This window comes from Microcoleus sp. N9_A1 (assembly GCF_036701795.1).
Lineage (GTDB): Bacteria > Cyanobacteriota > Cyanobacteriia > Cyanobacteriales > Microcoleaceae > Microcoleus.
Map to the genome: position 1 here is coordinate 1 of NZ_JAUBRI010000023.1, position 91,100 is coordinate 91,100.

Annotated in this window: 48 protein-coding genes and 2 pseudogenes; 26 read left to right on the top strand and 24 right to left on the bottom strand. The window is 46.5% G+C overall.

Annotated elements, in window-relative coordinates; genetic code table 11:
- The 3 genes from QUA58_RS13060 to QUA58_RS13070 all read left to right on the top strand — a co-directional run.
- A partial coding sequence (locus tag QUA58_RS13060) for a hypothetical protein (protein ID WP_333394394.1) occupies positions 1 to 297 on the top strand: 297 nt, incomplete at its 5' end.
- Between the two features lie 475 nt (positions 298 to 772).
- Positions 773 to 3,202 carry a bifunctional serine/threonine-protein kinase/ABC transporter substrate-binding protein gene (locus QUA58_RS13065; RefSeq protein WP_333252732.1) on the top strand — a complete coding sequence of 810 codons (2,430 nt, stop codon included), beginning with the start codon at positions 773 to 775 and terminating at the stop codon, positions 3,200 to 3,202.
- Positions 3,203 to 3,705: 503 nt separating this feature from the next.
- Positions 3,706 to 4,425 carry a PHP domain-containing protein gene (locus tag QUA58_RS13070; RefSeq protein WP_333394395.1) on the top strand — a complete coding sequence of 240 codons (720 nt, stop codon included), beginning with the start codon at positions 3,706 to 3,708 and terminating at the stop codon, positions 4,423 to 4,425.
- Positions 4,426 to 4,696: 271 nt separating this feature from the next.
- Here the strand turns inward: QUA58_RS13070 and QUA58_RS13075 are convergent, their stop codons facing one another.
- Together QUA58_RS13075 and QUA58_RS13080 are read right to left on the bottom strand one after the other, a co-directional pair.
- Positions 4,697 to 5,863, bottom strand: a complete 1,167-nt coding sequence (locus QUA58_RS13075; protein WP_333394396.1) for a CO2 hydration protein — start codon at positions 5,861 to 5,863, stop codon at positions 4,697 to 4,699.
- Between the two features lie 177 nt (positions 5,864 to 6,040).
- The gene (locus QUA58_RS13080; protein ID WP_333394397.1) at positions 6,041 to 7,555 is read right to left on the bottom strand and encodes an NADH-quinone oxidoreductase subunit M; all 1,515 of its coding nucleotides are present in this window, start codon (positions 7,553 to 7,555) and stop codon (positions 6,041 to 6,043) included.
- Positions 7,556 to 7,683: 128 nt separating this feature from the next.
- On the opposite strand from QUA58_RS13080, the pseudogene QUA58_RS13085 reads away from it, so the two are divergent.
- Positions 7,684 to 8,291, top strand: a pseudogene (locus tag QUA58_RS13085) (Uma2 family endonuclease).
- Positions 8,292 to 8,457: 166 nt separating this feature from the next.
- Here QUA58_RS13085 and QUA58_RS13090 read toward each other — a convergent pair.
- Together QUA58_RS13090 and QUA58_RS13095 are read right to left on the bottom strand one after the other, a co-directional pair.
- Positions 8,458 to 10,332: an NAD(P)H-quinone oxidoreductase subunit F gene (locus tag QUA58_RS13090; protein ID WP_333394398.1), complete on the bottom strand. Its 1,875-nt coding sequence runs from the start codon at positions 10,330 to 10,332 to the stop codon at positions 8,458 to 8,460.
- Positions 10,333 to 10,473: 141 nt separating this feature from the next.
- On the bottom strand, positions 10,474 to 10,707 hold the full coding sequence (locus QUA58_RS13095; RefSeq protein WP_333252721.1) for a hypothetical protein: 234 nt from the start codon (positions 10,705 to 10,707) through the stop codon (positions 10,474 to 10,476).
- 384 nt (positions 10,708 to 11,091) lie between these two features.
- Between QUA58_RS13095 and QUA58_RS13100 the strand changes: the two genes are divergently transcribed.
- The 7 genes from QUA58_RS13100 to QUA58_RS13130 all read left to right on the top strand — a co-directional run bounded on the left by QUA58_RS13100 (position 11,092) and on the right by QUA58_RS13130 (position 17,647).
- A complete protein-coding gene (locus tag QUA58_RS13100; RefSeq protein ID WP_006635059.1) occupies positions 11,092 to 11,403 on the top strand; it encodes a carbon dioxide-concentrating mechanism protein CcmK in 312 nt (103 codons plus the stop codon).
- 96 nt (positions 11,404 to 11,499) lie between these two features.
- Entirely contained in the window at positions 11,500 to 11,841 is a 342-nt protein-coding gene (locus tag QUA58_RS13105; RefSeq protein WP_006635058.1) for a carbon dioxide-concentrating mechanism protein CcmK, read from the top strand.
- Between the two features lie 271 nt (positions 11,842 to 12,112).
- Entirely contained in the window at positions 12,113 to 12,418 is a 306-nt protein-coding gene (locus QUA58_RS13110) for a EutN/CcmL family microcompartment protein (protein ID WP_172186882.1), read from the top strand.
- Between the two features lie 157 nt (positions 12,419 to 12,575).
- The gene (locus QUA58_RS13115; protein WP_333252719.1) at positions 12,576 to 14,213 is read left to right on the top strand and encodes a ribulose bisphosphate carboxylase small subunit; all 1,638 of its coding nucleotides are present in this window, start codon (positions 12,576 to 12,578) and stop codon (positions 14,211 to 14,213) included.
- A gap of 286 nt (positions 14,214 to 14,499) precedes the next feature.
- The gene (locus tag QUA58_RS13120; RefSeq protein WP_333252717.1) at positions 14,500 to 15,177 is read left to right on the top strand and encodes a carbon dioxide concentrating mechanism protein; all 678 of its coding nucleotides are present in this window, start codon (positions 14,500 to 14,502) and stop codon (positions 15,175 to 15,177) included.
- A 205-nt stretch (positions 15,178 to 15,382) separates the two neighbouring features.
- Positions 15,383 to 16,156: a BMC domain-containing protein gene (locus QUA58_RS13125; protein WP_333394399.1), complete on the top strand. Its 774-nt coding sequence runs from the start codon at positions 15,383 to 15,385 to the stop codon at positions 16,154 to 16,156.
- A gap of 450 nt (positions 16,157 to 16,606) precedes the next feature.
- Complete coding sequence (locus QUA58_RS13130) at positions 16,607 to 17,647, top strand: tetratricopeptide repeat protein (protein ID WP_333252705.1); 1,041 nt, start codon at positions 16,607 to 16,609, stop codon at positions 17,645 to 17,647.
- Positions 17,648 to 18,094: 447 nt separating this feature from the next.
- Here QUA58_RS13130 and QUA58_RS13135 read toward each other — a convergent pair whose 3' ends face one another.
- From QUA58_RS13135 to QUA58_RS13180, 10 genes are all read right to left on the bottom strand, one after another.
- Entirely contained in the window at positions 18,095 to 19,447 is a 1,353-nt protein-coding gene (locus QUA58_RS13135) for an aminotransferase class III-fold pyridoxal phosphate-dependent enzyme (protein ID WP_333394400.1), read from the bottom strand.
- A 59-nt stretch (positions 19,448 to 19,506) separates the two neighbouring features.
- On the bottom strand, positions 19,507 to 23,868 hold the full coding sequence (locus QUA58_RS13140) for an amino acid adenylation domain-containing protein (protein ID WP_333394401.1): 4,362 nt from the start codon (positions 23,866 to 23,868) through the stop codon (positions 19,507 to 19,509).
- 248 nt (positions 23,869 to 24,116) lie between these two features.
- Complete coding sequence (locus QUA58_RS13145; RefSeq protein ID WP_333394402.1) at positions 24,117 to 29,852, bottom strand: amino acid adenylation domain-containing protein; 5,736 nt, start codon at positions 29,850 to 29,852, stop codon at positions 24,117 to 24,119.
- Positions 29,849 to 33,088 carry an amino acid adenylation domain-containing protein gene (locus tag QUA58_RS13150; RefSeq protein ID WP_333394403.1) on the bottom strand — a complete coding sequence of 1,080 codons (3,240 nt, stop codon included), beginning with the start codon at positions 33,086 to 33,088 and terminating at the stop codon, positions 29,849 to 29,851. Before QUA58_RS13150 ends, QUA58_RS13145 begins: the two co-directional genes overlap by 4 nt.
- Positions 33,089 to 33,110: 22 nt before the next feature.
- Entirely contained in the window at positions 33,111 to 34,160 is a 1,050-nt protein-coding gene (locus QUA58_RS13155; RefSeq protein WP_333394404.1) for a TauD/TfdA family dioxygenase, read from the bottom strand.
- Positions 34,161 to 34,224: 64 nt separating this feature from the next.
- Positions 34,225 to 35,775 (bottom strand): condensation domain-containing protein, encoded by a 1,551-nt coding sequence (locus QUA58_RS13160; RefSeq protein ID WP_333394405.1) that lies wholly within the window; start codon positions 35,773 to 35,775, stop codon positions 34,225 to 34,227.
- Positions 35,762 to 37,450, bottom strand: coding sequence for a pyridoxal-dependent aspartate 1-decarboxylase PanP (gene panP, locus QUA58_RS13165; RefSeq protein ID WP_333394406.1), 1,689 nt, complete (start codon positions 37,448 to 37,450; stop codon positions 35,762 to 35,764). The genes QUA58_RS13160 and panP overlap by 14 nt, the downstream gene beginning before the upstream one ends.
- Positions 37,451 to 37,650: 200 nt before the next feature.
- Positions 37,651 to 40,968 (bottom strand): amino acid adenylation domain-containing protein, encoded by a 3,318-nt coding sequence (locus QUA58_RS13170; protein WP_333394407.1) that lies wholly within the window; start codon positions 40,966 to 40,968, stop codon positions 37,651 to 37,653.
- A gap of 1 nt (position 40,969) precedes the next feature.
- Positions 40,970 to 45,682: an amino acid adenylation domain-containing protein gene (locus tag QUA58_RS13175; protein WP_333394408.1), complete on the bottom strand. Its 4,713-nt coding sequence runs from the start codon at positions 45,680 to 45,682 to the stop codon at positions 40,970 to 40,972.
- Between the two features lie 221 nt (positions 45,683 to 45,903).
- Positions 45,904 to 54,645 carry an amino acid adenylation domain-containing protein gene (locus tag QUA58_RS13180; protein ID WP_333394409.1) on the bottom strand — a complete coding sequence of 2,914 codons (8,742 nt, stop codon included), beginning with the start codon at positions 54,643 to 54,645 and terminating at the stop codon, positions 45,904 to 45,906.
- Between the two features lie 794 nt (positions 54,646 to 55,439).
- On the opposite strand from QUA58_RS13180, the gene QUA58_RS13185 reads away from it, so the two are divergent.
- The 3 genes from QUA58_RS13185 to QUA58_RS13195 all read left to right on the top strand — a co-directional run bounded on the left by QUA58_RS13185 (position 55,440) and on the right by QUA58_RS13195 (position 61,157).
- Positions 55,440 to 58,232 (top strand): TonB-dependent receptor domain-containing protein, encoded by a 2,793-nt coding sequence (locus QUA58_RS13185; RefSeq protein ID WP_333394410.1) that lies wholly within the window; start codon positions 55,440 to 55,442, stop codon positions 58,230 to 58,232.
- 260 nt (positions 58,233 to 58,492) lie between these two features.
- Positions 58,493 to 59,674 (top strand): PepSY-associated TM helix domain-containing protein, encoded by a 1,182-nt coding sequence (locus QUA58_RS13190; protein ID WP_333394411.1) that lies wholly within the window; start codon positions 58,493 to 58,495, stop codon positions 59,672 to 59,674.
- 196 nt (positions 59,675 to 59,870) lie between these two features.
- Entirely contained in the window at positions 59,871 to 61,157 is a 1,287-nt protein-coding gene (locus tag QUA58_RS13195; RefSeq protein WP_333394412.1) for an MFS transporter, read from the top strand.
- A 234-nt stretch (positions 61,158 to 61,391) separates the two neighbouring features.
- On the opposite strand, the gene QUA58_RS13200 is transcribed toward QUA58_RS13195, so the two are convergent.
- From QUA58_RS13200 to QUA58_RS13215, 4 genes are all read right to left on the bottom strand, one after another.
- On the bottom strand, positions 61,392 to 63,479 hold the full coding sequence (locus QUA58_RS13200; RefSeq protein ID WP_333394413.1) for an acylase: 2,088 nt from the start codon (positions 63,477 to 63,479) through the stop codon (positions 61,392 to 61,394).
- Positions 63,480 to 63,621: 142 nt separating this feature from the next.
- Complete coding sequence (locus QUA58_RS13205) at positions 63,622 to 64,092, bottom strand: hypothetical protein (protein ID WP_333394415.1); 471 nt, start codon at positions 64,090 to 64,092, stop codon at positions 63,622 to 63,624.
- A gap of 64 nt (positions 64,093 to 64,156) precedes the next feature.
- Positions 64,157 to 65,230 carry a hypothetical protein gene (locus QUA58_RS13210; protein ID WP_333394416.1) on the bottom strand — a complete coding sequence of 358 codons (1,074 nt, stop codon included), beginning with the start codon at positions 65,228 to 65,230 and terminating at the stop codon, positions 64,157 to 64,159.
- Positions 65,231 to 65,331: 101 nt separating this feature from the next.
- On the bottom strand, positions 65,332 to 66,825 hold the full coding sequence (locus tag QUA58_RS13215; protein WP_333394417.1) for a TonB family protein: 1,494 nt from the start codon (positions 66,823 to 66,825) through the stop codon (positions 65,332 to 65,334).
- Between the two features lie 687 nt (positions 66,826 to 67,512).
- Between QUA58_RS13215 and iscB the strand changes: the two genes are divergently transcribed.
- The 7 genes from iscB (at position 67,513) to QUA58_RS13250 (ending at position 76,402) form a co-directional block, all read left to right on the top strand.
- Positions 67,513 to 68,817 (top strand): RNA-guided endonuclease IscB, encoded by a 1,305-nt coding sequence (iscB, locus tag QUA58_RS13220; protein WP_333394428.1) that lies wholly within the window; start codon positions 67,513 to 67,515, stop codon positions 68,815 to 68,817.
- Between the two features lie 260 nt (positions 68,818 to 69,077).
- The gene (locus QUA58_RS13225; RefSeq protein ID WP_333394418.1) at positions 69,078 to 69,737 is read left to right on the top strand and encodes a MotA/TolQ/ExbB proton channel family protein; all 660 of its coding nucleotides are present in this window, start codon (positions 69,078 to 69,080) and stop codon (positions 69,735 to 69,737) included.
- Positions 69,721 to 70,122, top strand: a complete 402-nt coding sequence (locus tag QUA58_RS13230) for a biopolymer transporter ExbD (protein ID WP_333256478.1) — start codon at positions 69,721 to 69,723, stop codon at positions 70,120 to 70,122. Before QUA58_RS13225 ends, QUA58_RS13230 begins: the two co-directional genes overlap by 17 nt.
- 932 nt (positions 70,123 to 71,054) lie before the next feature.
- Positions 71,055 to 73,907: a TonB-dependent receptor gene (locus tag QUA58_RS13235; RefSeq protein WP_333394419.1), complete on the top strand. Its 2,853-nt coding sequence runs from the start codon at positions 71,055 to 71,057 to the stop codon at positions 73,905 to 73,907.
- Positions 73,908 to 73,969: 62 nt separating this feature from the next.
- A complete protein-coding gene (locus QUA58_RS13240) occupies positions 73,970 to 74,662 on the top strand; it encodes a hypothetical protein (RefSeq protein WP_333394420.1) in 693 nt (230 codons plus the stop codon).
- Between the two features lie 89 nt (positions 74,663 to 74,751).
- Positions 74,752 to 75,867, top strand: a complete 1,116-nt coding sequence (locus QUA58_RS13245) for a PepSY-associated TM helix domain-containing protein (RefSeq protein WP_333256470.1) — start codon at positions 74,752 to 74,754, stop codon at positions 75,865 to 75,867.
- Positions 75,868 to 76,096: 229 nt separating this feature from the next.
- Positions 76,097 to 76,402, top strand: coding sequence for a hypothetical protein (locus QUA58_RS13250; RefSeq protein WP_333394421.1), 306 nt, complete (start codon positions 76,097 to 76,099; stop codon positions 76,400 to 76,402).
- 79 nt (positions 76,403 to 76,481) lie between these two features.
- On the opposite strand, the gene hemL is transcribed toward QUA58_RS13250, so the two are convergent.
- A complete protein-coding gene (hemL, locus tag QUA58_RS13255) occupies positions 76,482 to 77,780 on the bottom strand; it encodes a glutamate-1-semialdehyde 2,1-aminomutase (RefSeq protein ID WP_333256465.1) in 1,299 nt (432 codons plus the stop codon).
- Between the two features lie 351 nt (positions 77,781 to 78,131).
- Here hemL and hisIE point away from each other — a divergent pair, with 351 nt between their 5' ends.
- Positions 78,132 to 78,782 carry a bifunctional phosphoribosyl-AMP cyclohydrolase/phosphoribosyl-ATP diphosphatase HisIE gene (gene hisIE, locus QUA58_RS13260; RefSeq protein WP_333394422.1) on the top strand — a complete coding sequence of 217 codons (651 nt, stop codon included), beginning with the start codon at positions 78,132 to 78,134 and terminating at the stop codon, positions 78,780 to 78,782.
- Between the two features lie 140 nt (positions 78,783 to 78,922).
- Here the strand turns inward: hisIE and QUA58_RS13265 are convergent, their stop codons facing one another.
- Positions 78,923 to 80,188, bottom strand: a complete 1,266-nt coding sequence (locus QUA58_RS13265; RefSeq protein WP_333256459.1) for an MFS transporter — start codon at positions 80,186 to 80,188, stop codon at positions 78,923 to 78,925.
- 232 nt (positions 80,189 to 80,420) lie between these two features.
- Here QUA58_RS13265 and QUA58_RS13270 point away from each other — a divergent pair.
- Both QUA58_RS13270 and QUA58_RS13275 read left to right on the top strand, forming a co-directional pair.
- A pseudogene (locus QUA58_RS13270) lies at positions 80,421 to 81,558 on the top strand (RNA-guided endonuclease InsQ/TnpB family protein).
- Positions 81,559 to 81,901: 343 nt separating this feature from the next.
- A complete protein-coding gene (locus tag QUA58_RS13275) occupies positions 81,902 to 82,408 on the top strand; it encodes a hypothetical protein (protein ID WP_333394424.1) in 507 nt (168 codons plus the stop codon).
- Between the two features lie 118 nt (positions 82,409 to 82,526).
- Here the strand turns inward: QUA58_RS13275 and QUA58_RS13280 are convergent, their stop codons facing one another.
- The 3 genes from QUA58_RS13280 to upp form a co-directional block, all read right to left on the bottom strand.
- Positions 82,527 to 82,820 (bottom strand): TMEM165/GDT1 family protein, encoded by a 294-nt coding sequence (locus QUA58_RS13280; RefSeq protein WP_333394425.1) that lies wholly within the window; start codon positions 82,818 to 82,820, stop codon positions 82,527 to 82,529.
- A gap of 60 nt (positions 82,821 to 82,880) precedes the next feature.
- Complete coding sequence (locus QUA58_RS13285) at positions 82,881 to 83,348, bottom strand: TMEM165/GDT1 family protein (protein WP_333256449.1); 468 nt, start codon at positions 83,346 to 83,348, stop codon at positions 82,881 to 82,883.
- Between the two features lie 244 nt (positions 83,349 to 83,592).
- Positions 83,593 to 84,243 (bottom strand): uracil phosphoribosyltransferase, encoded by a 651-nt coding sequence (gene upp / locus QUA58_RS13290; RefSeq protein ID WP_333256485.1) that lies wholly within the window; start codon positions 84,241 to 84,243, stop codon positions 83,593 to 83,595.
- Between the two features lie 652 nt (positions 84,244 to 84,895).
- Here upp and crtH point away from each other — a divergent pair.
- Positions 84,896 to 86,440 (top strand): carotenoid isomerase, encoded by a 1,545-nt coding sequence (gene crtH, locus QUA58_RS13295; RefSeq protein WP_333256446.1) that lies wholly within the window; start codon positions 84,896 to 84,898, stop codon positions 86,438 to 86,440.
- A 146-nt stretch (positions 86,441 to 86,586) separates the two neighbouring features.
- Here the strand turns inward: crtH and QUA58_RS13300 are convergent, their stop codons facing one another.
- The gene (locus tag QUA58_RS13300; RefSeq protein ID WP_333256443.1) at positions 86,587 to 87,027 is read right to left on the bottom strand and encodes a pentapeptide repeat-containing protein; all 441 of its coding nucleotides are present in this window, start codon (positions 87,025 to 87,027) and stop codon (positions 86,587 to 86,589) included.
- A 530-nt stretch (positions 87,028 to 87,557) separates the two neighbouring features.
- Here QUA58_RS13300 and QUA58_RS13305 point away from each other — a divergent pair.
- Positions 87,558 to 90,923 (top strand): EAL domain-containing protein, encoded by a 3,366-nt coding sequence (locus QUA58_RS13305; RefSeq protein ID WP_333394427.1) that lies wholly within the window; start codon positions 87,558 to 87,560, stop codon positions 90,921 to 90,923.
- Positions 90,924 to 91,100 lie beyond the last annotated feature (177 nt).

Consider the following 91,100-nt stretch of genomic DNA (forward strand, 5'->3'; position numbering starts at 1 on the left):
ATCCAAAGAATGAAGCCCATGTCAAATGGTCAGCCATTTCCACCCTTATGGTTGGCTTGGGTGGGAGAACGAACTCTCCCTCTAGAAACAGTCTGGTTCAAATATTTACGACGTTTTGGAGTGGATCATTGGTATAGGTTTGCCAAGCAAAGATTGCACTGGACATTGCCTAACCTGAGAACTCCCGAACAATCCGAGCGTTGGAGTGATTTAATGCCGTTGATGAGTTGGCAACTCTGGCTAGCTAGGGATTTAGTGGTTGAGAATGTATTACTGCAGGCAATCTGCTACGATTAATTTAACCCCTGGACGTGTTGCTCAATCAATGTTGTCGCTTTTAGTTGACATTGGTACTCCCGCAAAAATGCCTAAACAGAGGGGAAAATCCCCCGGCTGGGAAAAAGGAAGGGTACGGACGGTAGCACCGCGATATCCCACTGTGAAAAAACGGGTTTCTCGACGTAAAAAGTCTTCAAGATTAGTTATTTAATCTTCTCCCTCTTGAGTTTTTGAGTAACAGCTTGCCGGATATTCTAAGGCGGCTACTTTTGGCTGCAATCATTTTTTAGTCTAAACTACAGTTAATTAGTCATTAGTCATCAGTCACCAGTCATCAGTAATGGAGAATAGGGAATGAGGAATTGCTGACATTTATAGTGTTTTTGAGATCGACCCAGACGAATTTGACATATTGCCAAGCTGTATCTGGCAACGAAAAAGCTTATAATCAACATTAAAGACCGCAGCCTGTCAAGAGGTTTTGGAAAAATATATGTGTCTCAAATTAGGGCATATCCTCCACAAAAGCTACAAAATTATCGCTGAGTTGGGACAGGGAGGGTGTGCGATCACCTACACGGCTAACGATCTAAGTAGACCCGGAAATCCCCTGTGCGTTGTTAAGGAAATTCCTTTTCCCTCATCGAACGATCCGCGCGTTTTGGAGATGGCAAGGAGGCGATTTGAAAGGGAAGCTAGCGCTTTGTACCGTCTCGGCAATCACTCGTGCATTCCCGAATTATTCGCTTGCTTTGAAGAAAATAGCAATTTTTACTTAGTTCAAGAATACATTCAAGGACATCCGCTCAAGAAGGAAGAACTCACTCCCGGTAAACAGTGGACGGAGAGACAAACTGTTGCTTTTTTGCGGGAAGTTCTGGAAATATTAAAATCAGTCCATCAAGAAAATATTATTCACCGCGACATTACACCTGCTAACTTAATTCGGCGTGAAACAGATAAAAAGATTGTTTTAATTGATTTTGGGGCTGTCAAAGAAATCAGCACTTTTACCTCTAACTCTACAGGTGAAATATTAACATCGCAGGTGATCGGCACTAGCGGTTATATGCCGGCCGAACAATACAACCCGCGGTCTCTCCCGCAACCCTACAACGACATTTACGCCCTCGGAATCATCGCCATCCAAGCTCTCACTGGCCAACGTCCCACCAATCTGCCGCAAGACCCCGAAACTGGGGAAATTGTCTGGGATTACTCGACGCCCGATCGCCCTGCGGTACAAGTTAGCGACAAGCTCAAAAATATTGTAACCAAGATGGTGCGTTTCCACTTTCAAGACCGCTACCAATCTGTGGATGAAGTTTTGCAAGACTTGGATTTGTCGATCGTTAAAGGGCCCGAGTTACCCAAAACTTCGCGGAAGTTGCGATCGCACTTTCGCTGGCTGCTGTTCGGCGTTGCGGGAATTGCGGCTTTTGGGGCGATCGTATTTCTAATCCCCAGAATTTCCCCGCTAATCCCCAGAATTTCCCCGCAACCAACGCTGCCTACACCCTCCGGCGATGGTGTAAGTTCCGGCAGAAAACTCCTAGTGCAAACCTCTGCCCTGTGGTCAAAACAAAGGGGAATCAATGAGTTTGCCGACTCAAATTATCCCGAAGCTTTAAAATTGCTCAAACAGTCCTGGCGGGAAGACCGCAGAGATCCAGAAACTTTAATTTACATCAACAATGCTCTGCTGAAGGCAATAAATGCAGAATATTACACGATCGCAATTGTTGTTCCCATTCGCAGAAATCAGGACGGCAGCATCCTCAACGCAAATTTAGCAGAAGAACTGCTTCGTGGCATTGCTCAAGCTCAAACCGAAGTTAATTTAGGTCTTCTGGCTGCAAATGAGAACAATAAAAATTTTCCCGGTCAAGGCTTTCTCCAACCAAAAGCTATTAAAGGAAAAGGTCTCAAAGTCATCATTGCTGATGATGGCAATATCAAATCCTACGCGATTCAAAGGGCTAATTATCTGGTCGCTCAGCCCGATATTCTAGCAGTTATCGGCCACTACACCAGCGACATGACTGTAGAAACCGTAGATATTTACAATCGAAATCAACTAATCGCCATTTCTCCAGGAAGCACAACAGAAGAACTGACGAGAAAACCTCGAAAATTTTTCTTTCGGACGGCTCCGACAACTAGAATAGAAGCTGAAGCTTTAGTAAATCAACTGCTCTTGGTCGGTGAGAAAAAAGCCGCAGTATTTTACAATCCCAACAGTCCGTTTAGCGCTTCTTTGTGGGAAGAATTCAAAGAGCAATTTGAAGCCAAAGGAGGCTCGACTTTTAGAATTAGGAATTATTACGATTTATCTAAAAATAATTTAGACGCCGAAGCAGCAATCAAAGAAGTTGAGAAAGCCGGAAAAACAGCCTTACTTGTCATTCCCGACGGTCAAGTCACTAATTCCCTGGAAAATGCGATCGCAATGATTAAAGCTAATGGCGATCGCAATTGGATTGTCGGGCCCTGGACTCTGTACGAACCGAGAACGTTAGAAGTAGCAAAAGAGCTAAAGTCTGTTGAAAAACTGGGCATATCTGTGTTTTGGCATCCATTAATAAGTTTTGACAAAAAATTTCCGCAAAACGCTGAAAAATTGTGGGGAGGCCCGGTCAATACTCGATCGGCTTTAACCTACGATGCCGCCCGGACGCTGATTAAAGCCCTCGAAATGCAGCCAGAACCTAGCCGCCAAGGAATGCAAAAAACCTTAGCCGATCCAAACTTTAAAGCCGAAGGAGCCTCGGGTATAATTGAGTTTGACTCGAAGACTGGAAATCGGAAAAACCCTCCTAAACGAGTGGCGCATATTGTACCGTGTTCTAGAGAACAGTTTGGAGTTACATTTGTGCCGATCGAATTTTCCACAGCCGCAGCCGCAGGTTTAAAGTGCGATTGAATTGATATAGCAATCCTTGCAGGAGTCGTAAACTTTTTACCCCACCCCAACCCTCCCCTTACCAAGGGGAGGGAGTAAGAAATTCACAAATGATGCGAGGATTGCTATCTCTTGTGGCATTTTCCACAAACCTTTTAAGCGTGGGCAGGGTGCCCACTCCACAATAAAATTTACTCTTTGTGGAACAGGCCGGAAAGCCTGTTGCTGAGAATGATGCAATAGGTGCGAGTAAATTGATATCTTGCGGCATTCTCCCCAAACCTGTAGAGGCGAGTTTTACCAACTATAAATTGCCTAAAATCAATAATCTCATAAACCCGCCCCCACCCGACAATAAAATTCTGGATAAAGAATTGTGCAAGATGTGCGAGTGAATTGATATTTTGTGCCGAACGCAACAATCCGCCAGATGTTTCAATCCTACAGCCGACTCTTGCCACAGGTGCAACATATCAATTTATTAGATATATTAAACAAGGTTAGTTTTTTTTATAATAACGCTTATGGCTGTCAATCTCGCTTCCCCAACAAGTTCTAGTCTCAAACCAGAAGCCCAGAATATCTCAGCACTCAAACAAGTCTTTCAGACAATTGATGCCGATAGCTGTCCGGGTTCCTATAATTTTCATATGCACACAGTCTACTCCGACGGGCGATTGCAGCCAGAGAAATTGATGGAACAAGCCATAGCCGGAGGTCTCAAAGGCTTCGCTATCACCGACCACCACAGCACCCAAGGCTACCTTAAAGCTCAAATTTGGCTGGATAATTGGAAATTAAACCATCCCGACAAAAATAGCGAAGCACCTAGTCTCTGGACAGGCGCTGAAATTAATGCCGAATTGCTCAACAACGATGTACACATTCTCGGTTACGCCTTTGATCCGCAACATCCCAGTCTCCAACCTTACTTGCGAGGTAAAAGTACAGAAGGCGCTTATTGTTATTCAGCAGCCAGAGTAATTGAAGCTATTCATGAAGCAGGAGGTTTAGCAGTTCTAGCACATCCTTGCCGGTATCGATCGACCGCAGATAAACTAATCCCAGAAGCAGTCCGTTTCGGCATTGACGGTGTAGAGATTTACTATGCTTACGGTAATCCCAATCCTTGGAAACCGAGTCCCAAACAAACTGCTTTAGTCAAAGAATTAGCAGAAACTTATGGTTTGCTGGGAACTTGTGGCACGGACTCTCACGGCCTGAGTCTTCTAGTCCGAATCTAGTAGTTGGGGAATTGGGAATTGGGAATTGGGAATTGGGAATTGGAAGTTGAAAAAAAGGTGCGTGACAGTCCAAAGTCACAAACTACAAGTCAAAGCTTTCTCGCTGTCACACACCCTACAACTAATGACTAATGACTAATGACTAATGACTAATGACTGAGGGCGGGTTTTGCCCTTTTTTTAGTCATTTGTATCATATATCCTTAGCTAAATCCGCCCCTACAAAATGCTGATGACTAATGACTGATGACTAATGACTGATGACTAATGACTACCGTTCTGGGAACAACTGACAGGCCCGGTTAGTTGGCTGATTTGCCCAATCCAAGCGAGAATTCCCAAATCGATCCATCCAAGCTTCCAAATAAGCCCGATTAGCCTTTTTTTCCTCTGGGTCTGAGGTATTCATCGGATGAGGTGCTAGACCCAAAATAGTCGCCGTCGTCACGCAAAACATTGACTTCTGAAAACTTTGGCAAATTTGCACGCGCACATCGTCTTCGCCGCGACAGCTAGTGCGATAAACTTCGTGCAAATACTCCGGCAAATAATGACGCATATCTTGCATCAATTGAGTTGGCGGAATCCCTGCACCTCCAATAGGTAAAGGGTCAGCAAACAAAGCCCCGTAGGCAAAATCTTTTTGTTTTTCCGGGATTTGATGAGCTTGAGCGTTGTAGGAAACTGTGCCAAAAAAAGCTGTACCCCGAAAGAAAACAGCCTCTACATAAGGCACGGCTACATCTGGTAAAAATGTCAAGTTAGCCGATGCCGGAATGATATCGTAGACTTGACCGTGAATCTTGACGCTGTAGGTAATCGGTAGGCTGGCCCCGGCGACTAAACCGGCTTTGACAAAATCAACTACATCAGAAATAGACTTAGTTTCCCCTCGATCGTAGGAATCAGATAAGTCCATAAACAAATCGCTCATTACCCGCCAAAACTGACCGAGACCGGTGTAGTAAGCCAGCATCCGCACTTGTTCCGGCAAAAAATCAGGAAATGCTTTGTTGAGTCCCTGCATGAAAAAATTGCCTTTCAGTTTAGCAGCGATCGCCTTTTCGGCCAAACTGCTAAATTCCGGGGAATCCAAATAACTGTCCAAACCCCCGCCGCCGTGCCAAAGCATTGTTTTCATGCAATACTCAGCATACTCAAAATTTATGCGATCGTGCCACAAATAGCGCCTTAATTTGGGCAGCGTCACCTCTCCGTTAAAATATTTAAAAAACGGAAAAAGCACTAAAAACTGTTCTTCGGCAATATAATTGAGATTGCGAGAATAGGCATCTAAAACAATAGCATAACTTTTCAGAACGCCGACAACTTCAACCACATTTTCCGTAGATTCAGGCAGTAAAGCTTTGCCTGATTCCAAGATATCAATGTATGCGGAGAGGGGATGGGAAGATGGTTTTAATACGGTACTTGTCATTTTAATTAAGCCTGAATAGAAGGAAGAACGAAGAAATAGGTTTGTAGTAAGGACTTTAGTCCTTTAATGATGGGCTAAAAGCTGTTAACAGAGGACTTGCACTCCTCACTACGAACCTATGGACTAAAAGCTGTTAACAGAGGACTTGCATTCCTCACTACGAACCTAGGTCATATTTTATTTCAAGTTTTGAGCAATCACTTTAACTTGCGGTGGCACATTAGCTACCATTCCGATCGCAGTTTTCTCGCTCAAAGCAACTAAAACACCAGGTTGCACTCCCATGATGGCGATAATTACTGCTAAAACCAGCGAAGGAATGCGATCGCGCCAGCGGACTTGCGGCAAATTTACCACCACATCCGAAAGGCGGCCGAAAAAGGCGCGGTTGACCATAATTAAAAAGTAAACTGAAGTTAAACCAGTGCCGATCATGCAGAGCAAAGTTTGCACGGGAAACACTGGCAAACTGCCCCGAAAAATCAAAAATTCAGCAATAAATCCCGACAACCCCGGAATGCCGGCACTTCCCATCACCCCGAGGATCATTAAACTGCCAATCATCGGCAAACCGCGATCGGGATTGAATAAACCTTTGAGCACATCGATGTTGCGGGTGCCGGATTTTTTGTAAACAATACCGACACTCAAAAATAGGAGCCCCGAAATTAAACCGTGGCTAACCATTTGCAAAACAGTTCCCAACATACTAATCGGAGTAGCTGCGGCGCTAGCTAACAAAATGTAGCCCATGTGAGCGATCGAACTGTAAGCTACAATTTTTTTCATATCTTTTTGGGCGATCGCGCAACTCGCCCCGTAAAGCACACTCACCACAGCCCAACTCGCCAACCAAGGTGCCGCCACCGCCCACGCCTCGGGAAACAAACCCAAACCAAAGCGTAGCATCCCATAAGTCCCCAGCTTCAAAAGCACCCCCGCCAGCAGCACCGAAACCGGCGTCGAAGCTTCTACGTGAGCATCCGGCAGCCAAGTATGAAAAGGCACCAAAGGCATCTTAATACCAAAAGCCAGCAACACCCCTGCCAGCAAAACAATTTGCCTTACCAAAGGCAATGGCAATCCTCCTTGCAAATGCGATGCGCCCGCTGCACCAACCATATCGAAACTAGAAGCACCGCTAAGCCAAGCAGTGCCCAAGAAAGCAGCCAGCAGCACAATTCCGGAAAATGCAGTATAGATTAAAAACTTAGTAGCAGCATAACCCCGGCGCTCGCCTCCCCAAATCGCAATTAACAGGTAAAGCGGAATCAATTCTACCTCAAAAAACAGGAAAAACAGCAGCAAATTTTGAGATAAAAAAGCCCCTGTTACGCCGCCGGTAATTAACAGAATCAAAGAATAATAAAGTCGAGGTCTGCGGATCGACTCATCCGTAGCATAAATAGCTATTCCTGTCAGCAGAGTATTTAAAATTACCAAAGGCAGAGACAAACCATCAACGCCGAGATTATAATTCAATCCCAAAACATCTATCCAAGGAATAAATTCCGCAAACTGCAACTGACTGGTACTGGCATCAAACTGAACTGCCAAAATCACCGAGAGAATAAAAGTTATACCCGCAATGGCGATCGCTACATTCCGAACTATTTTAGGACTCACTGAACCGGGCCAGAGCCCAATCAGGGCAGCAGCCAACATTGGTATCCAGATTAAAGCACTGAGCATCAATTAAAACTTTCCTTTGTTACACAGTATTTAGAGTTATATTTAACATTAACGCAAAGCAACTACATATAAAAGCGATCGGCTGATTTTCTTGTTAACATAGATTCAAATGTCTCTGGAATCCTCCTATGACCTCAAGTCTTACAGATCGAGAAGATTTGCAAATTAAATCCGGTTCTCGTTCCACCCGCCTCACCGTTGCCGACTTGGAACAACTGCAAGGTATACTCTCGGAAGCACATCTAGACTACCAATTAGAACTCGTAGACGGGAAGATTATCCTTATGGGCCCATCAGACATTGTATCGAGCGAAATTGGGGCAGAGTTTGGCAGACTTTTGGGCAACTGGGTTAAACCTCGCAAACTCGGACGAGTATTTGAATCTAGCGGCGGGTTTATCCTCCCCAATTCCGATCTGAGATTTCCCGATGTTTCTTTTGTGCCGATCGCCTCAAACAACGTAAAAGGTATTTTGCCGAACTTGTTCCCGACTTAGTTGTAGAAATCAACTCTCAGTCCGATCGCCTCAAACCCCTCCGAGAAAAAATTCTATCATTTATCGAAAGCGGAGCCAAAGTAGGAATATTAATCGACCCGGACAAGCGCACAGTAACAATTTACACTTCGACAGCCGAGCCAGTTGTATTGAGAGACGGCGACATGATTTCAATTCCCGAACTGTTACCCGGTTGGGAAGTTCCGGTTGCCGAATTGTGGCCGATCGAGTTTGAATAAAATTAGATAAAAAAGCAGACAAACCCAGAATAAAATCATCTGCGTACCCTTCGGGAAGGCTTCGCCTACATCCCCGTTCATCCGCCCTCATCTGCGGTTAAAAATTAAATAACATCAGACAAAAAGCAGACAAACCCCGAAAAATTTATCTGCCAACCTCTGCGGTTCAAAACTGCCAAATAGTCAACGCCAGCAACACAGCAACCCCCCCCGCAATAGTCAACACATAAAACTGCGATTGACCGGTGCCGGTGTACTTCAACCCTTCACCGCTGAAAATTGTGGCAAAACCGAACAAATTCACTGCCCCATCCACCACATACTTATCAGTCCAAGCGCTGATTTTAGAAATCGAAGCCACAGCCCAAACCACAGTCAAGCGGTAAACTCGATCGATATAAAAGTCGTAAGCAAACAAATCCTGCACCGCTGGAATCGGCAGCCGTACCGGTCGAGGTAAAACGTCGTACCAATAAATCGCCACGCCAACCGCCACGCCAATCAAGCCAGATAACATTAACAGCGGAGTATCCAGAGTCTTCAACAGCAAATTTAAAGTATCAAAATCCCCAGTTGTCGCCCAAGGCCCAGTCCAACTAATTAACAGTTGCCACTTCTGCAATATCCAAGGCACCAACAGCCCAATCACCGTCAAAATTACCATCGGCAAAGCCATCGGCCAACCAACTTCTGGAGCTCTGCGAGTTTTTGGCTGCGGTTTTCCCACAAACACTAAACCGAATATGCGAGTTAAATTTAGCGCTGTCAAACAGTTAACCAAAAGCAATACAACTACTAACCACAAGGGCACTGTCCAAAAACCGTTGAGCCAGCGTCGCATCGCCCAAAAGTTGCCCAGAGGTAACAGCGCTACCATCCCTGCAGCGCCTACTAAATAAGCCATAGTCGTGGCAGGCATCTTCGACCACAACCCACCCATTTCTGTTAAATTTTGAGTGTTAGTTGTGGTAATAATTGACCCTACGCTCATGAATAATAGTGCTTTGGCGATCGAGTGCGCGAACAGCAACAGCAAAGCAATGTCAACTTGATTGAGTCCCACCGCGATAAACACTAAACCCAAGGAAGCGCTGGTAGAATGCGATAGTGCTCTTTTGATGTCGATTTGGGCGATCGCTACCAAGGAAGCGCCAACCGCCGTCACCGCACCCAAAACCACCAACACCACACCAGTCACCGGCGACAGCGCTAAAACAGGCTGAAGTTTAATCAAAATATAAGCGCCAGCACCTACAACAACCGTATTCCGCATAATCGAAGCCGGGTTGGGCCCTTCCATCGCCTCGTCAAGCCACAAATGGAAGGGAAATTGAGCGCACTTGGCTGTAGGTGCAGCGATTAAAGCCAAACCTAAAAGAGTCGCTACCAAAGGAGACAAAGTTGCAGTTGCAGCCCATATTTCTAAATCGGAAAAATTCAAACTTCCCGCTAAAGTAGAAAGCGTCACTACTCCCATCAGCAGCGGTACGTCTCCTACACGCTTTGTTAAAAACGCATCTCTAGCCGCCGTTACTACCAGCGGTTGAGCGTACCAAAACCCGACTAGCAAATAAGTTGAAAGCGTCAGCAATTCCAACAAAGCGTAAGTTAGCAGCAGCGAGTCGCTAATGGCAATGCCACTAATTGCTCCTTCAAAAAAACCGAGCAGCCCAAAAAATCGAGCTAGCGCCCAGTCTTTTTCCATGTAGCCAAGAGCGTAAATTTGTGCTAGCAGACTCAGAACTGTAACTAACTCCATTGCTCCGACGCTGATGGTGGAGATTTCTATGGCAAAAGACAAATTTAAATCTGCTGCTTGCACCCAGTGTACGAGCAACTGTTGGGGGGGTCGATCCCACGTTGCTCTAAAAATCACCGTTCCGTGGATGAAAGCCAATACAGTCATCAACAAATTGAAGTAAGCTGCAGGCCTCGGCCCTGTGGTGCGAACGGTTCCTGTAGACCACGGCAAAGTTAAAATTGCGCCAATTAAGCCATATAAAGGAACCCACCAACAGGCTTGGAGGAGAAATTCAGTCATTTAATTTATCCCTTAAACTTGAAATTACTGGCTGCCTTTATACAAAAACAGTCGCGGGCGATCGCCCGACACCCTAAAACTTTGACTAAACCCGATCGTATAGTTGTGGCAAAATAATTTGCACTCCAGATTAACTATACATTAAAGCATCAAAACTGATAATTCTCTCAACACAAATTTACTGGCTGAGCAGAAGAGGCACTCAAACAAAAAAATGCCTGCCGATGGGCCAAGACTGCCTTTTTCACCAATTTCCCCGCGATCCCCCTTTTGGAATCCCCAAGTTTCCAGGCAGTGATCAGCTCCGCCTTTACCAGAAAGAATTGGTTTAAAGCCCCAAGCCTTGTAGGGAGAAATTAAAAGAAGACTATTCATTACTCCAATCCTCGGACTTCCAGGTAGAGGTCGCACTCAACTGTCAACTGTCAACTGTCAACTGTCAACTGAAATACCGAACTCTACTTTGTATGAGTATTATTACTTACTTTGATACCCCTCGCCGTCGGCATCTACCCCTCTTTAATATTAAGATTATTAAATAAATATTAAATTATTTTAAGTAACATAAAAAATTTTAATTTTTGTTATTAAACATTATGATGTTAGTTTATATTGTCAAGGTGGACAGCTTCCCCTATTCTTATAGGATAGGAAGCTTTACACTGCATTACTAAATAATGTGGGCCTCCCCGTCCAAATTTTTAGATTTCTCAAAGATTTGTAACGGTAATTTCGCTCATCCTCAAAGGAGATTCAAAAATGTCAATTGCCGTGGGAATGATTGAGACAAAAGGTTTTCCCGCTGTTGTGGAAGCTGCCGACGCTATGGTCAAAGCTGCTCGCGTTACCCTTGTGGGCTATGAAAAAATCGGCAGCGCCCGCGTCACCGTAATTGTGCGCGGCAACGTGTCGGAAGTTCAAGCCTCAGTGGCTGCCGGAGTGGAATCCGTCAAGCGGGTGAACGGCGGAGAAGTCGTATCTACCCACATCATCGCTCGCCCCCACGAAAACCTAGAATACGTTCTGCCGATTCGATATACAGAAGCAGTAGAACAGTTCCGAGGCTACTAAGTTCTTAGCGCACAAAAATTTCCTTAAAAGAAAATTTGTGCGATCGTCAAAAATTAACAGTTTAGTTCCCCAAATATTCAATCAGGAGTAAAACCAATGGCAATTGCAGTTGGCATGATCGAAACATTAGGCTTCCCCGCAGTGGTAGAAGCCGCTGACGCGATGGTCAAAGCAGCCCGCGTCACCTTGGTAGGCTACGAAAAAATCGGTAGCGCTCGCGTTACGGTCATTGTAAGAGGAGATGTCTCGGAAGTGCAAGCTTCTGTCGCAGCCGGAGTAGAGTCAGTGAAGCGCGTTAACGGCGGACAAGTGATGTCCACCCACATTATCGCCCGCCCTCACGAAAACTTGGAGTACGTGTTGCCCATTCGCTACACCGAAGCTGTAGAACAGTTCCGTGAAGGCGTGAGCGGCATTCGCCCCCTCAACAGATCATAAGATAGGCGATTCCCTACGGGATAGCTTCGCTTTACGGCTGTTAGGGGCGTTTGGTAATTAAAAATTAAAAATCGCGATGTTTTTGATTTAGCATTTTTAATTTTTAATTGAGGTGGGCATGGGATATTGGTTATTAGTCATGAGTCATGAGTCATTAGTTACTAGACGAAGCTTTAAAAGGCGGACAACGGAAATCGGACAGAGCTAATAAAAAAAACAAGTGACCCTGTAAAAATGACAATTACCAATTACCTATTACCTATTACCTAAAATGCAAATGGCCAAAGTTCTCGGCACAGTTGTCAGTACCCAAAAAGAGCCGACGCTGAGAGGATCGAAATTTCTCCTGCTGCAATTCATCGATGAGGAAGGTTCACCAGTTCCCGGCTATGAGGTAGCCGCTGACTGCGTGGGCGCTGGTATAGATGAATGGGTTTTAGTAACCCGAGGCAGCGCAGCCCGGATCGCCCCCGGCAGCGAAAACCGTCCGATCGATGCTCTAGTAGTAGGCATTATAGATACTGTCAATGTAGAAAACCGCCTCATTTACAGTAAAAAAGACGACCCGTACCGCTAGTTGACAGTTGACAGTTGACAGTTGACAGTTGACAGTTGGCAGTGAACAGTGAACAGCTAACAGTTGACAGTGAACAGTGAACAGTTGACAGTGAACAACTAACAACTAACAACTAACAACTAACAAAAAGATTTTTCAGTTTAGGAGAACTTAATTTATGGCAGTCCGCAACGTTGCGGCTCCCCCGACGCCTTGGTCGAAAAACTTGGCTGAGCCCAAAATTCACGACACCGCCTTCGTACATTCCTTTTCTAACATTATTGGGGATGTGCAGATCGGTTCTAATGTGATGATTGCCCCCGGGACATCTATCCGCGCCGATGAAGGCACTCCTTTTTATATCGGACAAAGCAGTAACATTCAAGACGGAGTAGTGATTCACGGCCTAGAACAAGGCCGAGTCACAGGAGACGACGGCAAGTCCTATTCTGTGTGGGTGGGGAAAAATACTTCCCTCACCCACATGAGTTTAATTCACGGCCCTGCCTACGTGGGTGACGAGTGCTTTATCGGCTTTCGCTCTACGGTGTTCAATGCCAGAGTGGGCAACGGCTGCATTGTGATGATGCACGTACTAATTAAAGATGTGGAGATTCCCCCCGGTAAGTACGTACCTTCGGGAGCCATCATCACTAATCAGAAGCAAGCCGATCGCTTGCCTGACGTTCAAGATTCTGACGTTCAATTTGCTACCCATGTCATCGGCATCAATGACGCTCTGAGAACGGGTTATCGCTGCGCTGAGAACATCGCCTGTCTAGCACCAATTCGCAACGAGCAAACTAAAAACCCCAATATGACTCAAACCAAATATTCTACCCATGCCGGCACCCAATTGAGTTCTTCTCTAGCCGATAGCATCCGCAATTTACTAGCCCAAGGATACAGCGTGGGAGCCGAACACGCCGACGCGCGCCGCTTCCGTACCGGTTCTTGGCGCACTTGTGGCCCGATTTCCTCAACCCGCGACTCTGAAGTAATCGCGGCTTTGTCAGCTTGCATGGCTGATCACCAAGGAGAATACGTCCGCTTGATCGGGATTGACACCAAAGCCAAGCGCCGCGTACTAGAAGAAATCGTCCAAAGACCGGGAGACAATGGCTCTAACGGTTCTAACGGTGCGAAAACTCACCAATCTAACGGTAAAGTTGCACAACAAGCTTCATACCACAATAGCGGTTCCGTGTCAAGCGGAAAATTGAGTGCCGAAACAGTGGCTCAGGTTCGTGGCTTGCTAGCTCAAGGCTACAAGGTGGGGACGGAACACGCCGATGCGCGCCGCTTCCGCACTGGTTCTTGGCAAAGCGGGGCTTCGCTGCAAGTCAGAAACGAATCTGAGGCGATCGCCGCTTTGGAAGCTGTGATGAACGAATATACGGGCGAGTATGTGCGTTTGATCGGGATTGATCCGAAAGCTAAGCGCCGCATAGTTGAAGAAATTATTCAGCGTCCCGATGGCCCGGTTGCTCAATCGGCTAAGCCGGCTGGAACATCGGGATTCAAAGCAGCTTCGACTGGTGCGGCTGGTAGTGGAAAGTTGACTGGTAAGACGATCGACCAAATCCGCAATTTGCTTTCCCAAGGCTACAAAATTGGCACAGAACACGCCGACGCGCGTCGTTTCCGTACTGGTTCCTGGAGTAGTTGCGCGCCGATATCATCTAACCGCGAATCGGAAGTGATTTCCGCTCTCGAAGGCTGTATGACAGAACACAGTGGCGATTACGTCCGCTTGCTTGGTATCGACTCCAAGGCCAAGCGCCGGGTTCTCGAAGAAATTATCCAACGCCCTTAATTGGTCAGGTAATTAGCTGGTTTCTCCCGTTAAGTTCTCTGTTGGGCTGGCGGGAGAAATGCAATCGCATTGAAGTTAGATTTTAGATATTTAGAGAACTCGATTGAGAAGTATTGGTCAAAATCTAGAATCTTCTGAAACTTTCTAGAAAACGTTAAAGCCTCAAGCTTCTTAGTATACTAAATCCTAGTTTCTTAGCTTGAAAGGATTAATTGTATCAGTCGAGAAAACCGATAATTTAAAGTCCTTATATCTAAAATTATAGCTCCTTTCATGGTGAAGTTGAATGTATTTATCGCCACTGCAATTAAGTAGCAACTCTCAGATTTTGATGAGTGGCGATGTAGTTGTGAATGAGGGTGCGGCGATCGCCCCTGGAGTCATCCTGCAAGCAGATCCGGGTAGCCGGATCTTGATCGCCGCCAGTGCCTGTATCGGTATGGGAGTTATCCTTCACGCCCGTGAAGGTACTCTGGAAATCGCGGCGGGCGTTATTCTGGGTGCAGGGGTGCTGGTGGTAGGTGCGGGGACGATCGGGGAAAATGCCTGTATTGGCGCCGGGACGACCATAATCAATCCTTGTATAGACAAAATGCAAATTATGCCAGCAGGTTCTCTAATCGGAGATACCAGCCGCCAAGCCGCCGCAGAAGAAGCAACCGCAGCGCCAACAGCAGCGCCAACATCACCAGAAACCCCCGAAGCCACTACGCCACCAGTCGATCGACCGATCGAGCCGATCGAGCCGCCACAACCCACCCAAACACCGCCTCAAACAGCGCCAGAGACTGCCCCAGACCCGCCGGAATCCACCGCTGCAGAGCCTCCCCAACCAGGGGAAACGCCAACTATTCTGTACGGTCAAGCTCACATCAATCGGCTGTTGGGGACGCTGTTTCCGCACCGGCAAGCTTTTAATCGATCGGAGGAAAACGGCCAAACTCTATCGGGCGGTTCCGGGTAGCCGTCATTTCGCCAAAAGGCAGCTATGCTGAAGGCAGAAAGATCAAATATAAATAGGTAATCTCATATTATTGGTAGCTCAGCAATTTGTAAGGCCTTGCAGCAGCAATCTGTGTCTTGTAGCTCGTGCAGTCTGTCTTCTCATCTGAGAAACTATAAACTATCAACAAATTTTTATTTTGGGAAGTTTCTAAGGGTAATAGAAGATGGACGGACAAACAGATCGTAACAGTCACGAAGAGCGATCGCAGCGCCAGGAATACTTCAAAGACACTGCTTTGGGTTTGGTATCCACCAAGAGTTTTCCGGCAATTGTGGGGACTGCTGACATGATGCTGAAGTCGGCAGGGGTGATTTTAGTAGGATACGAAAAAATTGGTTCCGGTCACTGTACTGCGATCGTCCGGGGCAGAATTTCCGACGTGCGTTTGGCGGTGGAAGCTGGAGCTCAAACTGCCGAACAGTTCGGGCAGTTTGTTTCTAAGTTGGTGATTGCTAGACCTTTGGCTAATTTGGAAGTGGTTTTGCCGATCGGCTTTCGCCTGACTCAACTGTCGGAAAGTGGCAGTTATTCTCGGTTGAGCAATCAGGCGATCGGTTTGCTCGAAACCCGGGGATTTCCGGCAATGGTCGGCGCTTGCGATGCTATGCTCAAATCCGCAGACGTACACTTGGCCGCCTACGAGAAAATTGGCGCCGGTTTGTGCACGGCAATTATTCGCGGTGCAGTCGCAGATGTAGCAGTAGCCGTAGAAGCGGGGATGTACGAAGCTGAGCGAATTGGCGAGTTGAACGCGGTGATGGTAATTCCCAGGCCTTTGGAAGATTTGGAACAAACTTTGCCGCTGGCTAGTTGCTGGATAGAGCACCGTCAACCTGTGATGATGCCCGTGTCCGTTAAGGAAAAGGAACAAGAATTGGTCGAACTTCCAGATTTGGAGAAATTGAGAGTTTATGTGGAAGAGGAAATCAATCGGTAAGGGGTAATTAGGCAACAAAAGTTTGTAGAGACGTACTGCCGCAAATACGGAGACGAAGTTTGTCAAAAAAATATAGAGTTTACTCAGTATAACTGCTGGCCATAATTTATACTAAGTAGCTGTCTCAAACTTAATTTGCCGATCGCGCCGATCGCCGCCACATCAAGAGACACAGAGCACCAAGTAAAACTAGACTTTTGAGCTCAAGTCGATCGTCGGGTAAACAATCGAACTGACTAAGTAAATCCAGCCCAGGTGCAGATCCTTTCAACAGGATTTAACTACTGTTAAAATAAACCAAAAAGCCTGTTTACGGTAGATTGCCGGGAATCATTTAAGAGTTACTCTGATCGCAGGTGGATGCTCTTCCAACAGATTAACGGCTGTCGAACTCAAAACTGACTGCACAGGAATCAACCCCCAGCATCAAGCAATCCTGAAAGTTGACCTATGAACCTCAAACAATTTTACAAGCGCGGTTTGCACAGCGCCAAGAAAGGAAACTATGAAGCGGCACTTGAGGACTTCGATCAGATATTGCAAGTCAATCCCGCCGATGCCAAAGCCTATAACAATCGCGGCTTGGTTTACTATTACATGAAAGACTACCAAAAGGCGATCGCAGACCTCACCCAAGCACTAGATATCAATCCTAGCTTGTTCGAGGCCTATCTGAATCGAGGCAATGCTTGGCGCCATCTCGGAGAACACGAAAAAGCCATTGACGATCTCAACTGCGCTTTAGCCAGTAAGCCTAATAACCACGCTATCTACAACAACCGAGGACTCGTACTTGCTAATTTAGGGCATTACGAAGAAGCAATAGAAGACTACAATCAAGCTCTCTCTATCAATTCCCACAATTATAAAACCTATTACAACCGGGGGCGCGCTTACTACCTTTTGGGAGAAAAAGAAGCAGCAACGGAGAACTTTAACGAAACGCTGCGATTGAATCCTAGATATATCAAAGCTTACATAAATCGCGGTCTCTGTTACCACCAATTAGGAGACAATACGCAGGCGATCGCCGACTATAACACTGCACTCGGCATCGATCCAAATAATGTTTATGCGTATTATAACAGAGGTTGCGTTCGCTATAAATTAAAACAAATGCAGCTTGCAATTGAAGACTTTAACAAAGCAGTGGAACTCGATCCCAACTATGTTAAAGCTTACCTCAACCGGGGTTTAGCGCTGTATAAACTTGGAGATATTGCGACAGCAAATAAGGATTTTTACCACGTAATGTGCATTAATGCTGAATCTTATTTATACTACCAGGCCCAGCGGTGCACGCCTGATATTAATTCGTACTTTAAGGAAGCGCCGCAGGTGGAACTTAATAATGCTGTCGAATACTACAACACAACATTAAATACGATGTCAACTTCCTTAAGTTCCGCAGCATTAAACGCCGTCTGGAATCAAGAAGATTTGGAGAACCGAGACTCGATTATCTGTGAAGGTGAATTTATTAATGATTGATTTAGTCAGTAGTCAGTGTAGTCAGTAGCCATTAGTCATTAGACTTATTGCCTAAATCTTTGAGCGAGGAAACCGCAGATGCAACGCACAGACATTTAAACCCACATTCCGCAACCCCCAACGGGCAGCGTACATGGATTGAGTAGATCAAAGTGAATCATCCGAGACAATGGTAAGTAGAAATATTCAATAATTTCTGTCCCTAATGATCACCCCGTTCTCCATTCCTGAAAATTGAGGTTCGGAGGTGAGTTAAATCTGAGTCCGTTAAAAATGCGATCGGGAGCATCTCATATTTGTAAAAACACTTTTTCTGGCTCCTTCCTTCTTCCTCCTTCTTTCTGACTCTTTCCTCCTGGCTCCTGGCTCCTGGCTCCTAACTCCAATTTCTAGCTTGGCTGCATGCAGAAGTGAGATGCTCCCAATGCGATCGGTCAAAAACCAAGTTTATTGCTGAATCGGGAAAAAGCCTCCTTCGCGCATTTCTTGAATACTCCCTTTAACTGCCTGAATGATGCGCTCTGTGTCTTCATTAGTGTGAGCGGTGGAGAGAAAGCAGCTACGACCTTCGGATATGAAAATACACTTTTCGAGTAAGTGAAAAAGTAGCGGATCTATCTCAACCGAGGCAGCAGCGCGAAATTGCGAGCCGAAATTTACAAGCCAGACAGAGACTTCATTTTCTTTGAAATAAGCATTCAGGGTTTCAACTAGCTGCGAAGTTCGCTGATTCAACTGCTGCTGAAGGGTTGGGCCTTGACTTTTAAGATAGCGCAGCACGGAACGCGCAGCAGCCAGAGCAAGTGGGTGCTTGCAAAAAGTGCCGGCAAAAATTGTTGTTTTTACCTGGGGGGAGGAATCATCGCCGTAGTTCCACAAACCGCCGTCAATTTTATCCATATAAGCAGCTTTTCCAGCGATAATTCCAATCGGCATACCACCCCCGACAATTTTACCGTAAGTTGCAATATCTGCCTCAATGCCAAACCACCCCTGCGCCCCGCCTTGATGAATTCGGAAACCAGTAACCATTTCATCAAAAATCAGCGCAATTTCTGATTCTTTTGTTAATTGTCTGAGTTGGTGGAGAAATTCTTTGGGTTGTAAATCGAGACGGCGGCTTTGCACCGGCTCCACGAGAACCGCCGCTAATTCATGCTGGTGAGCTTTGATCATTTCCAGGGCGTGAGGGCTTCCGTAATCCAAAACTAAAACATCTTGAATAAAATTAGCGAGAATTCCTGGCGCTTTTGGAATGGTGCATAAATCGCCATTGATCTTTTTTAGAACTGCGAGAGTTCCGTCAAAATGACCGTGATAAGAACCAGAAAACAAAGCAATTTTATTGCGTTTAGTTGCAGCTCTAGCTAATCGTAAAGCTGCCATCACCGCTTCTGTGCCGGTATTAGAAAAAGCGACGCGCTCCATTCCCGTTAATTCGCAGATTAATTCCGCAACTTCTCCGGCAAGGTCTGCTTGTGGGCCAATTTGTACGCCGCGATCGAGTTGCTCTAATAGGGCTTCTTTAATAAAGGGCGGATTATGGCCGAAAAGATTGATGCCAAATCCCATTGTGATATCGATGTATTCGTTGCCATCAACATCCCACATTTTAGAGCCAAGCGAGCGATCGGCGACAATGGGATAAAACATCTCCTTGACGGGAAGGCGAAACCCATCAGAAGCCCGATTGTCAGCGAGAACCGGACGGTATTTTTGCGCGAAATTCTTAGATGTCTTTGTGCGATCGGTGTAGCGCTCTATGAGCGCTTTCATGTGTCTTTGCTGCAATTCGTTCATTTTGAAGTCTCCAGAGATTGAGCTAGGTAGGGACGCAATGCTTTGCGCCCTTATAGGTTTTAATTGTGGCTACCTATCAAGCCACAATCGGCGAGATAGGAAAAGTAAGTGCGAAACAGATTCGCATCCGCTTGCGGACAGGTGATGTCAGTGGTAGCAAGTCCATCTAGCGTATTTTGGCAATCGAAATGTAGGGTTCCTGATTGTGGCATTTCCGCTTCAGAAACTTTTTCGGAAAAAAGACCGACAAGCGGATACAACGCATTTTCTGGAGAATATCCAGCGCGATTGATTATTTCTGCTTGCCAAGCCTCAGACGAAACTCGTTTGATTGGATAACCCATTGAGCAAATCCAGCCCAGCAATTCGCTCATTTGAAAGGACTGAGTGTTGACTAAATGAAAAGTCTTTCCGAGCAATTCTTTTTGCCTCGAAAGATGAACTATCGCTCGGCTCACATAGTCAACAGGCGCTACATTGATCAGCTTATCGCCATCGGGCGCACATCCAAGTTGCACGCAACCAGCGATTAACCTGTACAGTAAGTCACTGGGATTGCAGGCCCCTGTTTTGCTGTCCCCAGAAATGCGACCTGGCCTGTAAATGGTAACAGGAATCCCGCGAGCGCGCGCGACCTCTACTAACTTTTCTGCCACCCACTTAGTCTGAGTGTAAGCGCCTTTTAGACCCTCTCCCGGAGTGAGTTCATCCTCCTCTCGCACCACCTTAATCCCAGATTCTCCCCTGGCCGAGAAAACGGAAATAGTAGAAATTAAATGGACTGGTTTTAGCTTACTTTGACTCGCCAATCTCAGAACTTCCTGCGTCCCCAAAACGTTAGCGGGTTTGAGAACCGAGTAGGGATAAGTAAACTTGACAAACGCGCCATTGTGGTAAATGACATCAATTTTACTGGCTAAAACTCCGAACTGCTCCTCGGAAAGCCCCAAAAGTGGTTGAGACAAATCTCCAGCAATTGGGATAATGCGATCGCTGCTGCTTTCATCCCAAATTAAATAGGATTCGAGGCTGCTTTGAATCCGCTTTTTGCCTGATTCTGCATCGGCAGAACGAACTAGGCAATAAATTTCTGCTTGAGTTTGTTGCAAGAGGTCGCGGAGTAAAAAGGCTCCCAAAAAGCCCGTCGCCCCTGTTAAGAGAATGCAAGCTGGTTCAGTTTTTGGCTCCCTCCATGGAGTTGCAGGGCGAATTGCCGGGTCTAAAACAACTTCAGCGTTAATATCGAAACTTGCAGTGCGATCGCCCGCTGTGTTGCCCCCTTGTTGCATTTCGATTTTTTCAGCTAAACCAGCTACAGTAGGAGCTTCAAACAAAACGCGCAAAGGCAATTCCACCTGAAAAGATTCTCGCACTTTGGCTAACAACTGAGTAATCAGTAATGAGTGTCCCCCCAAGTCAAAGAAATTATCGTGAATTCCTACCTTTTGAAGGTTGAGAAGCTGGCTCCAAATTTCGGCAAGAATCTTCTCACCGGGAGTGCGAGGGCCTACAAACGTATCTGTAAAATTGGCTGCTATTGACGGTGCAGGAAGCGCTTGACGGTCTATTTTGCCATTGGGAGTCAGTGGCAGCGCTTTCAGAACCACAAAAGCAGAAGGTATCATGTATTCGGGCAGCTTTTCTTTGAGGAATGAACGCAGGCTTTCAATCAGTTGTGAGTCCTGAACGCTGAGTTTTGAGTGAGCAACGATATAGGCGACTAAACGCTGATTTCCCGGTTCATTTTCCTGAAGTACAACGACTGCCTCACGTACAGAGGGATGATGAGACAGCCCCGCCTCAATTTCCCCCAATTCAATGCGGAAACCTCGCAGCTTTACTTGGCGATCGACGCGATCGATAAATTCTATATTTCCGTCTGGCAAATAGCGAGCTAAGTCGCCAGTTTTGTAAAGTCGAGTTTTCGGTTCCTGAGTCAATGAATTGCAAATGAATTTTTCTGCCGTGAGTTCTGGTTGGTTTAGATAGCCGCGAGCCAATCCCGCACCAGCAATATATAATTCACCTGCCACCCCTACAGGAACCGGCTGCAAGTGCGAATCGAGCAAATAAATCTGCGTGTTGGGTAGCGGGCGACCTAAAGGAACTGTCTCGGAAATGCGATCGCCTTGCATTTTTACCTGATAAGTCAGCACGCCTACAGTTGTTTCTGTCGGCCCGTAATGGTTGAATATCAAGCAGTCTGGATTGTATTTCTGAATTGTTTCAATTAAATTCCACATCAAAGGCTCACCGCCGAGAATTAATCGCTTTTTAGGTAAGATTTGCGAGGCGTTAGAATCGCTCAACAAAGCTTTTAAGTGAGAGGGAACAATTTTCAGACAATCGATAGAATGTTGCTGAAAATAAGCCGCAATTGCTTGAGGATCTGTTGCGCGTTCTTGAGAGATGATGTGGAGGCACCCGCCCGAACACAAAGCGGGGAAAATAACAGTGTGTCCTAAGTCTGCTGCGAATGTGGAAACGGTGGCAAAATTGGCAGTCGGTGGCAGGTTTAATTTTTCCTGAATGCCGTGCAGGTAATTGAGCAGTTGCCGGTGTTCAATGGCGACTCCTTTGGGTGTGCCAGTGGAACCGGAAGTGTAAATGACATAAGCTAAATTTTCAGGAGAGAGAGGGGGAGAGAGAGAGGGGGAGACAGAGGGAATTTCTGCGTCTAAGCAGACGATCTGTGCTTGAGTTTCAGGCAAATTTTTGAGGAGATGCTGTTGGGTTAACAGCACTGGAGTCTGAGCATTTTGCAACATCAATGCTAGGCGCTCTTTGGGCATGGCTGGGTCGAGCGGTAGGTACGCGCCACCTGCTTTGAGGATGCCTAGAATTCCAGCGATCGCCTGTAGGGGCGGTGCCCCCGTGCCCGCCCCCCTTTCAACGCAAATGCCGACAATCACCTCTGGTTTTATCCCTAATTGTTGCAAATAATGGGCGATTTGGTTAGCGCGGGCGTTGAGTTCGCTGTAGGTAATTTGCTGATTTTCACAAACAGCAGCTATCCGGTTCGGCGATCGCTCTGCTTGTTCTTCAAATAGCTGGTGCACGCACTTATCGAGCTGGTAATCTGCTTTTGTGCTGTTGAATTCTAGTAATAACTGATGTCGGGCGCGATCGCTCAGCATTTCGAGTTGGTCGATCGCGGTTTGTGGGTTGCTGGCTGCACTTTGCACCAAGGCGTAAAATTGCTCTGCCAAGCACCGGATACTATTGTCTGCAAGGAAGATAGGATCGTAGTGAAACTCAGCGGCGAGCGAGTCATTTTGGCGGTGGCAAGAAAGTTTAACTTTGAAGCGATCGCCGCACGCATACTGCTTGTCAATTGAAAAAAATACGCCACTAGCCGAATGCTTTTCGAGCTGTTCCTCAAACTCGAAACAAAATGGAAAGCCGGAAGAGTTGCCTAAATATTCGTGGGAGAAATATTCTTGATACTTGTATGCTTGGCGTTCTTCCTGCTGAATTTGCTGCAAGCTTTCCGCGAAGGAAAAGTTTTCTGTTAGTTGGCTCGACAGCGGTAAAAATTTGGCAAACAGCCCAAGCGCTGGCTCTAGTTCTTCGTATTTTCGACCGTCGAATGCCACGCCAACAGCGAGCTCTGATTGGCCAATCAGCCGCCAGAGCAAAATTTTCCAGCAAGCGAGCAAGAATGTAGAAAGTGACGTGTTGTACTCGCGGGCGATCGCTTCCACTTTTTCCAGCAAAGCTAACTCTAATTTGACCTCAAAAGCTTGGGGAGTAAATTGAGCGGGCGCCTTAATTAATCTATTTTCAAACGGCAACCTTAAACTCGCTAGCGCTGAAAAAATCTGCCCAGTCCAGTATTCTTTGCCCTCCGCCGCTTCCTCATCTTCGAGCAATTCATTTTGCCATTCGGAAAATTGAATGTATTGCACAACTTCATCGGTAATTTCTTGGCCTTGAAGGCAGGCGGCATAGCACTGGCTGATTTCTTGAACCAGATTTTTTAGTGTGCGACTATCGGCGCACAGTGCGGGCAAACTGACCAGCAAAATATGCCTCTCAGATGAAATTTTAATTAAAGACAAGCGCCAAGCAGGATTGCGCTCGAAGTTGAAGAAAGCGCTCTTTTCTTGCTGAAAAATCTCTTCAAGTTGGGCTTCTTGCTCCTGGGGAGTCACTTCACTTAAGTTAACCCAGTTCCACGAAACAGAGCTATGTTCGGAGATAACTTGTATAGGAATTTTTAGCCCGGCCTTTCGCTGAAAGCTTGTCCGGATAATTTCGTGACGATCGCTAACTTTTTCTAAAGCTTTCTTTAGGTTATCAGTTTGAAGACTTCCCTCGATCAAAATAGCGGATTGAATGCGATAAGCAGGGCTGTCTTGCTGCAACACCCACAGATATTTTTGCTGGGGTGAAAGCCGAAATCCATTAATTGTTTGCATTGTTTTTATTTTTCAAAGCGCTACTTTATTCTCGTTACCCGGTTCTGCCTCGAAGAGAGGAGAAAGCAGGGCTGTTTCGGGGCAACCACGGGGGGATTGCCCCTACGGAAAACGATGATTTTGTAGGGGCGGTGCCCCCGTGCCCGCCCTCCCCATCCACGATTTGCTAGGTGTTTCAGAGATTGGGCCAGCCACGGGGGGCAGCCCCTACAAGAGAATGAAACAGCCCTGGAAGAGATGAGAGGAAATTAAATTCCTGATTCAGGAATCATTTCGCCCATCGCTACAACAATTTTTCGCGAACCGATAAATGGATTGCGACTGTGAGCGGCAAGCATATTATCTAGCATTAAGATGTCTCCTGCTTGCCAGGGAAAACTAACAGCAGCTTGCGCGTACACTGCCTGAATTTGTGCCATTACCGAGTCTTCAATAGGAGTGCCGTCACCGTAATAAACATTGCGGGGGAGGTTCTCTTCTCCAAAAACAGAGAGCAAAGAAGCGCGGGTTGCCGCATCTAAGCAGGAAATGTGGTGCAAGGGAAGTTGATTGAAAAATACCATCTCTTTGGTTTTTGGGTGCTTGGCAATTGCGGGGCGAATTTTGCGAGTTCTCAAATTATTTCCTGCTTTCCACTCAAATTTCATCCCAGCTTGCCGGCAGTATTCTTCAACCACCGATTTGTCTTCAGTTTTGAAAAAATCTTTCCAGCTTACATCCAGTCCGTCTGTGTAGTTACGGACGTACATAATTTGCTTTTGGGCAAATTTTTCTCTTAGTTTCGGGTCTAGCAACTGGTAAATTTTACGGCAGTCAACAATCGGCGTTTCTCCGCCTTGTTGCGCTGGCTGAACGCAGAAAAACCAGATTTTCATCGGCCAGCGGTGCAGGTGCGAACTCTCGCTGTGAAATAAGATAGCTTGATCTGCTGGGTAAGGAGTTGAACCGTAAACTTTTCCGCTAACTCCTTCGCGTGGCAAATCCCCGTACTCCCCAAATAATTCAGGACAAATTGCGTGAGCAAACTGCTCGAAAGCAGAAACCACAGGCTCAATGAATCCTCGAAACAGAATTGCTCCGTGCTGTAGCAATTTTGCTTCTATCAATTCGCGGTTGTTCTTAGCCCAATCTGCGAGATCGACATTATTAACAGAGGGTTTGATGACTAACGGGAATAGTTCCCCAGGCTGAAGAAACTCGGTTTTTATCAACTCGCCTTCAGGCAGAGCAACCTCTTTCGGTTTAATGCTCTTAAACTTGCTGAAATTTATTTTTTCGCGCTTTAGTTCTTGCATGGTTTGTTTTTGTTTTTCAGCTTCCGTGATAATTTCCAAGTTGTTTAACCGAGTTTCTGGCTGCGCTACAATGCTGCTGAGGAGGGTTTCAAAGCGATTTGACATTTGCTCTATGGTGGCGCAGTCGAAAAGACCTGCATTATATTTCCAACTACCGGCAATTCCCCGCTCGGTTTCCCCCACGAAGAGAACTAAATCGAATTTCGCAATTTCGCTGTCAACTTCTAACGGAGTTAAAGTTAAATTGCCCAGCTTTAAAGCAGGCATCGGCATATTTTGCATGACGAATAAAACTTGAAAGATTTGTGGCTGATTTAGAGTGCGATCGGGGCGCAATCCCTCCACTAATTTGTCGAAGGGTAAATCTTGATGAGCGTAGGCTTTTAAAGTTACTTCGCGCACCCTTGCGAGCAATTCGCAAAAAGTGGGATTGCCACTCAAATCAGTCCGCAAAACGAGGATATTGACAAAGAAGCCTATTAAAGCTTCTGTCTCAATTTGGGTGCGATTTGCCAGGTCTGTGCCGACAATGATGTCATCCTGATTTGTATAGCGATATAGCAGCGTTTCTAAAGCGGCTAGCATCGTCATAAATAGGGTGGCACTTTCTTGACGACTCAGCTTATTGAGGGCTTGCGAAAGGGTTGGGGAAAGCTGGAACGGTTGAAGGGCAGCCCGATAGGTAGAAACATTAGAGCGCGGTTGTTTGGTAGGCAGTTGCAGCACTGGCAAAGGATTGCCTAAGTGTTGCTTCCAATAGGCAAGTTTTGTTTCTAAAACTTCCCCAGAAAGCCAGTTTCGCTGCCACACGGCATAATCGGCGTATTGAAGGGGAAGCTCAGAAAGTGGGGAAGGTTTTCCAACACAAAAAGCTTCGTAGAGTGCAGCCATTTCCCGCACGAGTACCCCTAGGGACCAGCCATCTGCAACGATGTGATGAATGGTTAGCAATAATATAGATTCTGTCTCGTTTAACTGTAGCAAAGTAACGCGCATTAATGGCCATTTTGCTAAGTCAAAAGGTTGTCGCGCTTCTTCAAGAGCGAGTCGCACCGCTTCGGCTTCCCGCTGCGAGTGAGGAAATTCCCGCAAGTCTATGACTGAAAGCGCGAAAGTCGGAGAGGGAATAATCGTTTGAATCGGTCGCCCTTCCACTGTGTTAAAAATTGTCCGCAAGGCTTCGTGGCGAGCGATAATTGTTTGGAAACTGCGCTGTAATGCTGTCACGTCGATCGCGCCTTTCAAGCGCACGGCTGCGGGAATATTGTACGCTGGATCGCCCGGTTGCAATTGATCGACGAACCAGAGCCGCTGTTGTGCAAAGGAAAGGGGCAATTCTCCATCCCGCGAGACGCGATCAATGGGGGGTGCTTTCAGGTTTTGCTCGGTGCGATATTGCAAGAGGCTTTCGGTCACAGTTGCGACGGTAGGCGATTCAAATAAAACGCGCAGGGGCAATTCAATTTGAAACGCTTCTCGCAGGCGGGCGATCGCCTGAGTAGCCAGCAATGAATGACCTCCCAATTCAAAGAAGTTATCGTGAATGCCAACTCGCTCTAAACCGAGAACTTCCGCCCAAATTTCTGCTATTAATTGCTCGTCGGGAGTTCGAGGCTCGGTAAAATTGCTCTCGAATTCCGCTGTGTTTGTGTCAGGTGCTCTTAGCGATCGCCGATCGATTTTTCCGTTAGGCGTTAAAGGCATGGCTTCCAGCAACACAAACGCTGAGGGAATCATGTACTGCGGCAGTTTTTGTTTCAGGTAAGAGCGCAAATCATTAATAAGTTCTGATTCTTGAGTTTTGAGTGCTGAGTTAACAACGATATAAGCTACTAAACGCTTGTCGCCCGGATTATCCTCTCGAACCAGTGCGATCGCTTCTCGCACGGCTGGGTATTGGCTGAGTACCGCTTCAATTTCGCCTAATTCGATGCGAAATCCGCGAACTTTCACCTGGTGGTCGCTGCGCCCCATAAATTCAATGTTTCCATCTGGGAGATAGCGAGCCAAGTCCCCGGTTTTATAGAGGCGTTCTGAAAGAATAAACGATGAAGGATGAATGAAGCATGAAGCATGAATTCCGTCCTCTGCAAAGGGGTTAGGAATAAACTTCTCTGCGGTTAGTTCCGGTCGGTTTAGGTAGCCTCTAGATAAGCCGGCACCGCCGATGTGCAGTTCGCCAAATACGCCAACGGGAACCGGCATTAAATAGCGGTCTAATATGAAAATTTGAGTGTTAGCAATCGGGCGACCGATGGAAACTGATTCATCTTTGCGATCGACCTGATAGAGAGTAGACCAGATAGTGGTTTCTGTAGGGCCGTATAAATTCCACACAGCAGCGCCACGCAAAAGCAACTGATTGGCGAGCTGTCGGGGTAAAGCTTCTCCCCCGCACAGTATTTTTAATTGATTGTTTCCCGGCCATCCTGCTGCTAAAAGCATTTTCCAACTGGCTGGAGTAGCTTGCATAACTGTCGCGCCAGAATTTGTTAATGTTTCTAACAGCTTTTCCCCGTTTGATGCCACTTCTCGGCTGGCTACAACAACGCGAGAACCTGTTGTAATAGGCAGGAACAGTTCCAGTGCTGCAATGTCAAAAGATAAGGATGTTACTGCTAGCCAAACATCGCCGTCTGCGATCGCGAGTTGTTGGTGCATAGAACTCAAGAAGTTAACGGCAGAGGCGTGGGAAATTTGCACTCCTTTGGGTTGACCTGTTGAGCCTGAAGTATAGATGACATAGGCTAAATTTGAGGAATTTTGTAAACCCACGACTGGCTCGTCGCAGCTCGATATGCCTTCCCTATCTGCATCCAGAAACACGATAGAGGCGCTATTTTTTGGCAGTGTTTCTAATAGTTTTTGCTGAGTGAGTAACACTGAAATTTGCGCGTCTTCTAGCATGAATGCAAGGCGCTCTGGCGGATATGCTGGATCGAGGGGAACGTAAGCACCACCGGCTTTGAGGATGCCGAGAAGCCCTACCACCATGTCTAGGGAGCGATCGACATAAATTCCTACCAAAAATTCTGGATTGACACCGATTTTTTGCAAGTAACTTGCGAGGTTATTTGCTTTTTTGTTCAGATCCCGGTAAGTCAGACATTCATTTTCAAAAACGACAGCGATCGCATCTGGTGTCAGTTCTGCCTGGGCTTCAAATAGTTCATGTATGCACTTATCTTGCGGAAAATTCGATTGAGTATTGTTCCACTCGAATAGTAGTTGCTGCTGTTCAGGTTTTGTCAAGATTGGCAAATTTGAAAGGCGCTGTTCGGGATTGGTAGCTATACTTTCTAGTAAGGTAATAAAATGTCCGGCTATCCGTCGTGCAGTGCTAGCGTCAAACAAATCTTGGCTATACTCAAGCGTTCCATTAATACCTTCTAATCCTTCCTCCAGGTCAAGCGCTAAATCAAATCTCGCCGTTTTTCGTTCTATTTCTAAATTGCTCAACATCACTCCTGGCAATTTTATCTGCGGTGTCCGAACATTTCGCAGAGAGAACAACACCTGAAATAGCGGATTATGACTTAAATCTCGTTCGTGGTGTAGGATTTCTACCAGTTTCTCGAATGGTAAATCCTGGTGGTTATACGCGCCGAGAGCTACTTCTCGCACGCGAGCCAGTAACTCTTTAAAAGTTGGGTTGTTCGACAGATTGGTTCGGAAAACTAAAGTGTTAGCAAATAAGCCAATTAATTCCTCGATTTCGCGTCGGTTGCGGTTAGCAATGGGCGAGCCGACTAAAATATCTTCTTGCCCGGTGTAGCGATAAAGCAATGTTTTAAACGCTGCCAGTAGGGTCATAAATAAAGTAGCTTTTTCCCGCTGGCTCAATTGGACGATTTCCTCTGCGATTGCCTTGGGAATAGTAAATTTATGCACCGCACCTCGGAAGCTTTGTATTGCCGAGCGGGGGCGATCTGTTGGCAAATTTAGTACAGGAAGATTGCCTCCGAGCTGTTTTTTCCAGTAATCAAGCTGCGTCTCTAAAACTTCTCCTTGCAACCACTGGCGCTGCCAACTTGCAAAGTCTGCGTACTGTACCGACAGTTCGGGAAGGGGAGAAGGTTTGCCAGTGCAAAAGGCTTGATAAAATGTGGCGAGTTCCTGAATGAATATTCCCATTGACCAGGCATCGAAAATGATGTGGTGCGTACTCAATAGCAGCACCCAGTTTGAATCGCTCAATTGCAGCAATTTGGCACGTAATAAGGGTGCTTGTGACAAATCGAAAGCAAGCTTTGCTTCTGCGGCGATCAACCATTCAATTTCGCGATCGCGTTCAGTTTCAGGAAGCGATCGCAAATCTATTTCTAAAATTTTAAATTCCAGATTGGAAGCGATCGCCTGAACGGGTTGCCCGTTTATTGTTTTAAAAGCCGTTCGCAACACTTCATGACGCTTGACAAGTTCGTTGAGACTGCGATCGAGGGCTCTCGCGTCGAGTGTTCCCGTCAAACGCACGCCGGCGACGATGTGATAGGTAAAGTTGCCTGCATTTAGTTGCTCAAAAAACCATAACCGCTGTTGAGCAAACGACAGAGGAAAAGTGTTAGACTCTCGACTTTGAGGCAGAATTTTTGCTAGCGAAACGCTTTCTTTTTTATGGTTGAGTCGCTGCAACAGCAACTCGCGCTTTTCAGGAGAAAGACCCGCGATGCGTTCAATTAAATCACTCATTTGCTGACTCCTTGCTGGGCGAGAATTTCCTGAATTTGTGCTTCTGAAAGTTGATCGAGGTCTGCTAACACCCTCGCTAGCATTTCACTGTCTGTTTGTTCGACTTGCTTTTGCGTGATCGCTACAGCAAAATCGGCGACAGTCGCAGACTCAAATAAACGGTGCAAAGGCAACTCGACCTGAAATGCTTGGCGCACTCTGGAAATTACTTGAGTGGCTAATAGGGAATGCCCTCCTAATTCAAAAAAGTTGTCGTAAATGCCGACTTTTTCAAGTTTGAGAACTTCAGCCCAGATAGCGGCTAAAACTTCCTCGATATTTGTGCGAGGCGCGACAAAGTTTTCTGTCAACTCCGGCCGCATTTCGTCAGGTTCTGGCAGCGATCGCCGATCGATCTTTCCATTAGGAGTTAAAGGCAAACTTTTGAGCATTACAAAAGCCCAAGGCACCATGTACTCAGGCAATTTTGTCGCTAAAAAACGGCGAAGTTCGCTGCTGCTTGGTGCTGATTTCTGCTCAGAAATCAAATAAGCCACGAGGCGCTTTTGTGCCATCTCGTCTTCTGGCGCCACCACTACAGCCTGCGCGATATCTGGATGTTGCCCCAGCACCGCCTCAATTTCTCCCAATTCAATGCGGAAACCGCGAATTTTTACTTGGTCGTCAATTCGCCCGATAAATTCGATGTTTCCGTCTGGCAAATAGCGAGCCAAGTCGCCGGTTTTGTACAGTCGCGTCTTTGCTTGCGTGTCAAATGGATTGGGAATAAATTTTTCTGCGGTTAATTCAGGGCGGTTAAGATATCCGCGCGCCAAATTCTCACCGCCGATGTACAGTTGACCAGGTACGCCTATCGGCACCGACTGCAAGTAAGAATCCAAGATATAAATCTGAGTGTTGGCAATCGGAAGACCGAGTGGAACCGTCTCAAAATCGCACCCAGTTTTATCCAATTCGACTTGATAAGTCAGGACACCTACAGTTGTTTCTGTTGGCCCGTAGTGATTGAAGACTGAGCAACTGGGAGCAAGATTCCGAAGTGTTTTAATTAAGCTCCATTTGGCAGCTTCACCACCTAAAATAAGCCGTTTCCCAGGCAAAATTGACTTTGGTTGGGAGGAATTTAAAAGGGCGGCTAGATGAGAGGGAACTATTTTGAGGCAGTCGATGGGATTGCGGGAAAAATATTCACCCAGTGCCTCTGGATCGGTGGCGCGTTCTTGGGAGATAATATGCAGGCAACCGCCGAAACAAAGGGCGGGGAAAATCGCTGTGTTTCCTAAGTCGGCGGCGAAGGTGGAAACGGTAGCAAAACTGGCACCAGATGGCAGGTTTAATCTTTCCTGAATAGCGTACAGGTAATTGAGCAGTTGTCGATGTTCGATCGCTACTCCTTTGGGGATGCCAGTGGAACCGGAAGTATAGATGACATAAGCTAAATTGTCTGTAGAAACAGGGGGCGTGTAAGAGGCAGAAACAGTCGGAATATCTCGATCGATGCAAACAATATTTGCCTGAGTTTTCGGCAAGCTTTCGATGAGCCGCTGTTGTGCGAGCAAAACCTTCACCTGAGCGTCTTCTAGCATGAGTGCTTTGCGATCTACTGGGGTTGCCGGATCGATCGGCAAATAGGCACCACCGGCTTTGAGAATGCCCAGCATTCCTACGATTGTTTCTAAAGAGCGATCGACGCAAATTCCGACAATTGCCTCTGGCTCAACTCCCAAGTTTTGCAGGTGATGGGCCAGTTGATTGGTGCGATCGTTGAGTTCTCGGTAGGTGATTTGTTCACTTTCAAAGACAACGGCAATGCTATCTGGCGTGCGATCGGCTTGTTCTTCAAAAAGCTGGTGAACGCACTTGTCTGTCGGGTAATCTTTTTGAGTTTGGTTAAAGTCAATGAGAAGTTGGTGACGATCGCGATCGCTAAGTATATTTAACTGACTAATGGGAATTTGTGGACTTTTTACTGCACTTTCTAATAGTGCCTGAAAGTGTTTTGACAAGCGTTTGATATCTTCAGCTTCAAATAAAGCCGGATCGTAGCAAAAATCGGTGATTAAGCAATTGCCTCGTGAAAGACAGGAAAGTTTAAGTTTGAATGGCTCTAGGCAGGCATCTTGCCGATCGAGGAAAAATGAAACGCCAGACTCGCCATATTTCTCTGGCTCTGTTTCACACTCAAAGCAGATGGGCAAAAAAGCGTTACTTTTATCGGATTCTAGAGTTTCTTCCCAGGTAAAATATTCTTGCCAAGTGTGAATATCTTTGAGATTTAGCTCAACTTGTCGCCAAACTTCTGCAAAACTGAATTCGTCTTGCAAGTCGCAATGTAGCGGTAAATAGGTACTCAACAGCCCCAGAGAGTGTTCTAATTCTTCATATTTCCTGCCGTTTCCAGTTACGCCGACTATCAGGTTTGGCTGTCTGGTAAGCCGCCAAATTAAAATTTGCCAGCAAGTCAGCAGGAATGTAGAAATATCGCTTTGGTGTTTTTGCGCGATCGCTTCCAATCTGTTCAACAAATCACCCCGAATTTCCACCCTTTCTACTAGCGGCTGAAATTCCGAAGCGGAATTCTGCTTTTCCCAAGGAAGCGTTAAGCAATCCAAAGATTCAAGATTCAGTTTGCGCCAGTATTCTTTGCCGATTGCCGTTTCTTCTGATTCGAGTAACTCATTTTGCCACTCAGCAATATCGGCATATTGCATTGACTCATCAGAGAACTCTTCCCCGCGCCCACAAGCTGAGTAGGAAAGATTGAGTTCGCGGGTAAAATTTTTCAGGGTGACACTATCTGCAATTAAGGCAGAGAAGTTCGCCAGCAATAGGTGCTTGTTTTCCCCCAAAGTTACTAAAGAGAGATGCCAAAGTGGGCCGCGCTCAAAATCAAAAGCAAGCAGGTTTAGTTGCTGAAAAAGCGCTTCAATTTTAGCTTCTTGTTCTTCGGGAGACAAACCGCTCAGATTGTGTTCTGAGATAGGAATTTCACCAGTGCGGGCGATCGCTTGCAGGGGTAGTGTCATCCCTGGCAAGCAGTGAAAGCTAGTACGCAGGATTTCGTGCCGATTTACGACATTTTGCAGCGCCTTTTTCAGAATCTCTCGATCGAGGTTTCCTGAAATTAAAATTGCACCTCGAACACGATATATCTGTTGAGAATTATTTTGCTGTAACCCCCACAAATGTCGTTGCTGTGGAGAAAGTCTAAACCCTTCGATTGTTTCATTTTGCATATCTACTGTTCCTTTCATGGGTCTAAATATCTTGACAGCTAAACGGTTCTGCCATCCCGACAACAACTCGACGCGAACCAGAGAATGGGGTGCGTCCGTGCGCGGCTAGCATATTATCTAGCAGCAAGACATCTCCTTCTTCCCAAGGAAAAAGTATCGTTTCTTGCTGATAGCAGCGACGAATTTCGTCTAATATAAAATCTTCAATGGGCGAGCCATCGCCGTAATAAGCATTGCGGGGTAAATCTTCCTGCTTGAAAGAAGTTAAAAGCTCTTTGCGAACGACGGGTTCTAGATTGGAAATGTGGAAGAGGTGAGCTTGATTAAACCACACCATTTCCTGCGTTTTTGGGTGCTGAGCGATAGCTTGACATATTTGCCGAGTTCTCAAGCGATCGCCACTTTTCCACTGTAACTCAATTCCAGCTTTTTCGCAATAGTTTTCTACCTCAATTTTGCTATCAGTATTGAAGACATTTTGCCAGGACAAATCTACGCCACCGCCGTAATTTCGCACATACATAACCTTGTTTTGGGCAAATTTTTCTTGAATCTTTGAATCCAGGGTTTCAAACACTTTGCGGCTGTTAGCGATCGGAGTTTCTCCTCCTTGTTCGGCTTTTTTAACGCAGAAAAAAGCAATTTTCAGTGGCCAATTGCGAGAATAAGCCATTTCATTGTGCAACGGGATGAATTGCTCGGCAGGATACTCGGTGGAAGTGTAGATATTTCCGCTCACCAAGCTACGCGGAGTTGAGCGAAAAGAATATTCCAACAAGTCGCCAGCAAGAGTTTGAATAAACTGCTCGAAACCATTCACATCGCCAACTTCAAAGCCTCGAAAAAGTATTCCTCCATGCTTCGATAACTGTGTTTCAATTGATGAGCGATTGTTCTGTGCCCAACCCGCGAGATTTAATTTTTCTACTGTTGGCTGAACAACTAAAGGTAGAAGGTTTTCGGGCTGGAGATAGGCGGTTTTGACTAATTCCTCTGAGGACAGGCTGACGGCTTTTCGCCTAACTGCTCCTAACTTTTGGGAATTGAGATTTTTTGTTTCTGTATTTGTCATAATTTTTGCAAAATTGGTGAAAATTTTATTCATTTTTCCAGAATAAATATGAGAGATTGAGCCATCATGTAAAACTGTTCATAACTTTGCGTTTAGCCATTTTTAATTTGTTAATCCCGGAACTATGAATTTGTTTTTCCTGCTCGATTTGGTGCTGCCTTTCGACTTCGGCAAGAATTTTAGCCAAGTCGTCCATCTTGATATCTGGCTGGATGACTACCTGGTTGAGGAGGGCTTGGAAACCTCTCACCATTCGGGCAATAGTCGCAGCTTCAAACAAGTCTGTTTTGTACTCAAATAAGCCTTGAATTCCTTCTGAAATCTCCCAGAGAGTGAGGCTTAAGTCGTGTCTAGACATACCGACATCGAATTCCAGAATGCTCAAGGTCAAATCGCCTAATTTCAGGGGGGGTATGGGTGCATTCTGGAGAACAAACCACACTTGAAATAGCGGGTTATAGCTGAGATTTCGCTCCGGCTGCAATTCCACGACGAGCTTTTCAAAAGGGACATCGGGGTGAGCGTAAGCTGCTAATGCTACCTCGCGTGTTCGACGAAGTAGTTCGCGGAAAGTTGGATTACCTGCTGTGTCAATTCGTAGCACTAAAGTATTAACAAAAAATCCAATTAATTCCTCTAATTCCAGGAGGTTGCGGTTGGCAATTGGAGAGCCAATGGCGAGATTTTCCTGCTTTATTTGGCAAAATAGCAAGGATTGAAATGCTGCCAGCAAAGTCATAAATAGGGTTATATCTTGTTTCTGACCGAGCGTTTTTAGCCTTTCAGTTAAAGAAGCAGAAATCACAAAAGATTGCTGCGATCCTCGGAAACTTGGCACGGGAGAGCGCTGCTTATCTGTTGACAGCACAGCTAAAGCGCCTCCCAATTGCTGTTTCCAATAAGCGAGCTGTTTTTCTAATTTCTCTCCTTGGAAATGCTGCCGCTGCCAACTGGCGAAGTCGGCATACTGTACGGGAAGTTCAGGCAACTCAGAGGGTTTGTCAGTGGAAAAAGCTTCATAAAGTGCGGCCACTTCTCGCACCAATACGCCCATAGACCAACCATCAGAAATAATGTGGTGTATCGTTAGCAGTAACACATATTCTGCCGAACCAAGTTGCAGGAGAGTGCCTCGCAGTAAGGGCGATCGCGTTAAATCAAAGGGGCGTTGGGCTTCTTCAAGAGTACGCTGCTCAATTTCAGCTTGCTGCTCAGTTTCTGGTAAATGTTGCAAGTTTACCACCGACAAAGCGAAATTTAAGGAAGAAGAAATCAGTTGGACAGGTTGCTCGTCTACTTCTGCAAAAGCAGTCCGTAAAACTTCGTGACGCCGGACAATTTCATTGAGTGTTTGTTGCAGTGCTGACAAATTCAATTGTCCTTGCAAATGCACAGCAGCAGGAAGGTTGTAGGCAGGGTTTTCGGGAGACAATCGATCGAGGAACCACAGCCGTTGTTGGGCAAAAGAAAGGGGAGCAGAATCTTGCTGCGATCGCCTGGGAATACGCTTAGATTGCTCGGCCTGTACTGCCTCTTTGCCCAATGCTTTGAGGAGGAGCGCTCGCTGCTGGGGCGAGAGGTTTTTTAGTCGTTCTGAACGATTAGTAGACATCATAATTTACCTCCTCGTAGTTGTCGCTGTTTGCGATCGTTAAGGAAAGCTTTGCTGCTATTTTGAGCTGGTCGTTTAAAACAAAGTTGATATCTGCTTCAGTGGTGAGGGGGTTGGCAAGGACGACTCGAAAAGCAACAATGGGAATGGTTTTGCCATAACAGGTGTTTTGCACGGTTGTTCGCGATACGAAGGTGTGACCGGCTCGCCGCTGGGCCTCCTGAAGGCGCTCGTTAAATTGATTGATGAAGTGGTTGTCTGCTTCTGCCAGTTGTTTTTTGGCTGCTTTCCCCCTGAATGTTTCTGGAATGTAGCGGTATAAAAGAATATTAATTTCTGGTTCTAGCAGCAATTCAAATTCTGGACTTTCCCGAATTAAATTGGCCAAGTGCTGGGTTTTATGGATGCCTGCATCTATCAAAAACTCATAGCCTTGATGGCCGATGATATTCAACGCTGCTTGCAAGAACAAACTCGCACCCGATCGAGAGCCTTCGAGAGATCGCTTGCCTAGATCGATGGACTCTTTTCGCACCGTGTAGGGCGCGTGTTTTTCAATAACTTTGGCGGTTTGGGGATTGCGGAATAAAACCATGCCGATTCCCATTGGCAAATACATTTGTTTGTGTCCATCTATGGTGACGGAATCTGCTAGTTGAATACCTGCGAATTTGTGTCGGTGACGTTCGGAAAAAAGCACGGGGCCACCCCAAGCGGCATCGACGTGAAAGTGAGCGTTTGCTTCTTGCGCGATCGCGGCTATTTCTGGAAGCGGATCGATACTTCCCGAATCGGTGCTGCCTGCAACACCGATAATTGCCAGAATGTGCAGATTGCGATCGCGACATTCGGCTACAGTTTGGCGCAGCGCTGCCAAATCCATGCGGTGATTGGAATCGGTTGGAACTTTTATGAGACTGCGATCGCCAATGCCTAATAAACCGGCAGCCTTTTCAAAAGAATAGTGCATCAAACTGGAGCCGATTATCACCATTCCCTTGTTACCGTAAAACTCTAAAGCTGCGTACAAACCTTCTTTTTCAATGCCACTAAAGTTATTTTTTGGCCCGAAAGAAGCGTTGCGAGCGCACCACATGGCTGTGATATTAGCTAGGGTGCCGCCCGTTACCATGATACCGAGCGTGCTGTCACTTTTTTGAATGTGCTGGTTATAAAAATCCTCAGAAAAATCGTAAATTAATCGGTGCATCATTGCTAAAGTCTGGCGCTCGCAGGGGCTTAAAACTTTTGCAGTTTCCATCTTGACTAAATTTTGATTCATCGCGGTTAAAAGCTTCGCGATCGGGCGCACAAAATAGGGAAGTGCGCTCGTCATGTGACCGATATATCGGGGGGAAGATGTGTGAATGGAATGGGCAACGAGGGTTTTGGCAAAATCATCGATATAATTCCCAACATCTGTAGGAAAGGCGGGAATTTTGTTTTCCCTAAACTCCTGAATAATTAACTCTAAGTCAAGATCTGTACTCGCGGTTTTTGCGTACAAAAAGTCTTGAACAATCGCAGAAATTCGCTCCTCCATTGCTTCCTCTGCCAAAAATGACTTTTCTGAGGCACTGAATAGCTCCATTAACTTTTCTTCAATTGGGGTTTTTGAGGCTGTTAATGGCTGCATTATATCTTGAGAATTTTTGGTTTTTACTGTTAGTTTGTTCATCAGATTAATCCTGTTAAATGGGCTTTTTAAATCTCCTATTCCCCACGCCTTAAGGGAAAAAGGGCTTTTTGTGCTTTTTTACCAACCCGATATTTACTCATATCATGTCCGATACATCGCCCATAATACATAGGCCGGGGCGGGTTTTTGAGATTGTTTGTTTTTGGCAAATATTATTGGTGAACCCGCCCCTACAGGAATCAGGGTAATCGACCGGACATGATATCAGTCAGCATCACAGTTTGTGCTGACTCTCCATCACTCTTTTCTAAGAGATCGAGCAATTGATCTATCTGGTTAGAATCGGCATTTGCCAGAATTTCTTCCTCGATTAGTTCAGCTAAATTCTGAATGGTGGGAGCGGCAAAAAAATCGCACAGCGCTAACTCTACCCCAAAGCACGATCGCACTCGCGATATTAACCGTGTTGCCATCAGAGAGTGGCCGCCGAGGTCAAAAAAGCTTTGGTTAGTTCCTACTTTTTCTAGCCCTAAAAGAGCAGTCCAAATCTCAGCAATTTCTTTCTCTGTGGGCGTTTGTGGCTCAGTGAAGGCTGTTTCATCAGAAACGTAATCGCACTTTTGAGATAAGGCGAGGCGGTCAATTTTTCCGTTGGGCGTTAGTGGCAACGCATCTAATAGCACAAAAGCTGAAGGCACCATGTAATCGGGCAGTTTGTGCTTTAAGAATGAACGCAGTTCGGAAATAAGTTCTGGCTGCTGATTTCTGAACTCTGAGTTAGGAACTAGGTAAGCGACTAGGCGTTGACGGCTTGGTTCATTTTCTTGAAGCAAAACAGCAGCGGTGGACACAGAAGAATGTTGAGAAAGTGCTGCCTCTATTTCTCCTAGTTCGATGCGGAAACCGCGAATTTTTACTTGGCAATCACTACGGCCCAGAAATTCTATATTACCATCCGGCAGGTAACAACCGATATCGCCTGTTTTGAACAAAACTTTTTGAGGATAATTTCCGCTAAAATTTAATTTTTCTTGCCCAAACGGATTAGAAATAAATTTCTCCGAGGTTAATTCGGGGCGGTTTAAGTAGCCTTTTGCCAATCCATCGCCCCCGACGTAAATCTCGCCGGGAATTCCTATGGGAACGGGTTGCAAATTGCGATCGAGCAGGTAAATTTGCGTGTTGGCGATCGGGCGACCAATTGGAACTTTCTCGACACAGTGAGTTGCATCGTACCACGTCACATCCGCAGCTACTTCCGAAGAGCCATAAAGATTGATTAATACCCGCTGGGGCATCTGCTCTCGAAATTGCTGGCAAAGTTCCAGCGGCAGAGTTTCTCCGCTGCAAATCCAATACTTTAATTGAGGCAAACGCCTGTCTAAATCAGGGAAGGAATCTAAGATGGCGCGCAACAAAGAAGGAACCAAAACCAGTCGCGTTACATTTTGCTTTGATAAGGTTTGAAGGAATTGGTTAATATCTTTGACGGCTCGATCGGGAATAATCACAGTTGGCAACCCATGCAGCAAAGGAGCAAAGATTTCCCAAATTGAATCGACAAAATTTAAGGAAGTTTTTTGACAGCAAATATCTTCTGCGATCAAAGGGTAGGGGTTCCAAAAACAGCGATTGACTGTGCCTCGGTGGGTGCCGAGTACGCCTTTGGGAGTGCCTGTCGAGCCGGAAGTGTAGAGGACGTAAGCGAGGTTTTCAGCTTCCACTTTAACAGCGGGGTTGCGATCGCTCTCGCGGGAAATTTCCTGCCATTCGGCGTCGATACAGACGACTTTAGCGCTGTGTTCGGGGAGGGTTTCTAGGAGGTTTTTGTGAGTCAAAAGCACCGGAACTTTTGCGTCTGCTAGCATGAAGGATCGGCGTTCTTGGGGATAAGCAGGATCGAGAGGAACGTAAGCGGCACCGGCTTTTAAAATGCCCAAAATGGCCACCAGCATTTCCAGCGATCGCTCTAAGCAAATTCCCACCAAAACTTCTGGTTTGACACCGAGAGTTTGCAGGTAATGCGCGAGTTGATTGGCTTTGGCATTCAATTCGCGGTAAGTCAATTGTTCATTTTCGCAAATTGCAGCCACTGCATCTGGGGTTCGCTCTGTTTGTGTTGCAAATAATTCGTGAATTGAGGAATTTTTGGGGTAATCCGCTTGGGTGTCGTTCCACTGGACAAGTAATTGTTGTTGTTCAGCGGCGCTCAATAAGGATAAATTGGAGAGTTTTTGGTGAGGATTGGCAGCCATTCCTTCCAGTAAAGTTTGCAGGTGTTTGAGCATCCGCGCGTGAAGCGAAGCTATCCCGAAGGGAATCGCAGTGTCCTCAAAGTAGCTACGATCGAAAATGATTTTCAGCGTCAATTCCGCACCGGGCATCACCATCACCGTTAGAGGATAATTCGTTGTTTCCAAGGAGCGAATATTCTCTACTTTTAAGTTGTGAATCTTCTCCTGCAAAGAAGCATCCGAGGGATAATTCTCAAAAACGACGAAACTCTCAAATAAAGGTAAACTCCGAGGAACTTCGCTCCACCCCTGCACCTCAACGAGGGGGCTGTACTCATACTGCCGCGCCTCAACTTGTTGCGCTTGGAGTTCTTTCAACCAGGATAAAATAACATCCTGTGGGTTGATTTTTACGCGCACTGGCAGAGGATTTACGAACAGTCCCACTACCGATTCAGCACCGATTAAATCTGGCGGTCGCCCGGAGACAACCGTACCAAAAACCACATCTTCCTCGCCACTGTATCGGCTCAAAAGTAGCGCCCAAGCTGCCTGTACGAGGGTATTTAATGTTAGCTGATGCTGCCGCGCGGCAGATTGCAGTGTGGCCGTGGCTGTTGCAGAAAATATCACCTGCTGTTCGCCACTACTTTCTAAACGGTTTCCCGCGACAATATTGCATCGGGCGATCGCAGTTGGATCTGCAAAACCTTTGAGAGTTTGCCGCCAAAATGACTCAGCCGCAGATAAATCTTGCTGGTGCAGCCACGCGATGTAATCCCGATAAGGGCGAGGGCGTTTGAGGTGCAATTCCTCGCCCTGGGAGAAGGCTTGATAAAATGCAAAAACTTCCTCAAGCACGATCGCCAGCGACCACCCATCTAAAACCAAGTGGTGGTGGCTCAAAATAAACTGAAAAGTATCTGCTTCTAACTGCGCCAGTGTAATGCGAATCAAGGGAGCTGATTTCAAGTCAAAGCCCCGATCTCGATCGGCTTTGAGGAATGTTTCTAACTGCTGTTGTTGTTCTGACGCAGAGAGCGATCGCCAGTTTATTTCCTGCCAAGATAATGCAGCCTGCTTACGCACCGCTTGCACGGGTTCTTTCAAATTTTCCCACACGAAACAAGTCCGCAAAATGGGATGTCGCTCTACAACTTTTTGCCAACTATTTCTAAATGCAGAAACATTGAGATCGCCGCGCAAGACGCATAGCAGTTGCCCGAAATATACGCCCGATTCTGGCTGGTAAAGGGAATGAAAGAGAATGCCCTGCTGCGCTGGGGAGAGGGGATAAAAATCTTCGATATTGCCTTTGATCATATTAAAGCTCTCCCAAAATTGCGGTAATGTTATCTAAATCGTCCTGGCTCCACTGGCTCCACTTAAACTCTGCAAAGTCAGAAAAAGTGCAGCCACCAGCGTCGGGTGACAGACAGTATTGAATTAGCGATCGCAGCGATTCTATAAAGCCCGTTGCTAAATTTTCAATGCTTTCTCGTCGGTGAATACTTTCGCTGTACGTCCAATCTAATTGCAGCTTGCCGCTGGCAATAAATCCGTTAATTTCCAGTAGGTAACGCCGATTTCCGCGCGGGCTGCGAAGGGGGCCACTCGGCTCGGAAGACAGCATTAATAAAGAAGATTTTGGCAGCACTTGGTCAAACTGTCCGAGATAATTAAAGCTTACCTCACTTAGCGGGAAATTAGAGATTTTTTTAGCCGTTTCTTCGTTTAAATATCGCAGGACACCAAAGCCGATGCCGCGATTTGGTACTGCACGTAACTGCTCTTTCACTAATTTGAGGGCAGAGCCTAGATCGGAATGTTTTTCTGAATTTAACAGGACAGGAAAAACTGCTGTAAACCAGCCGATTGTGCGCGACAAATCTACTCCCTCAAATATATCTTCGCGTCCGTGACCTTCTAAGTCAAGTAAAAGTGAGTTATTGCCAGTCCAGCGTGCAAATGCTTGACCTAAAGCAGTTAGCAATACATCGTTAATTTGAGTGCGGTAAACGGCAGGTACTTCTTGTAAGAGCAGTTTTGTTTCTTCAACACTCAAAGCAACGGATACTGTTTTTTCAGATGCAACTAAATTAGCTGCTGTGGGGAAATCTATTGGCAAGCTAGAAGTTGGTTGATGAGAAAGGGCGAACCAGTAATCGAACTCTCCCTGCAATTCTGGCGATCGCGCCCACTCCTGCAAGCGTTCTGCCCACTGCTTAAATGAGGTTGTTTTGGGCGGGAGCGCGACTGTTTCACCGCGGCTAATCTGCCCATAAGCTGTCTGGAAATCCTCAATTAAAATTCGCCAAGAAACAGCATCAACCGCTAAGTGATGAATGGCCAATAACAAGCGATTTGGCTGATGTTGACCCAAGTCAAATAGGGCAGCGCGAAGTAATGGCCCCTCGGATAAATTTAAACTAATTTGCAACTGATTGGCGGCGGTTTGGAAAGCGGCTTCTCGCTTTTCTGAAGGTAGCGATGACAAATCAATGCAGGTAAAGGTCGCAACCTCGTCGGGATTGGCGAGATCCTGCTGCCAGCCAGATTCTCCTCGCACAAAACGCAGGCGCAGCGCGTCGTGGTGCTTCAGCAATTCCTGCAAAACTGACTCAATTAATGCAGGTTCGAGAGGTTGCTGCAACTCTAAAAGCACCGCCTGATTCCAGTGGTGCGGATCGGAGAGATTTTGCTCGAAAAACCATTGCTGAATCGGTGTCAGCGGAACTTCGCCAATGATTAATTCTTGTTCAGTTAAGTTTAATTTGTCTGTATTGACTACGGTGGCTAATTGGGCAATAGTTTGGTATTGAAATAGTTTTTTTGGTGTGAGTCGCAACCCAGCTTGATTGGCTTTAGAAATGACTTGAATGCTGAGGATAGAATCGCCGCCCAATTCAAAGAAATTGTCGTCAATTCCAACTTGTTCTAACCCCAATACTTGCGCCCAAATTTCTGCCAGGATTTTCTCAATAGCCGTGGTGGGCGCGGCGAATGCCTCTTCGAGTTCTGGGCGATCGCGCTCCGGTGCAGGCAGGGCTTTGCGATCGACTTTACCGTTGTTTGTTAAAGGCAGCGCCTCCAGTGTCACAAAAGCAGCAGGTATCATGTATTCAGGCAATTTTTCTTTCAGAAAGCAGCGCAGTTCGTGAATCAGTATTGAATGCTTATTTTGTGCTGCTGAGTTAGCAATGATATAAGCTATTAATCGCTTATCGCCCGGTACATCTTCTCGCACTATAACTACAGCCTGGGACACATCGGAATGCTGTCCTAGTGCTGCTTCAATTTCTCCTAATTCGATGCGGAAACCACGCACTTTTACTTGGTGATCAATTCGTCCCAAGTATTGAATATCGCCATTCGGTAGGTAGCGAGCTAAGTCTCCCGATTTGTACAACTGCGCTTTCAAACTGTCATTAAAGGGATTGGAAATAAACCGCTGGGCCGTTAATTCTGGCTGATTGAGATAGCCCCGCGCGACGCCAGCGCCACCAACGTAAATTTCCCCAGGAATGCCGATCGGAACGGGTTGACAGTTGCGATCGAGCAGGTAAACTTGCAAGTCAGGAATTGGACGGCCAATAAGGCTGGCATTTTTACTTAAATCAGCGACAGTCAGCGGCTGATAGGTAACGTGGACTGTGGTTTCTGTAATGCCATACATATTGACAAGTTGGGGATGCCGATCGCCGTGCCGATCGAACCAAGGTTTTAAGCTTTGCAAGTCTAAAGCTTCCCCGCCAAAAATTACTAAGCGCAGGCTTAAATCTTCGCCAATTCCAACAGATTCTTCTGTTTTTATCAACTGGTAAAATGCAGAAGGAGTTTGGTTGAGAACTGTTACCTTTTCTTTGCATAGCAAGTTGTAAAATTCTTGGGGCGATCGGCTGACTGAATAAGGCACGATCGCGAGTCGCCCGCCGTATAGCAAAGCGCCCCAAATTTCCCAGATTGAGAAATCAAAGGCATAAGAGTGAAACAGCGTCCACACATCTTGCTCGTTGAAGTTGTACCACGACTGGGTAGCAGCAAACAGGCGGAGGACGTTTGAGTGAGAAACTAAAACGCCTTTGGGGATGCCAGTTGAGCCAGAAGTGTAGATAATATAGGCGAGATTTTCGGCAGTGGTGGCGCTGGCGGGATTTTCTTTGCTGTGTTGGGAGAAAGCACTTTGATCGGCATCGAGACAAACGATTTTGGCGCTGGATTTAGGCAGATTTGGCAACAACTTTTTCTCACTCAGCAGCACATTTACCTGTGCGTCTTCGAGTATAAAAGCAAGGCGATCGCGCGGGTAGGCTGGATCGATCGGAACATAAGCGCCCCCAGCTTTGAGAATACCGAGAATACCGACGATTGTATCGATCGCTCGCTCGACGCAAATTCCCACCAAAACTTCTGGTTTAACGCCGAGATGCTGCAGGTAATGTGCGAGTTGGTTGGCTCGTTCATTCAGCTCGCGGTAGGTGAGTTTTTGGTCTTCAAATACGACTGCAATGGCATCGGGAGTTCGATCGACCTGCGCTGCAAATAATTGATGAATGCAGCGATCGCTCGAATAATCGGCGCGGGTGTCATTCCACTCTACCAACAACTGATGCCGCTCTTTTTCCCCCAGCAACGGCAACTCTTCAATCCGCCGATCGGGGTTGGCAGCTATGCCCTCCAGCAAGGTGAGAAAATGCCCCGCCATCCGATTGATTGTGGCTGCATCAAATAAATCTGTGCTGTATTCAAACTGACCGCTAATTTCTTCCTGCTGTTCTTCTAAATGCAGGGTTAAATCAACTTTTGCTGTCTGATTTTCAATATCTAAAAGAGTGAGATTGAGTCCGGCAATTGATTCAGCAGCAACGGGCGCACTTTGCAAAACAAAAGCTACTTGAAACAGCGGATTGTAGCTCAAATTTCGCTCTGGTTGCAACTCTTCAACCAATTTCTCAAACGGCAAATCCTGGTGAGCGTAAGCTTCCAAACTCACATCCCGAATGCGATCGAGCAACTGCCGAAAAGTGCGATCGCCTGACAAATCAGTTCGCAATACCAAAGTATTGACAAAAAACCCGATTAGCCCTTGAATTTCCGCTCTGTTGCGGTTGGCGATGGGAGAACCAACGGGGATATCTGCCTGTCCTGTATAGCGATAGAGCAACGTTTTAAAGGCTGCTAACAGGGTCATAAACAGGGTGGCATTTTCCTGGCGGCTGAGCTTTTTGAGGGCTGCCGTTAGCGTTTTCGGGATGAGCAATGATTCTTTCGCGCCCCGATAGGTTTGCACGGGGGGACGGGGGCGATCGGCTGGCAATTCCAGCAAGGGGGGAGCGCCACTGAGCTGCTTTTTCCAGTAGTTAAGTTGAGTTTGCAAGCGTGAAGCGAAGCTATCCCCCACGGAATCGCCCGCCAGCCATTCCCGCTGCCAAATAGCAAAATCGGCGTACTGGATGGGAAGTTCGGGAAGTGGGGATGGTTTGCCAATCGAAAACGCTTCATAAAGTGCTGCTAATTCTTGCAGAAAGACTCCGATTGACCAGCCATCAAAAATAATGTGGTGCAGCGTCAGCAGCAAGACATATTCCTCAGCATCTAACTGTAGCAAATTAGCTCGCAACAGCGGCCCTTTGGTGAGGTCAAAAGGTTTGCTAGCTTCTGCTGCTGCCAGTTTTTTGACTTCCGCTTCTCGTTGAATTTCGGACAATTTTTGCAAGTCTAAAAGTTGCAGTCCGAAATTAAAATTTTCACCAACCACCTGCACAGGTTGACCGTCTACAGTGGCAAATGTCGTTCGCAAAGCTTCGTGACGGCGCACAATTTCCTTGAAACTTCGTTCTAGCACTACTACATTTAGCTTGCCTTTCAGTAAGACAGCCGCCGGAAGATTGTAAAAAGGATTTCCCGGTTCTAATTGATCGATAAACCACAGTCTTTGCTGGGCAAAAGAGGTGGGAAATGCAAATACTTCTTCTTCGGAAGTATTCGCAGAGTCGCGAGTATCTGTTGGAGGTTTTTCGGAAAAATGCACCGTCATGGGATTAGTAGCTGGTAATTGGTAATTGGGATTGCAGCAGATATTTGGGGATTGGTTATGAGCACCGGAATAATATAGAGGACACGGCAGTGCCGTTTCCCTACCGCGATTAATTGTAGGGACACGGCACTGCCGTGTCCTGGCTGTGGGTAATATTAATTCCGATGCTACCGGATTTGATATTATTGGCTGCTAACTCATGACTCATCACTGAATTGTGGTTAGCGCAAAGATGACAGTGACCTGCGGTACGCCGATCGCGAAACGGGAACGATCGCGGGTTCTTCAACGACCGCATTTTGGTTTTTGGCTTCAGCAATCTTTTCTGCAAGTACGGCGAGCGATCGCCCTGCAAAAATATCGCACAAAGGCAACTCTATCTGACAAGATTCTCGTATCTTTGCTGCTAATTGAATTGCCAGCAGCGAATTTCCTCCTAGTTCAAAAAAGTTATCGGTAATACTTAACTGCTCAATGCCGAGAACCTCACAGCAAATTCTCGCTAACATTGCCTCAATAGGGGTGCGCGGTGCGACAAAAATCTTTGCTTCGGGAATTGCAGCATCCGGTTCTGGCAGAGCCTTGCGGTTGACTTTGCCGTTCGCCGAAAGCGGCAGCGCCTCCAGAATTATCAATGCAGACGGCACCATATAATCGGGCAGTTTTTCTCTCAGGAATTGGCGCAATTCTTCAGTCGCAAGGACAGCATTTTGTTGGGGAACAATATACCCTACTAAGCGCTTTTGACTGTGATTTTCTCCGAATGCGGTGACAATGGATGCTTTGACTGCTGGGTGCTCGTTCAAAGCAGCTTCAATTTCTCCGGCTTCGATGCGGAATCCTCGAATTTTCAGGCGGAAATCTTCTCGTCCTAAAAATTCGATATTGCCGTCAGGGAGGAAGCGCCCTAAATCTCCCGTTCGGTACAAGCGATCGCCCGTGACGGGGTGCGTGAGGCAACTGGCGCGAGTTTTTTCTTCATTCCGCCAGTATCCTTTTGTCAGCCCAACTCCCGCACAGCACATCTCGCCGGCAACCCAGACGGGACAGTCTTCTAGCCTTTCATTCAAAATGTAATAGCGTGTATTGGCGATCGGCGATCCGTAGGGAATGCTTTTCCAAGAAGAATCAACAGTTTCTACCGGATACCAAATATTCCAAAGGGTAGTTTCGGTTGGCCCGCCGACACTGACAACGCGACATTCACGGACGATCGCCCTTAACCTCTGGGGCAGGGTTATCGGTATCCAGTCTCCGCCGAGAAACGCCCAGCGCCAGCACTCAGGCAACACCTCAGAACGTCCAGCAGCGTAATCGAGCAGCATTTCCATCATCGGCGGAACCGAGTTCCAAATGGTGACGCGCTCTTTTACCATCAATTGGGCCCAGTGAGCGGGGTCTAGCCGTTGTGTGGCATCGGGAATGACGATCGCACCCCCGGCTGCTAGGATGCCGAAAATATCGTAAACGGACATATCGTGGTGCAGTGCGGTGACTGCGATCGCGCGATCGCACTCGACCACATTAAATACTTGGTTCGTTTGAGCGATCGCATTGACTACACCTCGGTGGGCGATCGCCACGCCTTTCGGCAAGCCAGTTGAGCCGGAAGTATAAATCACATAAGCTAAATCTTCCGCCTCCTGCACTGATTCCAAAGCTTCGCCGCTTTCTGTTGCTAATTCCTCAGTATCGAGACAAATTCGCCGCACATTTTTCGGCCATTCCAAGCGTTGATTTAACTGAGATTGTGTCAAAACAATCTCAACTTCACCATTGTCCAGCACATACCAAAGCCGCTCTTTTGGTAGCGCCGCATCTACGGGTAAATAAGCAGCTCCAGAGGCTAGAATTCCCAAGACAGCGACGACTTGCTCCCATCCTTTATCCATGACGACGGCAACCAATTGATTAGGGCGAACTCCGAGATTTCGCAAGCGATGAGCGACTTGATTCGATCGCCGATAGAGTTCCTCGTAGGTGAGGGTACGATCGCGCGTAATGACAGCGGGTTCGTGCGATCGCGACGCGACTTTCTCAGCAAACAATTCGTGCAGCAATCCATCGGGAATAGGTGCATCAATACCGTTAGTAAAAGCTTGCTGAAACTGCACCGTTTTCTGCCAAGTTTCCTCTTCATTCGCGAGGCTTTGCAATAGGCGACAGTAGGCATCAAACATCTCATCGATCAGTCTTGGCGGGAAGAGTTCTTCCACCGCATCCCAGCTAAAAGACAGCCCCTGGGCAGTTTCGGTAAATTGCGCGTCGATCCAAACTTGCGGAGTTTGACCGATAATGTGCACCAATTCTCCCAATTCTTGAATGAGAGAGAAGATAGAAGTATCTTCCCCTGGCGCGTTTTGCGGATCGATCGTAAACACGACCGGCATCAACGCTGCCGTTGTACCTTGCGCTTGGGCGAGTTCTCGCAAAACGCGCACACCGCTAACATATTGGTGTTCTAAATCTTGCCAAAGCTGTTCTTGCAGTCGCTTGGCTCGTACTTCAAAACTTTCTTGCTTGGAGTTATCTATTTCTAGCAAAGTAAATGAGGCAAATTCTCCAATAATCTCCTCAACTTGAGAATGCAGGGGAAGGCGATTAAAGCGCGGCACGTTGAGGGTAAACCGAGGTGTTTTGCTCCACAGGGAAAGCACCTCCGCATAGGCGGCGAGCAATAAACCCGTAGGAGTGAGGCTGGCGCGAGCTATGCGCGTTTTGAGTCGCTGCCAAGTTGAGAAATCTAAGCGATCGCTCCAGCGTTTAAATCGCGGCTGTGTTAAGGAATTCGGGTGTTTAGCGAGGGGCAATTCCGGCGCTGGTGGCAGGGTTTTGAGGCGATGGAGCCAGTAATCTAAGGATTGCTGGTAAAGTGGGGATTTTTCTAAGGCGATCGTGGTTAACACGCAGTCGCGGAAAGACAGTTGCAAGGGCGCGATCGCAGTATGGGGATTTCGGTAAAACTTGACCAAATCTCCAAACAAAATTTGAAAACTCCAGCCGTCTATGCACAAGGCGTCAATGCTGATGTGGAGGCGGATGCGGCGTTTATTAATTTTGGAAGCGCAAATCTCGAATAGCGGCCAGCGATCGAGCGGTAGCACTTGGTGGGAAAGGCGATCGCGGATTGCTTCGAGTTGTTCGCCGGCAACTTTTGGAGCGATCGATCGCAAATCCAAAACCTCAATTTTATAAGCGGATACCTTTTCCAGAATTTGCTGCTGTCCATTCGGAAGGACGATCGCCCGCAGCATATCGTGACGCTCTACAACTCGCTCCCACGCGAGGCTAAACCGCTCTAAATCTAACTCGTCGCTCTCAATTTCTACATAACCGTGAATCGCAACATTGCCCATTTCAAAGAAGCTATTTCTCCCGATCCAGTACGCCTGCTGCATTTCGTTGAGCGGAAAGGGTTGGTAGCGATTTTGAGCATCGGGGGCGATCGTGGGCAGTGAAATCAGGGGTTCGGGCGACTGCTGGCTCTGAGCTTGTGCGATCGCAACTGCCAAACTGGCGACAGTGGGGGATTGAAACAGACAGCGCAACGATAGCTCAACTTGAAAGCGATCGCGCACCTTGGCAATTAGTTGAGTTGCTAACAAAGAGTGACCTCCCAACTCAAAGAAATTGTCATTGATTCCCACCTGTTTTAAACCCAGAACCTCCGCCCAAATATCAGCTAATACTTGTTCTTCTAAAGTCTGAGGAGCGATAAAATCCGCATCTGAACTGTTCGTTTCCGGTGCGGGAAGTGCCTTAAAATCTACCTTGCCGTTTGGTGTCAGTGGCATCGCTTCTAAAAACATGAAACTGGCAGGAACCATATAATCTGGCAGTTGTTCCCGGAGAAAAGAGCGCAGATTTTTAATCAGTGCAGAGTGCGTAGGGGCGGTGCCTCCGTGCCCGCCCGCGACTGCTGAGTTTAAGACGAGGTAGGCGATTAAACGCTTTCCGCCTAAATCTTCCTCACGCGCGAGAATTACTGCTTCTTGCACGTCTGGATGTTGGCTGAGTGCTGATTCGATTTCTCCTAACTCTATGCGGAAACCGCGAATTTTCACTTGGCGATCGGTGCGATCGAGAAATACTAAATTCCCATCGGGGAGATAGCGGACTAAATCGCCTGTTTTGTAAAGGCGATCGCCTTGCACTTTGCTAAAAATATCGGGAATAAATTTTTCTCGATTCAACTCTGAACGGTTGATATATCCTCTCGCAACCCCTGCACCCCCGATATAAAGTTCGCCGGGAACTCCGATCGGAACAGGTTGCAAATTAGCATCGAGTACATAGGTGCGGGCATTTGGAATTGGACGACCAATCGGCAGAGATTTTGCAGTAGAAATATTTGCCGATAACTGGCACCACGTCGCGGAAATCGTTGTTTCTGTGGGGCCATAAGCATTAACAAGCCGCACTTTTTCTGATACGCACTTTTGCCACCGATCTAGCGACGCTGGAAGCGCTGCTTCTCCACCAATAATTGTCAAGCGCACTGACGGGGGAAATTCTTGGGTTTTGGTACTGAGCATGGCTGTGAATTCGTGCCAGTAAGCTGTCGGCAAATTCAGGACGGTGATTTCCCACTCCCGGCACTTTTGTAGGAAGGAAGAAATACTGTCTGACATGGAATTTTCGCGCAGTACCAGAGTTGCGCCTCGCGTTAAACAGGGATAAATTTCTTCAGCACTGACATCGAAGCTGAGGGAAGCAAATTGAAGAATGCGATCGTTCGCTTCAATGCCATATTCGACACTTGCAGCCTGGGTATAATTCGCCAAAGAGTGATGCTGCACCATAACCCCTTTTGGCTTGCCAGTAGACCCGGATGTATAGATGATATAAGCGAGGTTTTCTGGCCCAACGGCGCTATCAGGATTTGACTGATGTTGTTGAGAAATTCTCTCCCATTCTGCATCCAAGCAAATCACAGTAATCTTCTGCGCTGGTAAGTTTGCTGCTAATTGCGTTTGCGTTAGCAGTACCTGAACTCCCGCGTCTTCTAACATGAAATTAAGACGTTCTTTGGAATAATTCGGATCGAGAGGTAAATAAGCGCCACCTGCTTTTAATACGCCTAAAATTGCGACGATCGCATCGAGCGATCGATCCATATAAACGCCGACAATCGCATCTGGTTTTACGCCTAAAGAGAGCAAGTAATGGGCAAGTTGATTCGCGCGATTATTGAGTTCTCTGTATGTAAAACTTTGACATTCAAATTGCACCGCAACAGCATCAGGGTTTTTCGCAGCCTGCACTTCAAACAAACGGTGAACGCACCCATTTTGGGAGTAATTTATCCCAGTATTATTCCACTCAAATAGAATTTGCTGGCGTTCTGTTTCTGCAAGCATGGGCAAATCTGACAGTCGTGCGGAAGAATTGGCAACGATACTTTCTAATAAGTTCTGAAAGTGTCCTGCCATTCGCGCAATAGTGGTCGGTAAAAATAAGTCTACGCTGTATTCAAACCACCCTCTAATACCTGTTGCTGTGGCTTCTAATTCCAGCGTTAAATCGAAATTGGCTGTGCCGCTGTGAATCTGTTGGCAGTTCAGGCTTAAACCCGGCAATTCTAAGGCGAATTCAGAGGCATTTTGAAAGGCAAACATCACCTGGAATAAAGGCGAGTGACTTAAATCTCGATTCGGCTGCAATTCTTCTACCAACTTCTCAAACGGTACATCTTGATGCGCGTAAGCGCCTAATGCAACCTCTCGCACTCGACTCAGCAACTCTCGAAAAGTGGGATTTCCATTTAAGTCAGTCCGCAGGACTAAAGTATTGACAAAAAATCCAATCAATGATTCGATTTCGCTGCTATTGCGGCTGGCAATTGGTGAACCAACAAGGATATCCTCTTGCCCTGTGTAGCGGTAAAGCAGTGTTTTGAATGCTGCCAGCAATGTCATAAATACAGTAGTTTTTTCGCGGCGACTCAATTGCCTAATTGCCTCGGTTAACTGCTCTGGCAATTCAAATAATTGCCGACCTCCCTTGTAACTTTGAACAGCGGGACGAGAAAAGTCTGTTGGTAAATTTAGAACTGCTGTGCTGCCACTTAACTGCTGCTTCCAGTAAGTAAGTTGAGTTTCTAATATTTCTCCCTGCATTTGTTGGCGCTGCCAAGTTGCAAAGTCTGCATACTGAATTGGCAGCGGTGGAATCGCGGCTAAATTTTTATTAGATAATCCTTCATAAAATGCAGCTATTTCCCGTAAAAATACGCCTAAAGACCACCCATCAAAAATGATATGGTGGGCGGACAAGAGCAGGGTATGTTCCATTTCAGATAGGCGCAGAAGTTTGGCGCGGAGCAGATTTGGCTGAGTCAAATCAAAGGGCGATTGTGCTTCTTGCAACGACAGTTCTTGCGCTGCTCTTTCGCCTTTCTCCGGGGAGCGATCGCTCAAATCTATCAGCGGTAATGGGAAACTTTTGGCGTCAAAAATAACTTGTACTTGGGCTTTTTCTCCACCAGCAAAAGTAGTTCTTAAAATCTCGTGTCGCTCGATAATTTTCTCAATACTTTGTCTGAGCGTTTCTGCATTGAGTTGTCCTGTAATCCGAACTGCACCGCAGAGGTTATAGAAGGGGTTTCCTGGTTCCAATTGGTCGAAGAACCACAAGCGCTCTTGGGCAAAAGACAGGGGAAGATGGCGTGAGCGAGAAACTGGCTTAATGACGACTGCCTTGGTATTTCCTGTTAGCTGCTCTCGAATTTTCACTGCTAGTTGAGCAATGCTCCTATCCTCAAACAAATCGGCAACCGATACAGTAACGCCCAAGTCACTCTCAATTTGATTTTTTAACTCAAAAATTCTTAAAGAATCTAGTCCAAAGCTACTGAGTGGTCGATCGATAATATTTTGTGTTTTCCCGCTGGCACTGAAGTGGGTTGAAGATTCCTCTTCAGTAGGCTTTAGCTCACATCTTGCACCATTCTCAATTACTTTTTTAGGAACAGGCAAGATGCCTGTTCCACAAGAAAACTCATTCTTTGTGGAACGGGCATCTTGCCCGTTCTTGACAATGGTGCAAGATATCAGTTTTAGCCGACTTTGGCTATTAGCCGGGGAATTCATTCCCCGGCGGTTTACCTGCTGCCAAAGATAAGCCTCAAGCAGCGATTGCTGTTGTTCTGACTCGGCTGTCAGCAGATTTTCTCGCGTGAGCCGATTCTCTATTTCAACAAAATCAGATATCTCTAAAATGCTACTCGCGACAACTTCCAATTTGTTAGCTAGAAAGTCTGCATAGGCGGCGCGACGTTGAATTTTACCGCTGGTAGTTTTTGGAATGCTTCCGGGCTTGATCAGCACTACTCCATAGGCTTGTACTTCATATTCGATCGCAATGCTGGAGCGGATGGCGCTGATAATTTCCTCGCTATTGGTCGGTGTTTTGCGAGATTCTATTTCTTGGACAATAACGAGTTGTTCAATGCCGGCAATTTTTACGGAAAATGCTGCGATCGCCCCTAGCCGCAAACTGGGATGGCTCCGTTCTGCTGTTCTTTCTATATCTTGGGGATAAAGATTGCGACCTCGGATGATAATCAAATCTTTGAGTCGCCCTGTAATAAACAGTTCTCCGTCGCGCAAAAAGCCTAAATCTCCGGTTCGCAAAAATGGCCCTTCGCGGGTATCTGAAAGATATGCTTGAAAGGTTTTTTCTGTCTCTTCTGGGCGATTCCAATAGCCTCGCGCAACTGTTTCGCCAGCTACCCAAATTTCTCCGACTTCCTGCGGCTGGCATTGCGTCAGAGATTCGGGATTGACGATCGCAACTTTAGTCCCAAATTCCGGGAAACCGCAGCCGACTAAAGTTCTCGCGCCCCCTTCGCCTGTTGATGCTTCTACAATATGATTATTTTCCAGCGCCCCAGCATCAACAGCTAAGAAAGTCGGTGTTGTCCCGCTGCGAACCGTGGCAATTTTTAGCGTGGTTTCTGCCATTCCGTAAGCAGGACAAAACGCATCGGCGTGAAAACCGCAGGGTTCAAAAGCTTTGGTAAATCGCTCTAGGGTTTCTTTGTGGATGGGTTCTGCGCCGTTATAGGCGACGCGCCAACTACTCAAATCGAGCGTTTTTTGGCGATCCAAGATTTTGCTGATTTTGCTAGCGCACAAGTCGTAAGCAAAATTTGGCCCGCCGCTGTGGGTAGCTTTGTAGCGCGAAATCGCTTCCAACCAGCACATCGGGTTCTGAATAAACGCGGCTGGCGGCATGAAGTAAGAGGGAATTCCCAGATACAAAGGTTTGAGCAATCCGTCAATTAACCCCATGTCGTGAAAGGGGGGAAGCCACGTTACCGCAACGCTTTCGGCATCGTGGTCAAAGCCTCGATGAATGTATTCGATGTTGTACAAAACGTTTGCGTGGCTCACCATTACGCCTTTGGGGGTGGAGGTTGAGCCGGAAGTGTACTGAAGATAAGCCACGGAGTCGGGATGGATGGGTGGCTGCTGCCATTTTTCGCCGTCATCGCAAAGCACCTCTGCACTCAGCCAGTGTATCGCTTTAAGTTCCGGGGCTTGCTCGCACAGTTGCTCTAAATTTTCCAGGTGTCGTGTGGGAGCGATCGCAACTGTTGCTCCTGCGTCTTTGACGATCGCACTAATTTTCCCTAAATTCCGCTTCAGCTTCGGCGGATAGAGGGGAACGGCGATCACTTTGGCGTACAAACATCCAAAAAAGGCGGCGAGATAGTCCAATCCTGGTGGGAAAAGCAGTAAGGCTCGTTCGCCAGTCAGCCCCAATGTCTGAAGTCGCACGGCCTGCGATCGGGCGATCGCGTCTAACTCTCGATAAGTCAAACTGGCGGTTTCAGTTTTTCCGTCTAACAGAAATGTATATTTCTGCTCTGGTTGGTGTAACGCTCTGTTTTGTAGGAGTTCTACTAAATTGGTACAACTTTCGGTGAGTTGGTTTCCCTTAATGCTTGCGTCACTCATCGATTCTTTTCACCTAATAAATCTTGTTTGCAGTACGCCAACCAGTTCCGCCAAATTCTTGCCACATAGACTTTCTGTGAACAGTTGTCAGGCGTTACGAGTCTCCCATCAGCGCGTTTTAGTCTTCAATTCGGGTGATTAGCGCTTGTTTTCACGTTTTGTGGTCGATCGCGCTGTTCGGCAATGGCTCCGGGGCGATTTTCAGTCCGAGCCAGCTTCGAGATCGGCTTCAGAGGCTTTACGGCTATCGACTTTTAGCATAGTAAGCTAGATGATATCTATTGTCAAGAGTAGTTGAGATATTTTCTTAACTCCTCTCATTTCCTATATGACAATTTTTCTAACTCTTGCCATAGCATTTTAGGCGGTCGTTTGTCTGGCCCTGACAAGCAACCATAATAGGCAAGTGGTGTCCAACTAGATAGAGGGGTGAGACCCCCTATCTTGAAATGCAATAAATTTTTATTAGTTAACTCTTGACAGATGCAAGTGCTCCGTTATCTAATTAAGGCACTTTCTCATTAAGCGCCCAGCGACTACTTCCTTTAAGCGAGGAAAATGCCCACCGTGGGCGATCGTCCAGAGCGCCACCGGACTGAGGCGTTTGCCCTCACGCACCTGCTGTATTCCCAGACAAAGGCCGCTAGCGACGGGAGAATCGGCTCAAACTGCGCCCGACAATTGGGCCGGATCTTCCGCAGGTCAGTTTCGAGAGGCACAGAAGACACAAATCATGTTGTGCAAGCAACGCCAACCACATATCCGAAGTTCCATTAATTGTTGATTAAAGAGTAATGAACAGATCGCAGAAATTATTAAGCAGCCTCGGGCTGGCAGGAGTCGTGCCAGCGTTAATCGCTCAGTCGGCGTGCGCTTCCACCATCGCGCAGGTGACGGCAGTTCGCCTCAACCCCACGTCAGAAGGCATCGAAATCATCCTAGACACTGAAGATGGAAGACCCCTGCAAGTCTTCAGCACCAGCTTTGGCGAAACTTTACAAGTTGATGTCATCACCGCTCAACTGCGATTATCGGGGGGAAATGAGTTTCGTCAAGACAAACCGGCTGCCGGAATTGCTTCTGTCACCGTTACTCCTTTAGATAACAACAGCATCCGCATCAAAGTGATTGGCGAGAGGGGTCAACCAGTGGCACGGGTGATTCCTAATGCTGCGGGTCTGATTCTGGGCTTAAAACCCAGCTCGGAGATGACTGCTCGCCCGCCTGCACCGGCTCCTACAACACAGCGGCCAGGGACACCCGCAGCACCCTTACCACCGACAGGGCAGCCAGTAGAGATACCCGCAGAACCTTTACCACCAACAGCGCAGCCGCCAGGAACGCCCGGAGAATCCTTTCCACCAACAGCGCAGCCGCCAGGAACGCCCGGAGAATCCTTTCCGCCGACAGCGCAGCCACCAGGAACGCCAGGAGAACCCTTGCCACCGACAGCGCAGCCACCAGGAACACCGACACAGCCACCCGCTATAACGCCACAGGTAGGGAGAGACGCGATTGAAATCGTCGTCACTGCAACGCGAACCGCAGAAAGAGTGACGAACGTGCCGCGCTCTATAACAGTGGTAGACTCAGAAGAACTTCAGCAGCAGGTAGGGCAATCGAGAAATATCGGGGAAGCTCTGGCAAATCAGGTTCCCGGTTTCGCGCCTCCGACTCAACAAACTAGCACTTATGGACAAACTTTGCGGGGGCGCGACGTTTCCGTTCTGATTGACGGCGTGCCGCAAACAACTAATCTTCAATCTTTTGGCAGAGAATTTAGAAACATCGATCCCAGTGCGATCGAACGCATTGAGGTAGTGCGGGGGTCTACCGCAATCTACGGTGCTCAGGCTACGGGTGGCGTGATTAATATTATTACTCGCCGGCCAACTGAGGAAAGGCTAACTGCTGTTACTGAAGTGGGTGTCGGTAGCGCTTTAACAAATACAGAAGATGCTCTAAGCTTTAACGCTCAGCAGACGATTTCTGGTCGAAGTGGCAATTTCGATTTCACCGGCACTGTCTCGATCGCCAGAAGTGGAGCTTTTTACGATGCCAAAGGCGATCGTATTCCCTTTTTTGAACTCGGCGGAGATAGCAGCACCCTCTTCAACGTGATGGGCAAAGTCGGGGTAGATTTGGACAGCCAACAGCGGCTGCAACTAACTGTCAATCACTATCGGGAAACCCAAGATCCCAATGTGATCCCAGACTTTAGCATTGACGATCGGGAAGGACGGCAAAAAGCTCGCGCCATCCGCACCGGAAATTTGGATATCGACGGGGAAACACCGGGAAATAAAAGTACACAGCTCAACCTAAGTTACACCAACCAAAACCTTTTTGGCAGCAGCCTTCAAAGTCAAATCTACTATCGAACTAATTCCAATGTAAGTGTTCCCTCTGATTTTCGCACATCCGATTTCTTTGGTCCGTTTGTCGGCGTTGCTCGATCGCGAGGCGAGAACGAACAGATAGGAGGTAGATTGGCGATCGTCACTCCTTTATCCCGTGCCGAAAATCTGCGATTAACTTGGGGTTCTGACTATGTTACTGAAGATAGCAGACAGCGTTTCGACCTGTACGAGCCGGAGAGATTTGACACAAGTGGCGGCCGGGTTTACCGGAAAATCTCCGAGCGTCCTTTCGTTCCTCCTTACACTTACAACAGCCTTGGCTTTTTCGGTCAAATGGAATGGAATATTGACGATATCGTCATTTTAAGTGGTGGGATACGTCACGAACGCCTCGGGTTAAACGTCAATGATTATACCACTTTTAATGAGCGCCAGATCGAAGGAGGCGATCGCAAATTTAACGCCACCCTATTTAATACAGGGGCGGTCTATAAAATTACTGACAACTTTAACGTATTTGGCAACTTTTCTCAAGGTTTCTCAGTTCCAGATTTCGGCCGCATCCTCCGCCAACCCCCCGACGATTTTGTCGGAATTGAGTCTTCGTTAGAAGTAACTCAACCGCAAAAAGTCAACAACTACGAAATTGGCATTCGAGGAGGCTGGCAATCCGTGCAAATGTCGCTTGCCGCTTTTTACAATACCTCCGATCTAGGAGTACGTTTTGAACCAGTTGGCAACACAGGCCGCCTGGAACTAAAGCGCGCCCCAGAACGTATTTACGGCTTAGAAGGGACTGTGGATTGGCAACCTGCACGAGAATGGTCGATCGGCGGGACTGCTACTTATATTCAAGGCGAATATGAGGAAGAAAAGCGTTACCTCGCCCTCGATAGCAGCCGAATTCCACCGCTCAAGCTAACAGCTTATGTTCAAAACGAAACTTTGCCGGGATGGAACAATCGGTTACAGTTATTATATTCTGGAAATCGCGATCAAGCCTTCAAAGACGGCTCGGATGGTGGGCCGATTAGCAGCTATCTCACACTGGATTACGTCAGCGCGGTTAAAATTGGATCGGGGCTGCTACAAGTCAAAGTCGAGAATTTATTGAATAATCAATATTTTCCCGTGATATCCCAATACTCCGCTGGATTTGGATCGGACAGCGTTAATTATGCAGGGAGAGGTTTGACTCTCAGTGTTAATTACCGCCTTAACTGGTAATTACAGATTGCAGGTTTATGAGGTAGATTCAATATCTCCTGTAGGGACACTCCAAGAACCCATTGGTGTCAATTTAAGCTGTTAGTCCGCTAGTCCTCGCGCCCACCCGCTAGTCCGCCAGGGGTTGAAACCCCTGTCTAATAGCTAAAGTCCTCTCAAGAGGACTAAGGAGTTGAAAAGTGTTTTTCTCAGTCCTCTTAAGAGGACTTTAGCTTTGAGACAGGGAATTCATTCCCTGTCGGACTATGGGTTTTACCTTAATGAGAACAGTTAACGGCTTCGAGGAAAATTTCGAGATGAAGTTCCGCAAACTCGCATTCAAATTGCATTTGTATTTGGGGTTGGTGGTAGGAATATTTCTAGCAGTAATTGCTTTAACGGGCAGCTTGCTGGTTTTTAGTCCAGAAATCGAGCGGTTATTCAATCCCCAACTCCTGCAAGTAATTCCTCAAGCCGAACGGATACCGCTGGAAAAGGTCCTGCAAGTTGTCGAAAAAGCTTATCCGCAAAATCAAGCTCTTAGTATCTTGCTGCCGCGAGAAGCCAAGGAAGTTTGTCAAGTTTCGATGCAGTCCAAGAGTGAGGAAGTAGTTAGCGTTTATGTGAATCCTTACAGCGGAGAAATTAAGGGTGCGCGCCTTTGGAAAGAAACTTTTACAGGTTTTATTTTTACGTTACACGCGGAATTGGCTGGAGGAGAATTCGGTCATCTTGTTGTCGGCATTTGCGGTCTAGTAATGCTAGGAATAACTTTTACTGGCTTGGCATTGTGGACGGGTTGGCGTAATTTGGTTCGCGGATTTTCGATTAATTGGAAAGCTCACTGGCAGCGGACTGTCTTTGATTTACATAACGTTTCGGGGATTGTATCGGTCGCTTTTCTCATCCTAATTTCTGCTACAGGGACAGCGATAATTTTTTACGTGCCGGTTGAATCTACTCTGTATTGGCTAACCAATGAAAAGCCCCAGCCAGCATTGACTTCTCATCCCAACTCTAGCAGTTCGAGGCAAAGCCTTGATGAAATATTACAGCAAGTTAGTATTGTTTGGCCGGAAGCTAAAACCACTTTTATTTCTTTGCCTTTGACACCTGAAGCAACTTTTAAAGTCAGGAAGAAATTTCCTAATGACCCGCACCCAAACGGGATTAGTACGATTTCTATCGACCAATACAGTGGCGAAATATTGCAGGCTGACAGTGTAAATTCGGCTTCTGTCGCAAATCGAATTCTCAACTCGCTTTATCCGCTACATATTGGCAGCTATGGCGGAATTTACTTGCGGCTGGTAAATGCGATCGCAGGATTAGCACCCATCGTACTGTTTATGACGGGCGCAATGATGTGGCGGCAGCGGCATTTGGCGAAATTTTACCGCAACGAGGCGAGACAGCAATATGAAGAATTATCTCCACTTAGTCAACAATGGCCCTGGTTTTGATGAGGGCGATGTGCTGTTTGATGCGGGTGTCATATCATTTCCGGTAACACCGGAATGATGTTGACTGTTGACTGTTCACTGTTAACAGTCAACAGCGAACTCGAATTTACTATTCCGATGCTAACGGATTTGATATCATTCTCCTGTCTAAAAAACCCTATCCTCAGAATTTTAAATCCTATCAATTGCCTATTTAATGCAAAAATTTATTCTACTCTGGCTTGGACAAACTGCTTCGATGATTGGCAGCGCTATGTCCGGGTTTGCGCTGACTATTTGGATTTGGGAGTCCACCCATCAAGCGACGGCTTTGGCTTTGTTGATGTTTTTTACTCAATTGCCGCGCATCTTGCTTGCTCCGGTTGCTGGCATTCTCGTCGATCGCTGGAATCGAAAATTTTTGATGGCGATCGGCGATGCGGTTTCAGCTTTGTTAACGATCGCTATCCTATTACTTTATATCAGCCACAACCTGCAAATATGGCATATATATGTAGCGGCTGCGATTAACGGAGTTTTTGACCAAATTCAGCAGTTAGCTTACTCAGCAGCCATCGCCACAATGATGCCAGAAAAGCATTACAGCCGCGCTAGCAGTTTAAGTTTTTTGGCAAATTACGGCGCGAGTATTATTGCTCCGACGTTGGCAGGGATTCTCTATTCTGCGATCGGGCCCGGCGGGATTTTTACGATCGACCTGGCAACTTTTACAATCGCGATCGCCACCCTAGTATCTGTCAAAATACCCCAGCCCGCGATCGCGCCAGCATTGCGGAGCAATATCGCCTCCAATCCCCAGCCGACTCGCCACCACTTTTGGCAAGAACTCAGCTTCGGATTCCGCTACATCGTCCATCGTCCCAGCCTGCTTGCCTTGCTGGTGTTGGTTTCGCTATTCTGGTTCGCTCACGACATCGGCGCGGCCCTCTACTCACCGATGATTCTGGCACGCACCGGCAATAATACGAGAATCCTCGGTACTATCCTTTCCGCCGCCGGCGCAGGTGGCGTTTTAGGAGCATTATTCGTCAGTATTTGGGGCGGCCCCAAACGCCGAATCCGAGGCTTTCTGCTGGGCATGGCAGGCGCGGGCTTGAGTAAAATAGTCTTTGGTTTCGGTCAGGCGCTTTCTATCTGGATTCCCGCTCAATTTTGTTCGTCTTTCAATTTCCCCATCCTCGGCAGTTCCAACGAGGCGATTTGGCTGGCGAAAGTCGCACCCGAAGTACAGGGGCGCGTTTTTGCTACCAGAGCAGTTATCGTGCAATTGGCGTCAGCGATCGGTTTATTGATCGCAGGCCCACTTGCCGATCGCGTCTTTGAACCCGCCATGCAACCCGGAGGATTTTTAGCAGCTATTTTTGGCCCAATTATCGGGACAGGTGCCGGTGCTGGCATGGCTTTGTTATACGCTATCTCCGCGCTGGGCTTATTGCTCGTTGCAGTCGGTGGCTATGCTTGCCGACTGCTGCGCGATGCGTAAAGGGGAAACGGAAAAAGGTCTTTTAACTTTTAACTTTTTCCTTCTTCCTGACATCCGTTATATCTGAGATGTTGCACCATTCTCAATTACTTGTTTAGGAACAGGCAAGATGCCTGTTCCACAAAAAAATTCACTCTTTGTGGAACAGGCATCTTGCCTGTTCTTGAGAATGGTGCCAGATGTGAGTTACATCCGTTACATCCGTTACAGAATCCGTTGCCGAACTTCCTTCTGCTAGAGTTTTTGGCGCGAACTCAGGTGAGCTTCAACTTCCGATCGCGATCGCCATACAGGGCGCAATTCCTTGCGAGCAAAAAGCTGCAACTGATCGCCGGTATGGGGCGAACCAGGTTGAGTGGCGTTGCCGTAACTGTTTAGCGCCATCGCTTTCACCGGATTGGAGAACTCAATCGCGGCGACAAAAGAATCGCCCGCAACCGCTTGAAAGCGATTGTCTTTCCGTGGAGCGAACCATACTGAGCGAAATACACCCAAAGCACCGTCAGCTCCATTTGCAGGCAAATTAGCCTCCCCAGGCAATCGGAAGACTTCCCCCCATGCCACATCTAAAGCGCCATAAGTTGCCTCAACTTTGGTTGCTGTCGCTTCCAACACCCGCACCGCCTCCGCAGGATTTGCCAACCCGTCTGGCGTAGTTAGCGGCGCATCTTCGCTCCAAGGTTTGGCGAATAACTCATTAGCATTCATCGCTTTTTTCCAAAAGGCAAACAGCACCGCACCACGACTTTTAGCATCGACTTTGCGATCCCAATTCGCGAGAACTTCTGCAGCGCGGCGAGCTTTTTCACTGCCTTGCCGTGCGATGGGAATTAAATCATCGAGGAGGCGATCGGCGAGTTCTACCTGAGTGGAATGTTTGTATTGCATCAATTCATCGAAAGAGATTTTTTCATCTTCTAAGAGCATTTTTGCCGATCGCTGCGATCGCAAATCCATCGGGCCGCGCGGTGCCATGTAGGCGGGATATTTATCCGGTGCGATCGCGCTGGGAAACGTCGTAGTCCAAGGCGGATCGTTGGTATTTTGCAACCAACCGCTGGGCGGATCGACAACGCGCGGCAAATCCGCATAGGGATGATTTTTGCTCCACAAAGTCTCTGACGTATTGCCTGGGATTGTGTCTGACCAGTATTTAAAATCTCCCTTTTTGCGAATGGGGACTTGACCGTTAAACAAGTGCATGATATGCCCCTCACGATCGGCATACATGACGGTAAACATGGGAATTTCTAAGCGCTTTAAAACAGCCTCAAATTCATTGAAATTCCGGGCTCGTGCCATATCCCACCACTCCTCTAAAGCACCGGACTGTTCGAGTCCGACAACGCGCAGGGCGATCGCTTTGCCCTGTTTTTCTGTGAGAATCGGCCCGTGAACAGAACGCCGCACTACTAGAGATTCCGATCGCAAATTCCCATTCTTTTCTTTGACTTTTAAAACCTTCTCTTCTCTGTCAAATTTTCGGACTTCGCCATCGAAGCGATAGCCATCGTTAGCAAGGGACAATTCATAGGCATCCCAGCCATCGTGAGTGTTGACAGTATGAGTCCATCCCAAGTTGTCATTAAAGGCGATCGTTAATACAGGAAATCCGACGAGAGTCGCTCCGTAAGCGTTAATTTCTGGGGCAACCAGTTGTGCTTCGTACCATAAATATAAATCCGACCAAGGAAGGTGAGGATTTGCCAATAGCATGGCATTGCCACTTTGAGAATGGGAAGGAGCGATCGCCCAACCATTAGAGCCTTTAGGAGTATTATTTTCAGTGAGCTTTTCAACGCGCTCTGGATCGACTACAAAAGTAAAATTGATGACACGCTGCTCGTGTGCCAATACATCTGCCGGTTTGAGGGGCAATGCTATTTTTAATTCTTCGGTGAGCGCCTCTGGGTGTTCTTTTGCATAGGCATTCATTCCGCCAACAAAAGCATCAAGATAGTTGCGAAAACTGGGATTTTGTGATTCATACCAAGCGTTTGCGCGATTAGGAATTCCCATAGTTTGCACCCAGCGATCTGATTCCAGATAATCTTCGCCCCAAAATTCGGCAGCTTGCCCGCGAGCTTGTGCGTAAAGACGCAAAATCAGATTACCGTGACTTTGCATCTGCGCCCAGCCAAAAGCGTAGAAAAGGCTTTTAGTATTCTCTCCGTAAATGTGTGGAATTCCATAGGTATCCCAAAGAATTTGAGTGCCGGTTTCAGGCGCGGATTGAACCCCATTATTGAGGAGCAAAACTAAAATAAAACTGATTAATAAGGAGAAAATCCGCCGGCATTGTTTTTTTAGTTTTTGAAACATACTATAGCCTTTTTCAGGTAGGTGGGGTACAGAAAAAGCTTCGAAAATCCTGGCATTCACAGAAGAATAAAGTGTACCTCATGTTGGTGATAACCGCTATATTATATTGATATCAGTTGATAAATTATGCCCTTAAGCAAAATTAATTTCTAGGACATTTTCCTGAATTAACATATTCACGGAAGCTTTTACTGTAAAGATGACTTTTTGAGTTCCACCAAGCTGCTGCCCCTTTTTGTTGTAAGTCATTCCGCATATTTAGGCACCAACCAGCCCATAATTCTTCTTCTAACAACTTATTTTTATATTGATAATACAAATTTTCATACAGATTAAAAAAACTACAAATAAGCTCGTTAAACCGGGTGAATTCATTCTCATTTAATTTTTCCAGATTTGTTATGCCTAACTTGTATATCCGCGCCACTTCATCATCCTGGCTTATACGTGACTCAAGCTCTGCACAAGCGCTAATAATTGATTGATAGGTTGCACCCTTGGTTGCTTTTGTACTTTCTTTAACTTGAATTGCCAAATAAATCAGTGATACAACTACTGCAATAGTCTGAACAATGCCAGTAATATCACTGATAGATAGGTTTAATTGTGCCACGTACATCTTTTTATTAAACGTCAAGAATCACCCCATCTGAAAAGACGGTGAGTATATCAAAGAGTTATTTTTGAAGCTGCCCCTGTTGCCAATTTCCTTCTAGCTTAGTTCCATCTGTATAAATGTAGGAACCTTGACCGTGTTTCTGCCCGTTGAGGAATTCACCTTGATAGCGATCGCCATTGGCGTAAATACAGATACCTTTGCCGTTGAACTGACCCTCGCGAAATTCGCCTTCGCAGCGATCGCCATTGGCAAAAATATAAACTCCTTTCCCGCTCATCTTACCCTTGACAAAAGTGCCTTTATAGCTATTGCCATTAGCAAACTCGCGGACACCCTCACCATTAAATTCTCCATTCTCGAACGGGCCTTGATAACGTCCCCCTTCTTTAAAAGTTAACAACCCCTGACCTTGAGTGTTGCCCTTGACAAACTCTCCTTCATAGCGGTTGCCGTTCGGATATTCGCGAACCCCTTTGCCATCAAATTGCCCTTCACTAAACTGCCCCTGATAACTACCTCCTTCAGCAAAAGTATAGGTTCCCTGTCCGTGAGGCAAGTTACTCAGCAACTCTCCTTCGTAGCGGTTCTTATTAGCATATTGACAGACTCCTTTACCGTTAACTTTGCCTTCTTTAATATCTCCTTCGCAACGAGTGCCATCACTGAATGTAAAAGCCCCCCGACCGCTGGGAGAACCATTGGCAAAAGAGCCTTCATAACGAATGCCGTTAGTGGAGGTAAAAGTACCCGCACCGTCGAATTCACCGTCTTTAAAAGTTCCTTCGTAGCGGTTGCCGTTAACAAATTCGCGGACACCTTGACCGTTGAATTCACCAGAGGCAAATTCTCCTTGGTATCGACCTTCTGCTTTAAAAGTATAGACACCTTTACCGTGAGGTTGGCCGTTGAGAAATTGCCCTTCATAGCGATCGCCATTGGCATATTCGCACATAGCGGGCCCGCTGAGTTTTCCCTCGCTCAATTCTCCCTCACAACGTCCGCCATCGGGTAAAGTAATCACTCCGGCCATTGCGCTGTGAGGGTTGGCAAACAACAGAGCCATGCCCAAGTTGGAACCAAGTAATAGAGCGAGTCCAACTCGCTGAAGTTTACTTAATGTTGCTGGCGACATTCCAAAATTCATAATTCACACAAAATTCAATTTTTAGATTTACAGTTGCTTTCTTGGTGCTATTGAATTCCCAGCCAAATTGCTAGGTTTCCAGAAAATACCTACTCATTGAGCCGGAAGGTAATAGAAGCTGTTTTTCCTTGAATACCGCTGTCTGACGAGGCAAATTTCCATTTTTCTACTGTTTTAATCGCAGCGCGATCGAAGTCGTCGTATTTGCTAGAAGTCTCGATCGCGATGTTGAATGCCTTACCGTTAGGGTCAATATCAAACTTGACTTTCACTTGACCCTGCCGCCCTTCTTTTCTGGCGGCGCTGGGATATTCAGGTTTACCGCAGCTAATGCAAGTGCCTGGTGCCGGGCCGGAAGGACGGGAAGGACTCTCCCCTCCACCAGGATTTTTCGGTTTTGGCACTGAGCCCGAACCACTACCAAAGGGATCTGAAGAACCCCCTCCAGCAGTTTCACTCCCACCGGATGCTGAGTTCGAGGGACTTCCTCCTGGGTTTGTGGCATCCGCGATCGCAGTTCCCGAATTGCGGCTGCCTCCTGGCCTGGTAGCTGTGACTGGCGGGCCGGCTGCGGGCGATCGAGCTATGGGGCCAGAACCCGTTGCAAATGGCTCTGAGGAAGAGCTTCCGCTTTCACTCTGGGGGTTTCCGCCTGCGGGGCCAGAGGAGGGGTTTGTGACATCGGCGATCGCACTTCCCGAATTGCGGCTGCCTTCTGGCCTAGTAGTTGTGACTGGCGGGCCGGCTGCGGGCGATCGAGCTATGGGCCCAGAAGCAGGATTTAATGGCTCTGAGGATGGCGAGGGCGAGTTATTGTTTTCAGGACTATTCGAGGACTTGGGATTTCCAGCATCAGCAGTAAAATCTGGGGCACTCTCAGCGCCCTTGGGGCGAGACTGGGTAACGGGTGGTTCGCTTTTAGGAGGTTCCTCGCTGGCGATCGGGCTATCATTTTTGGGAGGATCGGGCGATGGGGTTTTGGGTTCGTTGGCGATCGGGCTTGGAGGAGTTTCTGGGGGAGTCAAATCCTGTTTAGGTGCGATCGCAGAAGGCTCTTCTGGAATCGGCGGTGGCGTTACCGCTACCGGGGCTTCCTCTGGAATCGGCGGTGGCGTTACCGCTACCGGGGCTTCCTCTGGAATCGGCGGTGGCGTTACTGCTACGGGTGGCTCCTCTGGAATCGGCGGTGGCGTTACTGCTACGGGTGGTTCCTCTGGAATCGGCGGTGGCGTTACTGCTACGGGTGGCTCTTCTGGGGGAGTTGGCTCTGGTGGCGGTTCTGGTTTGAATGTCTCAGGCGGGGGAGATACCTTTTCTGGAATAGCTGGATCTGGCTTGATTTCCTCTACTTTAGGTTCATCCAGCATGACAATTTCGATGGCATCGTCTGCAAATTCAGCCGGTTTGACCAACTTGAGGCTCAACGGCAGTATAACAGCGTGCAGTATGGTTGAGGCTAGCAGACCGATCGCCAGAAATTTTTTGAGAGCCTCTTCTTCTTGTTGTCTTTGCGTCGCCGAAACGTTTGAAAAACTCATGCCTGATGAATCTCCTTCATAGATTGATTGATTGATTGGCAGCATTCTCGCTCCCGCATATAACCAAAAAAAAACTACCAACTGCTAGTTGAGCTTGCCATCTACGATCGACCTACTCATCACCTTCAACCTTATTACAATTATTCTCATTTAGTTATTTTTTTTATAGCTAATTTATTCTATCACCGGGCATTCTATTTTGCTGTCCGTGTTATTTGCGCGGGCGCTGTCCGAGTTCTGATTTGGGCAGATAAAATTCCCCAATTCCTTAACCGCAATACTCTAAGCCATACTGTACGAAAAAACCAGCATTTTCAAGCTATTTCATACATAATTATTATTTATGAAATTACAAATAGTGATAATCTATTTGTATTAAAATTTCTGCACTATCGCTTGACATTCCCGAACAATCGTGAAATTCTAGTTGAGAATCTTTTTAAGTATTGAATACTATTGTCAACTCCTAATGCAAATTTTAGCAACAAAGCACTGAGTAGCACCAATCCGTAGTATTTCGGAGTAATCCGAGGTATTGCAGCTACTCCAGACCACTCAATCATAGTAATCGTTATCTCTAAGCGTTTAAGTTCACACCTTGGGATTCGCTAGTTCCAAGCTCTGTAAGCAGATTGTTAAACATCCGAGATTGGTTAGAGGAAGTGCAATCTGCATAGTACCGAGAAGATAACAGGGTTGAAGCAAACTTTACTTTTAGGAAGCAACGCCAAAATGTTGAAACCCAATTTCGTTTTTGTAATTGATGCCAACAAGAAGCCGCTTACACCATGTAAGCCTTCTATGGCGAGACGTTTATTGGAGATGGGTAGAGCCTCTGTGTTTAGAAAATACCCGTTCAGCATCATTCTCAAGAAAGAGGTTGCAGATATTCCTGAACCCGTCACGATTAAACTAGACCCCGGTTCTAAAACCACAGGGATTGCTCTTGTTCAAAACGACAAAGCAATCTTTGGTGCTGAGTTAACTCATCGCGGTCAAACCATCAAAGCGTCTTTAGAATCCCGTCGTTCTCTACGTCGGGGGAGGCGTTCTCGTCACACTCGCTATCGGCAAGCACGGTTTCTCAATCGCACCCGTCCTTCATGTTGGTTGGCCCCAAGTTTGCAGCATCGCGTAGAAACCACTTTGACCTGGGTGAACAAGTTAATCAAATTTGCACCCATCGGTGAGATCGTTCAGGAGCTTGTCAGATTTGATTTACAGCAATTTGAAAACCCTGAAATCTCAGGCATTGAGTATCAGCAAGGTGAACTCGCTGGCTACGAAGTTCGCGAATATCTCCTCAACAAATGGGATCGTCAATGTTCTTACTGCTCAATTGAGAACGTTCCGCTCCAAGTGGAACACATCCAGCCCAAAGCAAAAGGCGGCACAAATCGGATCTCTAATCTGTGCCTGGCTTGCGAGAAATGCAATCTTAAAAAAGGGACTCAGGATATTAGCGTTTTCTTAGCCAAAAAGCCAGATGTTTTGAAGCGGGTTCTAGCTCAAGCAAAGCGCCCCTTAAAAGACGCGGCGGCGGTCAACTCAACCCGATGGGCATTGTTCAACCGACTGAAAGAAACGGGTCTTCCTGTCTCCACAGGTTCGGGTGGTCTGACCAAGTACAACCGCACTCGATTAAGCCTGCCTAAAACTCACTGGTTAGATGCGGCTTGTGTGGGTCAGATTGATTTCTTGGAAGTGCTAACTAATCAGCCCTTACTGATTAAATCAACAGGACAAGGAAATCGACAGTCCACTAGAAATGATAAATACGGTTTTCCTTGTGCCAAGCCTAGACAGTCTTTTACTCATTGTAGGACTGGTGACATTGTTGCCATTCAGCTTCTAGAAGACCGCAAGCGATTCCAATCAGGACTTTACGTTGGACGGGTCAAGACTCCAACAGATAAAGGTGTTGAGATCAAGATCGGTGATTTTCGACTGAGTACAAAAGATATGAGCAACGTCAAATTTTTGCACAAACAGGATGGTTATCAATATGCGTCAATTGACTCCGCTTTACTCCAATAAAAGCGTTTTTAGTAATATGACAGAAAAATCGATAGGGATAACAGTAGGAGCATTTCGACTACAGGCAAAGATACTCAGATACAGGTAGTGCGGGAAGTGCGATCGCGATCGCGCCAAGGAGTGAAACAATTCTCCGTCTGAATCACTTGTGCCAACTTGACGCAGAAACATCTACCAGCCTTCTGTCGCAAGGGGTTGCAGCATTAGGCAGCCTGCGATCGACGGAGCTAGCGAGAGTAAAAACTAATGGATACTTTCTAATGGATACTTTCATTTACATTTTTCGCGCCGCAGGCATTGTTGCTTGGCCCCTGTTTGCCTCGTCAATCGCAGCAGTCGCGTTGATTATAGAGCGTCTTGCCTTTTGGTTTAGGGTAAATCGGCGGCAGCGGCGAGTCGTGCGAGAAGTTCTAAATCTCTACCGCGAAAACCCCAATTCCGCCATCAAAAAATTACAAGTAAACGCCGATTTGCCTTTGGCCCGGATTTTTTTAGAAGCTTTAGAATTAGACTCGCCCAACATCGAAGAATTTCGTTTGGCCCTAGAAAGTGGCGCTCAGGCCGAAATCCCCATCCTGAAGCGATTTAATACAATATTTGATACCATTATCAGCCTTTCCCCACTATTTGGGTTGCTCGGCACTGTTTTGGGATTAATTACTACTTTTGGCTCGCTCAAACTGGGAGAAGCCGGCAGCAGCAATGCAGCAGGCGTTACCGGTGGGATTAGCGAAGCTCTGGTATCTACGGCAACGGGGTTAGTGGTGGCAATTTTTACGCTGTTATTTGCCAATATGTTTCGCGGGTTTTATTTACAACAAATTGCTTTTATTCAGGAAGCTGGAGGGCAGCTAGAATTATTGTACCGTCACGGCTACGAAAAACTACCGAGAGAATCTAACTATGCGTCTACCCGATGAACCCGATAACATTGCTCAGATCAATATCGTGCCAATGATTGATGTGGTATTCGCTATATTGACGTTTTTAATCATTTCTTCTCTGTCTTTATCCAAATCTGAGGGTTTGCCGGTAAATTTACCAAAAGCGACAACCTCTCAAAGTCAGGAAGCACCTTCTAAAATTACCATCACCATTGATGAATCGGGAAAATTAATGGTTGATAAAAAGCCAGTCAACTTAGACCAGATTGAGGGTGCGGTGCGCGAGGTGATGGGTTCTAATCAGACTTCTTTAGTTATTTTGAACGCGGATAAAGGTGTCAATCACGGAAATGTTGTGGAAGTTATGGATCGATTGCGCCGAATTAAGGGAGCTAAGTTAGGGATTGCTACCATCAAGTAGAGAGTTAGTAGAATTCCTACTTGAGAATTTTCTCATACCCTTAAACTGCAATTTCCCGATGCAGATGTACTAAAGATCGTAGGATTGACGCACTGGTGCTTAGAAACCGTGTTTTTTCAATAAAATATAGCTTTCTGTTTCTCTGTCTTGCAGAAAGGTAAAAGCTAATTGATGAGGCTGGTGCTGGCACCTGTAGCGCAGGAAGTCTAAAGCTGTCGAACTGTTTTACCGGAGATTTCTCAAAAATCCTTCAAAGGTTGAGCCATTCTACTTGTTGCACTCATTGCAACCCTGAGATCTTGAAATCGACGATCGCGCGGCCGGTAACTGCGATCGTTTCTTCAAAAGCTTTTTTTGAGGTGTTACTCAAATTTATTGATATAAATTCTTGATTAATCTGAAGTCATTAAAAGCTAAATTATCAATTTTGGTCAGCAGTAATTCATAATTATTTTTAATATAATTGTTCGAGAGTCATAAGCTTTAGGTTAAAAATAACGGACTCATCCAATCTAGAAGCCAATTTTAAACGGATTTGCAGCTTAAAGCGAGGCGGACTCCAAGAGCGCCCCTAACTTGTCGGAAGTCCGCCAGTGAAGTTTTGCCAAAAATCCAATAAAGTTTATCAATAAAAAAATCAATATTTGCTTGACATTTGCAAACAATTTATTTATTTTAATAAGACTATTGCAAATATTTTGCAATAACTGCTAGATTGTTGACTGCGACCCGAGAGCATCGTCCCTCATGTCAGGAAACTAAATTGAAACTACGACTACAGATAGCTGCGCCTGTGAGTAACAGACTTGGTTTCCGTGTTTGTGTTGGTAGGTTTTCAGCAGAGTACAAGTGACCAGATTGCTGCTCAATCGGTGCATTCGCTCTTACAGATGGTGTAGAGTCTCAAGTTTTTTTAAGTGTGTGGTGTGGAAATGAAACTGTGTCTGCCGTTTTTTTGTGTGGCGCTGCTGGGCGTTGGTATCATGCCCGTAGCAGCAGTTGGGCCAAGGAGTTTCTCTGACAACGCTAACCCAGACTCTGGTGAAACTGCGCCTGCGATCGCCCCCGTTCCGAGTTCAATAGATCCCTCAAAAGAGGACGATCGCACTCAATCTCAATGGTGGGCGATGGCTTCTGCGATCGTGCCCCAAAAAACCCTCGAAGAAAAGCCCTCATCTAAAAGCGAGGAGTTAGAAGTCAAGCACAATACAGAAAACAACGACCAAAAACCCAATTCTGATTTGACATTTGCTCCAGAGTACAATGGCGATCGCCCTTCTCCTATTCCTAATATTGAACCGACAGCACAGGCAAAAGAACCCACAGCAGCAATACCAAAACTCGACGAAATAGCTCGTCCGAATACCAGTGTAGAAAGCTTATTAAATCCGTCGAGACCGAGTTTGACCAACTTTTCAGATGTTGTGCAAATCTCTCAATCAGTCGTACAAGTAACCGGCGTGCGATTGAACCCAACACAGGCAGGTTTAGAAGTCATTTTAGAAACAGCAGAGGGGCAAATCCTGCAAGCGAAGACCAGGACTGAGGGCAAAACTCTAATTGCGGATATTGCCAATGCTCAATTAGTTCTACCTGACGGTCAAGAATTTAGCGCCCAAAATCCATTTGAGGGAATTAATTTAGTCACGGTGACTCAGGTTGATGCTAGTAGTATCCGCCTCAGCATCACGGGTCAAGAAAATTTGCCAACAGCAGGTGTACTCAGAAGCACCAGCGGTTTAGTTCTGAGTGTCAGCACAGAAAAAATTAATATCATTGTCACAGGCAATCAGCAAACTCCCTATCTACAGCCCAATGCTTCCTCCGCCACCCGCACAGATACCCCAATCCGCGATATTCCGCAGTCTATCCAAGCTGTCCCCCAAGAGGTGATAGAAGATCAACAAGCCGTGCGACTAGAAGAAGTATTACGCAACGTTAGCGGTGTCACATTGGGCGGAAATAGTACAGGTAGAGGCGGCAGTTTCGGCCTTCGGGGTTTTGACAATGCTCCTGTCTTGCGAGATGGGTTCAGGCAGTACGGTTCTTTTGAAACTTTTCCAGAAGTCGCCAATCTCGATCGCGTTGAAGTTCTGAAAGGGCCAGCTTCAATTTTGTATGGGGAAATTCAACCGGGGGGTTTAATTAACTTAGTATCCAAACAACCGCTGTCCGAACCTTTTTACGAAGCCGAACTGCAACTAGGAAGCCGAAATTTTGTCAGCCCCCGCTTTGACATTTCCGGCCCCTTAACTTCAGATGGCAGTTTGCTCTACCGCGTCAACGGATTGTACCGAACAAGTGAGAGTTATCGGGGTTTTGATCAAAACAATGAGCGCTTGTTTATTGCGCCGACGCTTGCTTGGAGAATTGGCGATCGCACCAACTTGACAGTTTCTCTGGAATACACCGATGATAAGCGGGCTGCTGATAATGGAATTGCTGCTATTGGCAATCGAGTTGTTGACGTTCCGCCCGATCGCGTGGCCAGCGAACCTGATGATGCGATCGGAACCCAATACTTCAATGTTGGCTACAATTTCGAGCACCGTTTCAGCGAGAACTGGAAAATCCGAAATGCGTTTCGCTATTCATCCTACGACTTCGATTTCAATGTGGTCGCTCTTCAATTTGGCTTTGATGATGAAACTGCCAACGTTACTCGCTTCTTTGCTTCTCAAGACGGGCAGAATAAAAACTACGCTCTCCAAACAAACATCGTAGGCGAGTTTGCTACAGGTTCAGTCGAGCACACTCTCATATTCGGTGCAGACATCAGCTACAGCGATGACAGAATTTACTCGGTGGGTGATTTTGTGACACCAATTCCCCTCAATATTTTCAATCCAGTTTACGGTCAAGTTCCCAAACCAGACGAAGGTACACTAGCTGGTTTTGGAGGGAATGATGTAGAAACAAGCCGATATGGTTTCTACGTGCAAGATCAAATTGCCATCTTCGATAATTTAAAGCTGCTAGCAGGGCTTCGCTATGACACCGCAGAGCAAACAAACCGAGTAATTCCGGGTACTTCCAACCCAGATGGCGGTGAAACAACTCAAAATTACAATAATTTTACCCCCCGTGTAGGGATTGTTTATCAACCCATTCCAGAACTTTCTCTTTATGCGAGTTATTCGCGCTCTTTTAATCCAGGTTCGGCAACAACAGCCGGTGGCGGTCTGATCGAACCCGAAACCGGATCGGGGTACGAAGTCGGTGTCAAGGCTGAGTTGCTCGACAGAAGGTTACTCGCTACTCTGGCATACTTTGACATTAAAAAACAGAATGTTGCTGTCACAGATCCGAATAATTCTTTGTTCTCAATTGCCTCTGGGGAACAGCGGAGTCGAGGCATTGAACTAGACGTATCCGGACAAATTTTGCCGGGGTGGAATGTTATTGCTGCTTACGCCTACACTGACGCTGAAGTTACAGCAGATACAGACCGCGATCTAGTTGGCAACAGATTGTTTAATGTTCCCGAACATAGCGCTAGTCTGTGGACAACTTATCAAATTCAAAGTGGCGATTTGCAGGGTTTAGGTTTTGGGGTTGGGTTCAACTTTATTGGCGAGCGAACAGGGGATCTAGCTAACAGCTTTGAAGTGGATAGTTATTTCCTCCCCAATGCCGCTGTTTTTTATCAGCGCGATAATTGGCGAGCTGCCATCAACATCAAAAATCTGTTCAATGTCAACTACATCGAATCTTCCACCGGTAGAACTGGCATTCAGCCAGGTGAACCATTAACAGTAATTGGTTCATTTTCCGTGCGGTTTTGATGTTTTTTTGCCAAGGAAAAACAACTCGATCGCACTCTAATTTTTTTTACCAGGAGATATCGATGAAACGATTTCAACTCAAAACAATTCTAGCTGTAACTGCGGTATTGGCGATCGCTTGTCAAGCCGCATCAGATATACCTGAAGCGAATAAACCGGTAGATGGGGCCGCCCCAACAAACACTTCTAGTACCTCTGAAAAAACAGCCCCGCAAGCGTCCCCGAAAGTCGCGCCCCCGTCGCCTGTAGCCACTCAAGTTATCTCGATGAATGCTTATAAAGTCCCTTACTTAGGATTTAATGGCGTGTTTAATCTCAACACAGAACACCAAAACTCTGTCAAAGATCCGCGCAACCCCAAACGCATTGATGTCGAAAAAATGGAGAAATTCAGCTTCTACCAAGATGCAGCGGGGAAAAAACCGATCGCGCGCAACTGCCAGTATGTCTACATGGGTGCAACTGGCGATTCCAAGTATTACGCCGAATATAAAATGACTTGGGATTTATTTGAGTTGGTGAAAGAAGAAAAGCAAGATCCAAACTGCAATAAGTTCCAGTATCTCAGTTTCGTACCGCCGCACGGTGAATTAAAGGGTGAACCAATACATATGCACTTTCGGTATGCCAGTAAGCCATCTAGTTTTGCAACGCTGGTGAATATGACCAAAGATCCAGAGGATGCGACTAAATTTAGTCCTTGGTTTGCCACTTATTGTGGTGGTGGCAAAACAAAATGCGGTACAGGAGAGTAACATTTAGAATCCAAAAAAGTGCCTTTATTGTCAAGTCAAATACAATCATAAAACTTGTTGCATTTAATCCTTAATAGCCTGTTTCAGACATGAAAATTCGCAAATTGATACTAACAATACATGGTTCGATTGCGATTGCGATCGGGCTATTACTAACTGTGATTAGTTTGAGTGGTAGCGCCCTTGTATTTCACCAGGAACTAGATCGCGCGATTCACCCATCTTTCATGCGAGTTGTTCCCCAAGCAAAGCTAGCATCGCTGGATGAAATGATCGCACCAGTGCAAGCTGCTTATCCTAATTTCCCCTTAGAGTCAATTCGCTTTCCTCAAACGCCGGATGGCAGCTATCAGATCACAATAAAAGCCCAAGACGGAGAAAGCTTAGATACATTTGTTAATCCTTACACGACTAAGATTTTGGGAGCGAGAAAATGGGATAATTCACCAATAGGATTTCTCTATAACTTCCACTACAAATTAGCTATAGGTCAAGTGGGAATGGTGGCTGTCGGTATAACTGGCTTGCTATTTTTACTAATCGTAATTACAGGGATAATATTGTGGAGTGGTTGGCGAAAGTTAAAAACAGGCTTTACAGTTCGCACGACTGCACCACTACCATTATTAAGTTACGATATCCATCAAGTCGGAGGCATTTTATCAAGTACATTTTTACTAATTCTGGCTGTTACAGGTGCGATATTGTCATTTTTAGTTCTGCAATCTTCATTCAATCAATCTCCGCAATTGGCAAAAGTCTTACCCCCTGCGAAACAACCCATAGCTTTAAGTGAACTGTTACGCAAAGCTGATGCAGCTATGCCGGATGGAAAAACGACTTATGTAGTTTTTGACGAACATGAACCAGAAAAAATTACAGTTAGCAAGCAACTTCCTCACGAGTCAATTCGGTTTGCTCTGAGTAATGTAGAACTGAACCGATATAGTGGGGAAGTGTTGACAGTGAATCGCGTTGTAGAACCGCCACCTATGTTAAAGTTTATGATTGCGATCGGTACTATTCATTTCGGTCTTTTTGGCGGAATTTATAGTCGTATTCTCTATGTATTCATCGGCTTAATACCCAGTGTTTTACTAATCACTGGTTCGGTGAATTGGGAACGGAGACGGTGGCTGAAGGCAAGACGGGAATCAACATCCCAATTGCGGGCAAATCAAACTGAGTCAAATCGGTTTTCTTAAGCAGGATTTACTCACAAGAAAGAAACCGGGTTTTTATGAAAAGTTGACGATTTTCAACTAGAGATTTATGATTTAACTAGGGCTTGCTGAAAAAGCCCACAAATCGAATCTAGGTGCCAAACAGCTTGAAAAATGGGAGATTCGGAGATGGGTTCCCAAATTTACTCCACAATTTTCCACCGAAATCCAAGGATTTTGAGCCAAAAAACGTCATAACGAGAGCACTTTTTTGTGTTTAAAAATCTTGAAACCCTTGGCAGTCATAGCTTCTAGTTCTATTCAGCAAGCCCTAACTAGGTTTATGGTTTATGACCCTGAAGCCTGTAAATCCTATTCGGTTGATAGCGAACAATCTGAATTCATATTCAAGTTTAACAACGCCATCGGCGTTGCTGATTTACGGTATGAAAGGCTAAATATGCCAGTCATAGAAACCTGTATCGACAAAGCTTGGGGATTTAAAACTTATTTTTTTCATACCCTGATTAAGCAACGCCAGATTTTTAAGCCGGAGTGGGTAGCAGTTAAAAATTAAAGTCCTTACTGCCAACAAACAGGAAGGACTTTAATTATTTATTCCTGAGTTTTAAGGACGAACATCCTTACTACACACGTTAAATACTTGCCATTACTTCGCGGGCGGCAGCCAAAGTGCGATCGACATCTTCCTCAGTATGAGCCAAAGAAGTAAATCCAGCCTCAAACTGCGAAGGAGCCAGATAAATACCGTGCTCCAACATTCCGCGATGAAAGCGGCCAAACTTTGCTACATCAGACTTTTTCGCATCGTCGTAATTGTGCACTGGCCCCGCCGCAAAAAACAAGCCAAACATCCCGCTAATTTGCCCGCCGCAAACCGCGTGTCCGGCTTCCTTAGCAATTTTCAGCAATCCGTCGGACAGTTTTTTCGTAATCCTATCCAACTGTTCGTAAGTGCCAGGTTTTTGCAGCAATTCCAAAGTTTTAATCCCAGCAGTCATCGCCAAAGGATTTCCCGAAAGCGTACCAGCTTGATACACAGGGCCCGCTGGAGCAACCATCCCCATAATATCGCGCCGTCCGCCGTAAGCTCCCACCGGCAAACCGCCGCCGATAACTTTACCCAAAGTCGTCAAATCTGGGGTGACACCGAATTTTTGCTGAGCTCCACCGTAGGCGATACGGAAACCGGTCATTACTTCATCAAAAACTAACAAAGCGCCGTTATCTTTGGTAATTTCCCGCAAACCTTCGAGGAAACCTGCATCCGGTACAATAAATCCGGCATTTCCTACAACTGGTTCGAGAATTACGCCTGCGATTTCGCCCGGATATTCGGCAAATAAAGCTTTGACTGCTTCTAAGTCATTGTACGGAGCGTTGAGGGTGTTGGCGGTAGTGGATTTTGGCACCCCAGGCGAGTCGGGAAGGCCGAGAGTTGCGACACCCGAACCGGCTTTTACCAAAAACATATCGGCGTGCCCGTGATAGCAGCCTTCAAATTTAATCAATTTATCGCGTCCGGTGAAGGCTCGCATCAGCCGCAAAACGGCCATGCAGGCTTCGGTGCCGGAGTTGACAAATCGCACCATTTCAATGCTGGGAACGGCATCAATGACCATTTCGGCGAGTACGTTTTCCAACAGCGATGGTGCGCCGAAACTCGTACCTTTTTCTAAAGATTCGTGCAGGGCTTTGATGACTTCCGGGTGGGCGTGGCCACAGATGGCTGGGCCCCAAGTGCCTACATAGTCAATGTATTGGTTTTCGTCAACATCCCAAATGTAGGCTCCTTTTACCCTGTCAAAGACTATTGGCCCTCCGCCTACGGATTTGAAGGCGCGCACGGGGGAACTGACGCCACCGGGCATCAACTTCTGGGCGGCGGCGAAAATTTCTTCTGATTTGCTCGTTTTCAAGGTTGTGGAAACCAATGTTTTCTCCTTAGTGAACGTCTGTTGTTGGTAGAATAATTTTATAGCCAGTTCAACATAAAGGTTAGGTCGATTCAAGGAAACTATTCTAGTAGATTTTAGGGTACAAACCAATGAGTAGCAATACTAGCTTGGGTTTTTTAAGCTTTGTCGCACTAGCACCGTGAAGCGAAGCTATCCCGTAGGGAATCGCCCTAAAATGTAATTTTTTGTAAAATAGTTCTTGACAATTGAGCCATCACTTGCTCAAACTTCTCTCTTCCTCTGCCTCATCTGCGTTCTCTGCGGTTAATAAAAAAACAATTTCCGACAGGAAAGCGTTAATCTATATTACAAAGTTGAAATAAAATTATGTCTACTACTGATTTATCGAGTTTGAGCCGATCGATCCCAATTGAAAAGATCCGTTACGACGATCGCGGTTTAGTGCCTGCGATCGTCCAAGATTATTTGGACGGTACGGTGTTAATGATGGCCTGGATGAATCGGGAGTCGCTGCAGAAAACGCTCTCTACCGGGCAAACTTGGTTCTGGAGTCGATCGCGCGCCCAATTGTGGCCAAAAGGCGCGACTTCGGGACACATTCAAAATGTCAAAGGGCTGCGTTACGACTGCGATAGCGATGCTTTGTTGGTGACAGTGGAACAAGTCGGAGATATTGCTTGTCACACGGGAGAAAGAAGTTGTTTTCACCAAGTTGATGGGGAAATTCAACCGCCGCCCGGGGATATGTTATCTCAATTATTTGACGTGATTTGCGATCGCCGCGATCATCCTAACGAAAGTTCTTATACTTGCAAATTGTTCGAGGGCGGCGACAACAAGATTCTCAAGAAAATTGGCGAAGAGTCGGCGGAAGTTGTGATGGCTTGCAAAGATGACGACAAAGATGGAATTGCTGGAGAAGTTGCGGACTTATTTTATCACGCTTTGGTTGCTTTGGCTCACCATCAAGTTGATTTGAGAGAAGTTTATCGCAAATTGGGCGATCGTCGAAAATAAATTAGTTAGTTGACGGTTAACTGTTGACTGTTGACCTTTCGACTTCGCTCAGGGCATCGCTGTTGACTGTTGACCCTTCGACTTCGCTCAGGGCATCGCTGTTGACTGTTGACTGTTGACTGTTGTGGAGATTTCTAATATTAGATTCTCGTTTTCAACATTCGATCGAGCTTTTGCAAAATTGCGATCGCCAATATCACGCTAACAGCCAAACCCAACCAAAAATTATCCGCCCCCCATTTACCCTGATCCAAGGCGAAACCGCCCAGCGGAGGCCCGATTAAATAGCCGATCGCCCAACACTGAGAATTAAGCGCCAAATACACGCCCCGCAAAGACTCCGGCGCTAAATCCACCACCAAAGCCGAAGCAAAAGGCGTATAAGCAACTGTCGCTAAGGACAAAAAGCTCAAGCCTAAAACAGCTAAAAATAGATTGCCAGTTGCTGCCATTCCCGTCAAGCCGATCGCGATAAATCCCATTCCCCACAGCAGCGCCGAAATCATCAAAGCTTTTGGATGGGAAAACCCCCTCAAAGCTTTCACAATCGGCAGTTGCAAAGCTACCGTTAAAAATGTACTAAAAGCAAACAAAACGGTAATTGTACCTGTAGAAAAGCCTGTTCCCGATGTCCCCACCTGCACAAACTTACTAAAATACAGCGGCATTGTGGTTTGAATTTGGGAAATGTAGAGAGTGAACAAAATATTTACCGAGGCATATACTAGCAAAGTGCGATCGTTCAACGCCACCATCCAGCCATTTTTGAGATTTTTTGGGCTGGCATCTGTTGCAGTAGAAGGTTTGTAGGTTTCTGAAATCGCGATCGCCACCACCGCAAACAGCACTATAAACGAGATACCATCGATAATAAAGAGCGATCGATAATTCCCCGTTACCGCAATCAAAACACCGCCAAAAATAATCCCAACTTGCAAACCCAAATTATCAGCAAGCCGCGTCAAAGCAAAAGCCTCCTGTCGCCGATCGCCCTCCGTTAAATCCGCCACCATTGTCTCCGTTGGAGGCCAATACAAACCCACGCCAAAACCCATCAGTACATTTCCTGCAACTAAGCCGGCGAAATTATTAGTTGCCGCCAGTACAAAAGAAGCGACAGCCGCAATCATTGTCGCCAGCAATAAAGTTCGCCGCCTTCCCCAAAATTTAGAATCGCAAAAAGAACCGCCCAAAACGCGGCCGAATATTCCCGCAATTGAACCGATACCCAAACCGATACCAACAGCAGTTGCAGATAAACCGACGCGATCGACAAAAAAGATCGGCGCATAAAATAAAGTAAAACCGGTGCCGCTTTGGGAGAGGAATCTGCCTGCGGCGAGAATCCAGACTTGAGTGGGGAGACGGGGAAGCCAAGATGATAGTTGAAATTTCAATTTAGGCATATACAGCAGATTGTAGGTCGATCGAGTTAGCAATTAGTGGTAAATTAATAGGGTGTCTCAGCTTTTAGCGGTCAATATATCGATCGAACAATCCGCCGCTGACGCACCACCCTACCAGAAAATTGGGGTTAGAGCCTCCCCCTTCTAGGGGGACTTTCTCCATATTTTTAGAGGAAGTTAGGCATTCCTACCTATGATAAATGTGTTATCATAGGAACAGGAGGAAATTAAGATGCTCGTTCTCGAATTCAAGGCTTACGCAAAACCAGATCAATTCCAGGCAGTCGATGAAGCGATTAGAATTTGTCAATTCATTCGCAACAAATCGATCCGACTGTGGATGGATGGTGGCGCTAAATCTTGGTTCGATCTTTCTAAGTATTGTGCGATTTGGGCAAAAGAATTTGAATTTGCAAATAAGTTAGGTGCGATGGCCAGGCAGGCTAGTGCAGAAAGAGCATGGGCTAGTATTTCTCGATTCTTCGATCATGTTAAAAAAGGCATTAAAGGTAAAAGAGTTGGGTTTCCTAAATTCCAGAAAAATTGTCGTTATGTTGAGTACAAAACTAATTCTTGGAAGCTCTCGGAAGATAGGAAATCAATCACCTTTACCGATAAGTGTGGAATTGGCAGACTGAAGTTAAAAGGTACTCGCGACTTAAATTTTTATCAACCAGACAAAATTAAGCGGGTGCGGTTGGTAAAACGAGCAGATGGATATTACGTCCAGTTTTGCATCTCTGTAGAACGAGTATAAACCGCTCCCATGACAGGCAAAACGATTGGACTAGATGTCGGTTTGAAAGAGTTTTACACTGATTCAAATGGCTTCATGGTTCCTAACCCTAGATTTCTGCGTAGACGCGAAGCACGAATAAAACGTGCTGCGCGTCTTGTAAGTCGGAAAGTCAAGGGTGGGTCAAATCGCCGCAAAGCTAGAGTGATTTTAGGTAAGCGACATCTCAAAATAAGTAGACAGCGTAAAGACCATGCAATTAAGCTTGCAAGGTGCTCCCATCACATCAAACGATGTAGTAGTTTACGAAGATTTGAGAGTGTCTAACCTGGTTAAAAATCACTGCCTAGCAAAATCAATAAGCGATGCTTCTTGGTATCAGTTCAGAGTGTTCTTAGAATATTTTGGAAAAGTGTTTGGTCGGATAACTATTGCGGTAAATCCTGCTTACACCAGTCAAGAATGCAGTAATTGCGGGGAAGTCGTTAAAAAATCTCTATCCACTCGAACCCATGTTTGTCAGTGTGGATGCGAGATGGATAGGGATCGTAATGCCGCAATTAATATCCTGAATCGCGGGATAGGTACGACGGGGCACGTCGGAACCTCTGTACTAGATGCAGTAAACGCTTAGGGAGATTGGATCTCTGGATCGGGTGCAGTAATGTTCTTGATTTAAGTCCTCGCGCTGAACTAAGAATCCTCACGCCTTGAGGCCCAGGAGTGTCAAAACCGACTAAATTAGTAGCGTGCGTCAGCTTTTAGCCGTTAATTATCTATAAAACAATCCGCTGCGGTTGCGCCTAAAATTACAAATGTTCGATCGCGCGATCGAACATTTTCCCGCCAGCTTAACAATTCTTCTAAGTCAGTTAAAAAAGTTACCATTCATTTAAAAATACTTAACACGATTTTAGGAAAAAATTAGTTAAGCTCTAGGAAAGGCAGAAAAAAATTTTAGAGGGTCTAATATTTTTATGACAGCTATTACAACATCAAGAGTGGAATCAATCAAACCGCGCTGGCAAGCAATTGTCATGGTAGCCCTAATTTTCTGGCTCAGCGCTAGCCTGATTATGGATTTAGTAATTATGCCCAGCCTGTTTGTATCGGGAATGATGACATCTCCTGAGTTTGCAACAGCCGGAAATATGATGTTCTGGGGATTCAACCGCCTTGAGTTGATCTGTTCGGGCGTGGTAGTAACGGGTTTGATGGTTTTGAGCAATTTATTCGGTGACTTCGGCAAGCGCAGTCGCACAGCAATCATATTATCATTGGTACTTCTGGCGATCGCCCTGATTGACACCTACAGTCTCACACCTCAAATGAGCGCCTTGGGAATGCAGCTAAATCTGTTCGATTCAGCAGCAGAAGTCCCCGCCGGGATGAATTTACTCCACCAAGGATATTTTGTCTTGGAAGCTGTGAAGTTGACCCTCGGCGCTACCTTGGTGGGCTGGTGCTACCAAAACCAAGTTTAACCGACACAATGTTCAGAGGTTGAGTTGATAAAAAACTCAAAAATTAGCGGCGGGCGTGAATTCACACCCGCCGTTAATTTTTGGAAATTTTAGCCATCTTGATATATTGCAGTCAATCCTACTCGGAAGCTTCCGCCTCATCAGATTTTGGCCACAGCAACCGCAAGCCCATTACCGCAAATCCGATCGCCGCGAGTCCCTTTACCAGTCGTTCCGGCAACACCTCAGCCGTGCTGAAGCCAATGCCCACACCGATTAAACTCGCCAGCAGCAGCGCCGACGCCGTACCGAAAAATACAGCCCGCGGCGAGTTACAACTACTGCCCAGGGCGATCGCAGCTAATTGACTTTTGTCTCCCAATTCTGACAAAAAAACTGTAATAAAACTTAGTCCCAAAAGTTGCCAGTCCATGTTTTTTTAGTTCTTAGTTAGCTATTGTAGAAATCTAGGACCTACCGACAAGGCAGACAATTAACCAAGCACTTCCCACAGCAGAACCGCCGAAATCGCCAGCAAAATCACTCCTGCAGCTCTCTCCAAAGTTCTCGGAGCAATCCGACTAGCCAGCCACCTTCCCAGCAACACCCCCAGCAAACTGGTTGCTATCAAAGCCGAACCCGCACCCGCAAAAACGATCCAAGGATTTCGAGATTCAGCCGTCATCAGCAAAATCGCGAGCTGAGTTTTGTCTCCAATTTCAGCTAAAAAAATAGTTGCAAAAGTCGAAGCAAAAATTGCCCACTGCTTCGACTTCAGTTTCTTTTGTTCCTGACAAATACCGGGATTTACAGTCACTGAGAGTTCAGCGGGCTCCGGGGTTAAAGCAGCACAAATCTCAGTAACCTCTTTTATTTGTAGTTGTACCTGTTGTGGCAAATCATAATTGAGGTTTACTGAGTCAGAAGCAGACAAGCTTGGCGGAACAGAATCAAGTTTCACGGGCAATGAGTGCTAAACGCTATTTATTTTTGACTTGTACTTTTGATTCTAACTTTCTCTGTGCCTGCTTTTACCAACAAGAATTGGTTTAAAGCCGGAACCCTTGTAGGGAGAAATTAAAATCAGACTATTCATTACTCCAATCCTCTTCCTTCTTTTGTCAAGTGCTGTCAACCCTTCTCTAAGCAACCAGTCAACAGTCAACAGTCAACAGTCAACAGTCAACTGAATGAACAAAACTGGTTCATGTGCCGTAAGTTCGATCGCCCGCATCACCCAAACCAGGTACAATAAAACCCTGTTCATTGACTATTTCGTCGATCGTCGCCGTGTAAATAATCAAACTAGGGTACTCTGCACTCAGCATCTTCAAAGCTGGAGGAGCAACCACAACAGAAATAATCCGAATCAAGCTCGGATCAATTCCCCGCGAAGTCAATTCCTGCATTGTCGCCACAATCGTGCCACCAGTCGCCAGCATCGGCTCGCTAATTATCACCCGCGTTTCCGGGTTAAACTGCGCCGGCAATTTATTCAGATAACAACTCGGTTGCAGCGTCTCCTCATTCCTGACCATCCCCAGATGGTAAACCGAAGCCAGCGGCACCACCGTCTGAATTCCTTCCAGCAGCGACAAACCCGCCCGCAAAATCGGTACCACAACTAACGGAGCTTCCGGGTTAATAAACGTCGCCGGACATTGTGCCAAAGGCGTCTGCACCGTTGTCTCCACAGTCGGGAGCCACTCTCGAATTGCCTCGTAGGCCAGCCACCTTCCCAATTCTGTCATCGCAGAACGAAAAAGTACCGATGGGGTGGCCGCGTCGCGGGCGACAGCCAGCCAGTGTTTAATTAACGGATGTGGAGGAACGTAAACGCGCAGTTGCAGGGACATGAGGAAATTGCCGAGATTGCTAGGTTTCAGGGATTTTATGCACAGAGCGATCGTTTTCGTTGTAGCCCCCGTAGGGGCGGAATTCATGAACGGGCGATCGATCGCTCTGTGCAACTTATCACAATCTTCAATTTTTTCATCTAAAATCTCAAATCCCAAATGGTATCACTACCTTGGTTTGCCAACCTCAAGACCAGCTTATTGAAATTCTTTACCAATAGTATTGACATTAGTTGGCAACAAGGCTATATTCATTTTAGTGTTCTCCTCTCAAAGGATCGGCAGACGAGGGCAGTCGGCAATGGTAGACTGCTCTCGCATTTTTTTTTAAGCATTTCTTTTTGAAGCATCGGGCATCGGGCATCGGGCATCGGGCATCGGGCATCGGGCATCGGGCATTATCGGTTGCCTAACTTCGGTCTTCCTTACCAGAAACAATTGGTTTAAAGCCGGAACCCTTAAAGGCGAGAAATTAAAAGAAAACTATTCATTACTCCAATCCCCTTCCTTTTAGGTAGAGGTCGCACTCATCTGTCAACTGTCAACTGTCAACTGTCAACTGAATGAAATCCGTTACATAATCCGTTGCCGAACTTCTTCCTTCTGGAGCGATCGACTGTAAAATTATCTCAATATTAAGATTTTTAACCCAATGTCAGCTCCTACTCAATCCCAGTTATTCTCTCCCAACTCCGGCCCTACAGAGCAAGAATTTGATGTGATAGTCATCGGTTCCGGCATTGGCGGACTCGTGACAGCCACCCAGCTAGCAGCCAAGAAAGCCAAAGTTTTGGTGCTCGAAAGCTACACAATTCCCGGCGGTAGTGCTGGATATTTCGATCGAGAAGGCTACAGATTTGATGTCGGAGCCTCCATGATATTTGGATTCGGACAGCGCGGCACCACCAATCTCCTCACCCGCGCCCTCAAAGCAGTCAACGTCACCCTAGAAACAATTCCCGACCCCGTACAGCTTCACTATCACCTACCCGACGGCTTGGATTTGGAAGTACCCCAGCCTTATGAGAAATACTTGCAAGAATTAACCGACAGGTTCCCCCACGAACGCCAAGGAATCCAGAAATTTTACGGCGAATGCTGGAACGTCTTCAACTGCCTCAACGGCATGGAATTGCTATCCCTAGAAGAACCCGGATATCTGGTGCGAGTCTTCTTTCAAAATCCTTTAGCCTGTTTGGGATTAGTAAAATATTTGCCTCAAAATACTGGCGACATTGCGCGGCGCTACATAAAAGACCCGACTTTACTGAAATTTATCGACATGGAATGCTACTACTGGTCTGTAGTACCCGCAGACTTAACACCGATGATTAACGCCGGAATGGTATTTTCCGACAGACATTACGGCGGCATAAATTATCCCAAAGGCGGAGTCGGTCAAATTGCCCAAAAATTGGTCGAAGGATTAGAAAAATGCGGCGGGAAAATTCAATACAAAGCTAAAGCAAAAAAAATTATCACAGAAAACGGCCGCGCTGTCGGAGTCGAACTGGCAACCGGCGAAGTTTACCGCGCCAAGCGAATAGTTTCTAACGCTACGCGGTGGGATACTTTCGAGAAATTGCTGCCCGCAGAAGAGATGCCAGCTAGCGAGAAGAAATGGCAGCAACGCTATCAAAAAGCCCCCAGTTTCTTGAGTTTGCATTTGGGAGTGGAAGCAAGCGTAATCCCTGCTGGTAGCGCCTGCCACCACATTTTGTTAGAAGAGTGGGACAAAATGGAAGCGCCGGAGGGAACTGTTTTGGTGTCAATTCCGACCGTGCTCGACCCGGATTTAGCTCCCGCAGGATATCACATCGTTCACGCTTTTACTTCGAGTTGGATGGAAGAGTGGGAAGGACTTTCGCAGCAGGAATACGAGGATAAAAAGGAAGAGGCCGCAGGGAGAATCATTGAAAGATTAGAAAAGATTTTTCCCGGTTTAGATGCCGGTTTGGATTATATGGAAGTGGGGACAGCGCGTTCTCACCGCCGCTTTTTGGGGCGCGAAGACGGAACTTACGGGCCGATTCCGCGACAAAAGTTAATGGGTTTGTTGGGAATGCCGTTTAATCGAACTTCTATGCCTGGTTTGTATTGTGTGGGCGACAGTACCTTTCCCGGACAGGGTTTAAATGCGGTGGCGTTTTCTGGGTTTGCTTGCGCGCACCGAATAGCGGTTGATTTGGGTTTTTAGTGGTAGGGTGCGTCACATTTTTCGCTTGAAATACGACATAAAATGTGAGGCTTCGGGGCAGTCTACAAAAAGACTAAAAACCCGGTTTCTGGAGAGAAACCGGGTTTTTAACCTCAAAATTAGTGTTTTCCATTCTTTTAATGAGTTTACTGGTCGTAGCTGCCGCCGACGCCGATTTGGGTATTGTAGATTTTGGCATCTGTGATGGTCATATCTTCCATTGATGCACCGGATACGTCGGCGGTGTTGATGATGGCTGCGGTCAGATTGGCTCGATCGAGGTCTGCGTCATTTAAACTGGCATTAGTCAGGAAAACTTTGGTTAAGTTAGCACCCGTCAAGTTAGCACCCGTCAAGTCAGCACCTTCGAGGTTTGCCTGAGATAGGTTTGCTCCTCGTAAATTTGCTTCTCTCAAATCAGCACCAATTAAATGTGCTCCAGTTAAATCTGCTCCTGACAAGTCGCACTGAAAACATTGCCCCGTTGACAATAACTGTTTGACCTGAACGGGATTTTCAGCGCGGGCCGGGCCAGCCAACAGTAGGGGAGTAATTAAAAAAGTAGCGGCTAATAGATTGCGTTTCATAATCCTTTTTCCTCACCAGACTCTGTATTTAACTTCTTGTGTTGATATCTACAATCTTACCACGGTTGTTTTCGCAAGTTGCGATCTATTTCACAGCTTGGCTGTGATATCGATTCCCCTCAAAAACGCATAGATGGTCTTGACCAGCTCGCAAAACATAATTTCGCAAAACTTAACACTGCCGAACTTAATACAGTGCACTTTTGTAGTAACCTTTTCTAGGTTAGCTAATATAGCCAAGCGATGTGTCTTTCTGAAGATGGATATGATTCGCAATACGAGGGATGATTTTAGTGATAATCCTATCGCAAAAAGTTCACATAAAATACTTTGTTTTTAATAAAAGTGTCACGAGACTGAAAAATTAATTTAAGATAAAGATAAGCTTATAACTTTATAGGTAGAGAAAAAGCAGTCACTGGCTTGATCCCCAGTCCAAGCTCGGCTGCATTTTTAACAATAAATTTTAATTAGGTCTCAGCAGCGCCGTAAAAATCCACCTAGTGCTTGGAAATCAGCACTTTTTTGGAATGTCGCAGAGTCCACGCGATCGCACAACTCAATTAAATATGCTCAAAAACGATTCCTCCAAGTATCTGCCAACATTAGCTCAAGTAATAGACCGCTACCCCTTGACAGTTGCGCCCGATACCCCACTAGCAGAAGTAATTACCCTGATGGGCCAACGGCGCGGAAGTTGCTCTCTAAACGCAGCCATTGCACCAACCGATATCTATCAGCCACTAACAGACATCGCAAATTCCCCCACCTCAAGTGCATTCAGAGACGCGACAGGTATCTGCGTCTTTGTCGTGGAAAAATCCCTAGAAAAATTATCGTCGCACTCTGGTTCACATTCTCAATTGCAAGGAATTTTCACAGAAAGGGATCTTGTCGATTTGATTGCCTCGGGCAAAAACTTAAAAGGTGTCACCATCGCAGAAGTGATGAGGCAGCCTGCAGCAACTCTGACAAAATCCGAGACTCAAGACATTTTCAGCGCCCTAATTCTGCTGGGGCAACGAAGAATTAAGCATTTGCCAATATTGGATAGTCAAGGTCAACTCTTAGGAGTAATTACGCCGGAAAGCATTCGCCAAGCCATGCTGAAACCGGCAAATATCTTAAAAATGCGGCGCGTGAAAGAAGTAATGACGGCACAAGTCATTCAAGCACCTCGCTCAGCGTCAGTTAGGAGTTTAGCTGAGTTGATGGCCGAGCACCGCGTTAGCTGCGTAGTAATTACCGAATCAACAGAATTATCGATGGATTTACCGTTCCCCATTCCAGTAGGTATAGTCACAGAACGGGATATTGTCGAATTTCAAGCTTTAGATATAGATTTGTCGCAGACGATCGCCCAAACTGTGATGAGTACCCCCTTATTTAGCCTCAAGCAAGAAGACTCGCTGTGGGTAGCTCATCAGGAAATGCACCAGCGTTTAGTCCGCAGGTTAGTAGTAACGGGGGAACAGGGAGAACTCCTAGGAATAGTTACTCAAACCAACATACTTCGCGTACTTGACCCGATGGAAATGTCCGGGGCGATCAATGTTCTGCACGATGCAGTGGCAGAAAGAACCAGGGAATTGGAAAAAGCGATTGCATCCCTCAGCTTGACTAACGCCAGACTAGAAAGCGAAATTGCTACCCGCGTTAGGGCCGAGGCCAGACTCCACCTTTTAGAATCTGCTGTAGTGAACGCTAACGATGCAATCGTGATTATGGATGCCGGAGACAGCGATATCTCCGACCCCACCATTATCTATGCCAACGAAGCTTTTACCCAAATGACGGGCTACCTACCCGAAGAAATCATTGGACAAACCCCCAGTTGCTTGCGTGGCCCAGAAAGCGACCCAACCCAAGTCGCTAAAATTCGCCGTACTTTCTCTCGCCGAGAACCCCTACGCCTAGAATTGATTAACTACCGCAAAGACGGTTCAACTTATTGGGTGGAACTCAACAGCGTACCCATTGCCGACAACTCCGGGAACGTTACCCACTGGGTGTCGGTGCAGCGAGATATTACCGATCGCAAGCGCATGGAACAAGCATTTTTTGAAGAAAAAGAACTCGCTCAGGTTACTCTACAATCGATCGGCGATGGCGTCATCACTACTGACGCCTACGGCTGCATTTCCACCCTGAATCCAGTTGCCGAAACACTCACGGGTTGGTCTACATTGGAAGCTAAAGGTTTGCCCCTCGCCAGCGTGCTGAGAATAGTTGACGAAACTACCAGGCTGCCGATCGAAAATATCGCCGAAATCGCTTTGTGCGAAGGTCGGATTGTTGACCAAGGGCGCAACAATTTGCTGATTGCCCACAACAACACTGAATTTGCGATCGACCACTGCGTCGCCCCCATCCACGCTAGCAGCGGCGAAATTGTCGGGGCCGTCGTTGTGTTCCGAGATGTCACGCAAGTGCGAACTCAAGCGCGGCAACTCACCTGGCAGGCAACTCATGACCCCCTGACGCAATTAGTCAACCGCCGGGAATTTGAATACCAGCTAGAGCACGCCCTACACGGCGCTCAAGGTTACGGGCAAGAACACGTGATGCTTTACCTGGATCTCGATCGGTTCAAAATAGTTAACGACACCTGCGGTCATGCTGCAGGGGACGAACTGCTGCGCCAAGTCAGCCAGCTATTTAAAAGCAATATCCGCAAAACCGATATTTTGGCGCGTTTGGGTGGCGATGAATTTGCCGTACTCCTGTACCATTGTCCCGTCGAACGAGGATTGAATGTGGCTGAAACGCTGCTGCGAAGCATTCAGGGATTCCGCTTTGCGTGGCAGGAAAAAACTTTTTCGATCGGCGTCAGTATTGGTTTGGTAGCAATCCATCCCAAAGCAGCCTCGACATCTACGATTTTAAGCGCGGCCGATATGGCTTGCTACGCTGCTAAAAATAAAGGTCGCAACCGGGTACAGGTTTATCAAGCCGGCGATCAAGAATTAATCAAACAGCATGGCGAAACCGAGTGGGTGGTGCAAATTCATCAAGCTTTAGAAGAGAATCGCTTTTGCTTGTACTCTCAGCCGATCGTACCTTTGCTCAACTCTCCAACCACCGGAACCCACTGCGAAATCCTCCTGCGCCTCCAGCTTGAAACTGGTGAGTTGGTGTCGCCGATGGCGTTTATTCCGGCTGCAGAACGCTACAACTTGATGCACGCGATCGACTGCTGGGTAATTCGTACTTTATTTCGCAATCTATCTAAAATTTTCACGGCAAATTTATTCGTCCAAAACCCTGGGGTAGACAGCGATAAAATAGTTACCTTCCCTGCTTGCTCTCTTTTGTCTAATCCGCAATCCTCATTTGGCAAATATCCCAACCTTTATTCAATCAACCTTTCTGGGGACAGCCTCAACGAAGAAAAGTTTATCGAGTTTATTCAGGAACAGTTTTCCATCCATCAAATACCGCCGCAAATAATTTGTTTTGAAATTACCGAAACCGTGGCGATCGGTAATCTCAGCAAGGCAGCCAGCTTGATTTGGCAACTCAAAGAACTAGGCTGCCAGTTTGCCTTGGACGACTTCGGCAGCGGGATGTCTTCCTTTGCTTACCTGAAAAGCTTGCCGGTTGATTATCTCAAAATAGACGGCAATTTTATTAAGCATATTGTCGATAATCCTATTGATATCGCAATGGTGGAAGCTATTACAAAAATCGCTCACGTCATGGGAATTAAAACTATTGCCGAGTATGTTGAAAATCAAAAAATTATGGATAAACTAAATGAACTTGGGGTAGATTACGCTCAAGGTTATCATTTAGGAAAGCCTCAACCTTGTAACTTCACATCTCCTATTTTAGAGGAAGTTTTGGGGGAGTTTCCTCTTAATTCTTTGGCTTTTGAAGCTAAGCTGGCTTGTTGAAGAGTTGACATTTGACAGTTGACAGTTGACATTTGATAGTTGACATTTGATAGTTGACAGTTGACATTTGATAGTTGAATTTGACAGTTGACAGAAGGAAGAAGGAAGGAAGGAAGGAAGGAAGGAAGGAAGGAAGGAAGGAAGGAAGGAAGGAAGGAAGGAAGGAAGGAAGGAAGG

Bases quoted from the DNA above. Each gene is read 5' to 3' on its own strand.
- QUA58_RS13195 (WP_333394412.1), top strand. From the start codon at position 59,871: ATGCAAAAATTTATTCTACTCTGGCTTGGACAAACTGCTTCGATGATT.
- QUA58_RS13130 (WP_333252705.1), top strand. From the start codon at position 16,607: ATGAACCTCAAACAATTTTACAAGCGCGGTTTGCACAGCGCCAAGAAA.
- QUA58_RS13200 (WP_333394413.1), bottom strand. From the start codon at position 63,479: ATGTTTCAAAAACTAAAAAAACAATGCCGGCGGATTTTCTCCTTATTA.
- QUA58_RS13245 (WP_333256470.1), top strand. From the start codon at position 74,752: ATGAAAATTCGCAAATTGATACTAACAATACATGGTTCGATTGCGATT.
- QUA58_RS13065 (WP_333252732.1), top strand. From the start codon at position 773: ATGTGTCTCAAATTAGGGCATATCCTCCACAAAAGCTACAAAATTATC.
- crtH (WP_333256446.1), top strand. From the start codon at position 84,896: ATGTCAGCTCCTACTCAATCCCAGTTATTCTCTCCCAACTCCGGCCCT.
- QUA58_RS13215 (WP_333394417.1), bottom strand. From the start codon at position 66,825: ATGCTGCCAATCAATCAATCAATCTATGAAGGAGATTCATCAGGCATG.
- QUA58_RS13070 (WP_333394395.1), top strand. From the start codon at position 3,706: ATGGCTGTCAATCTCGCTTCCCCAACAAGTTCTAGTCTCAAACCAGAA.
- QUA58_RS13225 (WP_333394418.1), top strand. From the start codon at position 69,078: ATGGATACTTTCATTTACATTTTTCGCGCCGCAGGCATTGTTGCTTGG.
- QUA58_RS13300 (WP_333256443.1), bottom strand. From the start codon at position 87,027: ATGAAACGCAATCTATTAGCCGCTACTTTTTTAATTACTCCCCTACTG.
- QUA58_RS13135 (WP_333394400.1), bottom strand. From the start codon at position 19,447: ATGAACGAATTGCAGCAAAGACACATGAAAGCGCTCATAGAGCGCTAC.
- hisIE (WP_333394422.1), top strand. From the start codon at position 78,132: ATGTCTACTACTGATTTATCGAGTTTGAGCCGATCGATCCCAATTGAA.
- iscB (WP_333394428.1), top strand. From the start codon at position 67,513: ATGTTGAAACCCAATTTCGTTTTTGTAATTGATGCCAACAAGAAGCCG.
- QUA58_RS13185 (WP_333394410.1), top strand. From the start codon at position 55,440: ATGAACAGATCGCAGAAATTATTAAGCAGCCTCGGGCTGGCAGGAGTC.
- QUA58_RS13230 (WP_333256478.1), top strand. From the start codon at position 69,721: ATGCGTCTACCCGATGAACCCGATAACATTGCTCAGATCAATATCGTG.
- QUA58_RS13235 (WP_333394419.1), top strand. From the start codon at position 71,055: ATGAAACTGTGTCTGCCGTTTTTTTGTGTGGCGCTGCTGGGCGTTGGT.
- QUA58_RS13305 (WP_333394427.1), top strand. From the start codon at position 87,558: ATGTCGCAGAGTCCACGCGATCGCACAACTCAATTAAATATGCTCAAA.
- upp (WP_333256485.1), bottom strand. From the start codon at position 84,243: ATGTCCCTGCAACTGCGCGTTTACGTTCCTCCACATCCGTTAATTAAA.
- QUA58_RS13280 (WP_333394425.1), bottom strand. From the start codon at position 82,820: ATGGACTGGCAACTTTTGGGACTAAGTTTTATTACAGTTTTTTTGTCA.
- QUA58_RS13175 (WP_333394408.1), bottom strand. From the start codon at position 45,682: ATGACGGTGCATTTTTCCGAAAAACCTCCAACAGATACTCGCGACTCT.
- QUA58_RS13075 (WP_333394396.1), bottom strand. From the start codon at position 5,863: ATGACAAGTACCGTATTAAAACCATCTTCCCATCCCCTCTCCGCATAC.
- QUA58_RS13190 (WP_333394411.1), top strand. From the start codon at position 58,493: ATGAGAACAGTTAACGGCTTCGAGGAAAATTTCGAGATGAAGTTCCGC.
- QUA58_RS13275 (WP_333394424.1), top strand. From the start codon at position 81,902: ATGACAGCTATTACAACATCAAGAGTGGAATCAATCAAACCGCGCTGG.
- QUA58_RS13100 (WP_006635059.1), top strand. From the start codon at position 11,092: ATGTCAATTGCCGTGGGAATGATTGAGACAAAAGGTTTTCCCGCTGTT.
- QUA58_RS13240 (WP_333394420.1), top strand. From the start codon at position 73,970: ATGAAACGATTTCAACTCAAAACAATTCTAGCTGTAACTGCGGTATTG.
- QUA58_RS13180 (WP_333394409.1), bottom strand. From the start codon at position 54,645: ATGAGTGACGCAAGCATTAAGGGAAACCAACTCACCGAAAGTTGTACC.
- QUA58_RS13080 (WP_333394397.1), bottom strand. From the start codon at position 7,555: ATGCTCAGTGCTTTAATCTGGATACCAATGTTGGCTGCTGCCCTGATT.
- QUA58_RS13265 (WP_333256459.1), bottom strand. From the start codon at position 80,188: ATGCCTAAATTGAAATTTCAACTATCATCTTGGCTTCCCCGTCTCCCC.
- panP (WP_333394406.1), bottom strand. From the start codon at position 37,450: ATGAACAAACTAACAGTAAAAACCAAAAATTCTCAAGATATAATGCAG.
- QUA58_RS13150 (WP_333394403.1), bottom strand. From the start codon at position 33,088: ATGCAAAATGAAACAATCGAAGGGTTTAGACTTTCTCCACAGCAACGA.
- QUA58_RS13120 (WP_333252717.1), top strand. From the start codon at position 14,500: ATGTATTTATCGCCACTGCAATTAAGTAGCAACTCTCAGATTTTGATG.
- QUA58_RS13140 (WP_333394401.1), bottom strand. From the start codon at position 23,868: ATGCAAACAATTAATGGATTTCGGCTTTCACCCCAGCAAAAATATCTG.
- QUA58_RS13105 (WP_006635058.1), top strand. From the start codon at position 11,500: ATGGCAATTGCAGTTGGCATGATCGAAACATTAGGCTTCCCCGCAGTG.
- QUA58_RS13095 (WP_333252721.1), bottom strand. From the start codon at position 10,707: ATGAATAGTCTTCTTTTAATTTCTCCCTACAAGGCTTGGGGCTTTAAA.
- QUA58_RS13145 (WP_333394402.1), bottom strand. From the start codon at position 29,852: ATGAGTGATTTAATTGAACGCATCGCGGGTCTTTCTCCTGAAAAGCGC.
- QUA58_RS13160 (WP_333394405.1), bottom strand. From the start codon at position 35,775: ATGATGTCTACTAATCGTTCAGAACGACTAAAAAACCTCTCGCCCCAG.
- QUA58_RS13110 (WP_172186882.1), top strand. From the start codon at position 12,113: ATGCAAATGGCCAAAGTTCTCGGCACAGTTGTCAGTACCCAAAAAGAG.
- QUA58_RS13090 (WP_333394398.1), bottom strand. From the start codon at position 10,332: ATGACTGAATTTCTCCTCCAAGCCTGTTGGTGGGTTCCTTTATATGGC.
- QUA58_RS13210 (WP_333394416.1), bottom strand. From the start codon at position 65,230: ATGTCGCCAGCAACATTAAGTAAACTTCAGCGAGTTGGACTCGCTCTA.
- QUA58_RS13155 (WP_333394404.1), bottom strand. From the start codon at position 34,160: ATGACAAATACAGAAACAAAAAATCTCAATTCCCAAAAGTTAGGAGCA.
- QUA58_RS13170 (WP_333394407.1), bottom strand. From the start codon at position 40,968: ATGATCAAAGGCAATATCGAAGATTTTTATCCCCTCTCCCCAGCGCAG.
- QUA58_RS13125 (WP_333394399.1), top strand. From the start codon at position 15,383: ATGGACGGACAAACAGATCGTAACAGTCACGAAGAGCGATCGCAGCGC.
- QUA58_RS13115 (WP_333252719.1), top strand. From the start codon at position 12,576: ATGGCAGTCCGCAACGTTGCGGCTCCCCCGACGCCTTGGTCGAAAAAC.